Annotated in this window: 103 protein-coding genes, 1 pseudogene and 1 riboswitch (1 of these 105 cut by a window edge); of the genes and pseudogenes, 59 read left to right on the top strand and 45 right to left on the bottom strand. The window is 65.3% G+C overall.

The window, feature by feature from the left end:
* Both QMK31_RS07765 and QMK31_RS07760 read left to right on the top strand, forming a co-directional pair.
* On the top strand, positions 1-393 hold the 3' portion of the coding sequence (locus tag QMK31_RS07765; RefSeq protein WP_283500379.1) for a 3-hydroxyacyl-CoA dehydrogenase. Its footprint begins 390 nt before the window's first position; only the last 393 of its 783 coding nucleotides appear in the window; its start codon lies off the left edge, out of view; the stop codon is at positions 391-393.
* Positions 394-436: 43 nt separating this feature from the next.
* Complete coding sequence (locus QMK31_RS07760; RefSeq protein WP_283500378.1) at positions 437-754, top strand: hypothetical protein; 318 nt, start codon at positions 437-439, stop codon at positions 752-754.
* Here QMK31_RS07760 and QMK31_RS07755 read toward each other — a convergent pair.
* Positions 740-1,768, bottom strand: a complete 1,029-nt coding sequence (locus QMK31_RS07755; protein WP_283500377.1) for an agmatine deiminase family protein — start codon at positions 1,766-1,768, stop codon at positions 740-742. The two genes, QMK31_RS07760 and QMK31_RS07755, sit on opposite strands and share 15 nt — an antisense overlap.
* Positions 1,765-2,754 (bottom strand): nitrilase-related carbon-nitrogen hydrolase, encoded by a 990-nt coding sequence (locus QMK31_RS07750; protein WP_283500376.1) that lies wholly within the window; start codon positions 2,752-2,754, stop codon positions 1,765-1,767. Before QMK31_RS07750 ends, QMK31_RS07755 begins: the two co-directional genes overlap by 4 nt.
* A gap of 144 nt (positions 2,755-2,898) precedes the next feature.
* On the opposite strand from QMK31_RS07750, the gene QMK31_RS07745 reads away from it, so the two are divergent.
* Positions 2,899-3,522, top strand: coding sequence for a TetR/AcrR family transcriptional regulator (locus QMK31_RS07745; RefSeq protein WP_283500375.1), 624 nt, complete (start codon positions 2,899-2,901; stop codon positions 3,520-3,522).
* Between the two features lie 3 nt (positions 3,523-3,525).
* On the opposite strand, the gene QMK31_RS07740 is transcribed toward QMK31_RS07745, so the two are convergent.
* Positions 3,526-4,968, bottom strand: coding sequence for a helix-turn-helix domain-containing protein (locus QMK31_RS07740; protein ID WP_283500374.1), 1,443 nt, complete (start codon positions 4,966-4,968; stop codon positions 3,526-3,528).
* 179 nt (positions 4,969-5,147) lie between these two features.
* Between QMK31_RS07740 and QMK31_RS07735 the strand changes: the two genes are divergently transcribed.
* Positions 5,148-6,998: a phosphoenolpyruvate carboxykinase (GTP) gene (locus tag QMK31_RS07735; protein WP_283500373.1), complete on the top strand. Its 1,851-nt coding sequence runs from the start codon at positions 5,148-5,150 to the stop codon at positions 6,996-6,998.
* Positions 6,999-7,190: 192 nt separating this feature from the next.
* Positions 7,191-10,265: an alpha-mannosidase gene (locus tag QMK31_RS07730; RefSeq protein WP_283500372.1), complete on the top strand. Its 3,075-nt coding sequence runs from the start codon at positions 7,191-7,193 to the stop codon at positions 10,263-10,265.
* Positions 10,266-10,412: 147 nt separating this feature from the next.
* Here the strand turns inward: QMK31_RS07730 and QMK31_RS07725 are convergent, their stop codons facing one another.
* The gene (locus QMK31_RS07725) at positions 10,413-12,362 is read right to left on the bottom strand and encodes an ABC transporter ATP-binding protein (protein ID WP_502852836.1); all 1,950 of its coding nucleotides are present in this window, start codon (positions 12,360-12,362) and stop codon (positions 10,413-10,415) included.
* A gap of 87 nt (positions 12,363-12,449) precedes the next feature.
* On the opposite strand from QMK31_RS07725, the gene QMK31_RS07720 reads away from it, so the two are divergent.
* Genes QMK31_RS07720 through QMK31_RS07710 form a run of 3 tightly spaced genes read left to right on the top strand, consistent with a single transcriptional unit; the run spans position 12,450 to position 15,070 of the window.
* Positions 12,450-13,376: an ABC transporter ATP-binding protein gene (locus QMK31_RS07720; RefSeq protein ID WP_283500371.1), complete on the top strand. Its 927-nt coding sequence runs from the start codon at positions 12,450-12,452 to the stop codon at positions 13,374-13,376.
* Positions 13,377-13,415: 39 nt separating this feature from the next.
* Positions 13,416-14,234, top strand: coding sequence for an ABC transporter permease (locus tag QMK31_RS07715; protein WP_283500370.1), 819 nt, complete (start codon positions 13,416-13,418; stop codon positions 14,232-14,234).
* Positions 14,231-15,070, top strand: coding sequence for an ABC transporter permease (locus QMK31_RS07710; protein WP_283500369.1), 840 nt, complete (start codon positions 14,231-14,233; stop codon positions 15,068-15,070). Before QMK31_RS07715 ends, QMK31_RS07710 begins: the two co-directional genes overlap by 4 nt.
* A gap of 54 nt (positions 15,071-15,124) precedes the next feature.
* Here the strand turns inward: QMK31_RS07710 and QMK31_RS07705 are convergent, their stop codons facing one another.
* The 7 genes from QMK31_RS07705 to QMK31_RS07675 form a co-directional block, all read right to left on the bottom strand.
* Positions 15,125-16,477, bottom strand: a complete 1,353-nt coding sequence (locus tag QMK31_RS07705) for an MFS transporter (protein WP_283500368.1) — start codon at positions 16,475-16,477, stop codon at positions 15,125-15,127.
* 153 nt (positions 16,478-16,630) lie between these two features.
* Entirely contained in the window at positions 16,631-16,987 is a 357-nt protein-coding gene (locus QMK31_RS07700; protein ID WP_283500367.1) for a hypothetical protein, read from the bottom strand.
* A gap of 33 nt (positions 16,988-17,020) precedes the next feature.
* Positions 17,021-17,497 (bottom strand): 6,7-dimethyl-8-ribityllumazine synthase, encoded by a 477-nt coding sequence (gene ribH, locus QMK31_RS07695; RefSeq protein WP_283500366.1) that lies wholly within the window; start codon positions 17,495-17,497, stop codon positions 17,021-17,023.
* Entirely contained in the window at positions 17,497-18,756 is a 1,260-nt protein-coding gene (ribA, locus tag QMK31_RS07690) for a GTP cyclohydrolase II (RefSeq protein ID WP_283500365.1), read from the bottom strand. Before ribA ends, ribH begins: the two co-directional genes overlap by 1 nt.
* Positions 18,753-19,424: a riboflavin synthase gene (locus QMK31_RS07685; RefSeq protein ID WP_283500364.1), complete on the bottom strand. Its 672-nt coding sequence runs from the start codon at positions 19,422-19,424 to the stop codon at positions 18,753-18,755. The genes ribA and QMK31_RS07685 overlap by 4 nt, the downstream gene beginning before the upstream one ends.
* 8 nt (positions 19,425-19,432) lie before the next feature.
* On the bottom strand, positions 19,433-20,476 hold the full coding sequence (gene ribD / locus QMK31_RS07680; RefSeq protein WP_283500363.1) for a bifunctional diaminohydroxyphosphoribosylaminopyrimidine deaminase/5-amino-6-(5-phosphoribosylamino)uracil reductase RibD: 1,044 nt from the start codon (positions 20,474-20,476) through the stop codon (positions 19,433-19,435).
* 101 nt (positions 20,477-20,577) lie between these two features.
* A riboswitch (FMN riboswitch) is annotated at positions 20,578-20,721 on the bottom strand.
* A 59-nt stretch (positions 20,722-20,780) separates the two neighbouring features.
* Positions 20,781-21,755, bottom strand: coding sequence for a sugar-binding transcriptional regulator (locus QMK31_RS07675; RefSeq protein ID WP_349361548.1), 975 nt, complete (start codon positions 21,753-21,755; stop codon positions 20,781-20,783).
* 124 nt (positions 21,756-21,879) lie between these two features.
* Between QMK31_RS07675 and QMK31_RS07670 the strand changes: the two genes are divergently transcribed.
* The 4 genes from QMK31_RS07670 to QMK31_RS07655 all read left to right on the top strand — a co-directional run bounded on the left by QMK31_RS07670 (position 21,880) and on the right by QMK31_RS07655 (position 27,339).
* Entirely contained in the window at positions 21,880-23,622 is a 1,743-nt protein-coding gene (locus QMK31_RS07670) for a glycerol-3-phosphate dehydrogenase/oxidase (RefSeq protein ID WP_283500362.1), read from the top strand.
* A gap of 176 nt (positions 23,623-23,798) precedes the next feature.
* The gene (locus QMK31_RS07665) at positions 23,799-24,533 is read left to right on the top strand and encodes an MIP/aquaporin family protein (protein ID WP_283500648.1); all 735 of its coding nucleotides are present in this window, start codon (positions 23,799-23,801) and stop codon (positions 24,531-24,533) included.
* A gap of 70 nt (positions 24,534-24,603) precedes the next feature.
* The gene (gene glpK, locus QMK31_RS07660) at positions 24,604-26,118 is read left to right on the top strand and encodes a glycerol kinase GlpK (protein ID WP_283500361.1); all 1,515 of its coding nucleotides are present in this window, start codon (positions 24,604-24,606) and stop codon (positions 26,116-26,118) included.
* Between the two features lie 324 nt (positions 26,119-26,442).
* Entirely contained in the window at positions 26,443-27,339 is an 897-nt protein-coding gene (locus tag QMK31_RS07655) for an endonuclease domain-containing protein (RefSeq protein WP_283500360.1), read from the top strand.
* Between the two features lie 104 nt (positions 27,340-27,443).
* On the opposite strand, the gene QMK31_RS07650 is transcribed toward QMK31_RS07655, so the two are convergent.
* The 9 genes from QMK31_RS07650 to QMK31_RS07610 all read right to left on the bottom strand — a co-directional run bounded on the left by QMK31_RS07650 (position 27,444) and on the right by QMK31_RS07610 (position 35,990).
* Positions 27,444-28,202 (bottom strand): HAD family hydrolase, encoded by a 759-nt coding sequence (locus tag QMK31_RS07650; RefSeq protein WP_283500359.1) that lies wholly within the window; start codon positions 28,200-28,202, stop codon positions 27,444-27,446.
* Entirely contained in the window at positions 28,202-29,206 is a 1,005-nt protein-coding gene (trpS, locus tag QMK31_RS07645; protein WP_283500358.1) for a tryptophan--tRNA ligase, read from the bottom strand. The genes QMK31_RS07650 and trpS overlap by 1 nt, the downstream gene beginning before the upstream one ends.
* A complete protein-coding gene (locus QMK31_RS07640) occupies positions 29,206-30,060 on the bottom strand; it encodes an exodeoxyribonuclease III (RefSeq protein WP_283500357.1) in 855 nt (284 codons plus the stop codon). Before QMK31_RS07640 ends, trpS begins: the two co-directional genes overlap by 1 nt.
* A gap of 13 nt (positions 30,061-30,073) precedes the next feature.
* Positions 30,074-31,144, bottom strand: a complete 1,071-nt coding sequence (locus tag QMK31_RS07635; protein ID WP_283500356.1) for a YihY/virulence factor BrkB family protein — start codon at positions 31,142-31,144, stop codon at positions 30,074-30,076.
* A gap of 100 nt (positions 31,145-31,244) precedes the next feature.
* Positions 31,245-32,006, bottom strand: coding sequence for a succinate dehydrogenase iron-sulfur subunit (locus QMK31_RS07630; RefSeq protein WP_283500355.1), 762 nt, complete (start codon positions 32,004-32,006; stop codon positions 31,245-31,247).
* 1 nt (position 32,007) lies between these two features.
* The gene (gene sdhA / locus QMK31_RS07625; RefSeq protein WP_283500354.1) at positions 32,008-33,810 is read right to left on the bottom strand and encodes a succinate dehydrogenase flavoprotein subunit; all 1,803 of its coding nucleotides are present in this window, start codon (positions 33,808-33,810) and stop codon (positions 32,008-32,010) included.
* Between the two features lie 18 nt (positions 33,811-33,828).
* A complete protein-coding gene (locus QMK31_RS07620; protein WP_283500353.1) occupies positions 33,829-34,281 on the bottom strand; it encodes a succinate dehydrogenase hydrophobic membrane anchor subunit in 453 nt (150 codons plus the stop codon).
* Between the two features lie 12 nt (positions 34,282-34,293).
* On the bottom strand, positions 34,294-34,707 hold the full coding sequence (gene sdhC, locus QMK31_RS07615; protein ID WP_283500352.1) for a succinate dehydrogenase, cytochrome b556 subunit: 414 nt from the start codon (positions 34,705-34,707) through the stop codon (positions 34,294-34,296).
* Between the two features lie 110 nt (positions 34,708-34,817).
* On the bottom strand, positions 34,818-35,990 hold the full coding sequence (locus QMK31_RS07610) for a glycosyltransferase family 4 protein (protein ID WP_283500351.1): 1,173 nt from the start codon (positions 35,988-35,990) through the stop codon (positions 34,818-34,820).
* Positions 35,991-36,086: 96 nt separating this feature from the next.
* On the opposite strand from QMK31_RS07610, the gene QMK31_RS07605 reads away from it, so the two are divergent.
* The 11 genes from QMK31_RS07605 (at position 36,087) to QMK31_RS07555 (ending at position 49,033) form a co-directional block, all read left to right on the top strand.
* The gene (locus tag QMK31_RS07605) at positions 36,087-37,208 is read left to right on the top strand and encodes a mannose-1-phosphate guanylyltransferase (protein WP_283500350.1); all 1,122 of its coding nucleotides are present in this window, start codon (positions 36,087-36,089) and stop codon (positions 37,206-37,208) included.
* A gap of 26 nt (positions 37,209-37,234) precedes the next feature.
* A complete protein-coding gene (locus tag QMK31_RS07600; RefSeq protein ID WP_283500349.1) occupies positions 37,235-38,314 on the top strand; it encodes a BMP family lipoprotein in 1,080 nt (359 codons plus the stop codon).
* A 142-nt stretch (positions 38,315-38,456) separates the two neighbouring features.
* On the top strand, positions 38,457-39,563 hold the full coding sequence (locus tag QMK31_RS07595) for a BMP family lipoprotein (RefSeq protein WP_283500348.1): 1,107 nt from the start codon (positions 38,457-38,459) through the stop codon (positions 39,561-39,563).
* Between the two features lie 90 nt (positions 39,564-39,653).
* Positions 39,654-41,174 carry an ABC transporter ATP-binding protein gene (locus QMK31_RS07590; protein WP_283500347.1) on the top strand — a complete coding sequence of 507 codons (1,521 nt, stop codon included), beginning with the start codon at positions 39,654-39,656 and terminating at the stop codon, positions 41,172-41,174.
* Entirely contained in the window at positions 41,171-42,445 is a 1,275-nt protein-coding gene (locus tag QMK31_RS07585; protein WP_283500346.1) for an ABC transporter permease, read from the top strand. The genes QMK31_RS07590 and QMK31_RS07585 overlap by 4 nt, the downstream gene beginning before the upstream one ends.
* Positions 42,442-43,740 (top strand): ABC transporter permease, encoded by a 1,299-nt coding sequence (locus QMK31_RS07580; protein WP_283500345.1) that lies wholly within the window; start codon positions 42,442-42,444, stop codon positions 43,738-43,740. Before QMK31_RS07585 ends, QMK31_RS07580 begins: the two co-directional genes overlap by 4 nt.
* Positions 43,741-43,745: 5 nt before the next feature.
* On the top strand, positions 43,746-44,150 hold the full coding sequence (locus QMK31_RS07575) for a cytidine deaminase (RefSeq protein ID WP_283500344.1): 405 nt from the start codon (positions 43,746-43,748) through the stop codon (positions 44,148-44,150).
* A gap of 12 nt (positions 44,151-44,162) precedes the next feature.
* On the top strand, positions 44,163-45,467 hold the full coding sequence (locus QMK31_RS07570; RefSeq protein ID WP_283500343.1) for a thymidine phosphorylase: 1,305 nt from the start codon (positions 44,163-44,165) through the stop codon (positions 45,465-45,467).
* A gap of 669 nt (positions 45,468-46,136) precedes the next feature.
* Positions 46,137-46,949, top strand: coding sequence for a putative endonuclease domain-containing protein (locus tag QMK31_RS07565; protein ID WP_283500342.1), 813 nt, complete (start codon positions 46,137-46,139; stop codon positions 46,947-46,949).
* Positions 46,950-47,259: 310 nt separating this feature from the next.
* Positions 47,260-47,982, top strand: coding sequence for a carbohydrate kinase family protein (locus QMK31_RS07560; RefSeq protein WP_283500341.1), 723 nt, complete (start codon positions 47,260-47,262; stop codon positions 47,980-47,982).
* A 64-nt stretch (positions 47,983-48,046) separates the two neighbouring features.
* On the top strand, positions 48,047-49,033 hold the full coding sequence (locus tag QMK31_RS07555; RefSeq protein ID WP_283500340.1) for an aldo/keto reductase: 987 nt from the start codon (positions 48,047-48,049) through the stop codon (positions 49,031-49,033).
* A 33-nt stretch (positions 49,034-49,066) separates the two neighbouring features.
* Here QMK31_RS07555 and QMK31_RS07550 read toward each other — a convergent pair whose 3' ends face one another.
* Positions 49,067-49,882: an aldo/keto reductase gene (locus QMK31_RS07550; RefSeq protein WP_283500339.1), complete on the bottom strand. Its 816-nt coding sequence runs from the start codon at positions 49,880-49,882 to the stop codon at positions 49,067-49,069.
* 49 nt (positions 49,883-49,931) lie between these two features.
* Positions 49,932-51,140 (bottom strand): MFS transporter, encoded by a 1,209-nt coding sequence (locus QMK31_RS07545; RefSeq protein WP_283500338.1) that lies wholly within the window; start codon positions 51,138-51,140, stop codon positions 49,932-49,934.
* A 118-nt stretch (positions 51,141-51,258) separates the two neighbouring features.
* Between QMK31_RS07545 and QMK31_RS07540 the strand changes: the two genes are divergently transcribed.
* From QMK31_RS07540 to QMK31_RS07505, 8 genes are all read left to right on the top strand, one after another.
* Positions 51,259-52,233, top strand: a complete 975-nt coding sequence (locus tag QMK31_RS07540) for a siderophore-interacting protein (RefSeq protein WP_283500337.1) — start codon at positions 51,259-51,261, stop codon at positions 52,231-52,233.
* The gene (locus tag QMK31_RS07535; RefSeq protein WP_283500336.1) at positions 52,230-53,285 is read left to right on the top strand and encodes a FecCD family ABC transporter permease; all 1,056 of its coding nucleotides are present in this window, start codon (positions 52,230-52,232) and stop codon (positions 53,283-53,285) included. Before QMK31_RS07540 ends, QMK31_RS07535 begins: the two co-directional genes overlap by 4 nt.
* Entirely contained in the window at positions 53,285-54,340 is a 1,056-nt protein-coding gene (locus QMK31_RS07530) for a FecCD family ABC transporter permease (protein WP_283500335.1), read from the top strand. The genes QMK31_RS07535 and QMK31_RS07530 overlap by 1 nt, the downstream gene beginning before the upstream one ends.
* Positions 54,340-55,185, top strand: a complete 846-nt coding sequence (locus tag QMK31_RS07525; RefSeq protein WP_283500334.1) for an ABC transporter ATP-binding protein — start codon at positions 54,340-54,342, stop codon at positions 55,183-55,185. Before QMK31_RS07530 ends, QMK31_RS07525 begins: the two co-directional genes overlap by 1 nt.
* A 27-nt stretch (positions 55,186-55,212) precedes the next feature.
* On the top strand, positions 55,213-56,256 hold the full coding sequence (locus tag QMK31_RS07520) for an iron-siderophore ABC transporter substrate-binding protein (RefSeq protein ID WP_283500333.1): 1,044 nt from the start codon (positions 55,213-55,215) through the stop codon (positions 56,254-56,256).
* Positions 56,257-56,454: 198 nt separating this feature from the next.
* Positions 56,455-57,348 (top strand): ABC transporter substrate-binding protein, encoded by an 894-nt coding sequence (locus QMK31_RS07515; RefSeq protein WP_283500332.1) that lies wholly within the window; start codon positions 56,455-56,457, stop codon positions 57,346-57,348.
* Between the two features lie 19 nt (positions 57,349-57,367).
* Positions 57,368-58,354 (top strand): amino acid ABC transporter permease, encoded by a 987-nt coding sequence (locus QMK31_RS07510; protein WP_283500331.1) that lies wholly within the window; start codon positions 57,368-57,370, stop codon positions 58,352-58,354.
* Positions 58,354-59,130: an amino acid ABC transporter ATP-binding protein gene (locus QMK31_RS07505; RefSeq protein ID WP_283500330.1), complete on the top strand. Its 777-nt coding sequence runs from the start codon at positions 58,354-58,356 to the stop codon at positions 59,128-59,130. Before QMK31_RS07510 ends, QMK31_RS07505 begins: the two co-directional genes overlap by 1 nt.
* Before the next feature lie 122 nt (positions 59,131-59,252).
* Here QMK31_RS07505 and hrpA read toward each other — a convergent pair whose 3' ends face one another.
* The gene (hrpA, locus tag QMK31_RS07500) at positions 59,253-63,368 is read right to left on the bottom strand and encodes an ATP-dependent RNA helicase HrpA (protein WP_283500329.1); all 4,116 of its coding nucleotides are present in this window, start codon (positions 63,366-63,368) and stop codon (positions 59,253-59,255) included.
* 72 nt (positions 63,369-63,440) lie between these two features.
* Between hrpA and QMK31_RS07495 the strand changes: the two genes are divergently transcribed.
* The 6 genes from QMK31_RS07495 (at position 63,441) to menC (ending at position 68,915) form a co-directional block, all read left to right on the top strand.
* Complete coding sequence (locus tag QMK31_RS07495) at positions 63,441-64,361, top strand: ABC transporter ATP-binding protein (RefSeq protein WP_283500328.1); 921 nt, start codon at positions 63,441-63,443, stop codon at positions 64,359-64,361.
* Positions 64,358-65,110 carry an ABC transporter permease gene (locus tag QMK31_RS07490; protein ID WP_283500327.1) on the top strand — a complete coding sequence of 251 codons (753 nt, stop codon included), beginning with the start codon at positions 64,358-64,360 and terminating at the stop codon, positions 65,108-65,110. The genes QMK31_RS07495 and QMK31_RS07490 overlap by 4 nt, the downstream gene beginning before the upstream one ends.
* A gap of 75 nt (positions 65,111-65,185) precedes the next feature.
* Entirely contained in the window at positions 65,186-66,019 is an 834-nt protein-coding gene (locus QMK31_RS07485) for an aldo/keto reductase (protein ID WP_283500326.1), read from the top strand.
* Between the two features lie 169 nt (positions 66,020-66,188).
* Entirely contained in the window at positions 66,189-66,857 is a 669-nt protein-coding gene (pnuC, locus tag QMK31_RS07480) for a nicotinamide riboside transporter PnuC (RefSeq protein WP_283500325.1), read from the top strand.
* A gap of 85 nt (positions 66,858-66,942) precedes the next feature.
* On the top strand, positions 66,943-67,809 hold the full coding sequence (locus QMK31_RS07475) for a hypothetical protein (protein ID WP_283500324.1): 867 nt from the start codon (positions 66,943-66,945) through the stop codon (positions 67,807-67,809).
* A complete protein-coding gene (menC, locus tag QMK31_RS07470; protein WP_283500323.1) occupies positions 67,806-68,915 on the top strand; it encodes an o-succinylbenzoate synthase in 1,110 nt (369 codons plus the stop codon). Before QMK31_RS07475 ends, menC begins: the two co-directional genes overlap by 4 nt.
* Before the next feature lie 17 nt (positions 68,916-68,932).
* Here the strand turns inward: menC and QMK31_RS07465 are convergent, their stop codons facing one another.
* A complete protein-coding gene (locus QMK31_RS07465; protein ID WP_283500322.1) occupies positions 68,933-70,534 on the bottom strand; it encodes a PucR family transcriptional regulator in 1,602 nt (533 codons plus the stop codon).
* Positions 70,535-70,666: 132 nt separating this feature from the next.
* Between QMK31_RS07465 and QMK31_RS07460 the strand changes: the two genes are divergently transcribed.
* Both QMK31_RS07460 and QMK31_RS07455 read left to right on the top strand, forming a co-directional pair.
* Positions 70,667-72,670 carry a thioredoxin domain-containing protein gene (locus QMK31_RS07460; RefSeq protein ID WP_283500321.1) on the top strand — a complete coding sequence of 668 codons (2,004 nt, stop codon included), beginning with the start codon at positions 70,667-70,669 and terminating at the stop codon, positions 72,668-72,670.
* Positions 72,671-72,982: 312 nt separating this feature from the next.
* Positions 72,983-74,779 carry a stealth family protein gene (locus QMK31_RS07455; protein WP_283500320.1) on the top strand — a complete coding sequence of 599 codons (1,797 nt, stop codon included), beginning with the start codon at positions 72,983-72,985 and terminating at the stop codon, positions 74,777-74,779.
* On the opposite strand, the gene QMK31_RS07450 is transcribed toward QMK31_RS07455, so the two are convergent.
* Complete coding sequence (locus tag QMK31_RS07450; protein ID WP_283500319.1) at positions 74,709-75,647, bottom strand: phosphodiesterase; 939 nt, start codon at positions 75,645-75,647, stop codon at positions 74,709-74,711. The genes QMK31_RS07455 and QMK31_RS07450 overlap by 71 nt on opposite strands.
* Before the next feature lie 194 nt (positions 75,648-75,841).
* On the opposite strand from QMK31_RS07450, the gene QMK31_RS07445 reads away from it, so the two are divergent.
* From QMK31_RS07445 to QMK31_RS07420, 6 genes are read left to right on the top strand one after another with little or no spacing between them, the layout of a single operon-like run.
* Positions 75,842-76,771, top strand: a complete 930-nt coding sequence (locus QMK31_RS07445) for an NADP-dependent oxidoreductase (RefSeq protein ID WP_283500318.1) — start codon at positions 75,842-75,844, stop codon at positions 76,769-76,771.
* Between the two features lie 28 nt (positions 76,772-76,799).
* Positions 76,800-77,729 (top strand): phosphatase PAP2 family protein, encoded by a 930-nt coding sequence (locus QMK31_RS07440; protein WP_283500317.1) that lies wholly within the window; start codon positions 76,800-76,802, stop codon positions 77,727-77,729.
* 50 nt (positions 77,730-77,779) lie between these two features.
* Positions 77,780-79,000, top strand: coding sequence for a type III polyketide synthase (locus QMK31_RS07435; protein WP_283500316.1), 1,221 nt, complete (start codon positions 77,780-77,782; stop codon positions 78,998-79,000).
* Positions 79,001-79,705, top strand: a complete 705-nt coding sequence (locus tag QMK31_RS07430; RefSeq protein WP_283500315.1) for a class I SAM-dependent methyltransferase — start codon at positions 79,001-79,003, stop codon at positions 79,703-79,705.
* Complete coding sequence (locus QMK31_RS07425; protein WP_283500314.1) at positions 79,698-80,822, top strand: FAD-dependent oxidoreductase; 1,125 nt, start codon at positions 79,698-79,700, stop codon at positions 80,820-80,822. The genes QMK31_RS07430 and QMK31_RS07425 overlap by 8 nt, the downstream gene beginning before the upstream one ends.
* A gap of 26 nt (positions 80,823-80,848) precedes the next feature.
* Positions 80,849-82,399, top strand: coding sequence for a DUF7059 domain-containing protein (locus QMK31_RS07420; RefSeq protein WP_283500313.1), 1,551 nt, complete (start codon positions 80,849-80,851; stop codon positions 82,397-82,399).
* A 109-nt stretch (positions 82,400-82,508) separates the two neighbouring features.
* Here QMK31_RS07420 and QMK31_RS07415 read toward each other — a convergent pair whose 3' ends face one another.
* Entirely contained in the window at positions 82,509-83,528 is a 1,020-nt protein-coding gene (locus tag QMK31_RS07415; protein WP_283500312.1) for a hypothetical protein, read from the bottom strand.
* Positions 83,529-83,734: 206 nt separating this feature from the next.
* On the opposite strand from QMK31_RS07415, the gene QMK31_RS07410 reads away from it, so the two are divergent.
* Positions 83,735-84,535 carry an SDR family oxidoreductase gene (locus QMK31_RS07410; RefSeq protein WP_283500311.1) on the top strand — a complete coding sequence of 267 codons (801 nt, stop codon included), beginning with the start codon at positions 83,735-83,737 and terminating at the stop codon, positions 84,533-84,535.
* A gap of 3 nt (positions 84,536-84,538) precedes the next feature.
* Here QMK31_RS07410 and QMK31_RS07405 read toward each other — a convergent pair whose 3' ends face one another.
* Genes QMK31_RS07405 through QMK31_RS07395 form a run of 3 tightly spaced genes read right to left on the bottom strand, consistent with a single transcriptional unit; the run spans position 84,539 to position 86,594 of the window.
* Positions 84,539-85,315 carry a hypothetical protein gene (locus QMK31_RS07405; protein WP_283500310.1) on the bottom strand — a complete coding sequence of 259 codons (777 nt, stop codon included), beginning with the start codon at positions 85,313-85,315 and terminating at the stop codon, positions 84,539-84,541.
* Entirely contained in the window at positions 85,312-86,226 is a 915-nt protein-coding gene (locus QMK31_RS07400; protein ID WP_283500309.1) for an ABC transporter ATP-binding protein, read from the bottom strand. Before QMK31_RS07400 ends, QMK31_RS07405 begins: the two co-directional genes overlap by 4 nt.
* Entirely contained in the window at positions 86,223-86,594 is a 372-nt protein-coding gene (locus tag QMK31_RS07395; RefSeq protein ID WP_283500308.1) for a GntR family transcriptional regulator, read from the bottom strand. The genes QMK31_RS07400 and QMK31_RS07395 overlap by 4 nt, the downstream gene beginning before the upstream one ends.
* 164 nt (positions 86,595-86,758) lie before the next feature.
* On the opposite strand from QMK31_RS07395, the gene QMK31_RS07390 reads away from it, so the two are divergent.
* The gene (locus QMK31_RS07390) at positions 86,759-88,165 is read left to right on the top strand and encodes a flavin monoamine oxidase family protein (protein ID WP_283500307.1); all 1,407 of its coding nucleotides are present in this window, start codon (positions 86,759-86,761) and stop codon (positions 88,163-88,165) included.
* Positions 88,166-88,169: 4 nt separating this feature from the next.
* On the opposite strand, the gene QMK31_RS07385 is transcribed toward QMK31_RS07390, so the two are convergent.
* Together QMK31_RS07385 and QMK31_RS07380 are read right to left on the bottom strand one after the other, a co-directional pair.
* On the bottom strand, positions 88,170-88,829 hold the full coding sequence (locus QMK31_RS07385) for a Pr6Pr family membrane protein (protein WP_283500306.1): 660 nt from the start codon (positions 88,827-88,829) through the stop codon (positions 88,170-88,172).
* 72 nt (positions 88,830-88,901) lie between these two features.
* Positions 88,902-89,171 (bottom strand): acylphosphatase, encoded by a 270-nt coding sequence (locus QMK31_RS07380; RefSeq protein WP_283500305.1) that lies wholly within the window; start codon positions 89,169-89,171, stop codon positions 88,902-88,904.
* 206 nt (positions 89,172-89,377) lie between these two features.
* Here QMK31_RS07380 and rraA point away from each other — a divergent pair, with 206 nt between their 5' ends.
* Positions 89,378-89,845 (top strand): ribonuclease E activity regulator RraA, encoded by a 468-nt coding sequence (gene rraA, locus QMK31_RS07375; RefSeq protein WP_283500304.1) that lies wholly within the window; start codon positions 89,378-89,380, stop codon positions 89,843-89,845.
* A gap of 57 nt (positions 89,846-89,902) precedes the next feature.
* Here rraA and QMK31_RS07370 read toward each other — a convergent pair whose 3' ends face one another.
* A complete protein-coding gene (locus QMK31_RS07370; protein WP_283500303.1) occupies positions 89,903-90,478 on the bottom strand; it encodes a PepSY domain-containing protein in 576 nt (191 codons plus the stop codon).
* A 226-nt stretch (positions 90,479-90,704) separates the two neighbouring features.
* Between QMK31_RS07370 and QMK31_RS07365 the strand changes: the two genes are divergently transcribed.
* Both QMK31_RS07365 and QMK31_RS07360 read left to right on the top strand, forming a co-directional pair.
* The gene (locus QMK31_RS07365; RefSeq protein ID WP_283500302.1) at positions 90,705-91,505 is read left to right on the top strand and encodes a nuclease-related domain-containing protein; all 801 of its coding nucleotides are present in this window, start codon (positions 90,705-90,707) and stop codon (positions 91,503-91,505) included.
* A 189-nt stretch (positions 91,506-91,694) separates the two neighbouring features.
* On the top strand, positions 91,695-92,375 hold the full coding sequence (locus QMK31_RS07360; protein WP_283500301.1) for a hypothetical protein: 681 nt from the start codon (positions 91,695-91,697) through the stop codon (positions 92,373-92,375).
* Here the strand turns inward: QMK31_RS07360 and QMK31_RS07355 are convergent.
* The gene (locus tag QMK31_RS07355) at positions 92,372-92,581 is read right to left on the bottom strand and encodes a hypothetical protein (protein ID WP_283500300.1); all 210 of its coding nucleotides are present in this window, start codon (positions 92,579-92,581) and stop codon (positions 92,372-92,374) included. The two genes, QMK31_RS07360 and QMK31_RS07355, sit on opposite strands and share 4 nt — an antisense overlap.
* 261 nt (positions 92,582-92,842) lie before the next feature.
* Between QMK31_RS07355 and QMK31_RS07350 the strand changes: the two genes are divergently transcribed.
* The gene (locus QMK31_RS07350; RefSeq protein ID WP_283500299.1) at positions 92,843-93,712 is read left to right on the top strand and encodes a nuclease-related domain-containing protein; all 870 of its coding nucleotides are present in this window, start codon (positions 92,843-92,845) and stop codon (positions 93,710-93,712) included.
* A 10-nt stretch (positions 93,713-93,722) separates the two neighbouring features.
* Here the strand turns inward: QMK31_RS07350 and QMK31_RS07345 are convergent, their stop codons facing one another.
* Both QMK31_RS07345 and QMK31_RS07340 read right to left on the bottom strand, forming a co-directional pair.
* The gene (locus QMK31_RS07345; RefSeq protein ID WP_283500298.1) at positions 93,723-94,385 is read right to left on the bottom strand and encodes a DUF7002 family protein; all 663 of its coding nucleotides are present in this window, start codon (positions 94,383-94,385) and stop codon (positions 93,723-93,725) included.
* Between the two features lie 42 nt (positions 94,386-94,427).
* Positions 94,428-94,916 carry a 2'-5' RNA ligase family protein gene (locus QMK31_RS07340; RefSeq protein ID WP_283500297.1) on the bottom strand — a complete coding sequence of 163 codons (489 nt, stop codon included), beginning with the start codon at positions 94,914-94,916 and terminating at the stop codon, positions 94,428-94,430.
* A 253-nt stretch (positions 94,917-95,169) separates the two neighbouring features.
* Between QMK31_RS07340 and QMK31_RS07335 the strand changes: the two genes are divergently transcribed.
* A complete protein-coding gene (locus QMK31_RS07335; RefSeq protein ID WP_283500296.1) occupies positions 95,170-96,831 on the top strand; it encodes an alkaline phosphatase D family protein in 1,662 nt (553 codons plus the stop codon).
* A 185-nt stretch (positions 96,832-97,016) separates the two neighbouring features.
* On the opposite strand, the gene QMK31_RS07330 is transcribed toward QMK31_RS07335, so the two are convergent.
* Positions 97,017-97,670, bottom strand: coding sequence for a CG0192-related protein (locus QMK31_RS07330; RefSeq protein WP_283500295.1), 654 nt, complete (start codon positions 97,668-97,670; stop codon positions 97,017-97,019).
* Positions 97,671-97,698: 28 nt separating this feature from the next.
* Positions 97,699-99,753, bottom strand: a complete 2,055-nt coding sequence (gene tkt / locus QMK31_RS07325; protein ID WP_283500294.1) for a transketolase — start codon at positions 99,751-99,753, stop codon at positions 97,699-97,701.
* 51 nt (positions 99,754-99,804) lie between these two features.
* Between tkt and QMK31_RS07320 the strand changes: the two genes are divergently transcribed.
* From QMK31_RS07320 to QMK31_RS07300, 5 genes are all read left to right on the top strand, one after another.
* Positions 99,805-100,965 (top strand): ROK family protein, encoded by a 1,161-nt coding sequence (locus QMK31_RS07320; RefSeq protein ID WP_283500293.1) that lies wholly within the window; start codon positions 99,805-99,807, stop codon positions 100,963-100,965.
* A gap of 135 nt (positions 100,966-101,100) precedes the next feature.
* Positions 101,101-101,580, top strand: a complete 480-nt coding sequence (locus QMK31_RS07315) for a PTS sugar transporter subunit IIA (protein ID WP_283500292.1) — start codon at positions 101,101-101,103, stop codon at positions 101,578-101,580.
* On the top strand, positions 101,577-101,849 hold the full coding sequence (locus tag QMK31_RS07310; protein ID WP_283500291.1) for a PTS sugar transporter subunit IIB: 273 nt from the start codon (positions 101,577-101,579) through the stop codon (positions 101,847-101,849). Before QMK31_RS07315 ends, QMK31_RS07310 begins: the two co-directional genes overlap by 4 nt.
* A 48-nt stretch (positions 101,850-101,897) precedes the next feature.
* Positions 101,898-103,448, top strand: coding sequence for a PTS ascorbate transporter subunit IIC (gene ulaA / locus QMK31_RS07305; RefSeq protein ID WP_283500290.1), 1,551 nt, complete (start codon positions 101,898-101,900; stop codon positions 103,446-103,448).
* Between the two features lie 158 nt (positions 103,449-103,606).
* Positions 103,607-104,806: an Acg family FMN-binding oxidoreductase gene (locus tag QMK31_RS07300; RefSeq protein WP_283500289.1), complete on the top strand. Its 1,200-nt coding sequence runs from the start codon at positions 103,607-103,609 to the stop codon at positions 104,804-104,806.
* A gap of 36 nt (positions 104,807-104,842) precedes the next feature.
* Here QMK31_RS07300 and QMK31_RS07295 read toward each other — a convergent pair whose 3' ends face one another.
* From QMK31_RS07295 to ald, 6 genes and pseudogenes are all read right to left on the bottom strand, one after another.
* Positions 104,843-105,820 carry an NAD(P)H-quinone oxidoreductase gene (locus QMK31_RS07295; RefSeq protein ID WP_283500288.1) on the bottom strand — a complete coding sequence of 326 codons (978 nt, stop codon included), beginning with the start codon at positions 105,818-105,820 and terminating at the stop codon, positions 104,843-104,845.
* A gap of 9 nt (positions 105,821-105,829) precedes the next feature.
* Positions 105,830-106,312 (bottom strand): DNA alkylation repair protein, encoded by a 483-nt coding sequence (locus QMK31_RS07290; protein ID WP_283500287.1) that lies wholly within the window; start codon positions 106,310-106,312, stop codon positions 105,830-105,832.
* Positions 106,313-106,316: 4 nt separating this feature from the next.
* Positions 106,317-106,820: a hypothetical protein gene (locus QMK31_RS07285; protein ID WP_283500286.1), complete on the bottom strand. Its 504-nt coding sequence runs from the start codon at positions 106,818-106,820 to the stop codon at positions 106,317-106,319.
* 23 nt (positions 106,821-106,843) lie between these two features.
* Positions 106,844-106,966, bottom strand: a pseudogene (locus QMK31_RS07280) (lysine transporter LysE); the annotation flags it as partial.
* A gap of 63 nt (positions 106,967-107,029) precedes the next feature.
* On the bottom strand, positions 107,030-108,496 hold the full coding sequence (gene cycA, locus QMK31_RS07275; protein WP_283500285.1) for a D-serine/D-alanine/glycine transporter: 1,467 nt from the start codon (positions 108,494-108,496) through the stop codon (positions 107,030-107,032).
* 140 nt (positions 108,497-108,636) lie between these two features.
* A complete protein-coding gene (gene ald, locus QMK31_RS07270) occupies positions 108,637-109,773 on the bottom strand; it encodes an alanine dehydrogenase (protein WP_283500284.1) in 1,137 nt (378 codons plus the stop codon).
* 295 nt (positions 109,774-110,068) lie between these two features.
* On the opposite strand from ald, the gene QMK31_RS07265 reads away from it, so the two are divergent.
* The gene (locus QMK31_RS07265; RefSeq protein ID WP_283500283.1) at positions 110,069-111,277 is read left to right on the top strand and encodes a PucR family transcriptional regulator; all 1,209 of its coding nucleotides are present in this window, start codon (positions 110,069-110,071) and stop codon (positions 111,275-111,277) included.
* Between the two features lie 16 nt (positions 111,278-111,293).
* On the opposite strand, the gene alr is transcribed toward QMK31_RS07265, so the two are convergent.
* Positions 111,294-112,463 carry an alanine racemase gene (gene alr, locus QMK31_RS07260; protein WP_283500282.1) on the bottom strand — a complete coding sequence of 390 codons (1,170 nt, stop codon included), beginning with the start codon at positions 112,461-112,463 and terminating at the stop codon, positions 111,294-111,296.
* A 35-nt stretch (positions 112,464-112,498) separates the two neighbouring features.
* On the opposite strand from alr, the gene QMK31_RS07255 reads away from it, so the two are divergent.
* Entirely contained in the window at positions 112,499-112,852 is a 354-nt protein-coding gene (locus QMK31_RS07255) for a hypothetical protein (RefSeq protein ID WP_283500281.1), read from the top strand.
* 17 nt (positions 112,853-112,869) lie between these two features.
* Here the strand turns inward: QMK31_RS07255 and QMK31_RS07250 are convergent, their stop codons facing one another.
* Complete coding sequence (locus tag QMK31_RS07250) at positions 112,870-113,493, bottom strand: LysE family translocator (RefSeq protein WP_283500280.1); 624 nt, start codon at positions 113,491-113,493, stop codon at positions 112,870-112,872.
* Positions 113,494-114,010: the final 517 nt, after the last annotated feature.

The raw sequence follows: 114,010 nt of genomic DNA, 5'->3' as shown, positions 1-114,010 counted from the left end.
ACCGAACCTGTGGGCGACCCGGCCCGCCAGGGCGGCGCCGAACGCGGCGTCATCGTGAATACCGCGTCGGTGGCTGCGTTCGACGGGCAGATCGGGCAGGCCGCCTACGCCGCGTCCAAGGGCGGTGTCGCCGCGATGACACTGCCGCTGGCCCGTGAATTCGCGCAGAGCCTGATTCGGGTCATGTCGATTGCGCCGGGCATCTTCGACACCCCCATGCTGCAAGGGCTGCCGCAGCCGGTGCGGGATTCCTTGGGCGCGCAGGTGCCGCATCCGTCCCGCCTGGGCGACCCGGAAGAGTTCGCATTCCTGGTTCGGCATATTATCGAAAATGCCATGCTCAACGGAGAAACTATCCGTCTCGACGGTGCGATTCGAATGCAGCCGAAGTAGGACTGTAGGGTCGAGGTACCGACTCACCAGGGAGCACCACCGCATGGCAGTTATCTTCGGCATGATTCTCGTTCTGGCCGGGTTCGCCTGCGGCATCTTCGGTGTTCTTCACCTCGTCTGGGCAAATCCTGCCGTTCCACTTCCCATGTTCACCAGCCCGCCGAGCCGACCGCGGGCATCCGTTCTGCTAAACGTTGGAGCCGTCACGCTGGTGATCTGGGGCGCGAACATCATGACGCCGGACATCGGCGCCGGGGCCTTCGTGCTCCTCATCGCAGCCGTGTTGGTGCCGTTTTTTCTGATCCGCGCCTGGCACAATCATCGAGTGGCCGCAGTAAACGCACCGTCAGACCGACATTGACGGCTGCTGCTGAGTGATGCAGTGGATGCCGCCGCCGCGCGCAAACAGCGGCCGCGCGTCAACAGCGACCACCCGTCGGCCGGGGTATGCCGCCGCGAGAATATCTTCTGCGGCACGGTCAGCATCCACCTCACCGAAGCTGCACGCCACCACACCGCCGTTGACGACGAGGTGGTTGACATAGTTGTAGTCGACGAATCCTTCCTCATCGGTCAGGGTCGCCGGGGCCGGTAGCTCGATGATTCGCAGGGTTCGGCCGGCCGCATCGCGCGCCACCTCGAGCACGCCGCGCACCTCGCGGGTGATCGCATAGTCCGGGTGCGCGGGGTTGTTTTGCACGTGTAACAGCACGACCCCGGGCTCCGCAAACGTTGCGACCATGTCGATGTGGCCGCGCGTGCCGTAGCGCTGCTGGTCGCGGGTGAGCCCGCGTGGCAGCCAAATCGTATGCGTCACGCCGATCGTGCGGGCCAGTTCGGCCTCCACCCGGGCACGGTCGGCGTAGGGGTTGCGGCCAGGATCGAGCTGCACGGTCTGCGTCACGAGAGCCGTTCCCTCACCGTCGACGTGAAATCCGCCGCCCTCCTGCACCAGCATTGAGGAGATCTCGTCGGCTCCGGATGCTGCTGCCACGAACCGGCCGATCTGGGCGTCCTTGCCCCAGGTCGCCCAGGACTGGGCGCCCCAACCGTTGAATATCCAGTCGACCGCGCCGAGCTGCCCGTCGTCTCCCTGAACGAAGGACGGACCGATGTCGCGCATCCACGAATCGTCAAGCGGCGCCTCGAGCACTTCGATCTCGGCCGAGAGGTAGCGGGCTGCAACAACGCGTTCCTGCGGGTCGACGACCATGCGCACCGGTTCGAACTCGGCAATCGCGTTGGCGACGGCCGCCCAGGTGCGGCGGGCTTCATCCGCTGACGCGGTGTCATCGCCGAGCGTGTATCCCGATACGGGAAACGCCATCCAGACGCAATACTGCGCGGCGGTCTCGGCCGGCATCCGCCAGCTCATACGCTCGCCATTTCGCCGGCGCCGAACGGATGCTCCGCATCGACCGCCCGGCTCAGCCGCGCGTAGCTCTCTGGTCGCCTGGTCAGAAAGAACGGGAACAAGGCCAGCCACTCGGCCCGCTGCGCCAGATCCAGGTCGGCGACGAGTACCGCGGCCTCGTCCCGTGGTGCCTGCACGAGCACGCGCCCGTACGGGTCAGAGATGAACGAGGAGCCGTAGAACGTGATGTCGCCCTCGTCGCCGTACCGGTTGGGCACGACCATGAACAGTCCGCTCGTAATGCCGTTGCCGACGATGACGTGCTGCCAGATCGGCTGGGTGTCGAAGTCGGGAAAGCTCGGCTCAGAGCCGATTGCGGTCGGGTAGGCCAGAATATCGGCACCAGCAAGTCCATACAGGCGAGAGACTTCGGGGAACCACTCGTCCCAGCAGGTCGGCAAGCCGATCCGAGCTCCGTCGAGTGCGGAGGGCTCGTACACCGGGTAGGCGTCCTCGGCCGGTCCCGGCCGAAAGTAGGTGTCTTCGTAGTAGCCGGCGCTGATGGGAATGTGCATCTTGCGGGTGCGCCCGATCAGCTCGCCGCCCGCCGACACCATGATTGCCGTGTTGTAGCCGCGCGGATCGCCTGGCTCATCATCGTCGGCAGGCCGCTCGAACAGCGAGGCGTGCACGACGACGCCGTGCAGTCGTGCCTGCTCGGCTGCGAAGGTGAACGTGGGGCCGGTCAGCAAATCTTCGGCGGCATCTTTGGGCACACCCTGGGCGCGCACGTTGCCGGGGTACTTGCTCAGGGTCAGCTCGGGCAAAAACACGACGCGAGCTCCGGCCTCGGCAGCCAGGCGGATGCCGTCGGCCAGCTCACCCCGCAGCGCAGCGGCGTCTTCTTGCCAGCGGTGTTGCACGAGTCCGACGCGCAGGGGGAGGCGGGTGGGCGCATCCGTTCTGGTCAAGGCAGGGGGAATGTTGGGGCTGATGATCAGGCGCATGAGGGCTCCAGAATAGGGGTGGTGATGGGAAGCGCGCCATGGCGCGCACGAAGCGTGAGGCCGGCACCGAAGATGCGCTTGGAACGGATCTTATTGATCATGCGATCAATAACCTCTGAGCAAAGATATATACACTGGGGTGCCATGTCAACTGTTCCGAGCCGAATCAGGCGCAAGAGCCCCACCGACCGGGCCGCTGAGATCGGTCAGGCGGCGCGCGAGATCGCCCTCAGCGACGGCCTGTATGGCATCACGCTCCGTGCGGTGGCCGCGCGCATCGGGGTGACCGGCAGCCTGGTCAGCCATTACCAGCCGAACATGGACCTCCTCGTCTCCGAGACGTTCGGCGAGATCGTGGCGACCGAAATCGGCGAAGTCGCGGCCGAGATCGACGCGGCCGACTCAGCGACAGGCGCCATGCAGGCCCTCATCGACACCCTGCTCGGCCCCAAGCGCAGCAACGTTACCGTGGTCTGGCTCGACGCATGGAGCCTCGGCCGCCGCAACAAGGCGCTCGCCGCCGAGGTTGGCCGTCAGATGGACGCCTGGCAGGCGTTTCTGGTCGGCCTCATCAACGACGGATGCGCGCGCGGCGAATTTCGCGTCGCCGACGTGGCTACGGTGGCCTGGCAACTGCTCGGCATCATTGACGGGCTCAACTCGCACGCCACCGTGCGCTACGGTGACGCCCGCACGCAGCGCGGCCTGGTGCGCACCATCGCCGAGCACGAACTCGGCCTCGCGGCCGGAGCCCTCGACGCCCGCTAAACCTCACTCGGCCGCGTGCGCCTCCAAAAACGCGTACACCTCGGAATCGTCCACGCCCGGGAACGTTCCCGACGGCAGCGGCGACAGCACGTGCGCGTGCAGCCTTGCGCTCGGCCAGGCTCGGCCCGCCCAGCGCGCGGCGGCATCGGCATCGGGACGGCGGCAGCACGATTCGTCTGGGCAACGCGACACCGTACGCTGGGTCGTCTCCCGCCCGCGAAACCACTTCGCCTGCGCAAAGGGAACGCCGACGCTGATCGAGAACTCACCGGCATCCGTTGAACCGGTCTGCGTGGCCGACCAGTAGGTACCGGCCGGGGTGTCGGTGTACTGGTAGAACTCGGTGGTGCGGTTGGTGTGGGTGAAGGCGCTGCGTGCGCTCCACTGTTTGCAGACATACTGGCCCTCGATCGAGCCGGTGACGTCTACCGGAAACGGCAGGTCGTCGTTCTCGTACCCCTTCTGCAGGGCGCCGTCGCCGTTGACCCGCAGAAAATGCAACGTCATGTCGAGGTGAGAGGTGGCGAGGTTGGTCAGCCGCAGCGCGGCCGCCTCGTGCGTCACACCGAAGGTATCCCGAAAATCTTCGACCGAGAGCTCGCGTTCCTGCTTGGCGTTGGACAGAAAGGCGACGGATGCCTCGCGCGGCATCAGACACGCCGCTGCAAAATAGTTGATCTCAAGCCGCTGCCACAGAAATTCGGCGTAGCTGCCCGGTCGTTCGTGCCCGAGTAGGCGGTGGCCCATCGCCTGCAAAGCCATCGACCGCAGGCCGTGCCCGCCGGGAATCGAGGCCGGTGGCAGATAGATGCGTCCATTGGCGAGGTCGGTGACCGACCGGGTGGAGTTCGGCAGATCGTTCACGTAGATCAGACTGAAACCGAGCTGATCAGCCATAACACTCACTTCTCGGTGGGTGAGGGCGCCCGAGAGGTGCCCACTCGCCCGTACCCGTTCCTCGACGAGCTCCTCGATCTCGGGAATATAGTTGCCCTGCTCGCGCATCCGCTCTCGCAATTCGGTATTGGCCCGACGGGCCTCCTCCGGGGTAGCGATGGCCTCGCTGGCCCGGCGAGACAGCTCCCGATGCAAGCCGAGCAGCGATTCAATCGCGGGCAGCGGCATCCCCTTGGTCACCTTCACAACGGGCAGGCCGAGCGCTCCGTAGAGCGGATTCTTTTGAGCCCGGTCCAGTTCGATCTCGAGCGCCGCCCGATTGTTTGGGGCTTCGCGGCGCAGCAGCTCGGTCAGATCCACCGACAGGGCGGTCGCCAGGTCTTGCAGGGTCGAGAGTTTCGGCTCGCGTCGACCGTTCTCGATGAGTGACAGCTGGCTGCCCGCCAGGCTGACACGCTCACCGAGTTGGTCGAGAGTGAGGCCCCGCTCGCTTCGAAAATGACGGATGCGGTGGCCGAGAGTGATCAGATCGGAAGCTTGAGGCGACATTCCTTAACAATATCTAAAAAACGCTGGTTCTTAACTAGCAATTTCGTCGGTTCTAGGGCTCAGGTGGGGCCATCCTTGGTTTGTGGCCAAAATTATGGCCGTACGCAACGTCAAAAAAGCAACGCAGCCCGACGTTCCATAACTTTGTACCTACCCGAGCAATACGGAAAGGCCAGAATATGACCCTCACCAACTCTTCCCTCCAGACCAACGGGGACGCGTTCCCGACGCGTACGGGCAGCACGGACCCCAATCTGCAGGCGTGGGTCGATGAGATTGCCCGCCTGACCGAGCCCGACGCCATCGTCTGGTGCGACGGCTCGAAGCGCGAGGCCAACGAACTTTCCAAATTGCTCGTCGCTTCCGGCCAGCTGATCCGTCTCAACCCGGAATGGCGCCCCAACAGCTTCCTCGCCCGCACCGACCCGAAAGACGTCGCCCGCGTCGAGGGCCGCACGTTCATCTGCTCCACCGATGAAGCGGATGCCGGCCCCACCAACAACTGGGCCGAACCGTCCGCCATGCGGGCCGAACTGCGCGGCGTCTTCGCCGGCAGCATGCGCGGACGCACCATGTACATCGTGCCGTTCTCGATGGGCCCGCTCGGCGGCCCCATCTCGCAGCTCGGCGTCGAGATCACCGATTCCCCCTACGTCGTGCTCAACATGGGCATCATGACGCGGATGGGTGAGACCGTGCTGACCATGATCGAAGCCGGCGACCAGTGGGTGCACACCGTGCACAGCGTTGGTTACCCGCTCGTCGACGCGTCCGGCATCACCCGTCCCGACGTCGAATGGCCCTGCAACGACGACAAGTACATCGTGCAGTTCCCCGACACCCGCGAGGTCTGGTCCTACGGTTCCGGCTACGGCGGAAACGCCCTGCTCTCCAAAAAGTCTTTCGCACTGCGCATCGCGTCGGTAATGGGCCGTGACGAGGGCTGGCTCGCCGAGCACATGCTGCTCATTAAACTGATTTCACCGGAAGGCGGCGTGTTCCACGTTGCCGCCGCGTTCCCATCGGCCTGTGGCAAGACGAACCTGTCGATGCTGCGCCCGACCGTCCCCGGCTGGAAGGTCGAGACCATCGGCGACGACATCGCCTGGCTGCGCCAGGGCGAGGACGGCCGTCTCTGGGCGATCAACCCCGAGGCCGGCTTCTTCGGAGTCGCCCCTGGAACCGGTGAAACCACCAACCCGACCGCCGTCTCGACCATGTGGGGCAACACCATCTTCACCAACGTCGCCCTGCGCGACGACGGAGATGTCTGGTGGGAAGGCCTGACCGACAAGGCTCCCGAGCACCTGATCGACTGGCAGGGCAAGGACTGGACTCCCGATTCCGGCCGTACTGCAGCGCACCCGAACTCCCGCTTCACCGTTGCGGCCGCCCAGTGCCCGTCGATCGCTGACGACTGGGAAGCAGCCGGCGGTGTGCCGATCGACGCCATCGTGTTCGGCGGCCGTCGTGCCACCAACGTTCCGCTGGTGGCGCAGGCGCGCAGCTGGAAGCACGGCGTGTTCATGGGCGCCACCATCTCGTCCGAAAAGACCGCGGCCGCCGACGGAATCGTCGGCGAGCTGCGCCGCGACCCGTTCGCGATGCTCCCCTTCTGTGGCTACAACATGGCCGACTACTGGGGTCACTGGCTCAAGGTCGGCAAGGAGCTCGGCACCAACGCTCCGGCCATCTTCCAGGTGAACTGGTTCCGCAAGGGCCCCGACGGCGGTTTCATCTGGCCCGGATTCGGCGAGAACTCGCGGGTTCTCGAGTGGATGATCCGTCGTATCGAGGGAACAGCCGACGCCGTCGACACCCCGATCGGACTGCTCCCGGCCGAAGACGGCCTGAACCTCGACGGTCTCGACCTGTCGAAGGAGGCCGTGAACCAGCTGTTCGCGATCGACCAGACCAGCTGGCTTGCCGAGTGCGACCTCACCGAGGAATACTTCGACAAGTTCGGCGACAAGGTGCCGCCGGCACTGCGCGCTGAGCTCGCGAGCGTGCGTTACCACCTCAAGGACTAGCTTCTGCAGCACGAACGGCCCCGTCACGCAGGTGACGGGGCCGTTCGTGTTCCCCACCACGGTCGGGGCCCGGGCCCCGTCCCTGGGCCCAGTCTATAAACTGGGCCCACGGTCGTAAGGTGGGCCCAGCCACAGGGGTGTTCGTCGGCACGCCGCCTCGCTCGACGACAGCCACCGCCATAAGATGCGAGCATGCATGACGACAGCGCACTCGTCGAGGCTCGACTGAACCGATTCGTTCGCGAACGCCTGCAGCCGGCGATTTACCGGGCGACCACGACGCTGACGGTCACGGCCTGGGTGGCACCGGGGGAGCCGGTCTTGTTCGCCGAGGCAGTCTCGCATCCGTTTGTGCCGTTCAGCGTGGGCGAGGCGTGGGGCCGACCCTGGGGCACCGTGTGGTTCCACCTGACGGGAACCGTGCCGGCCGAGTGGGCCAGCACGGCTGACAGCCGTATCGAGGTCGTCATCGACCTCGGGTTCACGACGGCGGTCCCGGGGTTCCAGGCCGAGGGGACCGCCTACAGCGCGGATGGACGGCTTATCAAGGGCATCGAATCGCTCAACCGCACCGTCAGAATCACCGGCGAGGCTGTCGACCTCTACATTGAGGCCGCCGCCAATCCCAATATCGCCGCCGACTTCAGCTTCACCCCCACCGCGCTCGGCGACCTCGCGACCGCTGGCAGCACACCGCTCTACCGGCTGCGACAGGCGGATGTCGCCGCGCGCGACATGCAGGTCTGGCACCTCGCGCAAGACGTGTTCACGCTCGACGGTTTGCGCCGCGAGCTGCCGGCGGCGTCGCCCCGGCGGGCTAACATTCTCCGGGCCCTGGAACGTTGCCTCGACCTGCTCGACCCCGACGACCTGGGCGGCACGGCACGGGCGGGTCGAGCCGCCCTCGCCGCCGTGCTCGCGAGTCCGGCCAACGCGAGCGCCCATCGGGTGTACGCGGTCGGCCACGCGCACATCGACAGCGCCTGGCTCTGGCCGGTGCGGGAGACCGTGCGCAAGGTCGCACGCACCTTCTCAAACGTGCTCGATTTGATCGACCGGCACCCGGATTTCGTGTTCGCGGCCTCGTCGGCTCAGCAGTACGCCTGGCTGGCGCAGTTCTATCCGGAGCTGTTTGAGCGGGTGCGACTGGCCGTCGCGGCCGGCACCTTCGTGCCGGTCGGCGGAATGTGGGTCGAATCCGACACGAACATGCCCGGCGGCGAGGCGCTGGCCCGGCAGTTCGTGGCCGGCAAGAGGTTTTTCATGGAGCAGTTCGGGGTGGAACCGCTCGAGGTCTGGCTGCCCGATTCGTTCGGCTATTCGGCAGCGCTGCCGCAGATCGTGCGGGCGGCCGGCAGTCGGTGGTTTCTCACCCAGAAACTGTCCTGGAATGACACCAACGTTTTTCCGCACCACAGCTTTCTCTGGGAGGGCATCGACGGCAGCCGCATCTTCACGCATTTTCCGCCGGTCGCCGATTACAACGCGCAACTCTCCGGGCTTGAACTGGCCAGGGCCGAGCGACTCTTCGCGGAGAAGGGCTTCTCGAACACTTCGCTGGTGCCGTTCGGCTGGGGTGACGGGGGCGGCGGGCCGACCGAGGAGATGATCGCTGCCGCCCACCGCGCCGCGTCACTCGAAGGCTCACCCACGGTAAAACTGTCGAGCCCGCGGCGGTTCTTCGAGGCGGCGGAGGCCGAGTATGCGGCGCCGCCGGTGTGGTCGGGCGAGTTGTACCTCGAGTTCCACCGCGGCACGCTCACCTCGCAGGCCCGCACCAAGCAGGGCAACCGGCGCAGCGAACACCTATTGCGGGAGGCGGAATTATGGGCCACCACGGCATCGATCCGGGTGGGGGCATCGCGATCGAAAGGGCAGTATCCACGCGCGGCCCTCGAGAACGCGTGGCAGACGGTGTTGCTGCACCAGTTTCATGACATTCTTCCGGGGTCGTCGATCGCCTGGGTGCACCAGCAGGCCGAGCGCGAGTATGTGCGGGTCGCTGGGGTGCTGGAGGGGGTGATCGAGGCATCCGTTCGGGCACTGTGCGGCACGGGTGACAACGCTGTCGTGCTGAACGCGGGGCCGTATGCTCAGGCCGGCGTACCCGCACTTGGCGGTCTGGCGCCCCGAGCGGATTCGCTGGCCGGGGCGACGATCGCCCGCACCCCCGACGGCTGGGTGCTGACGAATCGGCATGTGAAGGTGGCGATCGACCCAGAGGGTTTGTTCAGCTCTGTCTACGACCGTAACGCCGAACGAGAGGTCGTGCCGCCCGGCGCACGGGCCAATCTGCTCACCCTGCACCGGGATACTCCCACCCAGTGGGATGCCTGGGACATCGACACCCCGCACGCGCGCCTGTTTGAGGAGCTCACCCACGCCGAGTCGGTCGAGCAACTCGATGAGCTCCCGCCGGGTCGGGTGGGTGTGCGCATCATCCGTCGGTTTGGCGCATCATCCGTGATCGAAGACGTCACGCTGACCGGCGAGTCGAGCGTCATTGACCTCGCGTTCGACATCGACTGGCACGAGCGGGAGAAGCTGCTGCGGCTGAACTTCGCGCTCGATGTCCGAGCCGATCGGGCTGCCTCCGAGATTCAATTCGGGCATATATTCCGCCCGACGCATGCGAACACCTCGTGGGATGCCGCCCGTTTCGAAACCGTCGCGCATCGCTGGGTCCACGTCGGTGAGCCAGGCTTCGGCGTGGCGGTCGCCAACGATTCGACCTACGGCCACGCGATTTGCCGCACCGCATTCTCGGCTGTCGAAGAGGATGCCGCCGCAGCCATCGGCACCACGGTGGCGCTGTCCCTGCTGCGCGCGCCGCGCTATCCCGACCCGTCCGCCGACCAGGGTCGCCACTGCCTGCGCGTGGCCTTGCGCACCGGAGCAAGTATTCGAGACGCGGTATATGAGGGCTATCGGCTGAATTTGCCGCTTCGCACGGTGACCGGCGTGGGCGCCCGGCCGGTCGAGGCGCTCTTCACGGTCGACAATCCGGCGGTCGTGGTCGAGGCGGTCAAACTCAGCGGAGACGACAGCGGAGACGTGATTGTGAGGGTTTATGAGGCGCACGGAACCCGGGCGCGGGCGCGGATCATTCGCTCATTCGACGCCGTAGAGGTCTATGAGACCGACCTGCTCGAACGCCGCGTTGCCCCGGCCGCCTTGATTGCGCCGGATGGCGCCGCCGTGACGGTGGAATTGCGCCCATTCCAGCTGTTGACGCTGCGCTTCACGCGGTCGACTGACCCGAAATAGACGGATGTAATAAGGTGGCCGTTCATAACTGCGGAGATCGTGCTCCAACTGGGTCACTACAGCGTGCGGAGGTGCAGATGGCTCGATTTCACCGCAGTTATGAACAGCTCATCACCTAGACCGCGCACAGTGCACCAGCTTGGCGGGCTAGACCAGCAGCTGGTGCTTGGCCAGGTCGCGATACAGCGGGGTGGAGACCACGAGCTCGGAGTGCGTACCCACGCCGACGACCTGCCCGTGATCGAGCACCACGATCTGGTCGCTGTCGACCACGGTCGATAGGCGGTGCGCGATCACGATGAGGGTACGGTCGGCCGCGACGGCGTCGATGGCCTCCCGCATCATTTGCTCGTTTTTGCCGTCGAGGCTCGACGTCGATTCGTCGAGCAGCAGAATCGGCGGCGCCGCGAGCAGCGCCCGTGCGATCGCGAGGCGCTGACGTTCGCCTCCGGAGAGTTTGACTCCCGACTCGCCGACCGCCGCGCCCAGCCCGGCCGGGTCTCGGTCGAGTACCTCGCCGAGGTTGACGGCGTGCAGCACCTTGATGCAGTCCTCGTCGGTAGCGTCGGGAGTGGCCAGAGTGAGGTTGTCGCGTAACGATCCGGCGAGCACCGGGGCATCCTGTTCGACGTAGCCGATCTGCGCGCGCAGGGCGGTGCGATCCAGCGAGCGGATGTCCAGCCCGCCCAGCCGCACGGTGCCATCGGTGACGTCATAGAATCGTTCGATCAGGGCGAGGATCGTGCTCTTGCCGGCACCGCTCGGCCCGACGAGCGCCGTGCGCAACCCGCGCGGTGCACTGAAGGACACGCCGGTGAGAACCGGGCGCGGTGCCGTGGGGGCTTGCGAATCGGCGATGCTGTCGACAGCCCTGCTGGCGAGATCCGTGCTGTTCGCACCCGCTGCTGCGCTGCCGGCCTCAGCTTCGACCTCGACCTCGACCGGCGCGGCCGCGTAGCCGAAGTGCACGTTCTCGAAGCTGATTGCGGCGGCCTCCGGGCGCACCTTCTCGTTGGCGGCGCCGACGGTCATGGCGAGCGGCGCTATCTCCCGGTCGAATTGGTCTTCGGCGGGCAGATCGATGATCTCCTGGATGCGACCGAGCGCACCGAGCGCCGAGTTGACCGAGGTGATAGCGCCGAAGAACTGGCCCAGGGGCATGATCATCATGAACAGGAATAGGATGAACGCCACCAGGTCGGCGATCGTGATCGCGTCGCTTGCCACCCGAAATCCGCCGACGCCGAGCACTACCAGGAACGACACCTGCATGGCGATACCGGCGATCGGCACGACCAGGGCGCTGATTTTGGCGACTCTGATGCCCATGCGCCAGGCGCCGCGTGCGTCTTCCTCAATGACAGCGACCTCACGTTCGGTCGCGTTGGAGGCGCGCACGGTGCGAATGGCGCTGATCGCACGCTCAACGCTCGCGGCGAGGTCGCCGACCTTCACCTGCGCGGCGGTGCTGGCGGTGCGAATGCGCTGTGACAGCAGTGTGACGGTGACGACCGACACCGCGATGACGAGCACGGTGAGGCCGAGCAGTACCGGGTCGATGATGAGCATCGCAACGAGCGCGCCGATGAAGGTGAGCGATCCGCCGATCGCTTCGACCAAACCCTGGGTGAGCACCGCGCGCAGCAGGGTGGTGTCGCTGCCGACCCGGGAGACGAGGTCGCCGGTGCGGCGCGCGTCGAACTCGCTGATCGGCAGGCGCAGCAGACGACCGACCAGTTTGCGGCGGCTCGAGAGCACGACGCCCTCGCCGGTGCGCTGCAACAGGTAGTGCTGGTATCCGCTGATCAGCCCCGAGATCACGACGAGCGCGATGAGCACACCGACGAGGGACCCAAGCGGATCATCGGCCTGCACGATCGTGATGACCTGACTCACGAGCAGCGGCTGGGCGAGACTCGCGGCGGCGCCGAGCACGCTCAAAACGATAACAACGCTGAGCACCTTCTTGTGTTCGAACAGGTAGGGCAGCAGCTGGCTGAATTTCGCGCGAGGCCCGGTAGGAGCGGGGCGGCCGCGTCGGCCGCGGGGAGGCTTCACAGCGGTCGGGGAAGCGGATGAAGCGGGAGTTGCAGGCACACGGGTAGCGGTAGTCACTCGTAAATCTTAACCGCCATCGCTGCGAACAATCCCCAATGTCCGGCGTGCGGTCTACAGTGGGGAACTGTGCCAGAGCCTGTCATTGTCAGCCAGAATCTCGTCAAGCGCTACCAAGATTTCGTCGCCGTCGACGGCATCAGTTTTGAGGTGGCGCCGGGAGAGTCCTTCGGGCTGCTCGGGCCCAACGGCGCGGGTAAATCCACGACGATGCGCATGATCGGCGCGGTCTCCACCCGCACCAGCGGCGACCTCAGCGTGCTCGGCCTCGACCCCAACGCCTACGGTCCCGAGATCCGCTCGCAGCTCGGCGTCGTGCCGCAGGAGAACAACCTCGACATGGAATTGAAGGTGCGGGAGAACCTGCTGGTCTACGGCCGCTATTTCGGGCTTCCCCGCGCCCGGGTGGCTCGCCGGGCCGACGAGCTGCTGGAGTTCGCCCAGCTCGCCGACAAGGCCGGTGCGAAGGTCGACGACCTCTCCGGTGGAATGAAGCGTCGCCTCACCATTGCCAGGGCCCTCATCAACGACCCGCGCATCCTGCTGCTCGACGAACCGACCACCGGGCTCGACCCGCAGGCACGCCACATTCTCTGGGACCGCCTGTTTCGCCTGAAAGAGCAGGGCACGACCCTGCTGCTCACCACGCACTACATGGATGAAGCCGAACAGCTCTGTGACCGCCTCGTCGTCGTCGACAAGGGGCGCATCATGGCCGAGGGTTCCCCCGCCGACCTGATTCGCCGTTACTCTTCGCGCGAGGTGCTCGAGGTGCGTTTCGGGTCCACCCAGAACGCCGAGGTCGCCGGCCGCATCGAGGGCTATGGCGAACGGGTCGACGTTCTGCCCGATCGCATCCTGGTCTACAGCGACAGCGGCGAGAACGAATTAGAGCGGATGACCGCGGCCGGCCTCCGCCCGATCACCAGCCTCGTGCGCCGCTCCAGCCTCGAAGACGTGTTTCTGCGCCTCACCGGCCGAAACCTGATCGAATGAGCGCGCTTTCCGACGACGCGAGCGGCAGCATCCGCTCGGATGCGCTCGCTGCGGCGGTCGCGCAGGCTGCGCGACCGCCGCTACGGCTCCTGGTACGTGGCCGAACACCGGTTTCGGATCATGCGTTCCTATGCCCAGACGGTGCTGTTCACGGCGGTCGGCAGCCCGCTGGTCTACCTCTATGCGACGGGGGTGGGGCTGGCCAGCCTGGTCGACGGCAATCTCGGCGACAACGCTGTCAATGGAGTGAGCTACCTCGCTTTTCTCGCTCCGGCGCTGCTCGCCAGCAGCGCGATCGCCGTCGCCTCCGAGGAGTTCACCTACCCAATCATGCTCGGCTTCAAGTGGAACCCGACCTTCTTCGGCATGAATGCCAGTTCGATCCAGCCGGGCCAGATCATCAACGGCATCGTCATCTCGGTCGCGGCGCGCATGCTGATCACCTGTGTCATCTTTTACGTTTTCATGCTGGTCTTTGGAGCTGTCCCCGGCCCGCTCGGGTTCGTCGCCGTGCTCGTGGCGCTGCTCACCGGTCTGGCCTTCGGGGCGCTCGTGATGGCGTACACGGCCACGCTCAAAGACGACACCGGGCAGCTGGCCATGGTGCAGCGCTTCGTGATTTTGCCGATGACCCTGTTCTCCGGCACGTTTTTTCCGCTCGACGTGCTGCCGCCGTACCTGCAGTGGATCGGCTGGATATCACCGCTCTGGCACGGCACCGAGCTATCGCGCGTCTTCGCCTACGGCATGCCGGAGCCCATCTGGCTCAGCATGGTGCACGTGCTCTACCTGGCCACCCTGCTGGCCGTCGGCTGGGTCTGGGCCCGCCGCCTCACTGCCGAACGGCTGAATAAATGACCGGGCCGCAGCTGTCTCCGGCGACGGTCGCGGCATCCGCTCGCCCCCCGCGACCATTCAGCAGCGTCTACGCGGGCAACGCGCGCAGTGTGATGGCGCGCGGCTGGCGGGCCACCCGCAGCACCAACTCGCTCGTGGTGCTCAGTGGCTTCGTCGAGCCCATTTTCTATCTGCTGTCGATGGGACTCGGCCTCGGAGCGCTGATCGGTCAGGTGCAGACCGCTGACGGCACCCAGGTGCCCTACGCGGCGTTCATCGCCCCGGCACTGCTCGCCGTCGCCGCGATGAACGGCGCCATCTACGACTCGACCTGGAACGTGTTCTTCAAGATGCAGTTCGCCAAGCTGTACGAGGGCATGCTGTCGACCTCGCTCGGACCGCTCGATGTTGCGCTCGGCGAGATCTCGCTGGCCCTGGCCCGCGGGCTGCTCTACGCGACCGGCTTCATGCTGGTCATGCAGGCGCTCGGGCTGAACCTGTCGTGGTGGGCGCTGCTCGCCCTGCCCGCGGTGCTGCTCATCGCGTTCGGTTTTGCGAGCGTTGGCATGGCGGTCACGAGCTACATGAAGACGTTCCAGCAGATGGACTGGATCACTTTCGTGCTGCTGCCGATGTTCTTGTTCTCGGCCACGTTCTACCCGCTGAGCGTGTACCCGCAGGGCATCCAGTACGTGATCCAGACGCTGCCGCTCTGGCATGGCGTCGAGCTGGTGCGCGCCCTGACGACCGGCCAGATCAACCTCGGCTTGCTCTGGCATGTGCTCTACTACGCGGTGATGATCGTGGTAGGCCTGTTCCTGACGACCCGCCGCCTCAAAGCCCTCTTCCTGAACTGATAACGCTCCCCCCACGCCACAGCGTGAGGGGAGCGGATGCCGTACCGGAAGAACCTAACGGTGCAGGTCGAGGTCCTTCGTTTCGCGGCTCAGAACCAGCGCGATCAGGGTGATGACGCCCATGATCGACAGGTAGATACCGACCCAGAACGGGCTGCCTTCGCCGACCGTCCACAGCCAGACGGCGATGAACGGGGCCACGGCGGCACCCAGGATCGAGCTCATGTTGTAGGCGAACGCGGAGCCGGTGTAGCGCACTCTCGTTGGGAACAGCTCGGGAAGCAGCGCTCCCATCGGGCCGAAGGTCATTCCCATGAGCGAGAATCCGATGATGAGGAACAGCATGACGCTGAGGTCGCCGGCACCCAGCAGCGGCACGAAGAGAAAGCCGAACACGATAATGAACAGGGTCACGATGATGAGTGTCTTGCGGCGTCCATGCTTGTCGGCCCAGGGGCCAGAGGCGAGGGTGAAGACTCCGAAGAACACGACGCCAGCAATCATCATGAGAATGAAGCTGTTATAGGTGAAGCCGAGTCCCGGCAGCGGGGCATCCGTCGCGGCGCGACCGTAGCTGAGCGTGAACGTGGTCATCAGATAGAACAGCACGTAGGTCGCGAGCATGATGAACGTGCCGAGGATGAGTTCACGCCAGTTGGATTTGAACACCGCAGCGAGCGGCAGCTTCTCGACCCGGTCGGCCTTGACGACCTTGGTGAAGATCTCGCTCTCGACCAGGCGCAGACGCACCCACAGTCCGATGATCACCATGACCGCCGAGAACAGGAACGGGATGCGCCAGGCCCACTCGAGGAAGGCCTCGGACGGGCGGGTCGGGTCGGTCGACGGCAGGGCCAGGGCGAGGCCGAGAAACAGGCCGTTAGCGATGATGAAACCGAGCGGGGCGCCGACCTGCGGGAAGGTGCCGTACCAGGCGCGTTTGCCGACCGGGGCGTTCTCTGTCGCGACGAGGGCCGCGCCACTCCACTCGCCGCCTAGGGCGAAGCCCTGGGTGAGGCGCAGGATGACGAGCATCAGGGGGGCCCACCAGCCGATCATGGCGTAGGTCGGCAGCAGGCCGATCAGGAAGGTAGCGATCCCCATCGTGAGCAGCGCACCGACCAGGGTGGCCTTGCGGCCCTTGCGATCACCGAAATGACCGAAGAACAGCGCGCCGATTGGGCGGGCGACCATGGCGGCACCGAAGACGGCGAAGGAGGCGAGCAGCGCCGTGGTCTCATTGCCGGTGGGAAAGAACAGGTGCGGGAAGACCAGTACCGCGGCGGTCGCGTAGACGTAAAAGTCGTAGAACTCAATGGTCGTGCCGATGAGGCTCGCCATGATGACCCGACTCTTCGGATTACGAGGTGTGGTCGGCGTCGAAACTGACGCGGTTGTTGCTGACATGAGGGTGGAACGCTCCGGTGAGATGGCTGAGCGCCGACGAAACCCGCAAGTCGATCAGACTTCCCGCAGCAGCGTTTACGCACGAATAAAGGTGTGGCCGCCTGTAGAGGTCACAAAATACCTTACCGCCGGCACCATCGCCCGCTAAACCAGTTACTTCCAGAGCACCGCGATGACGATGTTCGCGAAGGTCAGCGCGCCGATGGCCCAGAGCACGAGTGACGACACGCTCGGCTTCTTGCGATTCACGATCACGAGCACGGTGATCACGATGAGTACGAGCAGCTTGACGCCGATTTTGGCATTGTCGATGTGGCCGAGCGAGCCCATCTGGATGATTCCGACGAGCAGCAGTCCGGTGACCAGCTGGGTCAGCGCACCGTGGAACATCGCGGCGACGATCGTTCCCTTGCCGGCAATGATCGGCTTGATCTGCACGAGAAAGCCGCCGAGCAGCGAGGCGAGGCCGACGAAGTGCAGAATGAGCAGAATGTTGCGAAGAAGGTCCATGCGTTCAGCCTAGGCACTCAGACGCACCGCGAGTTACCCGATGTGCCCGCGCAGCTCTCGCAGCACCAGCGCGGTGGCCAGCGCAGCGGATGCCGCTTCCTCGCCCTTGTCTTCCTTAGATCCGGGCAGTCCGGCCCGGTCGAGGCCCTGCTGCTCGTCGTCGAGGGTCAACACGCCGAAGCCAACCGGCTTACCGGTGTCGAGGGCGACGCGGGTGAGGCCATCCGTTGCCGCATTCGAGACGAACTCGAAGTGGGGGGTGCCGCCGCGAATGATCACGCCGAGGGCGACGACCGCGTCGGCTCCGCTTTCGAGGGCGACCTTGCAGGCGACGGGCAATTCGAAGCTGCCGGGAACACGCACGAGGGAGAACTCGGCCTGGCTCGCTTCGAGTACCCGGGTGGCACCGGCGATGAGACCGTCGGTGATGACATCGTGCCACTGCCCGGCTACGATGACGACACGCAGACCCCGTGCGTCAACGCTGATTGTGGGTCCTGTTCCAGCCATTAGGCGATTCCGTTCATGATTTCGGTGTTTGTGATGTGGTGGCCCATGCGGTCACGCTTGGTGGCGAGGTATTCCTCGTTGTATTGGCCGATACCGACGACAAGCGGCACGCGTTCGGTCACGGCGACGCCGTGCAGTTCGAGCTGTCGCACCTTCTCAGGGTTGTTGGTGAGCAGTCGCACCGAGTTCAATCCGAGATCGTGCAGGATGCTGCTGGCCGCGCCGTAATCGCGGCTGTCGATGGGTAGACCCAGCGCCACGTTCGCGTCGAGGGTATCGAGGCCGTCTTCCTGCAGCTCATAGGCTCGCAGCTTGTTGATGAGGCCGATGCCGCGCCCTTCCTGACCGCGCAGGTAGACGACAACTCCGCCCTCCTCCTGGATGATGTCAAGAGAGGCGTCGAGCTGTGGTCCGCACTCGCACTTGAGCGAGCCGAAGGCTTCGCCGGTGAGGCATTCGGAGTGCACGCGTACGATGGCGCCGTCGACCGGGTTGCCGGCGACGAACGCCACGTGGTCGGCGCCGGTCGAGCGGTCGCGGTACGCGCGCACCCGGAAGGCGCCATGGCGGGTGGGCACGGTGGTTTCCACCTCAAAGTCGACCCGCGGCGCTTCGATGAGCGGGGCGATGGTCGGCAGGGCTTCGTTCGGATGGAACTCGTCCAGATAGCTGATCAGGTCTTTGATTGTAATGACGAGCAGGCCCTCGCGCTCACCGAGTTCGAGCAGGCCGGGCAGACGCATCATCTCGCCGTCCTCGGCGACGATTTCGGCGATCGCGGCGACCGGAACCAGGCCGGCCAGCTTCATCAGGTCGACGCCGGCCTCGGTGTGGCCGCCGCGTTCGCGCACGCCGCCGTCACGCGCGCGCAGTGGCAGGATGTGACCGGGGCGGTGCAGGCTCGCCGGGGCGGACGCGGGGTCCGCGAGCACCCGCAGAGTGTGGGCGCGGTCTGCGGCGCTGATGCCCGTCGACAGGCGGTCGGCGGCGTCGACGCTCACCGTGTAATTGGTGCCGAGCGGGTCTTCGTTGTTCGCCACCATCACCGGCAGGTCGAGCTGGTCGGCGATTTCGTTGGTCATCGGGGCGCAGATGAACCCGGAGGAGTAACGCACGGTCCAGGCGATCCACTCCTGGGAGGCGAGCTGGGCGGAGATGATCACGTCGCCCTCGTTTTCGCGGCCTTCGTCGTCCGCGACGATGACCGGTCGGCCGAGGCGCAGGGCGTCGAGTGCGGAGGGAATGTCGGCGAGGCTCATGATGCGCTCCTTGTGGCGGCGTGCTGTGGTGGGGTCAAGTGCTGGGAAGTGGTGTTCGCGGCGGCGCTGAGGGCCAGCATCCGCTCAACGTGTCGGGCCAGAATGTCGGTTTCGAGGTTGACCCGGTCGCCGGCCCGGCGTTCGCCGAGGGTGGTGGCGGCGAGGGTCTCGGGAATGAGTGACACCTCGAACCACTGCTTCGCGTCGGTGGCCTGGCTGATGTTGCTCACGGTGAGGGAGACGCCGTCGATGGCGATCGAACCCTTGCCGACGACGAGGGGCGCGAGTTCGGTGCTCAGGCTGAACCGCAGCACTCGCCAGGCGTCACCTTGCGTGACGGTGAGCACCGTGCTCGTGCCGTCGATGTGGCCCTGCACGATGTGACCGCCGAGGCGGTCGCCGACGAGGGCGGCGCGTTCAAGGTTGACCGGCGCGCCGACGCGGGCCTCAGACAGCGTCGACATCGACAGGGTCTGCGCCATCACGTCGGCGGTGAAGGTTTGCGGGGTGCGTTCGACCACGGTGAGGCAGACGCCCTGCACGGCGATGGAATCACCATGGCCCACGCCCTCAACGACGAGCGGGCCGCGGATGGTGAGGCGGGCGGCATCCGCTGTGGTCTCGATGCGCTCGATCTGGCCGAGCTCCTCGATGATTCCGGTGAACATGGGGTTCCTTAGGTGGTGAGGGGCCGGGCGACGAGGCGAATATCGTCGCCGAGCCGGTCGAGGGAATGGATGGAGAGGCGGCGCTGCTCGCCGATGGTGGACACGCCCAGATCGGTGGTGGCGAGCCGCGGCCCGCCGATCAGGGTCGGTGCGAGGTAGATGAGGTATTCGTCGACCAGTCCGGCGGCGACGAAGGCGCTCGCCACGGTCGGTCCGCCCTCGATGAACACACTGCGCAGGCCCCGGCCGTGCAGGTCGGCCAGCAGGCCCGACAGGTCGAGGCCGTCGAAAAACAGTGGCTGCTGCGGGTGGTTTCGGAGGGCAGCGGATGCCGGCAGCTCACGTCGGCCGACCACAACGGGCACCGGCTGCCGGGCGAGCAACCCGCCGTTAGCGTCGCGTGCGGTCAGCGCCGGGTCGTCGGCGAGCACGGTGCCGGTGCCGACCAGAATCGTGTCGCAGGCCGCGCGGCGCCGGTGCACGTCGAGGCGGGCAGCCGGTCCGGTGATCCAGCGGCTGGATCCATCGGCAGCAGCCGCGCGCCCGTCGAGGCTCGACGCCCATTTGAGCGTGACGAACGGGCGGCCGAGGCGAGCGGCAACGAGCCAGTCGCAAAGAAACGACTCACCCTCCTCGGCGAGCAGGCCGCCCTGCACCTTGATGCCAGCGGCGCGCAGCCGCTCCGCGCCCCCGCAGGAGTGCTCGCCGGGGTCGGTCACCGAGTAGACGACGCTGGCAACGTCGGCTTCGATCAGGGCGAGCGCGCACGGCCCGGTGCGGCCGACGTGATTACAGGGTTCGAGCGTGACGACGACGGTGCTGCCGCGAGCCGCGCCGGGGTCGAGCTTCGACAGAGCGTCGACCTCGGCATGGCGGGTACCGGCGCCGCGGTGCCAGCCTTCGGCTAGGGTGTCGCCGTGCGCGTTCATAATGACGCAGCCGACCCGTGGGTTCACACCGGTCGCGGCGCCGAGGGTGGCCAGTTCAAGGGCACGGAGCATGGCGGTATGCAGAACCGGTCGATCCAGGCCGACTGCCGCGTTGTTGCTCATCCCGCCCTCATCCTGTGTCGGACGAGCTCCGGGGTAGGGGGATTTGCGCACGATACAGCACCGTGGCACAAACCCGTCGGTCGACCGTAGGGGCCAACCAACTCGTGCGCCTCCCGTCCGGACTATAACCGTCGGTGCTGGAGTTTCACCAGCTCAACCGCACGTCTCTCACAATTTCATAAGAAGACGAACGGGTCGCGGACTTTAACCGCCGGTTCGGATTTACACCGACCCCGGAGCACGTGTTGTACTTCTAGTTATAGTGCAACACCCTGCGCTTCGACGTATTCCGTGCAAGATCTGATCAGGCAGTCTCGACCAGGGCGCGGGCCGTGCTTTCGTCGACGAACAGGTCGGTTATGAGCTGCGCGGCCAGAGCTCCGCGCAGGCTCGCGAGTTTGGAGCGGCCAGCGACGACGCAGATACGGCGTGGCGTGCGACGCAACACGGTGAAGTTGGGCCCGGTGGAGCGCTCGTTCAGGGTGATGCCGTTGGTCGAGCCGTCGGCGCGGTAGAAGACGGTCGCCACATCACCGACCACGCCGGCCGCGCTGAGTGCATCGAATTCGGCCTGTTCGAGGTAGCCGCCGGCGTAGACGCGGCTGATCACGCCGGAGAAGGGGGACCCCAGGCCGAACAGGGCGATGTCCATGGTGGCCTGCATGTCGATCAGGCGGCTGATGCTGCGTTCCCGCCACAATGCCTGCTTGGTCGCCGGATCGTCGAAAAACGCGGGCACCGGAAACTGCTGTACGTGAGCGCCGAAGGCCGTGCCGAAACGGCCGAGAATCTCACTCGCATAGCCGAGCCCGGTCGTGCGCATGTTTCCGGCGCCGTTGAGCTGCACAACCTGCGAGTTGTGAGTTTGTTTTGGGGTGACGTGGCGACTGATGGCGTTCATGGTGGAACCCCAGGCGATGCCCATGGTCATGTTCGAGTCGAAGTATTGGCCGAGAATTCGTGCAACAGAGAGAGCAACGCGCTCCAACCGGTCGACGTCGCTCGCGCTGTCCGGAACCGGAACGACGTGCGCGGTGATCTGGAATCGTGCCTCGATCTGCTGCTCGAGGTGACTCGGGGCATCCAGCGGGGACTTGATCTGGATGTCCACCAGACCGGTCTCACGGGCATGGCTGAGCAGGCGGGACACCGAGGAACGGGAGGTATGCAGCTCCTGGGCGATGGCATCCATCGTGAGGTCCTGCATGTAATACAGGTGCGCAGCGGTGAGGGCATCGCGGCTGCGATCGGACTGCACTGGATCGGTAGCGTCGGTCACGGCGGCTCCTTGCACGTATGTTCAATCAGATTGAGAAATTGTGTCGCACTGTCAGAATGAATCTATTCATACGGCCTGCCCCGCGCAAATCACCGGGCCGGGCCCCGAGACAGAGGTGACAACAATGTCGTTCTTAAACTCACAGACTTCGACCGCGATTTCCGACCGCCCCCGCGCCAAGGTGCTCATCATCGGCGCCGGCATCAACGGCATCGCGACCTTCCGCGATCTGGCCCTGCAGGGCGTTGACGTGGTCATCGTCGAGAAGAACGACTTCGTCTCCGGCGCCTCCTCGGCCAGTTCGCACATGATCCACGGTGGAGTGCGGTACCTCGAAAATGGCGAGTTTCGCCTGGTGAAGGAATCGGTCGAAGAGCGCAACGGGCTGCTCAAGATCGCGCCGCACTACGTCAAGCCGTTGCAGACGACCATCCCGATCTTCTCCACCTTTTCCGGGGTAATGGCGGCGCCGCTTCGGTTTCTGACCCACAAGCAGGGCAGCAAGCACGTGGAGCGCGGCGCGCTGCTCATCAAGCTCGGCATGGTGCTCTACGACTCCTTCTCGCGTGACGGCGGTACCGTGCCGCGGCACGTTTTCGCCGGCCGAAAGAAAGCCCTCAAAGCGCTCCCACAGCTCAACCCGGGGCTCAAGTACACGGCCACCTACTATGACGCCGCCATGCACGACCCGGAGCGGCTTGCGCTGGACGTGCTGCGCGACGGCCTCGACGCCGGCCCGCACGCCCGCGCCGCCAACTACGTTGAAGCTGCCGGCATCACCGAAGATGGCGTGGTCCTTCGCAACACCGTGACCGGCGATGAGTTCACCTTTCAAGCGGATGTCGTCGTCAACACGAGCGGGCCGTGGACCGACCTGACCAACGACGCTCTCGGCCAGCCGAGCACCTTCATGGGCGGCACCAAAGGCTCCCACATTGTGCTTGACAACCCCGAGCTACTAGCGGCGACCGGTGGCCAGGAGATCTTCTTCGAGCACGAAGACGGCCGTATCGTGCTGATCTACCCGCTCAAGGGCCGCGTTCTGGTGGGCACCACCGACCTTGAGCACGACATGACCAAGCCGATTCGGTGCACCGAAGACGAAATCGACTACTTCTTCGACCTGGTCGCGCACGTTTTCCCAACCGTTACGGTCAACCGGTCACACATCGTGTTCCGCTTTGCCGGCGTGCGCCCACTGCCCCGCCACGACGAGGAAGCCCCCGGTTTCGTTTCCCGCGACTACCGCATCGAGTCGCGTCCGCTGCCCCGCGCCGGAGCCGCCGACGCTACCCTGCTCAGCCTGGTCGGCGGCAAGTGGACCACCTTCCGCGCCCTCGCCGAAAACCTGAGCACCGACATCCTGAAGCTGCTCGGCCTGCCGCGCACCGTCTCAACCGCGGGCCTCGCCATCGGCGGCGGCCGCGACTTTCCGGCCACCCAAGCCGCCCACCTGGTCTGGGTCACGGCGCACGGCGATGAGGTCGGTTCCGCCCGAGCGGCAGCCCTGCTGTCGCGCTACGGCACGCGAGCGAGCGAGGTCATCGACTTTCTGACCAACCCGTCCGGTGAAGCGGATGCCCCGCTCCAGCACAACGCCGCCTACACCCGGCGTGAGATCGAATTCCTGGCCAAAACCGAGAGCGTCGTGCGCCTGATCGACCTGCTTCTGCGTCGCACCAGCATGGCCTTCGTTGGTGCCGTCACGACCGCGCTGATCGAAGAGCTCGCACTCGTCGTCGCTCCCGTTCTCGGCTGGGATGCCGGGCGTCGGGCTGAGGAGATCAAGCTGGCCCGCGGCATCCTGATCGACGTGCACGGTGTCGACCTCGACCCGATCAGTGCGGGCTCGGCTCTCGTCTCGTAGCAACGGCACCGGCCGATAATCTGCACGAACGTGCAACGAAAACCGGCCGGTGACTGCCCGGGCGCCGATACGTTTTTAGGTACGTCAGCACGACCACCGGTTTCGACAACTACGTCGATCGGTGCCAGCACTACCCCATCTGAAAGGTCAATGTGGACAATCTCGGTGTCGTCTTTATGTCAGAGGTCGTGGGAACGGCCATCCTCGTCTTACTCGGTTGCGGTGTTGTCGCCAACGTCGCGCTCGCCAAAAACAAGGGCTTCGGCGGCGGCTTTCTCATGGTCACCATTGGTTGGGGCCTCGCGGTCTACGCCGGTGTCATTGCCGCCTACAACTCGGGTGCCCACCTGAACCCGGCCGTCACCCTGGGGCTCGTTGCCAGCGGCGCCACCGAATTCGGTTCGGGAGTGCCGGTCAACGCCATCTCGACGCTGGCCTACATCGGCGCCCAGCTGATCGGCGGCATCCTCGGTGCCATCGTTGTCTGGCTCGCCTACAAGCAGCACTTCGACCAGGAGCCGGAAGCCGCCAATAAGCTCGGTGTCTTTTCGACCGGGCCGGCCATCCGCTCCTACGGCTGGAACCTCGTCACCGAGATCATCGGAACCTTCGTGCTCGTCTTCGTCGTCATCGGCTTCGCCCGCAACGGCGAGCCCGGCGGCCTTGCCGCCCTCGGCGCGCTGCCGGTGGCTCTGCTCGTGATCGCCATCGGTGCCTCGCTCGGCGGACCGACCGGCTACGCCATCAACCCGGCCCGTGACCTCGGCCCGCGTATCGCGCACTTCTTCCTTCCCATTAAGGGCAAGGGTTCCAGCGACTGGTCGTACTCCTGGGTTCCGGTCGTCGGCCCCATCATCGGCGGTGTCGTCGCCGGCGCGTCTTCCGGTGTGCTCATGCCCATCCTGGGCTGAGCCTGCCGACGTAGGCTGCAGCATCCGTTTCTATACTTAATACCCACCTGGAACAACAAAGGAGTTACACATGGCCAAGTATGTTCTCGCCATCGACCAGGGAACGACAAGCTCCCGCGCGATCGTGTTCGACAAGTCCGGTTCGATCATTTCGACTGGCCAGCTCGAGCACGAACAGATCCTGCCGCAGGCTGGCTGGGTTGAGCACGACCCCAAGGAAATCTGGGACAACACCCGTGAGGCCATCGGCCAGGCGTTGTCGAAGGCGAACATCACCCGTCACGACATTGAAGCCGTCGGCATCACCAACCAGCGTGAAACCGCTGTCGTCTGGGACAAAAACACCGGCGTGCCCGTGTACAACGCCATCGTCTGGCAGGATACCCGCACCCAGGCCATCGTCGACCGCCTCGCGGCTGATGGCGGCGTCGAACGTTTCAAGGCCAAGGTCGGCCTCCCGCTGGCCACCTACTTCTCCGGCACCAAGATTGTCTGGATCCTCGAAAACGTCGAGGGTGCCCGTGCCAAAGCGGATGCCGGCGACCTCCTGTTCGGCACCACCGACTCCTGGGTTCTCTGGAACCTGACCGGTGGCACCGAGGGCGGAGTACACGCCACCGACGTCACCAACGCCAGCCGCACCATGTTCATGGACCTCGAATCTCTGCAATGGGACGACGAGATCCTGGCTATCTTCGATGTTCCCAAGTCGATGCTGCCCGAGATCAAGTCGTCTTCCGAGGTCTACGGCATTGCGAGCGGGCACAGCCTGCTGCGCGAGGTGCCGATTGCCGGCATCCTCGGCGACCAGCAGGCCGCGACCTTCGGCCAGGCTGCATTCGATCAGGGCGAGGCGAAGAACACCTACGGCACCGGTAACTTCCTCATTTTCAACACCGGCACCGACATCATCCACTCCAAGAACGGCCTGCTCACCACCGTGGGCTACAAGCTCGGCGATGCCCCCGTGCACTACGCGCTCGAGGGATCGATCGCGGTGACCGGTTCGCTGGTGCAGTGGATGCGCGACCAGCTTGGCCTCATCAAGAATGCCTCCGAGATTGAAGACCTGGCCAAGACGGTCAAGGACAACGGTGGCGCCTACTTCGTGCCGGCCTTCTCCGGCCTGTTCGCGCCGTACTGGCGCGCCGACGCCCGTGGGGCCCTGGTAGGCCTTACCCGCTACGTCAACAAGGGCCACATCGCCCGTGCGGCCCTTGAGGCCATCGCGTACCAGACCCGCGAGGTGCTCGACGCGGTCAACGCCGACTCCGGCGTGCCGCTGACCGAACTCAAGGTCGACGGCGGAGCCACGGCGAACGACCTGCTCATGCAGTTCCAGGCCGACATCATCGGCGTGCCCGTCGTGCGCCCCGTCGTCGCCGAGACGACCGCGCTGGGCGCAGCGTACGCCGCCGGCCTGGCGGTCGGTTTCTGGAGCGGCCTCGACGACCTGCGTTCGAACTGGCAGGAAGATGCCCGCTGGGAGCCCGCCATGGACCCGGAAGAAGCCGCCCGTCTTCTGCGCAACTGGAAGAAGGCCGTCACGAAGACCCTCGACTGGGTAGACGAAGACGTGCGCTAACACCGCCTCCAGCCTGCTCCTCAGCACATCGGTAACACACCGTGTCACAGCCCGGCCCCGTCACCGCGGAGCCGGGCTTTCGGCTTTCCCCCTCCCCACCTGCCCCGGCCGTGTTGTCCCCCCTCCCCACCTGCCCCGGAGTCATAACTCCTGCAATTTGTTGAGTCGTCTTGGGGGACCCGTGCAAATCCGGGCCAGTTTCTGGGGCGGATAAGAAATTGCAGGAGTTATGCGGCACGGGGCTTATGCACAGGGCTGAAAGTTCTTTCCACAGATTCGTCGTCGGCCGGTCACAGCGCTTTCAGATTTACGACGATCGACGACATGAATCCATTTCTGAAGTCTTCTACTAGCGAGTGCCGCATCGTGAGCCGAAAGGACCTACTGGACAGCGGAATGCGACCGGAACACATCACGGCGGCAGTGCGCAATAACACGATAATCCGAGTTCGCCGCGATCATTACGCCCTTCCGGGAACCGACCGCCATACACTCGAGGCCGTACGAGTTGGTGGCCGCGAAGCCTGCGTCTCGGCAGCACGTGAGATTGGCTTCTTTGCTTTCGATTCGCAGTTCACACACGTGCATATTCCGCGCGAGGGCTCACGTCTCCGCAGCCCGCAAAGTAGGCGGGTTCCGCTCGCGGCCGCCCCGCGGGATGGCGTCGAGCTGCACTGGTGGCCTCTCATCGACGGGACCGATGGCTCGGAATACTGCGTCGGAGCGCGCGACGCCGTCGCCCAGATCATCCAGTGCCAGGAACCACGCTTCGCCCTGGCGGCGCTCGACACAGCCTTGCACGAGCACAAGATCGCAACGTCCGACCTCGATGAGATTTTCGCCTCCGTCCCCGAGAAGTACCGCGATCTACGGCGCCGAATCGATGCGCGAGTGGATGCCGGCCAAGAGTCCGTCGTGCGCGATTTGTTCCGCTCCGCCGGGTACCGCTGTGACATTCAGGTCTACATCGATGGGGTCGGCCGGGTCGATCTGCTCGTCGAGGGCTGTGTGGTCGTCGAGGCGGACAGCCAAAGTCACCACAAGGCGTGGCAACAACACATTCGCGATCGAACCCGAGATCGTGTGTTGGCCTCGCTCGACTACCTGACGCTCCGAGTGCTCTATCAGGACATTATGTTCAACCCGGAGGGTGTGCTCCTCGCACTCCAGCAGCTCATAAATATTTGCCGCCGTGGGAACCCGCGCGCTTTCCCTTGGTAACCTGCAGGCCTTCGTCCCGCATAACTCCTGCAAAATCTTGGTAACCGCGACGGATTGCCCGTCATCTTGGGCATCTCAAATCGGTCCGCGACATATTGCAGGAGTTATGCCGGCAGGTATTCCACTGCCTGCCCAGTGAGCGCACTGGGCAGCTCGGCCAGAGTCTCAATCCGGACAATACCCAGGCGCGAGGCGTCGATTTTGTCGGCGGGCGCGACCGGGGCAGCGGATGCGCCGGTGCGGTCCAGCCAGACCCCGGTCAGGCCCGCAGCGGCAGCGCCCACAGCGTCCGTGCGGAGCCGATCCCCGACGTAGACCGCCGACTCCACCGGAACGCCGAACAGGGCGCAGGCGTGCTCAAAGATGCGGGGGTCGGGCTTGGCGAAGCCGAGAGCACCCGAGGTGACGACATGCTCGAACCGGTCGGTCAGTCCGACCCGCCGAATCTTTTCGCCTTGAAAAACCGGATCGCCGTTGGTGATGAGACCAAAGCGCACTCCGGGCCGAAGCTTCGCCAGCGCGTCCAGGCAGGGGAGCGCGTCGTCGTGCAGCCGCCAACTGGCCCGGTAGCTTTCGAAGTAGTCATCAAACCAGATGTCGGCTTCGGTGTCGGTCAGGATGATGTCGAACGACGCCGCGAAGTCTTGAGCCCGAGCGCGCCGCTGACCGGCGAAGTCCAGAACGCCGGCGAGGTAGGAGTGGTAATGCTCCTCCTCGAGTGCATCCCAGAGCACGGTCGCCGCCGCCCGGTCCCCACTCGCGAAGGCGCCGCCGACCCGGTCGAGGTGCAGCAGGATTCCCGCGGCGACCGCTGCTCGATGTGCAAACAGGGTGTCGTCAAGGTCAAAAAGTATCAGGGTCATTAGCGGCGGGGGAGGAAGCCGACGCGGTCGTAGACGGTAGCCAGGGTCTCATTGGCCACGTCAGATGCTTTCGCGGCGTTCGACGCCAGCACCCTGTCCAGCTCGGCGGGGTCGCCGAGCAGCTCGGCGACGCGCTCACGAATCGGGTCGAAGGTGCCCAAAACGACCTCGACCAGCCCCTTCTTGAGGTCGCCATAGCCGCGCCCGGCGTACTCGGTTTCGAGCGACTCGATCGTGCGGGAAGCCAGAACGGAGTAGATCGTGAGCAGGTTCGCCACACCGGGCTTGTTCTCACGGTCGAAGACCACGCCGCCATCGGCATCCGTCACGGCTCGCATGATCTTCTTCCTGGTGATCCCCGGTTCGTCCAGCAGCCAGATGACGCCGGCGTGAGACTCTGCCGACTTGCTCATCTTCGACGTCGGGTTCTGCAGGTCGTAGATCTTCGCGGTCTCCTTCACAATCGCCACCTCGGGAATCGTGAAGGTGTCGCCGAACCGTGAGTTGAAGCGCAGCGCGAGGTCGCGGGTGAGCTCAACGTGCTGGCGCTGGTCTTCTCCGACCGGTACCACGCTGGTCTGATACAGCAGAATATCGGCGGCCATGAGGGTCGGGTAGGCGAACAGTCCCACCGTCGTGGCGTCGGCGCCGTGCCGGGCGGTCTTGTCCTTGAACTGGGTCATGCGGCTCGCCTCGCCAAACCCGGTGATGGTGTTGAGAACCCAGGCCAGTTGGGCGTGCGCGGCCACGTGCGACTGCACGTATAGCGTCGACGCCGACGGGTCGATTCCGGCCGCAATGTACTGCGCTGCCGTGCCGCGGGTGTTCTCCCGCAGTTTCGCCGGCTCCTGCGCCACGGTGATCGCGTGCAGGTCGACGATGGAGAAGAAGGCGTCGTGCGTCTGCTGCAGTGACTTCCAGTTGAGCAGCGCGCCGATGTAGTTGCCGATCTGCAGGGACTCGGCGGAGGGTTGCATTCCCGAATAGAGCCGGGGTTTGGTCATCAGTGTGCTTCTTTCGAAAGGTCATAGTCGACGACGACGGGGGAGTGGTCACTCCAGCGCTGGTCGTACGCAGCGGCCCGGTCGACCGCGTAATTCAGAACGGATGCCGCCAAAAGCGGGCTGGCCAGATGGTAGTCCAGGCGCCACCCGGTGTCGGTGTCAAAGGCCTTCCCACGCTGGGACCACCACGTGTACGGTCCCTCCACCTCGCCGGCCCACTGACGCCCGACATCCACCCAGCCGAGTCCGGCACCCTTGTTGTAACGCTCGTCACCTTCCGCCCCGAGGATACGGTCGAAATACTCCCGTTCCTCCGGCAGAAAGCCCGCGTGCTTCTTGTTGCCGCGCCAGTTCTTGATGTCGAGCGTGCGGTGCCCCACGTTCAGGTCGCCGAGCACGAGCGCGAGCGGGCTGTGCTCGGTCAGCTCGGGCAGCCGCGCGATCATGGCATCGAGAAACTTATACTTCTCCACCTGCTTGGGGGTGTCCGTCTCGCCGGAGTGCACATAGGTACTCACAACGGTGATGATCTTGCCGTCGACCTCATAGTCGGCCTCGAGCCAACGACCGGCGCTGTCGAAATCTTCGCTGCCGAGAGCCACACGATGAATGGATGCCGTTGAACGGCTCGCGAGGGCCACTCCGGCCCGCCCCTTGGCGGTGGCGGCGTCGTGCAGAATGTTCCAGTCCGGTCCGAGGAGTCCCTCGAGATCCTCGGTGGAGGCGCGCACCTCCTGAATGGCGAGGATATCGACGTCGCGAGCATCCAGCCAGTCACCCATCCCCTTGCGGTACGCGGCTCGTACCCCGTTCGTGTTGATGCTGGCAATGCGAAGGGGTTTGGCAGAAGACATGGGACAAGTCTAGTTAGCGCGCGTGAGCATCATCCGCCGTGGCATACTCGGCCACCCGCGCCTCGGCAGTTCGCAGCCGCCGCCTGGCAGCCCACCGGGCATACCAGGGCGACGCGTCGAGGTCGGCCCGCGCGGCCGTGAGCTCGGCCTGTGCGGTCAGCCGCAGGGCGTCGTGCATCCGCTTGGCTTGGTTCTCGGCCGCTTCGTCGGCACTGAGCGATTGTGGCGGGATGCCCGCATCGTTCATGCCGACGGCGATCCAGGAGGCGGCGATCAGGGTAACGGTACTGACGAGGTTGAACCAGATAAGCAGGCCGATGATGACGGCGAAGGTCGCGAGCAGCGGGTTGCGGCTGGCGCCGCCGAGCAGCGCGCCGCCGAGAATCTTCAGCACGCCGAGGGCGACACCACCGAGCAGCGCCCCGGCGAACAGACGCCGCACCGGGATGCGGACCCGCGACAGCACGCGGAACAGGCCGGCGAGGGTGATCGTGTCAATGAGGAGCACCACCGCGAGGCCGATGCTGCGGGCCGATGCCTCGTAGAAGAACGAGTCCTGGGCAATCTGAAAGAGACCGAACAGGGCACCGAGCAGTGCGGTGCTCGCGAGGGAGACCAGGGCCGACACAACCAGAGCCAGCCCGAACAGCAGCCCGAGGCCGAGCTCACGCAGCTTGACCCAGATGAAGAACGTGGTCTGAGGCGGCATGCCGAAGACGGTGCGCACCGCCTGGGCGGTGGTTGAAAGCCAGCCGAGCGCGGTCAGCAGCAGTCCGGCCAAGGCAATGGCACCGGTCCAGGTGAGGACGCCCGCGGTCGCGAGCAGCTCAGGGTCGATGATGCCGTCGGTACCGATCAGACCCGGAATGGACTGGTTGATGATCGCGTAGAGGGCGTTCAGCAGCCCCTGGTTCGCGGTGAGGAGCAGGCCGGCGATACTGAACCCCACCCAGACGGCCGCGAAGATGGCGAAGATCGCCTGGTACGACATGCCCCCGGCGAGGATGCTGCCGCCCACGCTGTTGAAGTGCGTCACCACCCGCACGGGTCGCCAGGCGAGAATCCGCTCCACAAGCTCTTTCACTGTGAAAGCTTAACCGGTGACCCGGCTTTCGCTCCCTCAGACGCACGAAAAAACGCCCCCATCACAATGACGGGGGCGTTTATTTCAGGAAAACGCGCGGTTACGCCTTGCCTCGCATGATGGCCTGCTTGACCTCGGCGATGGCCTGGGTCACCTGAATGCCGCGGGGGCAGGCATCCGTGCAGTTGAAGGTCGTGCGGCAACGCCACACGCCCTCTTTATCGTTGAGGATGTCGAGGCGCACGGCCGCATTCTCGTCGCGAGAGTCGAATATGAAACGGTGCGCGTTGACGATCGCGGCCGGACCGAAGTACTGGCCGTCGGTCCAGAACACCGGGCAGCTCGACGTGCAGGCCGCGCAGAGGATACATTTCGTCGTGTCGTCGAAGCGGGCGCGCTGGGCAACGCTCTGTTGGCGTTCCTTGCCGTCGACCGGCGTGCTCTTGGCAACGAGAAAGGGCTGTACCGCTTTGAAAGAGTCAAAGAACGGCTCCATGTCCACGATGAGGTCTTTCTCCAGCGGCAAGCCCTTGATGGCCTCCACGTAGATGGGCTTCGTGACGTCGAGGTCTTTCATGAGGGTCTTGCAGGCCAGACGGTTGCGGCCGTTGATGCGCATGGCATCCGAGCCGCAGATGCCGTGCGCGCAGGAACGCCGGAAGGTCAACGAGCCGTCCTGCTCCCACTTGATCTTGTGTAGTGCGTCGAGCACGCGGTCGGTCGGGTACAGCTGCACATCGAAGTCCTCCCAGTGCGGCTCGTCATCGACCTCCGGGTTGAACCGACGAATGATGAGCGTGACCGTGAAGGACTGGATCTCTTCGGGCACAACGGGCTGGTTGGCAATCGTGGCGGTACTCAACTCAGTACTTCCTCTCCATCGGCTGGTAGCGGGTGATGACAACCGGTTTCCAGTCGAGCTTGATGTGGTCGGCGGCGTCCGCGCTCATCGCGTCACCCGTGAGGTAGGCCATCGTGTGCTTGAGATAGTTCTCGTCGTCACGAACGAGGTAGTCCTCGCGCTGGTGTCCGCCGCGGCTTTCCTTGCGGTTGCGGGCGGAGTAGACGACAACCTCGGCGAGGTCGAGCAGGAAGCCCAGTTCAACGGCCTCGAGAAGGTCGGTGTTGAAACGACGACCCTTGTCCTGCACGGCGATGTTCTTGTAACGCTCGCGCAGCAGGTGGATGGTCTCGGTGACGGAAGCGAGGGACTCGTCGGTGCGGAACACCTGAGCCTTCTTGTCCATCTCCTCCTGCAGAATCTTGCGCAGCACCGAGATACGTTCGGTACCCGTCGACGAGCGGATGCCTTCCAGCAGTTCGCGCACCTCCTTGGCCGGGTCGTCCGGCAGGGGGGTGAACGAGGCCGTCTTGACGTACTCGACCGCGTTGTTGCCGGCACGCTTGCCGAACACGTTGATGTCGAGCAGCGAGTTGGTGCCGAGGCGGTTGGAGCCGTGCACCGAGACGCAGGCGCATTCGCCGGCGGCGTACAGGCCGGGAACGACCTGCTCGTTGTTGCGCCAGACTTCGGCCTTCACGTTGGTCGGGATGCCACCCATCGCGTAATGCGCGGTCGGCATGACCGGCACGGGCTCGGTGACCGGGTCGACGCCGAGGTAGGTGCGGGCGAACTCGGTGATGTCGGGCAGCTTGGTCTCGAGCAGTTCCTTGCCGAGGTGGGTGCAGTCCAGGTACAGGTAGTCCTTGTCCGGGCCGGCGCCGCGACCCTCCGCGACCTCCTTGAGCATGCAGCGGGAGACGATGTCACGCGGGGCGAGGTCCTTGATGGTCGGTGCGTAGCGTTCCATGAAGCGCTCACCGCTCGCGTTACGCAGAATTGCTCCCTCGCCGCGCGCACCCTCGGTCAAAAGGATGCCCAGCCCGGCCAGACCGGTCGGGTGGAACTGAAAGAACTCCATGTCCTCAAGCGGCAGGCCCTTGCGCCAGACGATGCCGACGCCGTCACCGGTGAGGGTGTGGGCGTTCGAGGTGGTCTTGTAGATCTTGCCGAAACCACCGGTGGCGAAGATGAACGCCTTGCCCTGGAACACGTGCAGTTCGCCGCTCGACAGGTCGAGCGCGACCACGGCTGAGGGCTGGTCGACGCCGTCGACGTTGGTCATAACGAGGTCGAGCACGTAGTACTCGTTGAAGAAGTTGATGCCGCGCTTGACGCAGTTCTGGTACAGCGTCTGCAAAATCATGTGGCCGGTGCGGTCGGCGGCGTAGCAGGCGCGTCGCACCGGGCTCTTACCGTGATCGCGGGTGTGGCCGCCGAAGCGACGCTGGTCGATCTTGCCCTCTGGCGTGCGGTTGAACGGCAGGCCCATGTTCTCGAGGTCGATGACCGCGTCGATGGCTTCCTTGGCCAGGATCTCGGCGGCGTCCTGGTCGACCAGGTAGTCGCCACCCTTGATCGTGTCAAAGGTGTGCCATTCCCAGTTGTCTTCCTCGACGTTGGCGAGGGCCGCAGCCATCCCGCCCTGCGCCGCACCGGTGTGCGAACGCGTCGGGTAGAGCTTGGAGATGACCGCCGTGCTGGCGTGGGGGCCGGCTTCGATGGCGGCACGCATGCCGGCACCACCCGCTCCCACGATCACGATGTCGAACTGGTGGTAGTGAACGCCGTCCACGAGGGTGGAGGTGGGTGCAGGTGTCGTCATGATGAGTTTGCGGCGCTCCTATAGGGTCGAGCAGACAGCGGGGAGAAGGTCGGCGGGCGAACCGGCCGGGCAGGCATCGAACGTGTAGACCACGAGGGTTCCGAGAACGATCAGCGAGACGACGCTGAGCAAAATCGCGACCTTCAGGATGCCGCGGCTGATCCGCGAGGTGGCGTAGTCGTTGACCAGGGTGCGCATGCCGTTGCCGCCGTGGATGAGCGCGAGCCAGAGCATGAGTACGTCCCAGGTCTGCCAGAACGGGCTCGCGAGCTTGCCGGCGACGAAGGCGAAGTTCAGGGCGCTGACACCCTCACCGAGCATGAGGTTAACGAACAGGTGGCCGAAAATCAGCACGATCAGCACGACGCCGGAGACGCGCATGTAGATCCAGCCCCATTTTTCCCAATTGAGACCGCGCTTTTTCGCCGAGCGAGTGTACGGGCTGCGAGGAGCTTCGATTGTTGAAGTCATGTCTGTTCCCCCTTATTCGCTGAACACGTTGATGAGGTGACGCGGCACGAAGCCCAGCATCGTGACGACCCAGAGGCCGATGACCACGTAGAACAGCACGCGCTGGTACTTGGCATTCCAGAAGTCGATCAGGATGATGCGCAGTCCGTTGAAAGCGTGGAACACGATGGCGCCGACGAGTGCGACCTCACCGAGCCCCATGATCGGCGTCTGGTACTGCGAGATGACCGCGTTGTAGGCCTCGGGGCTGAGGCGAACAAGGGCCGTGTCGAGAATGTGAACGAGCAGAAAGAAGAAAATCGCGACGCCGGTGATGCGGTGCAACACCCACGACCACATGCCCGTGTTACCCCGATAGAGGGTGCCGGCGGGGCGACGTGACGTCGTCTTCTGCTGAGAATCTAGGGTTCCTGCCGTCTGTGGCATGAACAACCCTCCCTGGCTGAATTATGGCTCTTTAGTGAGACCGAGAATGCGCTATAAGCACATCTCAGTATTCTACAAGTGCTCCGCCCACTCGTGCCGGTTAGGGTCGCCTAACGTTGCATCGAGGGCGGTACGTGCGTGTTGGCGCGCACCGCGAGACGCTCGTCGATGGCCTGCTCGTAGTAGTCGACCAGCTCGGCGCAAACCGTCGGCCAGGAGCGCCCGAGCACCGCCCGACGCCCGGCTTCACCCATCCGCGCCCGCAGCATCGGGTCCTGCACGAGCTGGGCCACCCAGTGCCGCAGGTCACGATCGTCGTCCGGCCGAAACAGGTAGCCGTTCTCGCCGTGCGCCACGAGGTCGATCGGCCCGCCCGCGTGGGGAGCCACCACGGGGAGCCCCGCGGCGTGCGCCTCCTGAATGGTCTGCCCAAACGTTTCTTCGGTGCCGGCGTGCACGAACACGTCGAAACTCGCGTAGGCGACGGCGAGTTCGGTGCCCGAGAGCCGGCCCAGCCAGGTGACCGGCATGCCCGCGAGCGCGCGCCGTATAGAAGGCAAGCTCGGCCCGTCACCGACCAGCGCCAAACGGATGCCCGGCACGCCGCGCAGCGCGCGCAGCCGTTCCACCTGCTTCTCCGGTGCCATGCGGCCGACATACCCGACGATGACGTCGCGCGCTGCGCCGTCGGAGGGCGACGGCGAAATCCGTTCCCGGAGGGTCCAGACCGCCGGGTCGTTCTTCAGATTCGGGTGAAAACCGGTGAGGTCGACGCCGCGGGTCCACAGGGCCAGCCGGGGCACGCCGAGCCGCAGCAGGGCAGCCATCGATGACGACGACGGAACCAGGGTGCGGGTAGCGCCCTCATGCACCCACTTGACGAATCGCCAGGCCAGCGCGGTGGCGGGGCCGAGATGGTTTCGGTGGGCATAGCCGGCGACATCCGTTTGAAAGATCGCGACCGAGGGAACGTCGAGCCGGTTGGCTGCGCTGATGCCCTGGGCGCCGAGCAGGAACGGCGACGCAGCGTGTAACACGTCGGGGCGAAAGTCGGCGAGCAGCTTCTGCACCTGCGGGCTCGGCATGCCCACTGGAAACTCGCGGTAATGGACGGCGGAGACGGTGTGCACCGGAAATCCGGCATAGTGCGTCGGGGCGCCGGAGGGGGCGATGACCATGGCTTCGTGTCCGTTAGCGGCCAGATGCTCGAGCACCTTGCAAACGCTCGTGGTCACCCCACTGATGGTGGGGAGAAAACTTTCGCTGATGACTGCGATCCGCATAATTTCAGAGTAGGCAGCGGCCATTGCCGCCGAGTGACGGGCGCATGAACAGTGGTGTCCGGCTGTCCCAGTGGGGCTGGCCGATAGTCTGGGCCAATGATTACGTCCAGTGAGCCCATCGCCCGCCTGTACAGCGTGATTCCCGCCGGCGGCATCGGCTCCCGGTTGTGGCCGCTGTCGCGAGCGGATGCTCCCAAGTTTCTGCACGACCTCACCGGCTCCGGCCACACCCTGCTGCGGGACACCTGGGACCGTCTCGTGCCGCTGTCGGGCGAGCAGCGCATCATGGTCGTCACCGGGCGAGCCCATCGTGCCGCGGTCGAGGTGCAGCTGCCCGAGTTAGCCGACCCGAACGTCGTGCTCGAGAGCGAACCGCGCGATTCCACGGCCGCGATCGGCCTCGCCGCCGCCATCTTGCAGCTGCGGGAACCCGGCGTGATCATCGGATCGTTCCCGGCCGACCAGGTCATCAAGGGCGACGGCCTGTTTCGGTCGGCGGTGACCGAGGCTGTCGCCGCAGCGGACGCCGGCTACATCGTCACGATCGGTATCCAGCCGACCGAGGCGGCGATCGGCTTCGGCTACATCAAGAGCGCGGCGTCGCTCGCGGTCGATGGCGCCCCCACCGCCCTCGCCGTCGATTCCTTTGTGGAGAAGCCGAGCCCCGAGGTGGCTGAACGGTACGTCGCCGACGGCAACTACCTGTGGAACGCCGGCATCTTCATCGCACGTGCCGATCGTCTGCTCGCCGAGATTAAAGCGGCCGAACCCGAGCTCTACGCCGGGCTGATGAAACTCGCCGAAGCCTGGGACACCCCGGCCCGCGGCGCCGTGGTCGATCAGGTCTGGCCGCGCCTCAAGAAGATCGCCATCGACTATTCGGTCGCCGAACCCGCCGCAGCGGCCGGCAAACTCGTTGTGATTCCCGGCCAGTTCGAATGGGACGACGTGGGTGACTTCGCCTCGATCGCCAAGCTGCACTCCGGCGGTCGCAAATCCAACCTCGCCATTCTCGGCGAGGGCGCCCGGGTGCTCGCCGACTCGTCGAGCGGCATCGTGTTCAGCCACACCGGTCGCATGATCGCGCTCATCGGAGTCGAAGATATCGTCGTGATCGACACCCCCGACGCCCTGCTGGTCACCACGAGCGCGAACGCCCAGAAGGTCAAGGCCGTCGTTGACGCGCTGAAGTTGTCCGGTTCCAGCGACGTGCTCTAGGCCCGACCTGACTAGAATTCCAGTTCATGCTTAAGGGAGTGTCCATGCGTCGCTTGATCACTGTTTCTGCCCTCGCGGCATCCGCTCTGCTGCTGGCCGGGTGCGCGCAGGCGCCGACCCCCACCGCGACAACGGATGCGACGGCGCCCGACTACTGCGCCCGCATGGTCACGAACTCCGGCGGCCTCGAAGACCGTTCCTTCAACCAATCCAGCTGGGAAGGGCTGCAGGAAGCGGCGACGAAGTACAGCATTGACACCGACGCGATCGTGTCGACCTCGGAGACCGACCTGGCACCCAACGTGGCCCAGGCTGTTGCCACCGGATGCCAGTTCGTGCTCACCGTCGGCTTCGAACTGGCCGACGCGACCCTCGCCGAGGCGACCGCCAACCCCGATGTGCATTTCGCGATCGTCGACGAGGTCGTCGATGCGCCCAACGTGAAACCGATCGTCTTCGACACCGCCCAGGCGTCGTTTCTGGCCGGCTACCTGGCCGCCGGTGTGAGCAAGACCGGCACAGTCGCCACCTTCGGCGGCGGCAACCAGCCGCCCGTCACACTGTTCATGGACGGTTTTGTCGACGGAGTCGCCATGTACAACGACAAGCACGAAACGACGGTCGAGGTGCTCGGCTGGAACAAAGACACCCAGGACGGAAGCTTCACGGGCGACTTCGAAGACGTCAACAAGGGCAAGGCCCTGGCTCAGTCGTTCATCGACCAGGGAGCCGACATCATTTTGCCGGTGGCCGGTCAGGTCGGGCAGGGCGCTGCCGCTGCAGCGATCGAAACCCCGGGCGTCTCGATCATCTGGGTCGACAACGACGGCTACGTGACCCTGCCGGAGCAGTTTCAGTCGGTCGTGCTCACCAGCGTGCTGAAGAACACGTCCGCCGCGGTCGTCGAGACCATCGGAGCTGACCTCGACGGCAGCTTCGACAACTCGGCCTTCGTGGGAACGTTGAAGAACGGCGGCGTCGAAATCGCCGATTTCCACGACCAGGCCGCCCTCGTCTCGACCGAACTCGTGGATGAACTCGACCAGATTCGAGCCGCGATTATAGCCGGGATTATTGCCGTAGAAGGTCCCAGTTCACCCCAGTAGGGGGAGAATTCTTTCTGGAATGTCGCGGCTTGGTAACGACTCGCTCGCGCACCCAGATTGCTCATCTGCGCAGCCTCAGATTCGGTAACGTGGATCGCAACACGCCCGTGCGATCTCGCTGGGCAGCATCCTGGAGGTCCTCTTGACAATTTCGACCCGTAAGACCGTACTCACCGGTCTTGCAATGTTCGGCACTGTGGCGATGCTCGCGGCCTGTGCCCAGGCGCCCGCCACGACCGACAACAGCAACGGCGCCGCCGCTAGCGATTTTCTGCCCTGCATGGTCTCCGACGAGGGTGGATTCGATGACCAGTCCTTCAACCAGCTCGGCTTTGAGGGCCTCAACGAGGCCGCAGAGGCACTCGGCGTCACACCGAAGACGGTTGAGTCCGCGACGGAGACCGACTACCAGTCGAACGTGCAGAACCTGGTCGATCAGGGCTGCAACCTCATCGTGACCGTCGGCTTCAACCTGGCTGCAGCAACGGTTGAGTCGGCGCTCGCCAACCCCGAGGTCAACTACGCCATCATCGACAATGATGCCGACCTCGACTTTGACGGCACGGTAGACGCGCCGAACATCAAGCCCATCTTGTTCGACACCGCTCCGGCTGGCTTCATGGCCGGTTATGCGGCTGCCGGTTACAGCAAAACCGCAGTCGTCGGAACCTACGGCGGATTGCAGATCCCCCCGGTCACCATCTTCATGGATGGCTTCGCTGATGGCGTCGCGTACTACAACGAGAAGAACGGCACCGCCGTGCAGACCATCGGCTGGGATGTCGCCTCGCAGACCGGTTCCTTCACCGGTGGTTTCGCCGCGGGCGTCGAGTCCCTCGCCAAGGCCCAGGGCCTGATCGACCAGAACGCCGACGTGCTCCTGCCCGTTGGTGGACCGATCTTCCTGAGCGCGATCGAGGCAATCAAGAGCTCAAGCAAGGACATCGCCATGATCGGTGTTGACGCCGACCTGTTCGAGACCAACCCGGCCGGTTCCAGCCTGTTCCTCACCAGCATCCTGAAGGACATCAAGCTGGCAGTGTCCGACGTCGTGACCTCCTCCGGATCGGGCACGTTCGACGCGGCGGCCTACGTCGGAACGCTCGACAATAAAGGCGTGGGGATCGCACCGTTCCACGACTTCGAATCCAAGGTTCCCGCAACCATGACCGACGACGTCGACGCCATCAAGGCCGGCATCATCGACGGTTCGATCACGGTCGAATCGCCTGCTTCGCCCAAGCAGTAATAGGCTATTTGAAAGGGGGAGGCCGGATCGTCGGCCTCCCCATTTCATTACCCTCGTGCCCGCCACGCTCGACCCAAGAATTCAGGATGAATGAAGCTCGAACTACGCGGCATCACGAAGCGCTTCGGTGCGCTGGTCGCCAACAACAACATCTCCCTCACCGTCGAGTCGGGCGAAATTCACGCACTACTGGGTGAGAACGGCGCTGGCAAGTCCACCCTGATGAACGTGCTGTACGGCCTGTACATCGCCGAAGAGGGCGAAATTCTGCTCGACGATGTTGTGCAAAAATTCGCGGGCCCCGGCGATGCCATGAAGGCGGGTATCGGCATGGTGCATCAGCACTTCATGCTCGTTCCGGTGTTCACCGTCGCCGAGAATGTCGTTCTCGGCCACGAGCAAACCACCTTTGGTGGCCGACTCGATCTCACCGCCGCCCGAGCCAAAGTGCGCGAGATTTCTGACCGGTTCGGCTTCGACATCGACCCTGATGCGCTCATTGAAGACCTGCCGGTCGGCGTGCAGCAACGCGTGGAGATCATCAAGGCGCTCTCGCAAGACGCCAGGGTGCTGGTCTTCGACGAACCCACCGCCGTTCTCACTCCGCAGGAGACCGACGAGCTCATGATCATCATGCGCCAGCTCGCCGAATCTGGCACCTCGATCGTGTTCATCACGCACAAACTGCGGGAGGTGCGCGCCGTCGCCGACCGCATCACCGTCATCCGCTTGGGAACCGTGGTGGGGGAAGCGTCGCCGACCGCGACGAATGCTGAGTTGGCCTCCCTCATGGTGGGCCGTGCGGTTGAACTGACAGTGCACAAGAACGCTCCAGAGCTGCGTGGAACCGCCCTGTCCGTGAAAAACCTCTCCGTTATCGACGCCCGCAACCAGATCGTCGTCAACAATGTGAGCTTCGACGTTGCGGCCGGTGAAGTGTTGGCCATCGCCGGGGTTCAGGGCAACGGCCAAACCGAGCTGACCGAGGCGCTGCTCGGGCTGCAGCATCACGTGACCGGGTCGATCGACCTTGACGGTAAGCCTTTGCGCGGCTTCAGCGTGCGGCACATTCTCGATTCCGGCGTCGGGTTCGTACCCGAGGATCGCACCGAAGACGGGCTCATCGCCGATTTCAGCATCGCCGAGAACCTCATGCTCGACCGCAGCTCCGGGGCGCCGTTCGTCAAGGCCGGCAACCTGCAGTTGGGGTTTAGGGCCAAGTTCGCCGCCGAGAAGATTCGCGAGTTCGATATTCGCTCGCAGGGCAGCGATATGCATGCCGGCCGGCTCTCCGGTGGGAACCAGCAGAAGGTGGTGCTGGCACGCGAGCTGAGCCGGGAACTGCGCCTGTTCGTGGCAGCGCAACCGACTCGTGGGCTCGACGTGGGTTCGATCGAGTTCGTGCACACCCGCATTATCGAAACGCGAGATTCCGGTATTCCGGTGATCGTGGTATCCACCGAGCTCGACGAGGTCGTCGCTCTCGCAGACCGCATCGCGGTGATGTATCGAGGAGAAATCGTTGGAATCGTACCTGGCAACACCCCCCGTGCCACGCTGGGTCTCATGATGGCCGGCGAACCCGCGCCCGCAACGGAGGCCGCACTGTGAGCGACGCAGCAGCACCGGCTCCGGCTTACGGACCGGGCAAGAAGGACGGGTCTGAGCGGTGGACCCAAACCCTGCGCGACATCACCGGCGGAAGCGCCATGATCTCCGTTCTCGCCGTCGCCCTGGCGCTCGTGGTCGGCGCCGTTCTGATTGCCTTCACTAATGAACGTGTGCAGGAAACGTCCGGATATTTCTTCTCCCGGCCGCTGGACATGGTGCAGGCCGTCTCGGACGCCGTCGCCGGGGCGTACTCCGCCCTCTTCCAGGGGTCCATCTACAACTTTCGGGCCAATAATTTTCTCACCGCTATTCGCCCACTCACCGAGACGCTCACCTTCGCGACGCCGCTGATTGCGGCCGGTCTGGGTGTTGGGCTCGCCTTCCGAGTGGGAATGTTCAACATCGGTGGCCGCGGTCAGATGCTCATTGCTGCCGGGGCTGCGGGGTATGTCGCCTTCGCGATCGAGCTTCCAGCCGGTATTCACCTGATCGTCGCCATTCTGGCCGGGCTGCTCGGCGGCGCGATGTGGGGCGGAATCGTGGGCCTGCTCAAGGCCCGCACCGGTGCGCACGAGGTGATCGTCACGATCATGCTCAACTTCGTGGCGCTCTATCTCATTCAGTTTCTGCTCCGCACGCCGGGCGCCCTGCAAGCTCCGGGCAGTAACAACCCAAAGACACCGGCGATGTTGCCCACCGCGGTGTTCCCCGACCTGTTCGGCCCCCGGTACAACCTGCACGCCGGTTTTCTTACCGTCATCGCGGCCACGATTTTTGTGTGGTGGCTGCTGAGTCGCTCCAACCTCGGTTTTCAGTTTCGAGCCGTCGGGCAGAACCCGAACGCGGCCAGGGTAGCCGGCATCAACGTGAAGAACGTCTACATGTATGCCATGGCAATTTCTGGCGCACTCGTTGGCCTGGCCGGCATCAACCAGGTGCTCGGCACGGTAACCACCGGGTTTGGAGCCGGCATCGACGCGGGCATCGGCTTCGACGCGATCACGGTGGCGCTCCTCGGTCGTTCCAAGCCCTGGGGCATCTTCGCCGCGGGCATCCTCTTCGGTGCTTTTAAGGCCGGCGGGTTTGCCATGCAGGCCGCCGAGGGTGTGCCCATTGATATCGTCGTCGTCGTGCAGGCACTCATCGTGCTGTTTATCGCGGCGCCGCCGCTGGTGCGCGCCATGTTCCACCTGCCGACACCGGGCGCCACCAAAAAACCCAAAATTCGCGCCGACACGGGGCGCACGACCAACGAGGTGGTGGCGAAATGAGCACGATCACACAGAGCCCCGCCCCGACGCCGGCGTCGGCACCAATCGTGAAGGCGACGGCCCAGATTCGCAGCTGGAAGATTCCGATCACCTTCGGCGGCTTCGCCGTGCTGTCGTTGTTCCTGTTTGTTCTGCTCGGTCGTGGCCAACGCGGTGAGCTGAGCACCTTCCGCCTGTCCCAGGCCCGTGACGTGATCCAGCTGCCCGAGGTGGCCCTGCCAACCTTTGCGACCGGGGTGTTCGTCGCGATCGTGCTCGTGTTTCTGGCCGCGGTGTCGGTCTGGCTGGTCTACGGCCACCGCAAGATTCCGATCGTGCTGACAATTCTGTTCGCCCTTCTGTTCCTGGTCGGGTTTCTGGCCTGGGCGGCATCGGGTTCGACCATTCCGGTGCCCGGGCTGCTGATCGGAACGGTCACCCTGAGTGCCCCGCTCATCTTCGGTGCCCTCGGCGGAGTACTCTCCGAGCGCGCTGGCGTCGTGAACGTGGCCATCGAAGCGCAGCTGCTGGCCGGGGCGTTCAGCTCAGCGGTCGTCGCCTCCGCCACGGGCAACCCCTACCTCGGCCTGCTCGCCGCGATGGTGGCCGGAGCGCTCGTGTCTATGGTGCTCGCCGCGTTCGCGCTCAAGTACCTCGTCGACCAGGTCATCGTCGGTGTCGTGCTCAACGTGCTCGTGATCGGCCTCACCAGTTTTCTCTACTCGCAGGTTCTCGCACCGAGCGCCAACCTCAACTCACCGGATGTCTTTCCCCGACTCAATATTCCGCTGCTCAGCGAAATCCCCATCATTGGCCCGGTACTGTTTCGCCAGACCATCATCGTCTACGTCATGTACGTTGCCGTTGTCATGGTGTATTTCGGCCTGTTTCGCACCAAGTGGGGACTGCGCGTTAGGGCCGTGGGGGAGCATCCGCAGGCCGCGGACACTGTCGGCATCAACGTCAACCGCACCCGTTTCGTCGCCGTCACCCTCGGCGGCGTCATCTCGGGCTTCGGCGGAGCGTACTTCACCCTTGGCGCTGTCGGTGCGTTCAACAAGGAGATGACCAACGGCATGGGCTTCATCGCCCTGGCCGCGGTGATCTTCGGCCAGTGGCATCCGATCAAGGCCACCCTCGCCGCGCTGCTGTTCGGTTTCGCGACCAACCTACAGAACGTGCTGGGAATCATCGGTTCGCCGGTGCCGAGCGAATTCATGCTCATGCTGCCTTACGTCGTGACGATCTTCGCCGTTGCCGGGTTCGTGGGGCGCTCGAGGGCGCCCGCCGCCGACGGAAAGCCGTACATCAAGTGAGTGCGGTGACCATCGACTGGGCGCTGCTGCGCTCCCAGGCTCTCGCAGCGATGGCATGCGCCTACGTGCCGTACTCGCAGTTTCCGGTTGGCGTCGCGGCTCTCGTCGATGACGGGCGGGTGATCAGCGGATGCAACGTGGAGAACGCCTCCTACGGTCTCACCCTCTGCGCGGAGTGCGGCCTCGTCTCGGCGCTGCACCGAAGCGGCGGTGGCCGCCTCGTCGCGTTCACCTGTGTCGACGGGAATGGCGGCATCCTCATGCCGTGCGGTCGGTGCCGGCAGCTGCTGTACGAACACTCCGCACCCGGCATGCTGCTCGAAACCGTGTCCGGCGTCAAAACCATCGACGAGGTGCTGCCGGATGCGTTCGGGCCGCGCCAGCTCGCCGAGTACCACGCCACAAGCTAGGGAGTATCGAACGTGACCACCATCGAAGCGTTTGACGCCGTCGACCTGATCCACACCAAGCGTGACCGCGGCGAGCTCAGCGAGCCGCAAATCGACTGGCTGATTGATGCCTACACTCGCGGGTATGTCGGCGACGAGCAGATGGCCGCCATGACCATGGCGATCTTTCTGAACGGCATGACCCGCAGCGAGATTCGCGCTCTGACCATGGCGATGCTGGCCAGCGGCGAGCGCATGAGCTTTGAGGGGCTCGGCAAACCGACCACCGACAAGCACTCCACCGGTGGCGTCGGCGACAAGATCACACTGCCGCTCATGCCCCTCGTTGCCGTGTTCGGCGCGGCCGTGCCGCAGCTTTCCGGCCGCGGCCTTGGCCACACCGGCGGAACCCTCGACAAGCTCGAGTCGATTCCGGGCTGGCGCGCGAATCTGACCAACGCCGAGATGCTCAAGCAGCTGCAGGAGATCGGCGGCGTGGTCTGCGCGGCCGGCAGCGGCCTGGCTCCGGCCGACGGCAAGCTCTACGCCCTGCGCGACATCACCGGCACGGTCGAGGCGATCCCGCTGATCGCGTCGTCGATCATGTCGAAGAAGATCGCCGAGGGAACCAGCGCGCTCGTGCTCGACGTGAAGTTCGGCTCCGGCGCCTTTTTGAAAGACATCGAGCGGTCGCGGGAACTGGCGCGCACGATGGTTGAGCTCGGCGAGGATGCCGGGGTGGCGACATCCGCAATGCTTACCAACATGAACGTGCCGCTCGGTTTCGCCATCGGCAATGCCAACGAGGTGCGCGAATCGGTCGAGGTGCTCGCCGGCGGCGGCCCGGCCGATGTGGTGGAGCTCACCGTTGCCTTGGCCGAGGAAATGCTCTCGCTCGCTGGAATCACCGGCGTCGACGTGGGTGCCGCGCTGAAGGACGGCCGGGCCATGGACAAGTGGCGGGCCGTGATTTCGGCGCAGGGCGGCGACCCGGATGCCGCGTTGCCGGTCGCGCGTGAAACCCACGTGGTGCTCGCCGAGCGTAGCGGTGTGCTGGTCGAACAGCAGGCGCTCCCCTTCGGGATCGGCGCGTGGCGGCTCGGCGCTGGCCGGGCGCGCAAACAGGATCCGGTGCAGCATGCCGCCGGAATCGATCTGCACGCCAAGCCCGGCGACACCGTCGTTGCGGGTCAGCCGCTGTTCACGCTGAGCGCCGACGAGCCGGCGCGGTTCGCGCGAGCGCTGGAAGCCGTCGCGGGTGCCTGGCGAATCGGCGACCCAGGGGAGCCCGTGCTGGATGGCGGACCGCTGATCGCCGAGCGGGTCGGGAGTCGCTAGGCGCTTCGCACTCTGTGCGCGCCAGACGGCGGGCTCTTCGGGCGTAAGCTGCGAAGCGTACCGCCCCGCGTCGGGCCTGTGCCCGCGTTGGGCTCCAGGGCCGGTTGGCGTCAGTTGCTCATTACGTACTGACGTACTGACGTACTGACGTACTGACGTACTGACGTACTGACGTACTGACGTACTGACGCGAGAAGCCATCTTCGGCCCCATCGTTTTCGCGAGTTGCCACTTTCGGCCCCTTGGGAGGCCGTCAAGGGGCCGATGCTGTCGTCTCGCGTGGGCTGCATCGGGTTTATGGGGCCGATCCTGTCGTCTCGCGCGGGAGGGAGAGGCTCATGGGGCGGATGCTGTCGTCTCGCGTGCCGTGCGCCCAGTGCATGGGGCCGATCGTGTCGTGTCACGTGGGTGGCGAAGGCTCAAGGGGCTGATCGTGTCGTCTCGCGGCTGACCACGCGCATAGGTGCAGGTCTAGAAGCGAGCCGCCGCGTGGATCGTGCCGAGTGCCTGTGCCCGTGCCCGTGCCTGTGCCTGTGGATATCTTTTGCGGGCTGCGAGCCAGTGTGGAACCCTCTGGGCATGCATAATCGAATCCTGCTTCCGCCCGGCTTTGCAGATCGGGCCTTCACCGTTAGCCAGGCTGAGGCCGCGGGGATATCGGCTAAGCGGATGCGCTCGCGCGATATTGAGCATCCGTTTTGGGGTATCTGCCTGGCGGCGGGCAGCATCCATGACGTGAAAGACCGCTGCCGGGCATTTCTGCCCCGGATGCCCGCGGGCGCTTTCTTCAGCCATGCCACGGCAGCTTTGCTCTATGGAATGCCGCTGCCGGGAAATCTGGAAACCGACCCACGCATTCACGTGACCGTGGTGGCACAGAATCGTTCGCTGCGAGCAGTTGGCGTCGTCGGTCACTGCGTGGCCGTTCGGCCGGAGGTGAACAGTGTTGCGGGGTTGCCGGTGCTGGAGCCGATTTCGGCGTGGTGCCAGCTGGCAGACGTTTTGACGCTGAACGACCTGGTCGCGGTCGGTGACCACCTGCTCAGGCCGGAACTCGGCCTCGCGACCGCGCCGGAGATCACCGCGCGGATCGTGCAGTATTCGGGGAATCGTGGCGCCCGTCGACTGCGCGCGGCGGGAGCCTTGATTCGCCCACGGGTGGAGTCCAGGCGGGAAACGTTTCTGCGTCTGTTCCTGATGATGTGCGGGTTTCCCGAACCGGAAACAAATGTGAACATTCCGCTGCCGGCAGGCAAGCGAGGGGTTCGCGGGGATCTGGTCTACTTGCGTTACAAGATACTGGTGGAATATGACGGAGAGCAGCACCGCACCGACGCGGCTCAGTACAACCGCGACGCCGAACGCCTGCACGATTTGCGTGGCGCCGGCTGGCTGGTGATCACGGTGCGGAAAGGGTCCTCGCAAGACTGGGTACGATCCGCCGTGGATGGGGCGCTGCGGTCGCGGGGGTGGCGTCCGTAGCGGCGTGCATGCACGGGCGTTGCGGTGGCCATAGCGGATGCCGGCACTCGCTGCGGACCCGCCGGGGAATTGCTCGGGGGGATGCCGCGCCCGTCGGGCGCCTGGCGCATCGGCGACCCGGGGGAGCCCGTGCTGGATGGCGGACCGCTGATCGCCGAGCGGGTCGGGAGTCGCTAGGCTCAGGGTGTGGCTTTCCGGGGGTAGACGGCCCGTCGCGCCGGCACCGATTTCAAGGGAGAATGATGCTGTAACCATGGCACGTCGACGCTGAGCGTTTTTACGAGGTTCCTGCTCGCAGACTGACACGCTCGTGAGCGAGGGTGCACGCTCACGTGTCGTAGTGTTCGGTGACGTCATCGACGACATCGTCGTGCGCCCGCACCGGGGACCGTTCGTCGATGTCAACACGGCGGCCTCGATCCGGCAGCTGCCGGGCGGCGCGGCTGCCAACTTCTCGGCCTGGCTCGGCAGCGCCGGGGTTGCCGTCGACTTCATCGGCCGGGTCGGTGCCATCGACTGTGAGTACCACGCGGGCTTCCTCGCTCATTTCGGTGTGCGCGCGCACCTGACCCCCGACGCCACCCGACCCACGGACACAATCATCGTCATCGTCGATGAGAATGACTCCCGCACCGTGCTGACCGAACGCGGAGCCAACCGGGTTCTGACGCCGAATGACGTGCCCGACACCCTGCTCGACGGTGCTACATCCGTTCTCGTGCCGAACCTGGCTGAGGGGCGGGTGCTCATCGGACTCGTCGAACCTCTCGCCGTGGCCGCGCGGCTGGCCCAAAGCTTCCCGCTGGTCGCGCTGACCCTCGGCGCCGAAGGCACCATTGTCGCGGCCAGGGGCCAGACGGTGCTGGTTCCGGTCGTTCGGTTGGAACGGGCCGATACTACGGGAGTCGGCGACGCCTTCAGCGCGGGCTTTGTGGCTGCATGGCTGGACGACGCCACGAGCGAGGCAGCAGCGCATGCCGGTGCTCGCCTCGCGGCGCGTGCCATCGCGATTGTCGGCGGCCGCCCGGCCTGAGCCGTCATCCGGGGTGCAAAAAATGTTCCGGCGCCCCAGGGCACCCCGTGCCTAAGCTGGGAACATGCACAAGCGCACCCTCGGACGAACCGGCCGCACTGTTTCCGTGATCGGCCTCGGCACCTGGCAGCTGGGCGCCGATTGGGGCGCGGTGTCGGATGTGGACGCGACCGGCGTGCTGGCGGCATCCGTTGATGCCGGCATCACTTTTTTTGACACAGCGGATGTCTACGGTGACGGTCGCAGTGAACGCCTGATCGGGCATTTTCTCACACACGACGCTCCGGGCGCTGAAATCACCGTCGCGACCAAGATGGGGCGCCGGGCCGAGCAGCTGCCCGAAAACTTCGTGCTCGCCAATTTTCGTGAGTGGACCGACCGCTCACGCGCCAACCTGGGCATGGACACCCTCGACCTCGTGCAGCTGCACTGCCCGCCGAGCACGGTGTTCGACTCCGGCGAGGTCTACGACGCGCTCGACACCCTCATCGATGATGGCGTCATCAGCAATTACGGAGTAAGCGTGGAGACCTGCGACCAGGCCCTCGCCGCGATCAGCCATCCGGGCGTCGCCACCGTGCAGATCATTCTGAACGCATTTCGGCTCAAGCCGCTCGATGCGGTGCTGCCCGCCGCGCGGGCGGCCGGGGTCGGCATCATCGCCCGGGTACCGCTGGCCAGCGGGCTGCTCACCGGCAAGTATTCTCGCGAGACCGTGTTCGCCGAGAGCGACCACCGCAACTTCAACCGGGACGGCAGCCACTTCGACGTCGGGGAGACCTTCTCCGGCGTCGACTTCGAAGTGGGACTGCAGGCCGCCACCGAATTCGCCGCCCTGGCTCCGGCCGGCCTCACCCCCTCGCAGGCCGCACTGGCCTGGGTCGCCCAGATCGATGGCGTGAGCGCGGTCATCCCCGGAGCCCGCTCGGTCGCGCAGGCGCAGGGCAACGCCACAGCAGGGGTGGCCGAACCGCTCTCCCGTGCCTTCAACGAGGGCGTGCAGGACATCTACGACCGGCTCCTGCGGGAGCAGATCCACCCGCGCTGGTAGCGGCGGGCTCGGTGGTCCGGCAGTTGGGTAGCCTCAGTCGAGGTCGTCGGGGTCCTTGCCGGTGCGTTCATTGCTGTCGAGCCCGGCAATCGCCGCGAGGTCGGCAGCGTCGAGCACGATGTCGAACACGTCGATATTGGCTCGGATGCGCGCCGGAGTCACCGACTTGGGAATGACCACGTTGCCGAGGAAAAGGTGCCAGGCGATCACGATCTGCGCGGCGGACTTACCGTGCTTGGCGCCGATCGCGTCGAGGGTCTCGTTGCCGATCGCGCGGCCGCGAGCCAGCGGCGACCACGCTTCGGTCAGGATGCCGTGGGCCGCGTCATACGCGCGCACTCCGGCCTGCGGCAACCACGGGTGCAACTCCACCTGGTTGAGCACGGGCACGATGTCGGTCTCATTCAGCAGCCGGTCGAGGTGGTGCGGGTGAAAATTGGAGACGCCGATCGAGCGGGCGCGGCCATCCGAACGAAGCTTCTCGAGGGCGCGATAAGTCTCCACGTAGCGGTTCTGCTGCGGCGCCGGCCAGTGAATGAGGTACAGATCGACGTAGTCGAGGCCCAGCTTGGTCAGACTCTCATCGAAGGCCTTCAACGTTTCGTCGTAGCCGTGGCGATCGTTCCAGACCTTGGTCGTCACGAACACGTCTTCGCGGGGCACGCTCGAGCGGGCCAGTCCCTGCCCGACGCCGACCTCGTTCTCGTAGAGTGCGGCGGTATCGATGTGACGGTACCCGGCGTCGAGCGCGACCTCGACGGTGTCGGCGGCGAGAGCATCCGCTATCTTGTAGACGCCGAGGCCGAGCTGGGGAATGGTGCGGCCGTCATTGAGCGCGAGGGAGATCATCCCTCCATGCTACGAGACCTGGACCTGGGCTACGAGACCTGGACCTGGGCTACGAGACCTGGATTTGGATCGGCTCAGTGTCGGGGATGGGGGAGATATCACGCCCGCGCAGGTCGGGGTGCCAGCGGCGGCCGAGCGCTGGAATGATGCAGCCGAGGGCGGCGAAGCCTGCGGCGACGTAGATGGCCGAAACCGGCCCGGAATGGTCGATCGAGAAGCCGGCGATGGCGGAGCCCATCGCGGCACCGATCAGCTGGCCGGTGCCGACCCAACCGTAGGCTTCGGCGGTATCGCTGAATTTCACGCTTGCCGAGACGATGCCGAACAACACCGCGAAAGCCGGGGCGATGCCGACCCCGGCCAAAAGCAGTGCCAGCGACAGCCACCAGAAGGTGAGCCACAGGCTGGCCAGGGCTAGTCCGATCGTGACGATGAGCATGCGGGCGGCCAGGGCCCACGGGCCGATCGGGGCGTGGCCGAGCGCGAGCCCGCCGATGAGCGAGCCGATCGCGAAGATGCCGAGCACCCAGCCGGCGTCGGCGCTGCCGTGGCCGAACACCGCGACCACCCCGGCCTCGACCGCGGCGCAGGCGGCAACGAGCGTGAACCCGACGATGGTGCTGAGCAGCACCTCGGGCTTCTTGAGCACGACGCCGAGCTTGCGGCGGCTGCGCGGAATGCGCACCCGGCCGACCTCGGGCAGTGAGACGAACCAGATTCCGCCGCCGACCAAAAAGATCGCGGCGAGCAGGATGCCCGCGGTAGACGATACTTGCAGCGCCACAAAGGTTGCGATCACCGGGCCGAGCACCCAGATGATCTCCTGCGCCGACGCGTCGAGCGAGAACAACGGGGTGAGCTGGCGCGAGTTGACGATCTTGGGGTAGATGGTGCGCACGGCCGGCTGGATCGGCGGTGTGGACAGACCAGCGACGAAACCAATGAGCATGAGGCTTAAGACCGACAACGGAACCAGAGCCATGACGATGATCGACACGGCGCAGGTGAACATGGTCGCGATGATCACCGGCCGCATGCCGAGCCGTCCCATCAAGCGGCTGGTGAGCGGACCGGCAATGGCCTGCCCGATGCTCATGGCACCGAGCACCAGCCCGGCCGCGCCGTAGGAATCAAAGATCTGCTCGATGTGAATGAGAAAGGCGAGCGAGAGCATCCCGAACGGGAAACGGGCCGTCAGCTGCGCGCCGATCAGGCGGGATACGCCGGGCGTGCGCAGGAGCGTCCAATAACTTTTCACAATGATTTCAGTCTAGGGTCGAGGGCATCGAAAACTGGGGCAGACGGCGTGACCCGTGCGGGCCACGACGTGCCGCTCGGGGTGGCCACTGTGAGGTAAGGCATGCCATACTAAGGTGATGCTTACCTTACCGACTGAGACTGGCCACGCCGCCACGGCGGTCGCTGACCGCCCGGCCTACCGTCCGTATCGGGCCATGGTGGTGGGCATCCGTTCGTTAAGTGATCACTTCACCCGGGTGACCTTCTTCGGCACCCAGTTCGACACCTTCGGCACCGCAGGGCTCGACCAGCGCATCAAAATCGTGTTGCCCCTGCCCGGACGGGGCCTGGCCGAGATCGGCGCCACCGACGAGCGCACCATCGCCGACGGTACCTGGTATTCCCGTTGGCGTGCGTTGCCCGACGCCGAACGCAACCCGTTTCGCACCTACACGATTCGCGCGGTGCGACCCGATCAGCGCGAGATCGACGTGGACTTCGTCACCCACGCCGGCCACGGCCCGCTCGGCCCGGCCGCGCGGTGGCTGCAGACCGCGACCATCGGCAGCGACGTTCTCATCGTCGGCCCCGACGAGCGCAGCCCCGACCGTGCCATCGGCCTTGACTGGCACCCGGCCCAGGCAACCGAGCTGCTGCTGGTCGGCGACGAAACCGCAGCCCCCGCCATCTGCAGCATCCTCGAGAGCCTGCCCGCCGGTCGTCGCGCGCGCGCCTTCATCGAAGTGCCCTGCCAAGCGGATGCCCTGCACCTCGTTCTGCCCGCGCATTGCGAGATCACGTGGCTGGCCCGCGATAAAGCGCCGCACGGAGAACGCCTCGACGCCGCTGTGCGTGATTGGGTCGCCCACAATCGCCCCCTGGTCGATGCGGCGGTCGCCGCCAGCCCGCAGCCACTCGCAGAGGTCGACGTGGACTGCGACCTGCTCTGGGAGTCACCCAACGAGGCCGGAACGGGTTTCTACGCCTGGCTCGCCGGTGAATCCTGCACGATCAAACTGCTGCGACGTTTTCTGGTGAGTGAGACCGGCATCGACCGGTCGCGAGTGGCCTTCATGGGCTACTGGCGGCTCGGCCGGTCCGAAGCTCAATGACCCTGATTCACTCGCAGCGCGCACTGAATCATCGACAAGCACCGGCCCGCAGTAGCCCGCGACGCGTCGTCATCGGCTTCGTTGTCGCCTTCGTGCTGCTCGGCCTCAGCATCGTGGCGTCTCTTCTCGTCGGCACCCGGGAGATCGGCCTCAGCACCGTCATCGATGCCCTGGTCAACCCCGACAAAAACCTGACCGACCACACCGTCATTCTCGACCTGCGGGTTCCGCGCACCGTCGTCGGTCTCTTGGCCGGGCTCGCCCTCGGGCTGGCCGGCGCGCTCATGCAGGGCGTCACGCGTAACCCGCTCGCCGACCCCGGCCTGCTCGGCGTCAACGCCGGCGCCTCGCTGTTCGTCGTCGCTGGCATCGCCTGGTTCGGCGTGACTTCATCGCTCGGCTACGTCTGGTTTGCTTTCGCCGGCGCCGCCGTGGCCGCCACCATCGTCTACCTGATCGGCTCGCTCGGTCGTGAGGGCGCCACGCCGGTTAAGCTCGCGCTCGCCGGAACCGCACTCACGGCGGCGTTCACATCGCTGATTACCATCGTGCTGCTCGCCGACACCGAGGCCTTCGACCGCTACCGGTTCTGGGCGGCGGGTTCGCTGGTAGCGCGCGGCCTCGACGCCGCCCTGCCGCTCGCCCCGTTCATCCTGGTCGGCGCGATCCTCGCGATCGTCGCCGCCCGCATGCTCAACGCCCTCGCCCTCGGCGACGACCTCGCTCGAGGTCTCGGCCAGAATCTCGTCATCGCCCGCATCGTCTGCGCCGTCGCGATCGTGCTGCTCTGCGGCTCGGCAACCGCGATGGCCGGCCCGATTGTGTTCGTCGGTCTCGCCGTGCCGCATGTGGCCCGCTGGATCACCGGCCCCGACTACCGCCTCATCATCGCCTTCTCCGCACTGTTCGGCCCCACCCTGCTGGTCGCCGCCGACGTGCTCGGCCGCGTCATCGCGCAGCCCGGCGAGATCGAGGCCGGTCTCATCGTCGCGTTCCTCGGCGCGCCGGTGCTCATCGCCCTCGTGCGCCGGGTGAAACTGGCGGGCCTGTGATGACCACGCTCACCGAGACAAAAGCGGATGCCGCCCCCCTGGCCGCCGCGCGCGCCGGCCGCCGCAGGCGCAACCGCAGCGTCGTTCTCGTGCTTGGTGGTGCCCTCGTGGTGGTCGCCGCGTTCAGCCTCGCCGTCGGCGCGTATTCGTTGAGCGTGCCCGACCTGCTGCGTACCCTCGCCGGGCAGGGCACGCAGAGCGAGAACTTCATCGTGCTGTCGCTGCGTCTGCCGCGACTGACGCTCGCCGTGCTCGTCGGGGTGGCTTTCGCGCTGTCGGGAGCGCTGTTCCAGACCGTGCTGCGCAATCCGCTGGCCAGCCCCGACATCATCGGGGTCACCGGGGGAGCGAGCGCCGCCGCCGTCTTTGGCATGCTCATCCTCGGCTTCGGTGCCGTCGCCACCTCCCTCGCCGCGTTCGCTGGGGCCGTCATCATCGCCTGCGTCATCTATCTGCTGGCCTGGCGTGGTGGTGTGGTCGGCTACCGCTTCGTGCTGATCGGCGTTGGGGTCGCGTTCATGGTTCAGGGTCTGCTCGCCTACCTGCTCTCTCGCGCCGACCTCAACGATGCCCAGGGCGCACTGCTTTGGCTGGTCGGCAGCGTCAGCGGCGCGCGCTGGCAGGACATCTCCGTCGTGGCGGTGGTACTGCTCGTGCTGTTACCGGTCATTCGTGTGCTGAGCGGCCGGTTGCGCGCCCTGCAGCTCGGCGATGAACTCGCGCGCAGCCTCGGCGTCGGTGCCGAACGCACCCGTCTCGTGCTGCTCGTGATCGCCGTGGCGCTCGCCGCGACGGCGACAGCGGCGGTCGGCCCGCTCGCTTTCGTGGCCTTCGTCGCTGCGCCGATCGCCCGGCGCGTTGTCGGTACTGGCGGGCTTGCCCTGGTTCCTGCAGCCCTGATCGGTGCTCTGATCACGACCGTGGCCGACTTCACCGCCCAGCATCTGCTGCCCGGTCAGCTGGAATTACCGGCCGGAATCATCACGGGCGCCATCGGCGCCCCCTACTTGCTCTGGCTGCTCGCCACCAGCAACAAAACCGGAAAGGGCGCCTGATGACCCCGATACTGCGCGCTGAGGGCGTCACCCTCGGTTACGACCAGATGCCCATCATCGAGAATCTCGACCTCGCCATCGTGCCGGGCGCGATCACGGTCATCGTCGGCGCCAACGCCTCGGGTAAGTCCACCCTGCTCAAGGGGCTGTCCAGGCTGATCACCCCCAGTGCCGGCCAGGTCACCCTCGGCGGCCGCAACATCAAGGCGCTGCCCGGAAAGAAGGTGGCGACCGTGGTGGGGCTGCTGCCGCAGCAGCCAGTCGCCCCCGACGGCATCACCGTGGCCGACCTCGTCGGGCGTGGCCGCTACCCGCACCAGGGCTGGTTTCGGCAGTGGTCGAGCACCGACGACGAGATCGTCGCCGCCGCGATGGCCGCCACCAACACGCAGGAACTCGCCGCGCGTCGCCTCGAAGACCTCTCCGGCGGGCAACGTCAGCGCGTCTGGATCGCCATGGCCCTCGCGCAGGATCCCGAAATTCTATTGCTCGACGAACCGACTACGTTTCTGGACGTGACCCACCAGATTGAGGTGCTCGACCTTCTCCTGGAGCGCAACCGCGAGCGCGGCACGACGGTCGTAATGGTGCTGCACGACCTCAACCTGGCCGCCCGCTATGCCGACCATCTCGTTGTCATGCGTGCCGGGCGCATCGTGGCGAACGGGGCGCCCGTCGAGACGCTTACCGCCGAGATCGTGAGGCATGCCTTCGACCTTGAGGCGCGAATCGTTCCCGACCCGGTCTGCGGCGCACCGATGGTCGTGCCGATCGGGCGGTTTCACGGACGGGCGCCGACGATGCCCGCCGAGACGGCTCATGACAACCAGCAAGTTGTAAATTAGGGTAGGCTACCCTAATCACGCGGAGCCATGATGTCGCCCGCGCCCGACGAACTGGAGAACTTCGTGTCCCGACGCCTTACCCTCATGCTTGCTGCTGCAGCGAGCATCCTCACCCTGGGCCTGAGTGGGTGCACCGCCGCCGATAACGCGACCGAACCCGCAGCCGACGCTGCGGCATCCGGCAGCTTTCCGGTTACCATCGAGCACGCCTTCGGCGAAACCACGATCGACCAGCAGCCGACCCGCGTCGTGGCCTGGGGCTGGGGCAGCGCCGACGACGCGATCGCACTCGGCGTGATTCCGGTCGCAATTCCGTTCCAGAACTACGGCGGCGACAAGAACGGCGTACTGCCGTGGATCGCTGAGGCGCTCGACGGTGAAGAAATGCCGGTCGTGCTGCCCGACTCCGAGGAGCCGCCCTACGAAGACATTGCCGCAGCCGCGCCCGACGTGATTCTCGCCGCGTACTCCGGCATTACCGAGCAGGAGTACGACCTGCTCAGCGAAATCGCCCCGGTGGTCGCCTACCCCGGCGACGCCTGGGCCACCCCGTGGCGTGACCTCATCGACATCACCGGAACCGCGCTCGGCAAGAGCGATGAAGCCGACGCACTGCTCGCGTCGATCGACGCCGAGATCGCTGGCCAGGCCGCGGCGCACCCTGAATTCGCGGGCAAGACCATCGCCCTCACCAGCGACAGCGCCGGAACCTTCTACGTCTACAAGAAGGAAGACCCCCGCGTTGCCTTCACCCTCGACCTCGGCTTCGTCAGCGCCCCCGCCGTCGACGAGCTGGCGACCGACGAGGCGAGCTTCTACTACACGCTCAGCTACGAGCAGCTGGACCAGCTCGACAGTGACCTGCTGGTGAACTTCGGGTCGACCCAGAAAGAGTCCGACGCGTTCTTGGGCGCGAGCTACGCCCAGGCGATGCCGCAGGTGCAGGCCGGTTCGGTCGCCTCCCCGGTCGGCGCGGCTTTCATCTCCTCCGTCTCCCCGCCCACCGGGCTCTCGCTGAGCTGGGGCCTCGACGACTACGTCACCCTGCTCGCCGCAGCGGTTAATAAGTAGTACCGCTATCGACAGCGGATGCTGCAGTGCCAGCCGGCCTGCGGCATCCGGTTGTAACAGAATGTGGTCAATTCTTGGTTGAACGCGTCGACGCTCGAATCTGTCGTACCGCGGTTGCACTAAGCTCGGTAGGTCTTACCTGCGTGTGGGTTCACCGTCGAACCCACGCATTTTCGATCAACTGAAGAAGGAAGTGCCATGCGCGCACGCTACATTGTTCCGGCATTCGCTGCTGCAGCCGTTCTGCTGCTCACCGGCTGTGTCGACAACTCCACCCCGGCTGCAACGACCCCAACGGATGCCGCCAGCAGCATCGAAGCGGATGCCGCAGCGGTTGCCCTACTCCCGGCCGAGATTAAAAGCGCGGGCGTGCTCGTGATCGGAACCGATGCGGCCTACCCGCCGAACGAGTTCAAGGACGAGTCGGGCGCACCGATTGGCTGGGGCATCGAACTCTCCAACGGCATCGCGGCGAAGCTTGGCCTGACGACCAAGTACCAGATCGCCTCGTTCGACAACATCATTCCGAGCATCACCGGCGGGACCGTCGACATTGGAGAATCGTCGTTCACCGACAACCTCGAGCGTGAGAAGCAGGTCGACTTCGTCAATTACTACAACGCTGGAATCCTCTGGGCCGCTCCGGTTGGATCGACGGTCGACCCCGACAACGCGTGCGGCCTCACCGTGGCCGTGCAATCCAACACGGTTGAAGACACCGACGAGCTACCCGCCAAGAGCGCAGCCTGTGTCGCCGCCGGCAAGGAGAAGATTGAGGTTTTGCCCTATGGTTCTCAGGATGAGGCGACCAACGCGGTCGTTCTCGGCAAGGCCGACGCTCTCAGCGCCGACTCGCCCGTCACCCTGTATGCCATTTCCAAGGCGGACGGCAAGCTTGCCCCGGCCGGCGAGAGCTTCGACACGGCGCCATACGGCATCACCGTCAATAAGGGCTCGGAACTGACCAAGGCCGTGCAGGCGGCCCTGCAGTCCATGGTCGACGACGGCTCCTACGGCAAGATCCTCGACACCTGGGGTGTGACCGACGGTGGTATCGACACCATCACCATCAACGCCGCCTCCAACGGCTAGACAGTAAGCGACTTTCATCATGACGAACACGGCCGCGAGCGGCGGCAAGACTGAGCCCGGAATCAAGGCGATTCGCCTGCGCCATCCGTGGCGCAACACGTTCGCGGTCGTGTTACTCATCATCGTGGCGCTGTTCATCGCCGATGCTGCGGCGCGCCCGGCCTACGACTGGCCGGCGGTCGGTAAATACATCTTTGACCAGCGCATCTCGCAGGCGGCATTTGTCACCCTGCAACTGACCGTGTACTCCATGATCATTGCGATCATCCTCGGTGTCACCCTGGCGATTATGCGGCTCTCACCAAACCCGGTGGTCAACAGCATTGCGTGGGTGTACCTCTGGGTGTTCCGTGGCACGCCGGTCTATGTTCAGCTGGTCTTCTGGGGCCTGATCGGAACGATCTATCAGTCCATTGACATCGGCTTACCCTTCACCGAACCGTGGGTGTCGTTCCCCACTCGCGTTGCGCTCAGCGCCTTCCTCCTCGCGATCGTCGGCCTGGCCCTGAACGAGGCGGCGTACATGGCCGAAATCGTGCGCGCTGGCCTACTCTCGGTGGATGGCGGGCAGGAAGAGGCTGCGACAGCCCTCGGCATGAGCTGGATCCAGACCATGGTGCGCGTGGTCGTGCCCCAGTCGATGCGGGTGATCATCCCGCCGGCCGGCAACGAGGTCATTTCGATGCTCAAGACCACCTCGCTGGTGACCGCGATCCCCTTCACCCTCGAGCTGTACACGCGATCCCGAGACATTTCAGCCGTCACCTTCGAAACCGTTCCTCTGCTTCTCGTCGCGTCCATGTGGTACCTGTTTTTCACCTCCATCCTCATGGTCGGCCAGTACTTTCTCGAGAAGCGGTTCGCCCGTGGCATCGGTGACCGTCGGCCTAATAAAAAAGCGGATGACGCCACCGCCGCGATGACCGGCGTCACCCCGGTCATCCGTGGCAGTGGACAACCCACCGTTGTGCTGCCCCCGAACGATACGACCAAGGGAGAGCGCTGATGCCCGCTGTAACCCAGACGCCCATGGTGGTTGCCGACCGCGTCTCCAAAAGCTTCGGCTCCAACGAGGTACTGAAAAGTATTTCGCTCGAGGTGAGAAGTGGCGAGGTCATGTGCCTGGTCGGGCCGAGCGGCTCCGGCAAGTCCACATTCCTCCGCTGCATCAACCACCTGGAAGTTGTTTCGTCCGGGCGCCTCAGCGTGGACGGTGAGCTCATCGGTTATCGCGAGGCCAACAACAAGCTCTACGAGATGCGCCCCAAAGAGGCCGCTTTGCAACGCCGCAATATCGGCATGGTGTTTCAGAGGTTCAACCTGTTTCCGCACATGACCGCTCTGCAGAACGTGATGGAGGCACCCATTCGGGTGAAGGGACTTGGCAAGTCGGGCGTGGAGGCCAACGCGCGTTCGCTGTTAGCCCGGGTCGGCCTCGCCGAGCGCGCAGACTACTACCCGGCGCACCTCTCCGGTGGGCAGCAGCAGCGGGTGGCGATCGCCCGCGCCCTGGCCATGGAACCCAAGCTCATGCTGTTCGACGAGCCCACGAGTGCGCTCGACCCCGAGCTCGTCGGTGAGGTGCTCGACGTGATGCAGAATCTGGCGCGCGACGGAATGACCATGATCGTGGTCACCCACGAGATGGGTTTCGCCAAAGAGGTCGCCGACTCTCTCGTCTTCATGGACGGCGGCGTCGTGGTCGAGAGTGGCGTCCCCACCGAGGTGCTCGCCAACCCCCAGCACGTCCGCACCCAGGCTTTCCTCTCCAAGGTGCTCTAACCCCTCCCCCTGCTCTGCTCTGCTCTGGACGGGGCCCGGGCCCCGTCCACGGGCCCAGTCTATAAACTGGGCCCCGGGCCATAAGGTGGGCCCGGGCGCCAGAACCCGGCCGCGGGGGCAACTTACCCGGCGAGCACCTTCTGGATGCGCTGGAGCGACACCGACTCCGCCGCCTTCAGCTCCTGCGCGAACAGGCTGATGCGCAGCTCCTCGATCATCCAGCGGGCTCGCAGAACGGGCGCCGCGGCATCCGCTTGAAGCGGCATGGTGCCGCCGGCGTTCTCGAACCGAGTGGTGGCGGCTTGGGTTTCATTCATCCAGACCCGGTCGCGGCTCGGGTTGTCGATCAGCTTGGGTACCCGCGCGCTGATGCCGCCGAGGTAGCGCGGCACGTGGCGCAGCTGCGCGAGGCCGGTCGCGCTGACGAATCCGGGATAGATCAGGGCGGTCAACTGCTGGCGGGCGTCACTGATGCCGGGCAGTAGCGCCATGCTGGTCGCGGCCTTGAGCGCCTTGTCGGCCAGGCGATGAGCGGTGAGAATGCGGGCAACGAGACCCACGGTTTCAAACATGGAGTCCATGACGACGCCCGACACCCGATCGCGAATGGTATCGAACTCGGCCTTCATAAAGACCTGGCCGTCGGGCCGCACCCGAAAGAGCACGTCGTCAACCGCGGCCGCGAGACAGTCCTCGAACAGGGCCTGGGTGCTCTTATAAGGGCTGGTGGCCAGACTGAGCTTTTCGGCGGCGGTCAGGTGCTGCTGCACATAGGCCGCTGGCGACGGCGTGGCCAGCAGGAGCAGACGGCGAACGCCGCGGGGGAGCGCGCGCGCCTGCTCCAACTCGGTGCTCATCATCTGAATAGAAACGGATGCCCCGTCATCGACCAGCGTCGGATACCCGCGAATGGTGTTGTCACCCTGCTTGGTATCGAGAAACCGCGGGAGTTCGCCGAGATCCCAGGTGGTGATGCCGGAGCGCTCGATGGCATTGCTCGGTGCCGCGGAGCTGGTGGCCTTCGCCACGCTCTCCCGCACCCTGGTGCCAAGCCGGCGCTGCAGATCGGCCAGATCTTTGTCAGCGGCAACGGTGCGCCCGCGCTCGTCGGTGACCACAAAAGTCATCCGCAGGTGCGAGGGAACCCGCCCGAGTTCGAAGTCGAGCGCCTGCACCGGCACATAGGTGAGCTTCTGAATGAGTGCCGCTAGCGTTTCGGCAAATGACGCACCGGGTACGGGTGTGGCCGTTGTCGCCACGATGCCGGGTTCGGTCGAAAGCTCGCCCAGCAACCGCTGCGCCCAGTCCGCGGCAGGTACAACATTGCGACGGATGCTTTTGGGCAGCGATTTGATCATTGCCGTCACGAGTTCCGCGCGCAGGCCCGGTACCTGCCAGTCGAACCCATGGGGAGAAAGTCGAGCCAGCAGGGCGAGCGGAATGCGCACCGTCACGCCGTCGTCTTCTTCGCCGGGTTCGAAACGGTAGCCGAGACTGAGGCGCTGGTCTCCCTGCTGCCAACTCGGCGGAAACAAACCCTCGTCGATCTCGGGGGAATCCTCGGCGACCAGCGCATCAGCGGTCATGGTCAGCAGGTCGGGGGTGTCGAACCGGGCGGTACGCCACCAGCCCTCGAAACTCTTGGTCGACGACACCTCGGCCGGAATGCGGCGTTGGTAGAAGTCGAAGACAGCCTCATCATCAAAGAGGATGTCCCGGCGACGGGTGCGCTCCTCCAGCTCGGCCAGCTCCTCGCGCAGCCGGGCGTTGGCGCGTTCAAAGGCCCACATGCCGGGGTCGCCGGTTTGGCCGGGCCTTCCGCCGCGGCTGGCACTGCTGCCAACGATGGGCGCGCCATTGGCGGAGTCGGCGCCGCGTCGGCCGGAACCGCGGCCAGATGAGGCTGTTCCGCCGTCCGCCGAGATGCTCACACGTTCGTTGCGCGAGGGGCCGCGGCCACCACGATCTTCTTCTTGCTCGGTCGCGGCGGATGACGGGCCCGAGGCACGATCCCACTCTCCTTCAACGAGCGCGTGTCGAATGAACAGCTCGCGGGCGTAGGCCGGGTCGATGCGGGAGAACTGCACCCGGCGCCGAGCCACGATTGGTACCCCGTAGAGGGTGACGCGCTCGTAAACCACGGCGGCGCCCTGCTTCATTTCCCAGTGCGGTTCGGAGTAGCTGCGCTTGCACAGATTGCCGGCCAGCGGCTCGGCCCAAGCCGGGTCGATGACCGCGTTCATTCGGGCGAAGAGGCGGCTCGTTTCGACCAGTTCGGCGCTGATCACGGCGTTTGGCTGCTTTTTGGCCAGGGCCGAGCCCGGAAAGAGCACAAAGCGTTGCTGGCGGGCGCCAACATAATCCTTCTTCGCGACGTCTTTGAGGCCGATATGTGAGAGCAGGCCGGCCAGCATGGACCGGTGCACGCCGTCGGGGTTCGTGCTCGGTTCACCGAGGTGCAGGCCGAGCGGCTTAGCGAGCTGGCGTAACTGGCGCAGTACGTCTTGCCACTCGCGCACCCGCAGATAGTTCAGGTACTCGTTCTTGCACAGGCGGCGAAAGGCGCTCGAACCGAGCTCTGACTGCTGCTTCTCGAGGAAATTCCAGAGGTTGAGCAGGCTCAAAAAGTCGCTCGTTGGGTCCGCGAACCTCGCATGAAACTGGTCAGCCTGGGCGCGTCGCTCGAGCGGGCGCTCCCTTGGGTCTTGAATCGTCAGACCAGCGACGATGGCCATAACTTCCCGGCTGGTGCCCTGCGTCTTCGACTCGATCACCATGCGGCCAAAACGTGGATCAATCGGCAGTTGCGCGAGCTGCTGACCGATGCGGGTGAGGCGGGGGGTCGCCGGGCCGGCCGCGGTGGCCGGGGCGGCGGCATCCGCTTCGCCGGTAGAAGCACGGCCGCGGCCGCTTTTGGTGCGGCCGGAGCCTTCGGCTTCGATGGCGCCGAGTTCGGCGAGCAGGTCGAGGCCGTCCTTGATATTGCGCGAGTCTGGCGGTGTAAGAAAAGGGAACGAGGCGATATCGCCCAGGCCCAGCGAGATCATCTGCAGAATCACTGCGGCCAGGTTGGTGCGCAGAATCTCCGGTTCGGTATATTCCGGCCGACGCATATAGTCCTCTTCGGAATATAAGCGGATGGCGATACCGTCGCTGGTGCGCCCGCTTCGACCACTGCGCTGGTTGCCCGAGGCCTGCGAAATGGCCTCGATTGGCAGTCGTTGCACCTTGGAACGCACGCTGTAGCGGCTGATTCGGGCGGTTCCGGCGTCGATCACATAGCGGATGCCCGGCACCGTCAGGCTGGTCTCGGCCACGTTGGTGGCGAGCACAATGCGTCGCTTGACCCCGGCCACCGTTGACGGTTGAAAGACCCGGTGCTGGTCCGCCGACGACAGCCGACCGTAGAGCGGCAGCACCTCGGTGGGATTGCGACTGGCCGAGGAGGCGTACTTGCCCTGCAGCGCGTCGGCGGCGTCACGAATCTCGGTCTCGCCCGAGAGAAAGACCAACACGTCGCCGTTCGACTCCCGCTCGAGCTCGTCAAGAGCCGTGGTGATGCCCTCGATGTAGTCGCGGTCAACCGGGGGAGCGGCATCCGTGGTGTCGTCATCGTCGGCGATACCGGGCTCCGCGACGAGCGGCCGGTAGCGAATCTCGACCGGGAAGGTGCGGCCGGAAACTTCAACGACCGGTGCCGGGGTGCCATCGGCAGCGGCAAAGTGCTTGGCGAAACTGGCCGGGTCGATCGTGGCCGAGGTGATGATGAGCTTCAGGTCGGGGCGCTTGGGCAGCAGCTGGCGCAGGTAACCGAGTAGAAAGTCAATGTTGAGGCTGCGTTCGTGCGCCTCGTCGATGATGATCGTGTCGTATTTACGCAACAGGCGATCGCGGTGAATCTCATTCAACAGGATGCCGTCGGTCATCAGCTTTATGCGGGTGTCCGCGCCGACCTTGTCGGTAAAACGCACCTGATAGCCGACCAACTGGCCGACCTCCTGGCCAAGTTCTTCGGCGATGCGCTCAGCAATGGTGCGGGCGGCGAGCCGGCGTGGTTGGGTATGGCCAATGTTCTTGCGGCCGAGTTCGAGGCAGATCTTGGGCAACTGGGTGGTCTTGCCCGACCCGGTCGACCCAGCAATGATTACTACCTGGTGATCGCGAATAGCCGCGGCGATATCGTCGCGGCGCTGGCTGACCGGCAGTTCGGGCGGGAAGGTGATCGTGAGCGAATCCATGGATCTTCCATCGTACTTCGCACCGGGCACCCGACACCGCTAGGTTGAAATCAACGACCGGAGAGACAACGGATGACCACCCTCGCTCAGTTCGACCATGTCACGCGCCGCTTCGGCAAGGTTCTCGCCGTCGATGACGTGAGCCTCACGATCGAATCCGGAACTATTCTCGGCCTGCTTGGTCCGAACGCTGCCGGTAAGACCACCCTCATTTCACTGCTCGAAGGTCTGCGCCGCCCGACCAGCGGAACGGTCGAGTTGTTCGGAGGCTCGCCGGGCGACTATCGCAACCGCCAGCGACTCGGCAGCACCCCGCAGGAGACCGCACTGCCCGTCACGCTGCGGGTGGGCGAGGTGATCGACTTCGTGAGCAAACACTTCGAAAACCCTCTGTCCAAGGCGGCCGTGGCCGAGGAATTCGGCCTGGGCGACTTGCTGAAACGGCAGACCGGCGCGTTGTCTGGCGGCCAGAAGCGGCGCCTCAGCGTAGCGCTGGCCTTTGTTGGGCAGCCCAAGCTGGTGCTCCTGGACGAGCCGACGACCGGTTTAGATGTGGAAGCACGGCGCACCCTGTGGGACGCGCTTCGGCGTCAGCATGAGCGTGGCGCCACGGTGGTGGTCACCAGCCACTACCTCGAAGAGATCGAGGCTCTCGCCCAGCGCGTTGTGGTGATGGGACAGGGTCGAATTCTGGCCGATGATACCCTTCCCGCTATCCTCTCCAGGGTGGGTTTACGCCAGGTGCAGCTGGTCTCCGATGAAGCAGACCGGATCGGCCGGCTGCCGGGAGTGGTGCGCCAGGAACGCACTGGTGATGGCGCCACAACCTTCTACGTGCAGGATTCGGACGCGACGATTGTTGAGTTGGTGCGTTCCGGCATCCATTTCACGGGGCTGACGGTGCGCGGGGCCACCCTGGAAGAGGCGTTCCTCACCCTGACGGAGCCGCCCGATGCTCGGCGAAACTGGAACCGAGTGGAGGCAGCTCAATGAGCACTCTGGCCCTGACCCTCGTGCATGCCAAATACACCCTGATCGAGACCGCGCGCATCCCGGTCGCCCTGATCGGTTCCCTTGTCTTTCCCGCCCTCGCCCTGCTTTTCTTCGTGGTGCCACAGCGTTCGGTTGCCGACTCCCCGGAGTTCGCTACCCAGGCCGTCATCTCCCTCGCTGTCTTCGCCATCATGTCGAATTCCCTCTTCAGTTTCGGGCTGAATATCGCGGAGAATCGCGAGAAGCCGTGGGATCCTTACCTGCGCACCCTGCCCGCCCCCGGATTAGCTCGGGTCTTCGCCCAGGTGTTCTCGACCGGCACGCTGGGCGTCGCCGCTATCATCCCCGTGATCGTGATCGGCGGCCTGTTCACGGCAGCCTCGGCATCCGTTTTCCACATTGTTCTCGGCCTCGTCGCCCTGGCCGTCGGCGCACTTCCATTCATGCTGATCGGCATCTGCATCGGCTACGCACTGTCGGCCAAAGCCGCGATCGCCGTGGTACAGGTCGTCATGTTCGCTCTCGCCTTTGCCGGTGGGCTCTTTCTCCCACCCGTCCTCTTCGCCGACTGGCTCAACACCCTGTCCATGTTTCTGCCGTCCCGGCAAGCGCGCGAATTCGTGATCTGGGCGGTGACCGGCGGCAATCTCGAACCGTGGGTCTGGATAGGAATAGCCGCCTGGACGGCGATCATGCTCTTCCTGGCGCTGTTTCTATTTCGCCGAGACGAAGGTCATCGCTTTCGCTAGCTCGACACTTTCGCGGTCAGTGAACATTGGGTGTTCGGGGGGTAGCTACAGGACCGCGGCCCATAGTGTTAAGAGATGACGAAATCTGTACCCACCATCACCCTCAACGACGGCCACACGATTCCGCAGCTCGGTTTCGGCGTATTCAAGGTCGAACCCGACGAGACCACCCGAATCGTGGCCGACGCGCTCTCGGTCGGCTATCGCCACATCGACACCGCCGCCATCTACGGCAACGAGGAGGGCGTTGGCAAGGCGCTCGCCGCCTCTGGCATTGATCGCTCAGAATTGTTTATCACCACGAAGCTCTGGAACGACCGCCAAGGCACCGAGAGCGCTTTTGCGGCGTTTGAGGAAAGCCTCGAAAAGCTCGGCCTCGACTACGTCGACCTCTATCTGATCCACTGGCCAGCCCCCGCCAACGACAAGTTCGTCGAGAGCTGGAAGGCCCTGGAAAAGATTCAGGAGTCCGGCCGCGCCCGCTCTATCGGCGTCTCCAACTTTCTGGTGCCGCACCTGGATCGCCTGCTGCACGAGACGAGCGTTGTGCCCGCGGTCAACCAGATCGAGCTGCACCCGGCGCACCAGCAGCCAGAGGTCACCGCGTTCGCTCGCGAGAACGGCATCAACATCGAGGCCTGGGGCCCCCTCGGCCAGGGCAAGTACCCCCTGTTCGACGAGCAGGTGATAGCGGATGCTGCCGACGCGCACGGCAAGTCCCCCGCGCAGGTGGTCATCCGCTGGCACCTGCAGATGGGCAATATCCTGTTCCCGAAGTCGAACCGGGTGGAGCGCATGGCGGAGAACTTCGATGTGTTCGACTTCGAGCTCACCCGCACCGAGGTCACCATGATCTCCGCGCTCGAGCGTGCCGGTCGCGTCTCGGCGCACCCCAACGAGGTGAATTAGCGCAGAGCCAGGCGGGCTTTGCGCGGTCCGGCATCCACTCGCGTGGCTGGCGGGGCTCGCACGGGTGGCATCCCAGCCGCGCGCACGAAGCGGTAGCGTCAGCAGAAAATGGCCGCGCCGTTTGAGAGTAGCGTTGGTCACATCGCGCCCGGCACTGTGAAAGAAGCCAATGAATCCGATCGAGTGGCTGTTCGATGCCCAGCTGCAGATCGGCACCCAGACCATCCTCTGGCGTGAGGTCGTCGGCAACGCCTTCGGCATCGCAAGCGCGGTCGGCGGCATGCGCCGCAAAATCTGGGCCTGGCCGGTCGGCATCATCGGCAACGCACTGCTGTTCACCGTGTTTCTCGGCGCCGTCTTCGGTACACCCAACCCGGTCAACCTGCTCGGTCAGGCCGGTCGCCAGATCATGTTCATCGTCGTGTCGATCTTCGGCTGGGTGCAGTGGCAGCGCAGCCGCAACTCGGCGGTGCACGTGGCCGTCGCGCCGCACTGGGCCGGCAATCGCATCCGGATATTGCTGGGACTGGGTCTCGTCGCCGGCACACTCGTGCTCACGCCTATCTTTCGTGCGCTCGGCTCGTTCGAACCGGTGTGGGCGGATGCCTGGATCTTCACCGGTTCGCTGCTCGCGACCTACGGCATGGCCAAAGGGTGGACCGAATTTTGGCTGATCTGGGTGGCCGTCGACGTGGTGGGGGTGCCGCTGCTGATCAGTGCCGGCTACTACGCCTCCGCCGTGTTGTACGTGTTCTACGGCGCCTTCACCCTCGTGGGGTTCGTGGTCTGGGTGCGGGTGCAGCGCCGCCGGCAAGCTGTACCGGTGGGCGCAGCATAGGGTTGTGCTGGCACACAACGGCCTGATCGGTACTTAGTGCTGGGCGATAGGGGCGATCGCGGGTGTTGCGCCCACACTAGAGACCATGCTCGCGAATCTTCCAGTCACAGCGCTTAATCGTCAGGCACAGGATGCTGCCGCTCGCGCTGCCGAGAGCGCCGCCGTCACCGTCGTCGATGAGTTCGACATGCTGCGATTGCGCGCTGTCGCCGATCTCCTCGGCACCATCTGGGGTCCCTCTGATCACGGTGCACCGATTCCCGCCGATCTGCTGCGCAGCATTAGCCACGCGGGCTGCACTGTCACTGCCGCCTACGACAAGGGCGGGCAGGTGTGCGGCGCTGCGGCGGCGATCGTGTCCCCCGACAAGCCGTCGATGTACTCCCTCATCGCCGGGGTGCGACCGGGGCTGACCGATTCCGGAGTGGGTTTCGCACTCAAGCAGCATCAGCGAGCGTGGGCGCTGGCCCGCAGCATCGACACGATGACGTGGACGTTCGATCCGCTGGTCAGCCGCAACGCGCGCTTCAATCTCGGCAAACTCGGCGCAACCGCGAGCGAATACCTGCCGAATTTCTACGGCGAAATGGATGACGCGATCAACGGTCTCGACGACAGCGATCGCCTGGTCGCGCACTGGTCACTGACCTCTCCGCGCACGATCGCGGCCAGTCACAACGAACCCGAATCGGCGCTGATGCCCGACTTCACCGTGACGGACGTGCAACGGACCGGTCCGGACAAAGAGCCGGCCCTCGTCGCCGCTGGCGATTCGCTCTGGTGCCGGGTGCCCCGCGACATTGTGGCGTTGCGCGCGGAGAAGCCGGCCGAAGCCGTAGCCTGGCGCCGCAGCATCCGCGACATTTTTGGCACTGCACTGGCCGACGGGTATATCGCGCGTGGCATGACCCGCACCGGCTGGTACCGCCTGAGCAAGGGAGAGAACGTATGAAAATCGAGAACATTGAGATTCGGCGGGTGACGCTGCCGCTGGTGCGGCCATTTCGTGCCTCGTTTGGAACGGCGACCGAGCGTGAGACGACCGTGGTGCGGGTGACGACCGCGAACGCCGAGGGCTGGGCCGAATGCGCAGCCGAGCCTGATCCGCTCTACAGCTCCGAGTTTCTCGACGGCTGCGACCTCGTCATTCGCGACCATCTCGTTCCGAGGCTGCAGGCCCTCGGCGACCGGCTCACCGCCGAACTCGTTGCGACCACCCTCGCGCCGGTCAAGGGTCACCCCATGTCCAAAGCCGTGCTCGAAACGGCAATCCTCGACGCCCAACTCAAGGAAACCGGAGTTTCCTTCGGCGGCTACCTGGGCGCCGTGCACGACCGGGTGCCGGCGGGAGTCTCGGTTGGAATCATGGATTCGATCCCCGAACTGCTCGACGCTGTCGCCGGCTACCTCGCCGAGGGCTACCTGCGCATCAAACTGAAGATTGAACCCGGCTGGGACCTCGCCCCGGTGCGGGCGGTGCGCGAACGATTCGGCTCGGAAATGCTTCTGCAAGTTGACGCCAACACCGCGTACACCCTCGCCGATGCCCGGCACCTGGCGCTGCTCGACCCGTTCGACCTGCTGCTGATGGAACAGCCGATGGCCGAACACGACATCCTCGGCCACGCGGCGCTCGCCCGTCTGATCGCGACGCCGATCTGCCTCGACGAGTCCATCGAATCGGCGCGTGACGCTGCGGCGGCGATCAGCCTCGGCGCCTGCAGCATCATCAACGTGAAACCGGCCAGGGTCGGCGGCTACCTCGAGGCACGCCGCATCCACGATGTCGCGGCGGCCCACGGCGTGCCGGTGTGGTGTGGAGGCATGCTGGAAACGGGCATCGGCCGGGCCGCCAACGTTGCCCTCGCCGGGCTGCCCAACTTCGTTCTGCCCGGGGACACGTCCGCCTCGAATCGCTACTACGCCCAGGATCTCACCGCGCCGTTCGTGCTGGAAGAGGGACACCTGCGGGTGCCGACCGGCCCCGGTATCGGCGTGGAGGTGCTCCCCGACGTTCTCGCCGACCTCACGGCGTCGACCAGCAACATCCGCTTCTAAACCGTTCGCGCCCGCGTCTAGCCGAACTGAGCCGAGCGCAGCGTCAACCAGAGCATCAGCACGTCGTCGGGGTTGAGCAGGTCGATGTTGAAAATCTCGCTCGCCCGTCGCAGCCGGTAGCGCAGGGTGTTCTGGTGCATCGATAAGCGTTCGGCGGTGACGGCGGAGTCCCGGGAGCAATCAAAATAGGTGCGCAGGGTCACGGCGTAACTCGTGCCTTCGCGGGCGTCGTGATCGAGCACCCGAACCGCCAGCGGCGATTGCAGTCGCGGGGTTCTGCGCAGGATGTGAAACAGTTCCAGCAGGTTGAGTAGCCCGCGGCACGCCTCGGCGGAGGCAACCGGCCCAGCGACCGACCGGTTCGCCAGCAGCAGCAGGACCAGATCGGCGTCGTCTCGGGAACGGCTGATCTGCCCGGCCGCGAAGACCGTGCTGCCGATCGCCGCGTCCACGGCCACCTGCAGTGAGGCACCGGCCCGAGTGACGATGCGTTCGGCCAGGGCATGCACGCGCGCCGCCGGGAGCGCTCCGGGCGCGGAGACCAGCGCGTACACCGTGCGACCGACCAGTGCACAGGCCACCCCGAACTCGTTGCTCTCACACATCATCGTGACCAGGTCGGCCAGGCGTCTGATGCCGACTTCGTCGCTGCCGCCGGCTGCACGAGGCTGGAATGCCACCAGGGCAAACTGCGATGAGGGTTCCAAGCCCAACTGGCCGACGACGAGGTGTGCGTCCCCGCCCTCCTGGAGTAGGCGGCGCACGAGCTCGGCGCGCTGTTCGTGCACGAGGTCTGAGGTGCTTCGCGCGCGCAGCATGTGCAGCGCGATCGTGTCAACGGCGCTGTCGAGAGATTTGAGAATCTCGGCGGTGCGGGGCGAAGCGTCGATGACCCAAACCGAGCCGAGCAGCTGGGCCCCGGCCCGCACCCCAACGGCGCTCCGGGCAATGGCGCCCTCAGCGGAGGCGGCGACGAAGTGCTGCGCCGCAGGGTTTCGGTAGAGGCTGGCGTACTGCTGATCGTTCTCCGGGGCATCCGGAACTTCCCGTCCGAGAATTCCTAGCTTTCGATCGTTATCGATGGGCTGGTCGGCAAGCGTCGAATAGGCGAGAATCTGCCGTTTAAAACCTTCGATGGTCGTGGCTCCGCCGGTCATCCCGGCGATGGCGTTGGCGAGGGCGAACAGGTCGCCGCCTGGCAGCGACGACAACGAGCCGCTTTCTTCGGTCGTGGCTCGCAGCGCCGAGGTGATCAGCGAGTCGATCTCGCGCCAGTCCGCGTTTTGGCCGACGATCAACAGTGCGATACCGCACTCATCGGCGGTCTCGGCCAGGTCTTCCACACCCAGGGAGAACGAACGGATGACGATGGCGGCGAAGCCGTCGCTGGCGGCGGTACGCACCGCAGCACCGGTGGCATTGTTGCCTGGATGCAGTCCCACGCCGAGCAACACTCCGCCCCGCGGGCGGAGAGCGGACAGCCAGGGTTCATACAGGGTCGGACTCGTGCGGCTCAGGCGCAGCTCGGGATTGCCAGAGGCGAGGCGCAGCCCTGAACCGGGCAGCTCAGCGAGCAGGGCTGAGACGGTCGTGCTGGGGCGAGCGAACAGGTCAGGCATCCCCACAGGGTACCGGCCGGTCTTGTGGCCCAGCACCACAATGGGTCGAACTGTCTGTGCCCACCCACCATGACGGATGAGCGCCCACGCGGCAGACGGCACATCGCTCGTGCGTGGGGCGCAGAATGGAGCATGCCCAACCATCTCGCCGACGCCATCAGTCCCTATCTGCGCAGCCACGCCGACAACCCGGTCGCGTGGTTCGGCTGGGGCGAGGAAGCGTTCAGGGAAGCCCGCAGGCGAGATGTACCCGTGCTCGTGTCGATCGGCTATTCCACCTGCCACTGGTGCCACGTCATGGCCAGGGAGAGTTTCAGCGATCCGGCCATCGCCGAGTACCTCAACGCCCACCTCGTGAGCATCAAGGTCGACCGGGAGGAGCACCCCGACGTCGACGCCAGCTACCTCGCCGCCGCGAGTGCCTTCACGGACGGGCTCGGCTGGCCGCTCAACGTGTTCGTCACCCCCGACGGGCAGGCATTCCACGCGGGAACGTACTTTCCGCCGGTGGCCCGCGCTGGGCATCCGTCGTTTCGAGAAGTGCTGACCGCGGTGACGACGGCCTGGCTCACTCGCCGCGCCGAGGTGACGGCCGGTGCCGCCCGGGTGGCCGACCTGCTCGCCGATTCGGCGCGCGAACTCGCCGCCGGCGCAGCTCGCTTTGGGGCGAACGCGCAGCCCGGCATCGACGTGCTCGACCAGACCGTGGCCGAACTTGTCGGCTACGAAGACGCCCGGTTTGGCGGCTTCGGCGGCAGCCCGAAATTTCCGGTGGCCCCGGCGCTGTCCTTTCTGTTAGGCCACGGTGATCACGGGCACGAGGAATTGCAGGGTGAGGGACCGGGCCTGGCCCTGCGCACCCTGAAGATCATGGGCGCGTCACCGTTGCGGGACCCGATCGAGGGCGGCTTCTTTCGCTACGCGGTCAACCGAAACTGGAGCGACCCGCACTACGAACGCATGCTCTACGACAACGCCCAGCTGCTCAGCCTCTGCACCCGTGCCTGGATGATCACCGGCCAGTCGTGGGCGCGCAACATCGCCGAGGGCATCGCCCGCTTTCTCTGCACGGTGATGCAACTGCCCAGCGGTGGGTTCGCGAGTGCCCAGGACTCCGAAAGCACCGTCGACGGCCAACGGGTCGAGGGCGGCTATTACACCCTCGAACGAAGCGAGCGCGCCAGGCAGACCCCGCCAGCACTCGACGAGAAAGTGCTGACCGGCTGGAACGGTCTCGCCATCCAGGCCCTGGCCCGGGCCGGCTTCGCTTTCGACCGGCCGGACCTCATCGCCGCCGCCCGCCGTGCAGCCGACTACCTGCGCGAGCAGCACGAGCGCGCCGACGGCACCCTCGTGCGAGCGTCGGTCAGCGGACGCGGTACTGAACCCCGAATATCGGCTGCGGCGGCCACCCTGGAGGACTACGGCATGTACTCACGGGGACTCCTCGAACTTGCACTCGTCACCGGCGAGGTGACCTACGCCACCCGAGCTCGTCACCTGCTCGAGAGCACGCTATCGGGCACCACTGACACTGGCACCGACATGCCAGCCTTCCGTCCGCCGAACGGCGCCGATCCGGTGTTGAGTGGGCAGGGCTTGGTCAGCGCCATCGATCCCTCCGAGGGTGCCTACCCCTCTGGGCTGTCTGCCGCCGCTGACGCAGCCCTGCTCCTGCACCGCCTCACCGGCGACGACCGCTACCGGCGGGCCGCGCAGGTCGGCCTCAGCCTCGTCGCCAGCCTCGCCCCGGCTCGACCACTCGCCTATGGCGCCGCGCTTGCGGTGTTCGACGAGCTGAGCGCACCGATCGAGCAGCTCGTCATTGTCTCTCCCGACCACCAGCAGCTCGATACCCGCGCGCCCGTCACCCTGACCGATTTAGCCCGGCGCCACCCGGCACCAGTCGTCGCTTGTGTTTCAGAATCCCAGGCGCGGGCATTCGCCGCCGCCGGATTCGACCTGTTCGCAGCGCGCGCAGCGCCGACCGGCCAACCCACCGGGTATCTCTGTCGTGACTTTGTCTGCCAGCTGCCGGTCACCGACCCGGCGCAGCTGCCCCCGGTCCACGGCACCGCCATGCTTCTCGCCGAAATCGCCGCTGAAATCGCCGCCGAAGCGCAACAATCGGATTGACCCGCACACGCACTAACATCGGGGTAGCACCATTTTGTTCATGGCCCTGATCATCAGCCTGTTCGGCAGCTTTGCCCTCTGACTCGCCCGCGCAGCTAACGTGCGACCTCGAGACGTACACTGAGCTAACGAACACCGTGACGAAAGCCACCGCGTTCACCGAACCCCAGCCGTTCATCGAGAACGTCGTCTCTTCTCGAGAAAATCGTCGCTGCGAACCACACTGAACTATCCACGCCGACATTGTCGGCCGCACTCCTCGAATCAGCGCCGACTGATTACGATCGAGTGCTCCATTTTTCAAGGAGGACCATGGCGACACTCGACATTCCGGATGCTCAACCGGAAACTCCCGAGCTGGGTTACCCCGATTCGTACCCCGGTGAGATCTTCGACACCGATGCCCTTCGCACCGACACGGTCGGCTATGACTCAAATGAGCCGGAACTGCCCACCAACACCGGGCTGATCCCGACCCTGTCGCTCAGCAGCGAGGCCGAGTTGGTTCTGATCACACCGGATGCCCGCACTCGCCGCTTCGACCGCGACGACGTTGTGGTGCGCAAGGGCGAGATCGCCCTCATCAACGGCCACTACACGCCGCACGAGTCCATGGTGAAGGACCTCGTCGCCGTGCACGACGCTCTCACCAAGGCTGGCATCGAATTCTTGCTCGTGCGCGGTGACCACAACCGTCCGGTCATCGCCGTCGACCGCAAGCAGCGCAAGGAAATCACCAAGGTCCTCGGCCGGGCCTTCGCCAACGAACCCTTCTATGCCAAGCCGCTCGACGGCACCGTGAGCCAGCAGTTTCTGCTCGCCGACGGCGCGCTCACCACCCTGCGCAAGTCCGACGTTTTTCGGGTCTACCGTCCGCGCATCGAACCGATCGGCCGGCTGCGTTACGGCGCCCAGACCGCGTTCCAGTTTGAGCTGTGGCGCTTCGGGGAAGACGAGATCATCGCGCCGGTGGAGAACGCGCTCATGCGCACCCGCCTACCGCGCTCTGAAGCCCGCGAAACCACGATCGAGCTGTACGGGCGCACCTGGCTGACCCTGCAGAACATGTTCGATGACCTGGCCAGCGACGTCTCTTTCGACATCGACCTGGTGTTCAGCTGGGTTGACGGGTCAAGCGACGAGTTCCAGCAGGAGCGCGCCGAGCGGATGAAGGCCTACGTCGTGGGCGAAGGCGACGATTCCGACGCCCGTTTTCGCCAGATCGACGAACTGAAGTACGCACTCCGAAGCGTCTACATGTTCGCCCCGTGGATTCGCCGCATCTTCATCGCCACCGACTCGCCGGCACCCCAGTGGCTCGCCGAGCATCCCCGCGTCACGATCATGCGCAGCGAAGACTTCTTCGTTGACACGAGCGTGTTGCCGATCCACAATTCGCACGCCGTCGAGAGCCAGCTGCACCATATTCCCGGGCTCGCCGAGCATTTTCTTTATTCCAACGACGACATGTTCTTCGGCCGTCCGGTAGGCCCTGAATTGTTCTTCTCGCCGGGCGGGGTGACTAAGTTCGTGGAGGCATCCACTCGTATCGGTCTGGGTGAGAACGACCCGACCCGCAGCGGGTTTGAAAACGCCGCCCGCGTGAACCGCGCGCTGCTGCGCGGTCGCTTCGGCAAGGTCACCACCCGGCACCTGGAGCACACACCGGCGCCGATGCGCAAGAGCGTTCTGCTCGAGCTGGAGAGTGAGTTTCCCGAGGACTTCAGCCGCACGGCGGCGAGTCGTTTTCGCGCGGCGACCGACATCTCCGTCACCAACTCGCTGTACCACTACTACGCGTTAATGACCGGTCGCGCGGTGGCACAGACCCAGGTGCGCTCGCTGTACATCGAGACGACCCTGCGAATTGCCCTGCGGCAGATGAATCACCTGCGCAAGCGCCGCGATCAGGACATGTTCTGCCTCAACGACGGCAGCCACCCGGAGATCTCGACCGAGGTGCGTCGCGCTGCGGTCACCGAATTTCTCGAGCTGTACTTTCCGATCGTGGCACCGTGGGAACGGGCCAGCGCCGCGACTAGTGCAGAACCGGGATCGGCCTGGTCATCGGCGGCTCGCGCAATGCAGGCAGAGTTTCCGACGGCGTAATCTCGATGCCGGAAGCGCGCAGGCGACGCGCGCTTTCGGCGGCATCGACATACTCCAGCGTCGGGTAATGACCGAGCGGCACCACGGAGTGCAGCACGGTGCCGGGGTAGACGTGCACGAGGTTGAACGCACGGGCGCCGTCACGACCGAGGGTGCCGCCGACGGGAACGTTAAGATCCTGCGTATAACAGGTGGCCGACGAGACCGACACCGGGATACCGGCAAACATGGCCATCGATGAGTAGTGCAGGTGCCCGGCGATGATGCTGCGCACGTCCGTGCCGATCAGCACGTCGGCCAATCGGGTTTGATCGCGCAGCTCGACGGCGGTGGCCAGGTCGAGCACGCTCGGGATCGGCGGGTGGTGCATGGCGATGATCGTGCCGTCGGGTGCCGGAACGCGCAGTTCGTCGGCCAGCCAGAGCAGCTGCTGGTCGGTCACGGCTCCGTAATGGTGGCCGGGCACCGAGGTGTCGAGGGTGATCAGGCGTAGGCCGTTGAGGTCATACGACCGGTCGATTGGAGCTTCGCTCGGCTGCTGGTCGAGAAGTTCCGTGCGGAAGGCTGAACGCTTGTCGTGGTTGCCCATCACCCAGATGACGCGAGCGCCGAGCCGTGCCGCCGCGGGTTCAACGATCTCACGCAGCAACTCGTAGGCACCCGGTTCGCCCTTATCGGCGAGATCGCCGGTGAAGACGATGGCCTGGGGGCGCACTCCGGAGGCCTCCACTTCGGCGAAGAGCCCCGCCAGATGGGTCTCAGCGGTGACGCTGCCATAGAGCTTCGAGCCTCCCGCCAGCAGGTGGGTGTCGCTCAGGTGTAACAGGAAGTGGTCCGGCCGGGGGTACTCAGCCGTTCGAATGCTCACAGAGCGTCCATTCGTTTGTCGGGTGCGCGCTTTTTCGGTGCGCCCTCTCGGTAGTAGAAACCATTCGATCAGAAGTTCTTGAACAACGGGTGTACGCCACGCATCAATCGTGTCTCAATCTGGGTAAATGGGCAAGAGCGTTCGTGTCCGGGTATTGGCTGCCCACTGCGGGTGCTGGCCCTAGGCTGGCCAGCATGGCGCGATACGTACGCATTGACGAATTCGGTGGTCCAGAGGTGCTGAGCATTGTGCACGATGAGCAGCCGCAGGCCGGGCGCGGTGAAGTGCGGGTGCGGGTGCTCTTTGCCGGCCTCAACCCGGTGGACCACAAGATCTTCCACGGCGGCCCGACTGCCGTGCGCTATGAGGCGGTCCCGCCCTGCGGCAACGGCAACGACTTCTCGGGCGTGATCGACGAGCTCGGTGACGGCGTGACCGATTTTCAGCTGGGGGACGCGGTGTTCGGCGGGAAACGGATGAACGCCCAAGCCGACTACGTCGTCGTCGATACGACCCGCATCCTCAAGAAACCGGCCGCTCTCACCTTTGAACAGGCCGGCGGCCTCGACGTCGCCGGGCGAGCTGCCTGGGCCAGCGTGGCCTCGCTCGGGCTGGGCATCGACGATACCGTGCTGATCGGCGCCGCCGCCGGCGGGGTCGGCGTGCTCGCCTGCCAACTCGCGCTTCGCGCCGGGGCGACCGTGATCGGCACCGCGAGCCCGGTCAACCACGACTTTCTGCGCGGCCTCGGCGTGCATCCGGTGGCGTACGGGGACGGCCTGGTCGAACGGGTGCGCGCGATCACGCCGACCGTGACGGCCGCCCTCGACTACAACGGTGCCGCGACGATCGATGCGGCCCTGCAGCTCGGCGTTCCCGGCACACGCATCAACACGATCGCCGCGCGCGGCTATCGGGCTGGAGCCGGAATCACCGAGGTGGGTGGTCAGGCCGCGACCATTCGCGATCTCGAGGCGCTGGCCGCGCTGATCGCTGCCGGAGAGATCGTACTACCGATCGACCGGGTTTTTCCGCTTGAGCGGGTGCAGGAGGCCTACCGGTATCTCATGGCCGGGCACCTGCGCGGTAAGGTCGTGCTTAGCACCAGTAGGCGGCTCGCTTAGCAAGGGCGCCCCTCACACACGCTGTGCCATGAACACTGTGGCATGCTTGACCGTGCGCAACTGGTCCCCTAGAAACTCCCTGCCTAAGGGATCGCTCGGGTATCTCGCGGGAGCCGCGCTTATCGTGGTGGTCTTCATTGGCCTGTATCTGTTCTTCGTGCGCAGCCATGTCGGCCAGGAGGCCGATCAGCTCGCCTACGACGGCGCTGAATTCGGCCGCCGCAGCATCACCCCATTCACCGGGCGGGTCCTTGACTCGGTACCCGACGTTGCCGTGGCGTTTGGGGTGCTGCTGACCGCGGTCATCGCGTTCGTGCGCCGCAATTGGCGTACCCTCGGTGTCGCGCTCGTCGCTGCCGCAGCGGCCACGGCCTCGGCCCAGCTGCTGAAATACGGCATCCTGGCCCGGCCCGACCTTGGGGTCGAGGGCTACGCCGGAAACTCATTCCCGTCGGGGCACACGACGGTGGCGGCGGCATCCGCTCTCGCAGTGTTTCTGGTGGCGAGCCCGCGCCTGCGCCCCATGGTGGCCGGCTGGGGCACCGCTTTCGCCGTGCTCGCCGGCGTGGCGACGCTCGCCAACCAGTGGCATCGGCCGAGCGACGTGATCGCCGCCCTGCTCTGGGTGGCCCTGTGGGGCTGCATCGCCGGGGCGGTGCTGGCCTGGCCTGGCGTGGGCGTCGTGCCACGAACGGCGGCGGCGGCCGCAAACTCACGGTGGCCCGCTTTCACGGGGCTGCGCCGCTCCACGGTTCGCATCATTCGCTGGTTGTCGATCGGTTGCGGTACTGTCTCGAGCCTTGCCTTCATTGCCACCCTCGTCGTGAACAGCAGCCTGTTCGACAGTGTCGGAACGGTCGGCACCCTCGTCGCCTACCTCGGCGGTGTCGCGGCCATCGTGACCGCGGGCTTGCTGCTCGCCCTCAGCGGAACCCGCATGTTCGCCCGCTTGCCCTAGCTGTGCAAAGTCGGGGTGTACTCGATCGAAGTGGCGTGCCACACTAACTCATGGCCGTTACGCTGAGAGCGCTCCAGACCGTAGTTCCCCCGACGATTCTGATTCAAGAGCAGGTGCGCGACATCTTCGCCGCCCAGCCCGGACTCAGCCGGCTCGCGCAACGGCTGGTCAGCACCAGTTTCAACGTGTCGGGCATCGAGACCCGGCATACCGTCATCGCCGAGCTCACCCTCGACAACGGTGCGACCGATCCGCAATTCTTCGACGCGCGGCAGCAGCTATTGCTCGTGCCGAGCACCAGGGTGCGCAACGAGCTCTATATTTCCGAGGCCACCAAACTGTTCGTCGAGGCCGGCCGCTTCGCGCTCGCCGCCTGCCCCGACATTCGCCCCGAAGACGTAACCCACGTCATTACCGTCTCCTGCACTGGTTTCTATGCCCCCGGCCCCGACTACATGCTGGTGCGGGAGCTCGGCCTCAGGGCGAGCACCCAGCGCTATCACCTTGGATTCATGGGCTGCTACGCGTCGATGCCGGCTCTTCGCACCGCGAAGCAGTTCGTCGAGGCCGACCCGAACGCGGTGGTGCTCGTGGTCAGCGCCGAGCTCTGCTCGTTGCATCTGCGCACCTCGAGCGATCCGGACACCATCGTCGCGTCCTCGTTGTTCTCCGACGGCGCCGCCGCCGGCCTCGTCAGCGCCCGCGCCCCGCTGCCCGGCGAGAAAGCCCTCGGACTCGACCTGTTCGAAACGGTGATCACCCCGGTCGGTGAGGGCGACATGGCCTGGAAGATCGGTGATGAGGGCTTTGAAATGATTCTGAGCACCTACGTTCCGCACATCATCGACGAGCACATCGAGGGCGCGCTGGCCCCGCTGTTCGCCCGCGACGCGTCGATCACCGGCCAGCTCGCCGCTGCACGGCCAGCGGATGCCGCGTTACACGCTGCCCCGGCCGCCCTGGCTGCGCCGGTGCTCACCATCGCACCCCCAGCCTCGCTCAGCTCGGTGATCGAGCACTGGGCGATCCACCCGGGTGGTCGCAGCATCCTCGACAAGACCGAGGCGAAGCTCGAGCTGCGCGCCGACCAGCTGCTTCCGTCGCGGGAGACGCTGCGCACCAACGGCAACATGAGCAGTGCGACGATTCTGTTCGTGATGAAGGCCATTCTCGACGCACCGGGCAGCAACGATGGGGAACGGGTCTGCGCCATGGCGTTCGGCCCTGGACTCACCGTGGAATCCGGTCTGATGACCGTGATCGAGGGCTGAATGGCCCTTCCGTCGCTGCGGGTTCGGGCCTATGGAGCGGTCGAGATCATGGATTCTCCGCATTGCGACCCGGCCAGGCTCACCCGCACCTACCAGGATTTTCGCGTGGTCAACGCGCTCGTCTCTGGCTGGTGGGGGATCTATCGCCGCAGCATCCGCCCCGAATTATCCACCACCACCGAGACGACGCTGCTCGATGTGGGCTCGGGGGGCGGCGACGTCTCGCGGGCGCTCGCCCGCTGGGCCGTGCGCGACGGCCTGCGGCTCACGGTGACCGGCATCGATCCGGATGCCCGCGCTCACGTGTTCGCGACCAGCCAGCCCAAGATCGCCGGGCTGTCGTTTCGCCGGGCGTTGAGCTCAGACCTCGTGGTGGAGGGCGCGCGGTTCGACTTCGTGGTCTCGAACCACGTGCTGCACCACCTCAGCGTGGCCGAGCTAAAGGGGCTCCTGGTGGATTCGGAGCATCTCGTGCGGCGCCGGGTGCTGCACGCAGACCTGGAACGCTCCAACTATGCCTATCTCGGGTTCGCGGCGGCCACCAAGCCATTCTTTCGACACTCCTATATTCGCCCGGACGGGCTCACCTCGATTCGGCGCAGCTACACTGCCACCGAGTTGCGAGCGGTGGTGCCCGCTGGGTGGACGGTGTCGCGCGGCCTGCCATCCCGGCTCGTGCTGAGCTGGGCCGCGCCCGATGCGTGATGTTGTCATCGTGGGAGGGGGGCCAGTCGGTACGATGCTCGCTTGCGCGCTGGCCGTCGGCGGACTCGACGTGGAGGTGCTCGAACAGCGTGAGACGCCGACGCTTCGCTCCCGGGCGATCGGTATCCACCCGCCGTCGCTCGCGGCGCTCGCCGGAATCGGTATCGCCGATGCGCTGCTCGAGCGGGCCGTGCGCATTCGCGCGGGGGAGGTACGTTGCGATGGCCGACGGCTCGGGGCGCTGTCCTTCGAGCGAGCCGCGCCAGCGTATCCGTTCGTCGTCGCCCTGCCGCAATACGAGACGGAAGCCTTGCTGCGCAAACGATTCGAACAGCTGCGCCCCGGCCGGTATCACAGCGGGGTAACGGTGACCGGGCTGCACGACCGCGGCGATGCCGTCGAACTCGCGACGACCGCCGGCCCGGTAGAGGCCCGTTATGTGGTCGGTGCCGACGGCCCGCGCAGTCGCGTGCGCGAGCGGGCCGGCATCAGCTGGCGGCAGCTCGGCAGCCGTGAAACCTATCTCATGGGCGACTTCGCCGACCCTGCTCCGGGCGGCACCAGCGCGGTGCTCTATTTTGAGCGCGGCGGTGTGGTCGAGTCGTTCCCGCTGCCCGATGGTCGGCGACGGTGGGTGGCGATGTCCGACTATCTGGTATCGGATGCTGACAGCGTCGACCTGGCCGCGCTGATCCGTCATCGAACCGGCGTGCGGGTGGGCGAATCGCTCGGGGTGGCGAGCGCATTCGCGGTGCAGCAGCGGCTCGCGGAGCGCATGCACGCGGGCAGAGTCGTGCTGGTCGGTGATGCGGCGCACCAGATCAGTCCGATCGGCGGGCAGGGCATGAACCTCGGCTGGCTCGACGCCGTTGCGCTTAGGCCGGCGCTGCAGCGGGCGCTGCTCGAGCAGGGGGCTGCGGCATCCGCTTTGGGTGACTACGACCGTAACCGCCGCCGCGCCGCGCGGCGAGCGGCCCTGCAAGCCGGATTCAACATGGCGATGGGGCGGCCGGCCCACGGCGTGCGGCTCGGAGCCCGCAACGCACTGGTGCGCGGTCTCACGCTGCCGCCGGCCAACGAGCTGGTGGCCCGGGCGTTCACCATGCGGTGGTTGTGACCGCACGCATCGGGTTGAATGGATAAGTGACTTCTGCAACTCTCATTCCTCGGCTGCGCTCCGACCTCGCTGCCGCCCGGTTCTCCGTTCCCGGCCTGACCGGCCTGTGGGGCATGGAAGCGGATGCCGCCCTGCACCGCAACCAGCCGGTTCCCGCTCGGCGCGCCCTCGCCGCGCTCGCGGCCAGGCTCGGCCGGATCGAGCCAGCCGCGACGCTCGCCCGGCTGTTCCTGCTCGGCGACCCGGTGCCGCGCGGCGACCTCGACGCCGCCCTGCCGGCGCTCGGGGAGGCCGGCGCTCTGGCGCTCGGACTCGTCGCCGCTGATGATGACACGGTGCGCCCGCTCGTCGACCTGCGCCCGTACAGCTTCATCGACGCCCACGGCGCCGGCAGCTGGTGGATCGTGAGCGATCTGGGGGAGCTGGCGCTGGGGCATCCGCTCGGCGAAACCCACGTTCTCGGCATCGGCGGCGCCTCGCGCACCCTGAGCGGACTCATGATTCCGCGCGAAGTCGGTCGCGCGCTCGACATCGGCACTGGCTGCGGAATCCAGGCGATGCACGCCTCTCGGCACGCCGGGCACGTCGTCGCGACCGACATCTCCGAGCGCGCGCTCGAGCTCGCGGCGCTCAACGCCGAGCTCAACGAGATCGACAATATCGAGTTTCGGCTCGGCAGCCTGTTCGAACCGGTGGCCGGGGAGCAGTTCGATCACATCATTTCAAACCCGCCCTTCGTGATCACCCCGCGCGCCGAGGGGGTGCCGAGCTACGAGTATCGCGACGGCGGGATGGTCGGCGATGCGCTGGTCGAGGCGGTCGTGCGCGGCGCTACCGCACACCTCACGCCCGGTGGTGTCCTGCAGCTGCTCGGAAACTGGGAATACCACGGCGAAACGGATGCCTTTGAACGGCTTGAACGCTGGCTCACGCCGGTGGCTGCACCGGCGGCGCCGTCGTCAGAGCTCGATGCGTGGATCATCGAGCGCGAGGTGCAGACGCCCGGCGAATACGCCGAGACCTGGATCCGCGACGGCGGCACTCGCCCCGGTCCCGACTTCGACCGACTGTACGACGCCTGGCTGAACGACTTCGACGCGCGCGGCGTGCGCCGGGTGGGGTTCGGCTATCTTCTGCTGCGCCGTCCGCACCAGAGTATGCCGACCCTGCGCCGCCTGGAACGGCTGCCCGAAGCGCTCGGCCACAACCCGGCCGGCCTCGGTGCGCACCTCGCCGAGTGCCTCGCGGCCCACGATTGGCAGGCTCACACGGATGACGCGCGCCTGGTGCGCACGCAGCTCATCGTCGCCTCCGATGTCACCGAGGAACGCCACTACTGGCCGGGCCAGCAGGATCCCACCCTCATGACGCTGCACCAGGGCAGCGGATTCGGCCGGTCGGTGCCGCTCGACACGGCTCTGGCCGGGCTGGTCGGCGCCTGCGACGGCGACCTCGCGGTCGGTGCCATTATCGGGGCTCTCGCCCAGCTTCTCGATGCCGACGAGCCTGCGTTGACCGCCGAACTCCTCCCGAAGCTGCGCGCCCTGATCGTCGACGGCTTCCTGGCCGTCGCGTAACCCCCGCGCCGCGCCCGTGCGCCGAGAGTCCCTTTTTCTGCCGAGAGTCCCCGTTCGAACAGGGACTCTCGGCAAGAAAGGGGACTCTCGGCCGCACAGCAGGGCGCACTCATTCCGGGCGCAGGCCAGCCTGAAGCAGCAGAGAACGCAGCCGATCGGCTCGCAGTGCCGTGTCCCACAGCCACCGAGCCATACCGTGGCCCGAGGTGAGTCGAACGCGATCCTCGCGCACTTTCTCGTCCCAGACCACTTGGTCAATGGTGCGGCCCCGCAAATACTCAGCGCGGGTGTATTTGACGAAGCCGTCGAATTCTCCGAGGAGTTTAACGGTGCGCAGCTCCTGCCGCTGAATCCAGCGAAAGTCGACGGTGTCGTTGTGCCCGTCGACGCTCGGAAATGTCACCTGCAAATCGGGGGCCGGAAAACGGCACAGGTGGATTTGGCCACGACTCAGCGATTCTCCGGGTGAATCTGAGCGGTTGTCGCTGAACGAGATCGCCTCGAAGGCGGCCCGACTGCCGCGGCACGCTCCAGCCTGATGAAGCCGATCCAGCAGCTGCTCTTTTGACACTCCGGCTACGACAGATCGGTTCGGCAGGATCAATCTTGAGGTTGTACCGTGATCGAGGCTGGCCACCGCGGAAAGAAAGGGTGTGGTGCGCGCCAGATCCAACAGGGTACGCACCAAACTGGTCACGAGCATCCCGTCAATGGTGACGACATCTTCGTCGGAAAGGGCGTCGTGATGCCAGATCACACCGTTTTTGGAATGCACGGATCGTGGGGCACCCACCATGAGATGCACCGCGTCGGGCCAACGTCCAACGATCGGCAGCCCCCAGAGCACGGCCGCCGATTGGTGCGAGAAGACCGGTTGCGCGCGACGGGTTGCGGCAACGGCGCGCATCCGCAGCAGGTATTTCTCGACGGCCTTGAGATCGTCCCAACCGGCCGCGTTCACCACCACGCCACGACGCAAGCGGATGCTGTCGCCCGCCGCCACCGAACGGTTGAGAGCCCGGCCGTCGGCGCTGACAAGGTCCAGGTCGCGGCGAAGCTGTAAGGGCCGCCAGCCCTTGACGGCGGGACGCGCGCCCCCGGGCGTATCCTCGGGCGCAGTCGGTGTCATGCGCTCATCGTTACCGCCCACCGCCAAGTTGAGGCGGTGCAGCCTCACTCCGTGCACAACGCATCTGCTTTGCCGCGTGTGGAGGAGGGCGTCCCACCCTGCCGAGATGCCCCCTTTTTGCCGAGAGTCCTCGTTCGAACAGGGACTCTCGGAAAAATTGGGGCATCTCGGCCAACGGGCGACCGCTAGGGCGCTAGCCTGACGCCATGACTTCTGCACCCATTCCGGCCGCTTTCGACCTCGGCGGGCGCACGGCGCTCGTCACCGGAGCGGGCAGCGCCACCGGCATCGGCTTCGCTGCCGCACGGATGCTCGGTGAACTCGGCGCCCGGGTGATGCTCACCGGTACGACGGCGCGGGTCCACGACCGGGCAGCGGAACTTGCCGCCGCCGGGCTCGACGCCGTTGGGATCGTCTGCACCCTCGACTCGGAAGCTGGCGCCGCGGGACTGCAGGCGGCCCTCGCCGCGGGCGGGTACGAGCCGACGATCCTCGTGAACAATGCCGGCATGGTCGCGGTCGGCGACGCCGAGATGGGGCACGGCGACATTTTGACCAGCCCCGCCGAATGGGACCACGGCCTCGCCATCAACCTGTCCACGGCTTTCCACGCGACGCGGGCGGTGATCGGTTTCATGCGCGCGGCCGGCTGGGGCCGCATCGTGACGGTGTCGAGCGTGAGCGGCGGGGTCATGGCCAGCCGCGGCGACGTTGCCTACGCCGCGGCCAAGGCTGGCCTGATCGGACTGACCAAAGCCCTCGCCGTCGACGAGGCTGCAGTCGGCATAACGTGCAACGCCGTGGCTCCGGGCTGGATCGCGACCGGGTCGCAACTCACGAGCGAGGCGCTGGAGGGTGCGCTCGTTCCGGCCGGGCGCAACGGTACTCCGGGAGAGGTCGCATCCGTTATCGCGTTCCTCGCTTCGCCCGGCGCGGCCTATGTCACCGGGCAGGTGATCGTCGTCGACGGTGGCAACTCCGTAGCCGAGGAGCGCCGCCCGTACTAGCGCCTAGTTCTTCGGAGTTGCTCGACGAAGGGCCAAAAACCCGCCGAAGCCGGCTAGCGCTGCGGGCACCAGCAGCCAGGCGAAGATGCCCGCGATGCCCTGCGCGCCGAACCATACGGCGACCGGCGGCCAGCTGCTCGTGAACGTGATGATCGTGACGGTGCCGACGATGGCTAAGGCCAGCGAGCTCCAAAACACGAGCATGCCGGGCATGCGCCAGCGCATGTAGATGGTCGCGATCGATGCGCCAATGAAGAACACGAGCAGCTGCATCACGAAGAACGAGAACAGGTCCACCCAGAAGCCGTCGATGCCGAGCCAGAGTGCGTTGAACATGTAGGTGTCGATGAACCAGCCCTCGGTGACCTGTTCGAGCTGGGTCAGCACAGCGAAGGCCAGTGCGTTGGCGGCGGAGATCAGCACGAAGAGCAGCGCGGTGCCGAGGTAGAAGTCGCGGCGGGTAACGCCGAAACCGAGCGCGAGGGGAAACCCGAACGAGATGGCCTGCACACCGACCACGATCAGATACCACTGCGGTGAGAGCACAGCCCAGCTGTAGCGTTGGCCCTCGATGGCATCGGGCGTGCCGAGCCCGCCGGCCGTGAAACCGATGATTTGGGCGATGAAGACGGTAATCACAAACGCTATCCCCACGATCAGCCAGGGGATTCCAATGTAGGTTCGACGGTCGACGAGGTGCAGCCGCAATACGTTCCAGATGCGCGCCGGGGCGCTGCGCGGGTGAACGGATGCCGCGGTGCCGGTCAGCAAATCGGTCATGAGCGTGCACTCCAGGCGTCGGTCGTGGTCATAGATTCAGAGGTCGTGCTCGTCGTGCGCTGCACGATCAGCTGCTGCAGCGATACCGGCGAGAGCTCGAGTCCGGCGGCACGGGCTGCGGTTCGTTCGGTCTCGCCGAGGCCGGCGACGGTCACCGAGGCGAGCCCGCCGATACCATCTCGAGAGATGATGTCGCGGCCGGCGACGAAAGCGTCGACATCCGTTTTCTTGCCGACGACGGTGCTCGCGGTTCCGCGCAGCTGCTCGGCGTCCTGGTCCATGAGGATGCGACCCTCGTCGATGACGAGGACGTGCTCGAGTAGGTTGCTCACCTCGTCGATGAGGTGTGTCGACAGAATAATCGTGCGCGGATGCTCGGCGTAGTCCTCAAGAAGGCGATCGTAGAAAATCTGCCGCGCGACCGCATCGAGACCGAGGTAGGGCTCGTCGAAGAAAGTGAGCGGGGCGCGCGAGGCGAGCCCAATGATCACGCCGACCGCTGAAAGCTGGCCGCGGGAGAGCTTCTTGATCGGACGGTTCAGCGGGAGTCGAAAATCGTCGACCAGGCGGGCGGCGAAGGCGGCATCCCAGTGCGCGAAGAACCATGGCGCGTTCGCGAACACGTGCTCCGGTCGAAAGCTGTCCGGATACTTCTGGCTCTCCTTGATGAAGCACAGTGACTGCAACACCCGCGCGTTCTCGACCGGTGAAGCACCGAACACTTCGAGGGTGCCGCTCGTGGCGAACTGCTGCCCGGTGAGCAGCTGCATCAGGGTGGTCTTGCCGGCGCCATTGCGGCCGAGCAGGCCGTAGATCTTGTTGCGTTCGACCGTGAAACTCACGTCGTCGATGGCGGTGAAGGCGCCGAACTTCTTGGTGAGGCCGGTGACACGCACTGCGGTGTCGGTCATGAGGTGCTGCTCCTTCTCTCGGATTCGCCGATCATTTTGGCCACCTGCTCTGGCGTGATGCCGAGCTTGGCTGCCTCGTTCAGCAGTGGGCCGACGAAATTGCCCCGAAACTTCTCGGTGCGGGCGCCGAGGAGTCGCTGCCGGGCGCCGGTTGCTACAAACATTCCTATTCCTCGCCTCTTGTAGAGAATGCCGTCTTCGACCAGGCGGTTGACGCCTTTGCCCGCAGTGGCCGGGTTGATGCGGTGAAAGACCGCGAATTCATTGGTCGAGGGCACGGGGGTTTCTTCCTCTATGACGCCATCGATGATGTCGTTTTCGATCTGCTCCGCGATCTGCACGAAGATCGGTTTGCCCGCTTCGATCAAGACTGCCTGCTTTCAGTGGATGCTGCGCCCGTTTCGGTTCACGGGTTAGTTGGTCATGTAGCTAACCAACTACCTTGAGAAGAAAATGTCAACCCCCACGGTCTGCGGTAGTTTGGTCTCATGACTGGCGCCGCACCGAATGACCCTTTTGAACCGGGCCAATCGTGAAGCGGCGCACTTTTCTGCTCGGTACGGCATCGGGTTTTTCCGTGTTGGCCCTCGCCGCGTGTGTGCCGCCGGCACCGGTGCCGACGCCATCCGTTTCGCCCACCGCGGTCACGCCCTCATTGGTGCCCCAGCCCCTCATGGTCTCCCGCACCAATTGGTCGACCGACGCCTTCTCTCGGGGATCGTTCAGCTATGCCGCCGTGGGAGCCACGCCGGAGCACCGCACGGCCCTCGGCCAGGCTATCGACGCCCGCGTGTTCTTCGCTGGTGAAGCCACCGCGGGGGAGGAACCCGGCACAGTACAGGGCGCCCGCGCCTCTGGCTTGCTCGCGGCCAGCCAGGTGCAGGACGTCGCGGCACCGGGCGAACGAATCATCGTCGTGGGTGCCGGCATCGCCGGCATCACCGCCGCTCGCCAGCTCGTCGACGCCGGCTTCAGCGTGGTTGTGATTGAGGCGCGCGACCGCATCGGGGGGCGCATCGATACCGTCAACGGCGATTGGCCGTTTGCGATCGAACGAGGCCCCTCCTTCGTGCACTCCACTTCCGACAATTTTCTGGATGACGAGCTGACCGCCCTCGGGGTGACACTGCTGCCTTTCGTGCGAACGCCCGAGGTGCGTACCCGGGCCGGTTTGGTGGTCGAGGTTTCACCGGTCGGTACCCAGGCCGTCACCGGCGCTCTCGACTGGGCGGCCGATCAGCAGCAGGACATCTCGGTCGAGCGTGCTCTCGTCGACTCGGGAGAAGCCGGCCTGTCGACGACGGCAAACGCCGAAGGCCTGTCGGATGCCGACTGGCTCGAGTACGAAATCGCCACCAAGCTCAAGGTGGAAACCGGGGCGACACCGAGCCAGCAATCGGCCTGGTACACGACCGACATCGCGAGCGCCGACGATGACCAGATCGTGATCGGCGGGTACTCAACCCTGCTGACCAGTGACGCGGAGGGGCTTGAGGTGCTGCTTTCAAGCGTGGTTAATCGTGTCGCTCACGATGACCGTGGTGTGAGCCTGCGGCTTGGGACCGGCGAGTCGTTGTCGGCCGATCGGGTTATCGTGACGGTGCCGCTTGGCGTGCTGAAGGCTGCGGCGATCGAATTTTCACCCCCGCTGCCCTTTGCCCACCGGGGTGCCATTGCGGTGCTGGGTATGGGCGTGGTCGACAAGGTCTGGCTGCGCTTTGACGCGCCGTTCTGGGATACAGCGGCCCGGCTCTGGACCATCGTCGGCGAAGACGCAGACTTTCCGGTGTGGATCAACATGATGCCACTCACCGGGGAACCCATTCTCATGGGCCTGGTCGCCGCCGAAAACGCAACCCGACTGAGCGAACTCGACGACGATGCCTTTCTGGCGGCCGCACTCACCGCGCTCGAGCCGTTCCTCGCTGTTCCTGACTAGCAGGTCAGGTGGAGGGGCGCCAGGGTGGGAGCAGGTGGCGCGGTATCCGCTTCATTCGCGTGATCCAGGTGAGCAGCGCCGCGATGCCGGTAATGATCGCCACGATGATCAGGCAATAGAACACGGTCTCGCCCGGGCCGCTCACCTGGCGGGCGTCGAGAAAGAAGTACGGGTACCAGCCCACAATCGGTCCGCGAATGAGCGTGAAGACCAGCCAGAACACCGGAAAAACAATGGCCCAACCGAGATATTTCCACGACAGGCGGGCCTTGAACGGGTCGACGATCCAGTCGATGAGGGCGCAGGTCGGAATCACGAAGTGCAGCAACTGGCTCGACCACGGCACCTCGATCGAGTAGTTCGCCCCAGAGGACTGCCAGACGATGATTCCATAGACCACGCCAGAGACCAGAATGTAGGTGGTCACCATGGCACGCAACATGTCGAGCCAGGCCGGGTCGGTGGGCCGTCGCAAGGCCACCCCGGCGGCCGTCACGAAGACGAAGATCGACGCAATCGCGCTCTGCACAGTGAAATAGCTGAAGAAGTTCGCGATCGCAAACGTGGTCACTCCGAGGGTGTACTGAAAGTAGCCGATCAGAGCGACCAGTGCTGCCGCCGTCAGGCCGAGGCGCGCCACACCGAACGCGGTGCGCGCTCTCATTTCCGCCCCCCGGTGGGGCTCGTGCGCGCGGTCATAGGCTAACGCTACGCCAGCGCCGGGCAGCCGCCGACCTCAGCCGGTGATCTGAAACTCACTCTCACCGGTCGCGGCGACATCACCCACCTCGAGGGTGGTCACGACGGCGTAGCGGGGTCCGGTCTGCAGCCAGAGCAGCATGCGCGAAACGGATGCTTCCGGGCCTTCGATTTCGAGCTCCACCGATCCGTCGGGACGGTTGCGCACATACCCGACCAGTCCGAGCTGAAGCGCCCGGGCTCGGGCGTGGTATCGAAATCCGACACCCTGCACCTCGCCGCTTGCGAGAACTCGTTTGCGAATCACCACACCATTGTGCGCCCGACTCCGCAGTCGCGCGACCGTCGGGGTTTCGCTCGATACGAGTGCGTGGGGGCCGGGACCAGAGTCAAGCTCTCAGTTGGACTCATCTCAGCTCGGCAGGCCGCACCAGCATCCGGTCCGAACCGGCAGCCCGCGCTGGGCGGCAGTCAAGGGGCCTACTCTGGAAGCAACGAAACCCTGGAGGAACAATGACCGTATTGACCGCCGATTTGTACGACGAGCGTGGCGAAGACCTGCAATCCGTACCCTTGCAGTTTCAGACGATCGGTGGGCGAGCTCGCTTCAGCGGCCCGATCCGGACGGTCACCTGCTTCGAAGACAACGCCCTGCTCAAGTCGATCCTGTCCACACCCGGTAACGGCGCCGTGCTCGTCATCGACGGCGGCGGCTCCCTCAACTCCGCGCTCATGGGCGACATGATCGCCGACCTTGCTGTCGCGAACGGATGGTCCGGCGCGATTATCAACGGCGCAGTGCGGGACCGTGTCGCCATCGGCGCCCTCGACCTCGGGGTGAAAGCGCTCGGCAGCAACCCGCGCAAGAGCTCCAAGACCGGCTCGGGGGTAGCGGATGCCATCGTCGAGTTCGCCGGAGTGGTCTTCACCCCCGGACGCACCGTCTACTGCGATGAAGACGGCATTCTGGTCGAACGCTGACGTCGTCAAACCGGTGAAGCGCGAAACGAAAAAGCTCAGCGCTTCACCGGAGCAGACCTACTGCTGCACGTCGTCGATGCTCACGACAACGAAGTTGGCGTCGAGGTCGACGTCGCGGTCACTGCCGTCGTCGAGGGTGACCTCAACCTCGTACAGGTGGTCCCAGTCGTCGTCCCGATCGAAGTCGGTCACCCGACCGCTGCCCACCGCAGCGAGGGCGGCGGCCTCCGCGCTGGCTCGCTCAGTCGCGGCCTGGTCGGCTGCACTCGTATCGGCCGTGGCGCTTGACGTGGCACTCGGTGCCGCTGAACTGTTCGACGTGCTGTCGTCGTTGTCGTAGTCACCGACCCAGACCACGTCAAAGGAATCGTTGAGCTCGACGTCGACCGTGGTGCCGTCGTCGAGGCGAACCTCGAGATCGTAGGCACTTCCGCCGTCATCGTTGCGCTCGGCGCTCGTCACGGTGCCGGGACCGACGTCGGCGAGGGCGGCGTTGCTCGCGCGGTCGAGCGTTTCGCCAGAGAGGGGGCCGTCGTTGTCGCCCATGTCGCTGACGGCCAGGGCTATGCCCGCACCACCCAACACGAGTACGACGCCCACGGCCGTGGCGATGAAAATATTCTTCTTGTTCATGGTGCAGGTTCCTTTACGTTGGAGCCCCCAGGCGCAGGGAGACCAAACGGCCATGCCTAAGTTGCCTGCCCAGCCTAAGCGAAGGAATGTACGCCCCCTAACGTGCGCGCACACGCCACCGCCCATTCACTGCTGGGCTGATCGGCCCCGCACGCAAGTATCCCAAATGGGGGCTCTTGCCGTCATCCTCCGGGCGGTTATATTCAAGCACCCGAACAGGAGAGCCGTGACAATCGATGCTCCGATCATGCGACAGCGTTGCCCCGCGCAGTCGATCATAGAAGTGCTCCTGCTGGAGCAGCGCCTGATCGCGCCTCGTAACCCGCTGCAGCGTCTGATCGGTCGCTCCCCGCTCGGCGCCGACGCCCTGCAATGTTTCGACGCCGCCCGCGCCGAAATCGCGGTGGGACTTGCTCTCGCCGGACTGCCCAGAGAATGGATCGTCTTTCATTCCCTTCCGGTCGGCGACAGCGGCGCCGACGTCGACCACCTTGTGATCGGCCCTGGCGGCGTGTTCGCACTCCATTCCGACCGGCAGGCACGCAAAGCCGTGCAGGTAGCCGGGCGCAGCGTGCTGGTCGGTGCCCGCAAGATTCCGTATATAAGGGAAGCGGAATACGAAGCCGTCTGCCTCACCACCCTTCTCTCCCAGCGGATGCCGCGCGCCGCTTCGGTGCACGGCGTCGTCGTGCTCGTCGATACCAAGAGCGTCACGGTGAAGGCGCCACCATCGCGGGTGAAGATCATTGAGGTAGACAACCTGTGCGCGTGGCTTCAGGGACTGCCTCCGGTGCTGGCACCCCTCGACCGGCTGGAGATTGCCGGGTTCGTCGAGAACCCGGCGCTCTGGCAGGCCCTCGCGGCGCTCGAACCGGCCGAGATCCTGCAACGTTTCGGTGTGCTCGAGACCGAAGTGGCTCGTGCTCGTCGCACCCGCCTGTTCTGGTTGCCGCTGGGAATGGTGCTCACCATCCTGGCCGCCCTGGAGCTTATTCTGGCCTTGCCCCGTCTCGTGAGCGCGGTGTAGCGCGAGACTCGAGCACACAAAGCCGCTCGGCTCCTGTGATTTGCAGGAATCTAGCGGCTTGTCAGTGCTCGGAGGTCGGGACTGTCGGTGCAACCGGGGCGGCATCCTCTTGGTGAAAAGTCACCCATTCTGGGGGGTCTTGCCGCGAGGGCGGCACTGGCAAGATATAGAACCCGGCGAGGAGCACTCATGACTCACATACTCTCCACTCGGCGCCGTCTGGTGACGCCGCCGGAATTGCCCGAATCGACTCGCACCGGAGCGCCTCGATCATCGACCGACCCAGCCTCGCTGTTCGCCCGTGTGACACGGCAGGCCGCCGCCTCGCCGACCGACGTGGCGCTGGCCCGTGCGCGCAACGAAATCGCCGTCGACACGCTGCTCGCGACGTTGCCGGAACACTGGGCCGCATTTACTTCGCTGGGTGGTGACGGGGCGAGCGCGGCGCGACTGCTGGTAGGACCGGGCGGCGTTTTCGCGCTGCACGCCCAGGTCTATGACGGCCAGATCGCCTGGATGAGCCGCCACACAGTGTTCGGGCAGCGCTCCCCGCAACTAACTGCCACCGAAGCCTCCGCGCGTCGCCTGACAATGTTGCTGCGCGGTCGGCTGCCGCTGCGCACCGCGGTGCAGCCGGCCTTCGTCGTGCTCACCACCCGCGCCCTGTGGGCGCCCGGGCGGTTGAGCTCGGGCAGGACGCCGCCCGTTCCGGTGCTCGGCGCCGCCATGCTCGGCGATTGGCTGGCCGCGCGCCCGCAGGTGTTACGCCCGATCGAACGCATGGAACTCGCCGCCGTGATCGACAACCCGCTGACCTGGGGTGTTCGCCCGTCGATCGTGCCGCGTGCCGATCTGGGCACTGGCAGCTAGCGTTTGGCTGGCCCGTTCCCCTTGGCTGAGAGCAGGCGCGCGCGCACCGAGAAGGCTCCGCCCACAAGGAGCGACACCACGGCTGCCGGCAAGATGACGTCAACGAATTGGTTACCCGAGAGCAGATTGGCTAGCAGTAGAAGCACAGCCAGGCCGCTGAAACCGAGTCCCGCGATCGCGCAAACGTTGAAAGTCAGGTGTTTCACGATCGAATCCAATCGGTGGGGTGACTTTCAGGCTAGCCGACGTTGCCCTGCTTAGCGGGGGAGCAGCGTGGGGGTCCCGCCCCTCTATTGGCAGCGGATGCTCCGTGCCAGCCTCCCGCATCGCTCCAGACCCGAATGAGAATTACTTAGGAACTGCTAACCGATGCTGGAACACGGCCGATTGTCTATACGGAATCGGCGGGTGTCGGGGCCACGATAGTACGGGGGTGCAAACCCGTGGTGAGGCAAGTGAACGTGGCTATGACAATTCTTGGCGCTGGAGTTCCCGCTCGTGACAGCGAACCCGCACGCTCGGTGGCACCGGTCATGCCCATCGCTCCCGGTCGGTTTGCCGGGCAGTCCGTCATCGAGGAACTGCTCCGCCAGCACGGCGATCGGCCGCCGCGCTCCCGGCTCGCCCGCACCCTGGGCGCCTCGCCGCTCGACGCGAACGAGCTGAGCTGGTTGCGCGCCGCGCAGGCCGAGATGATTGTCGGTGACATTCTTGGACGGCTCCCCGAGGGCTACAGCGTTTATCATTCCCTGCCCATTCGCAACACGGCATTCTGGGTCGATCACCTCGTCGTCGGTCCGGGCGGAATTTTCTCGATCAATTCGAAGACGCACTGGGATCGCGACCTGACCGGGTCGCTGCGTTCGATTCCGATCGGCGAACACGCCATGCCGTACCTGCGCGATGCCCGGTTCGAATCAGCCCAGATCACCGCGCTGCTCGCCGCAGCGATGCCGGTGGCCGCCGTCGTTCAGCCCGTGATCGTGCTGGTCAACCCGCACAAGATTCTGCTTGCAGGCAAGCCCAATGCCGTGACGGTCATCGACTCGCCACGTCTGCGCCGGTGGCTCGTTGGGCGCCCGCAGGTGCTCAGCGCCGAGCAGCAGGCCGCGCTCACCGCGCTCGTCGACGACCCGGCGACCTGGCGTGCGACCGGCCAGCCGCTCGCTCCGGCGCACCTGCACGCCCGGTTTTCCGCGCTCGAACAGCAGGTTGCAGCCGCCCGCACCCGGCGCACGACGTTCACCGTTCTCGCCGCCGCTGCGGCCGCGACCGTGCTCGCGCTGGCGGCCTCGCCCCTCATCGTCACCGCTGTCGAGTACCTCGCCGCCCGCTGAACCCGGGGGGTCAGGCGAGGCGTTCGAGAACCGTGCCCTCACGCATCCGCTCGACGCGAACGACGTGGTCGCGCAGGTCACGCACCCCACGGGGGATGGCGAGTTCGGCGATATCCTGCCCCTTGGTCACCGCGTGCGACCGGGTCGGATGCCGGTAGTCCTCGATCGACTCGAAGGTTTCCCGCCCGCGCTCCTCCTTGCTGTGCCGCTGAGCGAAGCCGGAGTTAATGGCGCTCAGCTCGATCTCGTTCTCGTGGGCGGCGACCAGGCTCTTGGTGTTCAGGGTGATCACGGTGTGGGCGTCATCCCGATAGGAGCGGGCGTTTAGCAGGTCGCGCAGCAGCCGCGGCTGCAGGTGAAAAAATACGCGGTCGTTGAGGGCCGCGTACCATTCGGCGAGTGTCATGTCTTCGAGGGCGTCCTCGAGCGAGGGCTCATGAATGGCCTTCTGGTGACGGATGACCGCGGTGCCGTATTCCGCATGCTCCAGCACGCGTGACTCACCGCGCCGTTTACCGAGAATGGCGGCCTGGGGAGCTCCCTGCTTGACGCCCCAGCGGGTCACAAGCGCTGCCGGACTGAGCAGCCCGTGCCGTTCGATGGCGGGCCAGCTGTCGTCGGCGGCGACGTGGTAGAGCTCGGGGTACAGTCGAATCAGATCGCGGGACAACACGTTTCGAGCGTACTCTTCGGCAAAGCACGCCAGAGCCACGCGCTACTCCCCGGTCGAAACCAGCTCGAGCGTCGCGAGCACTGTGCGCCCACTCGTCGAAGCCCGCGGCGCCATATCGACGAGGGCGATCTGGCTGAGGCTGAGTTCGTCGCCCGCGTACACGCGCCCCTGCGACTTCACGGTGACGTGCGCCCGAAAGTTCGGTCCGGTGAAAGCCGAATGGCTGGGCGTGCAGGCGAGTGGCCGCAGCGCCTCGACCAGCAGGTCGTGCAGCCGCGTCAACTCAGCATTGTCGTCGATCAGGGTCACCGGAATGTCGTGATGACGGCCAAATAGTTCGTCGGTACCCGCGACCACAGTCAATGGCAGAAACCCGGCCAGCGCGGCCGCGGTAACGCGCGCGATCTCGGCGGGCGCGGCATCCGTTTCGAAGGGGGCGAGCACGGTGATGTGCAGCGGCCACGCGGCGACGGCGAAACGCGCTCCGGTTTCAAGCGGTGCGAGCGGCAGAACGACTACGAGGCGGGGCATTCGGTGAGTCTAAGCGGAGCCAATGTGGCAGGGCCGGCACGTCTGCGAAAGACGTGAACAAAAATGCGCCGGCTGACGAAATACCGGTTTGGTCGGCCGCTTCTTCGCCGTTACGCACTGCCTCTGCGCCCTCAGTACCCGATCAGAATGAGGCGGGTGCCCGCGACTGCCCGTTGAACGGCAGCGTGTAGATCAGCAGCGAAGACCGGCCCCGGGTGTAGCCACCGCGGAGTTGGAGCGGTAGAAATTACTCATGACGAGTTCTCCCTTAATCCTCGGCCCGATGATGCGGTACGTCGACGACGTTTCGGCGAGCGTCTGGTTCGAGACACGGGATGCCGGCCACGTCACCGTGAATGCCGCTGGTCGCTCGTGGTCAGCGCGCACCTTCGCCGTGCACGGGCACCACTACGCCCTCGTGCACGTGGACGGCTTGCAACCCGATTCGACGCTGCCGTACACGGTGGAGATCGACGGCACCCCGGTGTGGCCCGATACGGAGTCCTCGTTTCCGGCATCCGTCATCGCGACGCTGGGAAGCGAGCATGCGCTTCGGCTGTCGTTTGGTTCCTGCCGCACCAGCGTTCCTCATGACGCCGAGGGTAACCGCACTCACGGCGTTGATGCTCTTCGGGCCTGTGCCTTAAGGCTGGCCTCCCCGGGCAAGGCGGTGCCGCGTCCAGACCTGATCCTCTTTCTCGGCGATCAGGTCTATGCCGACCTGACCACGAAGAAGATGCAGGAGTTCATTCGCGCTCGACGCGACATCAGCGAGCCGCCCGGCAAGGAACTGGCCGACTACGAAGAATACGCCCACCTCTACCGCCTGGCGTGGTCCGACGAAGCGAACCGCTGGCTGCTGTCGACCGTGCCGACCGCCATGATTTTCGATGACCACGACATTCGCGACGACTGGAATACCTCGCTGAGCTGGAAGCAGGAGATGGAGGCGACGACGTGGTGGCCGGGGCGCATCGTGGCGGGGTTCGCCTCGTACTGGGTGTACCAACACCTCGGCAACATGTCACCCGTCGAACGAGCCGACGATGAAATATGGCGTGATATTGCGTCCCACGACAGCGAGTCAGAACTCGATATCAGTGCCACGCTCGACGCCTTTGCCCAGCGGTGTGATCAAGAGCCCACGAGTTACCGGTGGAGTTACTGCCGGGATATCAACGACGTTCGACTGATCGTGATCGACTCCCGCGCAGCCAGGCAGCTGGAGCCCGCTCGGCGCGCACTGCTCGACGACGATGAGACGGCTTGGTTGAACGAGAGGATGCGCGGAGGCTTCCGTCACCTGCTGATCGGTACCTCTCTACCGTTTTTGTTACCTCCCGGGCTCCACCATCTGGAATCGTGGGATGAAGCTGTCTCGGAAGGGGCTTGGGGTAAACCGGCCGCGCGGGTTGGCGAACGACTGCGCCAGCTGGTCGATTTGGAGCATTGGGGTGCCTTCCAGCGCAGTTTCCGCGAGCTGGCACGGATGGCCACGGAAGTGGCCGATGGCCAGCGCGGTCCGGCGCCACAGACGGTCACATTTTTGTCGGGCGACGTGCACTACTCGACCGTCTCGGAGGTCGAGCGCACGTCGGGCAGCCGCATCGTGCAAGCCATCTGCTCGCCGATTCGAAATCCGCTACCCGTTTTTATGCGTTCCTTCTCCGCCGTGCTCGCCTATGGAATAGCCACGCGGTTGACCGCCGTTCTGGCCCGCTCTGCCGGGGTCAAATCGCCGCCGTTTCGATGGGAGGGCATCACCGGCCCGTGGTTTGACAACTGTCTGGCGAGTCTGGAAGACACCCCCGACGGACTGAAAATCTGGTGGGAGAAGGGCGTGATAGCCGACCGCGACCACCAACATCCGCTGGTGGAGAACGTCGCGACCATCACCCTCGGGCCCCGACGTTAGCTCGGCAAGACCTCGACCGCCTTCACCCAAGACGTCGAGCAGAGCGGATGCGGGGGGTGAAGGTGGCCGTCCACGTGCGCGCAGTTATCGCCATTCCACAGCAAATCACCCGGCTCTCGAGGTTCAAGTCGTGCAACACCATGACGATCTACCTGCCGGGCGTCGCCGACAGCTTCTTCCCACGCTTAGTGGGACAACACCCCCACAGCAACGAGAAGGCACGGTTCGTCCTGACCGGCCCAGATGCCCGATAGTGTGGCAACCTGCCCCGCTTGTGCCTCATGAACGGCGTCACTGAGCACTCGCAGAACGGTGACACTGAGAGTGCCCATGGTTGCCACGGTGGTTCGGCCTTCGTTGGCGGTGACAATGGGCGCAGAGACCTCGGGCACGATCAGGCTGGTGGCACCGCTGCCGCGAACGGTAGCCGTCAATGCCAGCGGTGTCAGCGCGTTCGCACCGTACAGAAACTGGTCAGCCTGCTGCCCGCCGGTGAGCGCTGCTGCGGCGACGGTGGCCAGATAGACCGGATCACCGGTGGCATCATAGATCCATCGATTTCCAAGTATGGAGTGCGTCATCGTTCCGATAAGCCACGCTTCGCCGCCGACCAGCGGCGCGCCCCGGTAAGTCAGCGCAATTTGCAGAAGCGGTCCCGCTCCAAAGCGCACCAGATGCGTCTCGACGCCAACGGCATCCGCCGGATCGTCGAAACGAAAGGAAGCAACGAACACGGCCGTTGCCGCACCATCGCCTTGGAACCAGGGTTGGTTCGGCGCCCAGTTCGTGATGATTTCGGATTTCGAGGGCTGCAAAGCTGCGTCATAAATGAGTGCCATGCCTTCGATCGTAGAGGGCCGCGCCTCGCTAGGAGCGGATGCCGCCAGCCAGCGTGCGCCGCGCCGCTGCCACCACGGTCTCCACGGTCACACCGCGCAGCGCCATGATCTCAGGCCCGCTGCCCGATTCGCCAAACTCATCGATGCCGATGACCTCGCCGTGCAGCCCGACAAAACGCCACCAGCCCTCGCTGCGCCCGGCTTCAACGGCCACGCGGGCGTGCAGGTTCGGCGGCAGTACCTCATCGCGGTAGGCAGCGTCAGCGTCGGCAAACCACTCCACGCACGGCATTGACACCACGCGCACGGCCAGGCCGTCAGCGCTGAGCTGTTCGGCCGCCGCGATCGCGACGGACACCTCGCTGCCGGTTGCGATGAGGGCCAGGTCCTGGCCGGTTCCGTTCTGCCAGGCCACATAGCCGCCGGCAGCGACGCCGGCAGCGAGCCCGTCGCGCTCGCCCAGCGCCGGTACGTCCTGGCGCGACAGCACGAGGGCGGCCGGCCCGTCGGGGCGGGCGACGACGCGACGCCAGGCGGCAACGGTTTCGGCGGCATCCGCTGGCCTGATGACGGCCAGGCGCGGCACTGTGCGCAGCGACGCGATCTGCTCAATCGGCTGGTGGGTGGGGCCGTCCTCGCCGACCGCGACGGAATCGTGGGTGAAGACGTAGACGACGGGCAGGCGCATGATGGCGGCCAGCCGCATGGCTGGGCGCAGGTAGTCGCTGAAGACGAGGTAGGTCGAGCCGAACGGGCGCCACGGTCCGGCCAGGGCGATGCCGTTCAGAATGGCGGCCATGGCGTGCTCACGAATGCCGAAATGAATGAAGTCCCCGCCGGGGTTCGTCGCCGAAACAGCCGTGCCAGGCACTGTCACGCTGGTGGAACCGCTGAGGTCGGCGGAGCCTCCCCAGAGAGCCATTGCGGGCGTGAGCGCCTGAATAACGTGTCCGTTCGTTTTGCGGGTTGCCACCAGGGTGCCGGGTGCCGGCAGCTCTACCGCGTCGAGCGCTGCCGAGGCGGCCGCCTGATCCGTGCCAGAGCGAAACGCGAGCCAGGTCGCAGCCTCGTCGGGGTTTTCACCGGCCCACGCGGCAAAATCCGCGCCCCAGTCTGCCTCGAGACCGAGCCCGCGATCCACTGCCCGTAGACAGAAAGCGAGTGTCTCAGGGGAGACGAGTTGCTCGAGAGTGGCCTCAGCATCGAAGCCGAGGGTGCGTTTAACGGCCGCGAGCTCGTCGGCCCCGAATCCACCGGAGTGCGCAGCCGGTTGCCCGCCGAACAGGCCCGAGGGTGCTCCGATGGTGGTAGAGACGGCTATCAGGGTGGGGCGACCGGTGCGGGTGGCGGCGAGGCGCAGCATCCGTTCGATCTCGTCGAGGTCGGTCGGGTCAGCAATTTCAAGCACCCGCCAGCCGTAGGCGCGGTAGCGCGCGCGCACGTCTTCATCGAAGGCATCCGTGGTGCGGCCATCGATGGTCACGCCGTTGTCGTCCCAGATCAGTACCAGGTTGTCGAGGCCTAGCGTTCCGGCGAGGCTCGAGGCTTCCGCGGAGACGCCCTCCTGCAGGCATCCGTCGCCGGCGACCACCCAGAGGGTGTGGTCGAGCAGAGTCGAGCCGGGTGTGAAGGTCGCGGTCTCTTTGCGCGCGGCTATCGCCATTCCCACAGCGGATGCCACACCCTGCCCGAGCGGACCGGTGCTCATTTCGACGCCCACCGTGTGACCATGCTCGGGATGCCCGGGAGTGCGTGAATTGAGCGTGCGACTGGCCGCAAGATCGTCAAGGGTCAGGCCGTAGCCGGTGAGAAACAACTGCACGTAGAGCAGCAAGCTGGCGTGCCCCGCACTGAGCACGAACCGGTCGCGCGCGACCCAGTGCGGGGTGCTCGGGCTGTGACGCAGCACGCGGGAGAACAACACATGGGACAGTGGGGCGAGCGCCATCGCGGTACCGCCATGGCCATGGCCCTTCGACTGCACGACATGGGCGGGGATAGCGATGGCGGCGGCTACTGCCCGGGCTTCGGCGGTACGGTCAGCATCGGCGTCGATGGTGACAGTACGAGGTTTCACAGTCATACTTCACACATTGGTATATTTCTATACTTAAGTCAATCAGAGGAGCTCCGGGTGGCACACGTTATGTCGACCGGGTCGGGCGTCGTGCTCGACCTCATTCGCGCGGGCACCGCAACCACCCGCCCGGCCCTGATCGACGAGCTCGGCTGGTCACGCATCACTCTGGCTCGCCGCCTCGACGAACTGCTCGCGGCCAGCATAATCATCGGCGCCGGCCAGAGCGATTCCCGCGGCGGTCGTCCAGCCGAGAGCTTTGCGATCAACAAGGACGCCGGCCTGCTGCTGAGCGTGGACATCGGCGGCTCGCACACGCGGGTGGCTGTCACCGATCTGGTCTCGACGATCCTCATCGAGGACGAGGCCGATATCGGCCTGTGGGAGGGCCCCGACACCGTGTTCACCTGGGCCAACCAGGTCTTCGACTACCTGCTGCGCCAGCTCGGTAAGACCCGCACTGACGTGCGGGGCATCGGCGTGGGCGTACCAGGCCCGGTGGATGCCGCGACCGGCCGGCTCGCCGCTCCCCAGATCGACGAGCAGTGGAACGACGTGCTGGTGCAGGATTTCTTTCCGGCGCACTACTCGGCCATTTTCGCCGTCGACCGTGACGTGAACATCATGGCGGTCGCGGAATCGCGGCTCGGCTGGCCGGAGCACCGGGACCTCACAGTGCTCAAAGTTGGGCTCGGCATCGGCTGCGCGCTCGTGCTTGACGGCCGGGTCTACCGGGGTGCCCGCGGCGGTGCCGGCGACTTCTCGCACAGCTTTCGCTCCGGCACCGAGCTGTGCAGCTGCGGGCAGCAGGGGTGCCTCGAGGCCGTTGCGAGCGGCTATGCCATTCGCCGCGAGCTCAACGCCCTCGGCTATCGCATACGCACGACCGGCGACATCGTGGCGCTCTCGCGTATGGGCTCACCCGATGCCGTGCGGCTGCTCACAGCGGCCGGCACCGAGATCGGGCACGCCCTCGTCGACGTCGCCGGCCTGCTCAACCCCGCCATGATCGTCATCGGAGGCCAGCTCGCCGAGGCTGGCGACCCCTACCTGTCGTCCCTGCGCGACGCCCTGCTCTCGCGGGTGCGAGCATTCTCGGGCACCGACCTCACCGTTGCGCAGAGCCGTCTCGGCAACAAGGCAGGTGTATTGGGAGCATCACTCATCGCCCAGGACGCTTTGTTCGATGCGGATCGCATCAGCCGCCTCACCCGTTAGGGTCTTTCGTCCCGACTTCGGATCACTTGTAGACAAAAGTTCCGGTTGCGCACTAGGCTCGGTGCACGGCACCAAGCATTTTGGGGCAGACGATGTGGTCTTGCAGTTTGAAGGCCAGAACCAAGGAGTCACGACATGGCGGTCAATCTCGCAGCCGAGCTCGACGAGGCGTCTATTCGCACGCACGCCACCGTGACCGACTGGCAGGCCGCGATTACCCTCGCCGGTGATGCCCTCGTAGCGGGCGGTGTTACCACCGATGAATATACGAACGAGATGATCGCCGCCGTCGAAAAGCTCGGCCCGTATATAGTCATCGCTCCCGGCCTGGCCATCGCGCACTCCCGCCCCTCACCCGCCGTACTTCGCGCCGGACTCAGCTGGGTAAGCCTCGACGAGCCGGTGCGCTTCGGCCACAAGAAAAACGACCCGGTGTCGCTCGTCATCGGGCTGGCCGCCCCCGACCACGAGGGCCACCTCGAGATGATGCAGGCACTCGCAGGGGTGCTGATGAACGCCGAACTGCTTGCCGCGCTTCAGGCGGCCGACTCGCCAGCCCAAGTGCTCGCACTCATGTCCAACCCCGAACTGCTCACTGGAAAGGCACACTCATGAAGATCATCGCGGTCTGCGGAATGGGGATAGGTACATCCGTTCTCCTAAAAATGAACACCGAAAAAGTGCTGCGCACCCTCGGCATCGACGCCGATGTTGAGGCCGCCGACATCGGTGTGGCCCGCGGCATGGCGCGCGACGCCGAGATCGTACTCACGAGCGAAGAGCTCGCCGAAGAAATCGGCGACGTCGACGCCCAGGTCATCGTCATCGACAACTTTTTCGATCTTGAAGAAATCACCGAAAAGCTCACCAGCGCACTCGAATAATCCTGCTTCACTAACCGCATAATTGAGTAAGAGAGGGAGCACCCCGTCATGGAGTGGTTCTTAGTCATTCTGGACTTCATCGGCCAGCAGATCTTGAACGTGCCCGCCTATCTGGTGGGCATCATCACCGCCGTCGGGCTGATCGCCCTGCGCCGCCCGGTCGGTACCATCATTGGCGGCAGCCTCAAGGCTGCCCTCGGCTTCCTCATTCTCGGTGCCGGAGCCGGGGTGGTCGTTGCGTCACTCACGCCGCTCGGCGACCTCATTCTGCAGGTCACCGGCGCGCAGGGTGTGATTCCGACCAACGAGGTCATCACCGCCCTCGCGGCCGAAGAGTTCGGAGCGACAAGCGCCTACGTTCTTGTCGTCGGGTTCATCGTGATGCTGCTTCTCGCGCGGTTCACCCCGCTCAAGTACGTCTTCCTCACCGGTCACCACATGGTTTTCATGGCCATGATGCTCGCTGTTGTGCTGTCGGTCGGTTTCGGCTCTGAGCTCAGCTGGCTCGTCGTCGTCATCGGTGGTGGCCTGCTCGGCGTGATCATGGTGGTCATGCCAGCCTTCGCCCAGCCGTGGACCAAGCGCATCACTGGCGATGACACCATTGCGATCGGCCATTTCGGAACCCTCGGTTACATCGCCGCCGGCGCCGTCGGCCAGGCCGTCGGCAAGAAAAGCAAGAGCACCGAGCACATCAACTTTCCGCAGAACCTGCGCTTCCTGCGCGACTCTATGGTGGCCACCTCCGTCTCGATGGTCGCCATCTACATGGTCTTCGCCATCTGGGGCCTCATCGCCCTCCCCAGAGCGGATGCCCTCGCCCTGTTCGGTTCCGCCGACGCCGGCGCGTTCATCATGGCCGCGTTCGCCCAGGCCCTGCAGTTCGGCGTCGGTGTGGCCATCATTCTCTACGGTGTGCGCACCATCCTCGGCGAGCTCGTTCCCGCCTTCCAGGGCATCGCCGAGAAGGTCGTTCCCGGTGCTCGCCCCGCGCTCGACATCCCGATCGTGTTCCCGTTCGCGGCCAACGCCGTGCTCATCGGCTTTCTGGCGTCATTCGCCGGCGGACTGATCAGCCTCGGCGTGCTGGCTATCTGGCTTGGCCCGGTCTTCGGTCTCGCGCTCATCCTCCCCGGCATGGTGCCCCACTTCTTCACGGGTGGTGGCGCCGGTGTCTACGGCAACGCCACCGGCGGTCGTATCGGCGCCATGGTCGGTGGTTTCGTCAACGGAATCCTCATCACCATCCTGCCGGCCATCCTGCTGCTCGTGCTGGGCGGCCTCGGCTTCGCCAACAGCACCTTCGGTGACGCGGACTTCGGCTGGTTCGGAACGCTCATCGGCGTGAGCCTGCTCGGCGACAACACCGCCGTCGGTGTCATGCTCACCGTTCTCATCGGCGTGGTGCTTGTGGTCGCTGCGATCATCTTCCAGGTCAAGGTCACCAACAAGGGTTGGCTGCCTGGCGCCAAGCACACCGCCTACGTCGATGCAATCGAAGCCGACCTCAAGGTGGCAGCCGCCGCAGCCAAGGCTGAGGCCAAGGCCGCACGCCTGGCCGCAGCCGAGACCGCTGAGACGGCCGACAAACCGGCCTAGTTTCGAGCTGCAATGGGGTCGCACCGTTCGGTGCGGCCCCCTTAGGTGCGTCGTATCGGGACCTTCGGCACTAGAGCCACCCGGCGCGGACCGGTTGACTGGAACTGTTCCTGTTCCACGTCGAAGGCAGCCATGTTCCACATCGTTCAGGCCCGTTCGTGACCGCGCCGCACCGGGCACGCAAAGTCATTCTCATCACTGTCGGTTGCGTCGTGGCCGTCGCCGCGTTCTCCCTCGGCGCAGTGCTCACCGTTGGCGGCATCTTCGTGCCGACCGCGTACCTGCAGCCGTGGGCACAGTCATATGCTGACGGTTTCACCGACGTGCGCATGAAGCTGATCTCCCAGGCGCTGCTGGCGCCGAGCGGACACAACATGCAGCCGTGGACAGTCACGCTCGACCCTGATGACTCCGACGTGCTCTACCTGTATGCCGACCCGACCCGGCTCTCACCCGCCGTCGACCCGCTCGCTCGCCAGGTTATGGTCTCGCAGGGCACGTTTCTCGAGTACCTCAGCGTCTCCGCTGCTGAGCGGGGCTACGCAACCACCTTCGACCTGTTTCCCGACGGCGAGTACGACGAAACCGACCTCGCGGCCTCGATGAGCACCTTGCCGGTGGCGCGCATCACCCTCGCCGCCGACACGGAGGCCACGGCTCCCGACTATGCGTCGCTGTTTCGCTCCGACACGAACCGGGCACCCTATACCGACGCGGCCCTCACGGCTGAACAGACTGCTGGGCTCTCTGCGCTCACGGAGACCGGTGCCGCGCTGCAGCTGTTCACCGACGCCGCAGACCAGACCGATTTGGCGGCCTACGGCGTCGAGGGCACCCTCATCGAAACCGAATTTGCCGCAGCCACGGCCGAGAGCGCAGCCGTCTTCCACTCCACGGAGGGCGCCAAGAACAACGCCCGCTCCGGGTTCGCCGTCGAGGGCCAGGGCACGAGCGGGTTCATGAAGTACCTGCTGCAGGGTCTCATCACCCTCGTTCCCTCGCTCAATGGTGACGCTGCGAGTGCCAAGAACGCTATCGCCATGACCGCGGCCGCTGTCGAACACACCGCCGCCTACGGCCTCATCAGTACCGCCGGCAACACCCGCACCGAGCAGGTGCAGGCAGGAATGCTCTACGCCCAGTTCTCGCTGAAGGCCCGCACCCTCGGGCTCGTCATGCAGCCGCTCAGCCAGGTGCTGCAGGAATACCCCACCATGGCGGTGCCCTACGCGGCAGTGCACGCGCAGTACGCGCCAGAAGGCCAGACCATCCAGATGCTCGTACGCGTCGGAACGCCCACGGTCGAATACCCCACCTCCATGCGGCGTGCCGCGACCACCCTCGTGCACACCCCCTAAAACGGATGCCTGCCGCGCAGGGTGGCGTGGACCAGGTCAGGGCACCAGCAAAATCTTGCCGACGTGAGCGGATGATTCCAGCCGGCTATGCGCATCCGCCGCGTTTTCGAAAGAAAAACGGCCGTCGATCACCGGTCGAAACTCGCCCGAGGCGATCCAGGGCCACACCGCAGCTTCCAGCGATCGCACGATTGCGATCCTTTCGTCCAGCGAGCGTGCTCGCAGCGTGGTGGCCCAGTAGCGGGCACGCTTGTGCATGAGGCGCATTGGCTCGAACGTGGCCGGTTCATTGCTCTGGTTGGCGATCACCATGATGGTGCCATTCACCGCAATCGCCTCGATGTTGCGCGCCGCGTAGCCGCCGCCCATGATGTCGAGGATCACATCAGCGCCGTGAACGTCGGTGGCGGCCTTGATCTCTGCGACGAAATCCTGCTCGCGATAGTTGATCAGAGTTTCGGCCCCGAGACTCTCACACACGGCGAGCTTCTCGGGGGAACCGGCCGTCACGGCCACGCGGGCGTCCATGAGGCGGGCCAGCTGAATGGCCGTGGTGCCGATTCCGCTGCTGCCACCGTGCACGAGCAGGGTCTGGCCTGGGGCGAGTTCGGCGCTCATGAACACGTTCGACCACACCGTGGCCAGCGCTTCGGGCAGGGCGGCGGCGTCGATGAGGTCCATCGAGAGTGGCACCAGCAGCGCCAGGCCTTCGTTGACCACGACCTCGGTGGCATAACCGCCGCCGGGCAGAAGCGCGCAGACCCGGTCGCCGACTCCGAACCTGGTGACATCATCGCCGACCTCGGTGACCAGACCCGACACCTCGAGCCCTGGCCATTCCGGTGCGCCAGGAGGCGAGGGGTAGTTGCCCCCACGTTGCATGATGTCGGCGCGGTTCACACCCGCCGCGGCCACCTTGATGCGAATGTCGTTGGGCCCCGCCTCGCGGTTGGGCACGGTTTGCAGGGTCAGGGCTTCTGGGCCGCCGGGGGAGTTCACGATGATTGCGCGCATGCCCGCAGCCTACGCGTGGGGCATGACATTGGCTGCACGGAGCAGCGAGGGATCGCCGTCCTGCGCCCAGCGGGCTACCGCTGCATCCGCTCTGGCGCGATTCGCGCCGGTTAGCCGCTGCACCAACGGTACGACCACGTCGAAGATGAGCGGGTCGGCGAGCTCGGGCACTGTTGCACCCCGCAGAAACCCCTCGATGCGGGTGAGATCGGTGTTGTCGAGCCGCGCCACGTTCGCCTGCAGCAGCACGATCGCGGCGAGGCGTCGCTCGAACACCGGCACTCGCCACAGCTCGGAACTGAGCGCGGTCACCTCGTCGTGGGTCATGTTCTTGTGCCGGCGGGCGAGGTCGCGAATAGTTCCGCGCACGGCGCCCACCGAGGCGCCGTAGACCTCGAACACGCCGCCCAGACGGGCCTGCCACTCGGCTGCCCGTTCCCAGGTGGCTTCGTACTGCAGCGCGCGGTCTACGAAGTCGCCGGCGTCAGTCATCCGTCTATTCTGCGACGACCGAGGCAGCGTGAGCGGCACGGATGATGACCACGATCAAGCCGGCCAACGCGGCCGCGCTCACGCCGTAGAGCACAAGGCCCCACGGCGCATGATCCGCGCCCGAAATCATGAATGTGTCGGCCAGCGACATGCCCGGACCGAATCCCACGAACAAATGCCCGGGAGCCGCAAAGACCAGCAACACGAGGTAGGCCGCGATCACCGGCCCGACCCTGCTCGTCTTTCGCAGCGCAGCCACCAGAAGAACCACAGCCGCCAGAGCAATCCCGATTCCCGCCCAGATGACCACTCCGGTTCCGGTGAGGTGCTCATTGGCCCGTGCCATATCCGCACGAATCTGCCCGAGCGTGGCACCCGGCACCGCCGCGAGGGGGTTCCACACCAGAATCTGCAGCACCCCGACGATCGCGTATGCCGCTACGAGTACGAAGCCCACGATCCCCGCTCGTACGGTCGGGCGGTGTTGTGCGGTTGCGGTGGTACTCATCAGGCCAGCGTACCGAGCATCCGTCAGTGCACCAGTGCCAGCAGCAGTGCGACGGCCACGAAGAGCACGCCGAACCTGCGGTTGAGAATCAACTGCCCACGGGCCGTGTTTGTGAAGCGTTGAAATGACCGCGCTGCCACCGCGAAGAGTTCCGGTTCCGACACCCCGAAGGGTCCCGGGTCGTGGGGCAGCTTTCGGCCGCGCGTCGCTCAGCGCCGGAAGGCGAGAGCCGACGCCTTGTCGGCCCGCACATTCGCCCGGTACAGCTCCTTATGAGCGACCAGTTCGGGGCGTCGGCGGATGATCAGCCAGACGATGCCCAGCCCGATAAACCACACCGGTGTTATGAGCAGGGCCTGCAGCGTGTCCGCCTTTTGAGTGAGCGCCCAGATCAGGAAGACGAAGAACGCGAGCAGGATATAGCACATATACACGCCGCCGGGCATTTTGAACTTTGAGGCTGTGTGCAGCCCAGGGCGGCGCCTGCGGTACACAATGTAGCTCACCACGATGATGGCCCACACAAAGATGAACAGTACTGATGCCATAGTCGTCACCACGGTGAACACGGCGATGATTGACGAGCTCGCATACAGCAGAACAGCGGATACGAGCAGAAACATGCACGAGAACAGCAGCGCGTTGGCCGGCACTCGGTGGCGGCTCAGGCGTTGAAAACGCCCAGGTGCCGTACCCTCGATCGATAACCCGAAGAGCATTCTCGATGTGGAATACAGTCCGGAATTCGCCGACGATGTCGCACTCGTGAGCACGACGAAGTTGATAACGGCCGCGGCCGCGCCGAGCCCCGCTAGGGCGAACATCGCCACGAAAGGGCTCACATCGGCGGTGACCTCGCGCCACGGCGTAACCGCCATGATCACGATCAGGGCCAGAACATAAAACAACATGATGCGAATGGGGATCGAGTTAATGGCCTTGGGAAGGTTCTTCTCCGGGTGCTGCGCTTCGGCAGCCGTCGTGCCAACGAGCTCGACTCCGAGAAACGCAAACACGGAGAGCTGGAAGCCGGCGATGAACCCCATCGGGCCGGTCGGAAACATTCCACCGTCGTTCCACAGGTTGCTGAGACTCGCTGGCGTGCCGCCGGGCGACTGGAACTTCGTGAACACCATAACGAGACCCACGATGATGAGCGTGACGATCGCGACGATCTTGATCAGTGCGAACCAGAATTCGGTCTCGCCGAACGCCTTGACACTCGTGAGGTTGAAGCCAAGCAGAATCAACACGGCACCGAAGGCCGGAATCCACAGCGGCAGATCGGGCCACCAGAAGCTCGTATACAACGCGATAGCGATTAGCTCGGCGATGGCGGTCACGATCCAGCAGAGCCAGTATGTCCAGCTCGTGAAAAAGCCGGCCCACGGCCCGAGCAGGTCACCAGCGAAGTCGCTGAATGACTTGTAGTCGAGGTTGGAGAGCAACAACTCGCCCATGGCCCGCATGACAAAGAACAGCATGAACCCGATGATCATATAGACGAAGATCACGGACGGCCCCGCGAGGGAGATGGTCTTCCCTGAGCCCATGAACAGGCCCGTTCCGATCGCGCCGCCGATGGCGATCAGCTGGATATGACGGTTCGACAGCGATCGGGCCAGGTGTGGCTGTGCATTCGGGGCGGGTCGAGTGTTGGTTTTCCATTGCGTCATCGGAGATACTTCCTTGTAGTCCAGGCGATTGACAGAGCGTCGGGTTCTCCGAACTCTGAGAAAAAAGCGGATAGCGGATGCCGGGGCTGGCCGATACGCCCGCCCAGCATCCGCTACCCAGCGCGGCTCGAAAAGCGCTGTCAGGCCAGCGCGGGCTCGATCTGCCTGACGAGGTCACTCCAGTGCGTGAGCGGCAGGTCGAGGGCGACGCTGACCGAGCGGTTAGCGACCTTTCCGGCGGCGATGTTCAGGCCACCGGCGAGGGCGGCGTCGCGCTCGAACGCTGCACGCACGCCACGGTCGGCAATCGACAGGGCGTGGGCCAGGGTCACATTGGTCAGCGCGAGGGTCGAGGTCTGAGGCACGGCGCCGGGCATGTTGGCGACGCAGTAGAAGATCGAGCCGTGCACGGGGAAGGTGGGGTCCTCGTGGGTGGTGGCGTGGGTGCCTTCGAAACAGCCGCCCTGATCGACCGCTATGTCCACGAGTACAGAGCCCTGCTTCATCCGCGACACGAGCTCGTTGGTGACGAGCTTGGGGGCCTTCGCCCCGGGGATCAGCACGGAGCCGATCACGAGGTCAGCCTCGGTCACCGACCGGTCGATCTCGTAGGCGTTCGAGGCGATGGTCTTCAAACGTCCGGCGTACTGGGCGTCGAGCTCGCGCAGGCGGTCGATGTTGATGTCCAGGATGGTAACGTCCGCGCCCATGCCGAGCGCCATGGCGGCGGCGTTGGAGCCGGCGACGCCGGCACCGATCACGGTCACCTTGGCGGCGCGCACCCCTGGTACGCCGCCCATCAAGATGCCGGGGCCGCCACAGGGCCGGGTCATCGACGCGGCGCCGACCTGAACGGCGAGGCGTCCGGCGACCTCGCTCATCGGGGCGAGCAGCGGCAACGAACGGTCGGCCTTCTGCACGGTCTCGTAGGCGATTGCGGTCACGCCGGACTCGAGCAGGGCTTTCGCGAGCTCGGGTTCGGCAGCGAGGTGCAGGTAGGTGAAGAGGATCAGTCCTTCACGGAAGTAGGAGTACTCGGCGGCGATTGGCTCCTTCACCTTGAGGATCAGGTCGGCGCTTGCCCACACCGAGGTGGCGGTGTCGACGATCTCGGCACCGGCAGCGGCGTAGGCGGCGTCGGCGAAGCCGGAGGCGATCCCGGCGCCGGACTGTACCAGCACGGTATGGCCGTGCAGTTTGGCTTCGTGCACTCCGGCGGCGGTTATGGCCACCCGGAACTCGTTGTTCTTAATTTCGGTCGGAACACCAATGATCATGGAAAACTCCTGCTTCTGCTTGACGCGTGCTGATCGACTTTGGTCAGCGTGAAAACGATAAGCCTGGGTTTTTGAGGTCGCCCTGGCTCTGCCCGTGCGACAACGTGTGCTGTGGGCTGGCTCGCCACACGCCTCACGCACCCGAAATTGCCACTTTGCAGGGGTTTTTCAACGTGAAGATCCGTGGTCAGGCACGTTTCACTTGGTAGCCGCCCCGCATTCGGCTCGACATTTGTAGCGCCAAGGCGCGTCGATTGTCGCCTGACGTTCACACCTCTTGCGTAGGATTGAAGCTATGAAAGCGGCCGATATCGACCAGGCGGTGGTCGTCATCGCTGCGCATCTCGGCCGCGCTCTCTCCCTCGAAGATCTCGACGGCTTGTTGCTCGCGTATAGCGCACATCAGTCCACGGCCGACCGAGTGCGCACGAACTTTCTGCTGAGCAAGCTGGTTCCGCCCGATGTCAGTGCCTGGCAGCTCAGTCACGGTATCGCGACGGCCGTGAAACCGGTTCCGGTTCCGGCCAACGCCGATCTCGGAATGTTGGGTCGCGTGTGCGTGCCGTTGCTGGCCCGTGGCTTCCGGGTGGGCTATCTGTGGGTCCTCCAGCTCGACGACGAGCAGACGCCGGAGACGATTATGGGTGAGCTGCACATCATCCGCCCGGAATTGGACGCCCTCGCGGAGATGCTTCTGAACCGCTCGAGCGCGGATTCCGATGTGCGTCGCACCGGCGAGGCACAATTTCTCGCCGCCTGCCTGGGGGAGCGTGATGCCGTCGTGGTGGTGGACGGCTGGCCCGGTGTCCACGGGCGCGGTCCGTGGCGGCTTGCCACGCTGCTCGAGCGCGGTGCCAATGCCCAGCGCGATCCCGCCGAAAGCGGCCTGCTGTACCGGCTCTCCGCACTTCATGCCACGCTCGGCATCAACACCGTGCTGTTCTCGGCCGGCACCGAGACGCATGCCGTACTGCTGCTCAACGACGAGGTTGACGGCTTCGACCTCAGCGAGGTTCGACGACGCTTCGAACTCGAGGTCTCCCGTCGCGGCGGGCAGGCGGCGGCGCCTGCCCTGCTCGGGCTGAGCGAGCCCTTCTCCGACCTGCGGTGGCTGCCCGATGCCTACGCCGAGGCGCGGAGTGCCGTGCAGTCGGCCAGGGTGGATGCCCAGCTGGGCACGCTCGTATCGTTTCGCGCCATCGGGGTCTACCAATTCCTGGCCGTCACGGGTCGGGACGTCTCGTCGTCCGAGTCAGCGCTTTTCACCGAGTTGCGGGAACTCGACCGAAATCGGGAACTACTGCCCGTGCTCGAGCTGCTCTACGACAAGGACGGGTCCGTGGCGGAGGTCGCCGAACACCTGCACTTACACCGAACCAGTATTTACAACCGGCTGGGACGCATCCGTTCCCTGCTGGGTGTTGATCCGCTCGGCGGGTACGCACGCCTCGAGCTGCACCTGGCTCTCAAAGCCGACCGCTGGGCCGGCCGCCCCCGCCTGTAACAGGCGCGCCCCAGTCTCAGACGTTGCGGTACACGCGGGGAACGCGGGGGCTGATGCGGGTAACCACCTCGTAGTTGATGGTTCCGGCCGCAGCCGCCCACTCGTCAACGGATGCTTCGCCGTCGTCGCCGGGGCCGAACAATACTGCTTCGGTACCGATCACCGACGCGCCCGAGGCCACGAGGGCGGCCACGCCGAGATCGATCACCATCTGGTCCATGGCGATGTGCCCGACCACGCGGTAGGTCACGCCGCCGATGCGTACCGGCCCTCCCGTGGCGACGCGCGGAATACCGTCGGCGTAGCCCAGCGGAATCAGGGCGAGCGTCGTCGGGGCCGTCGTGCGGTAGTTCAGCCCATAGGAGACGCCCTGTTCGGCTGGCACGTCCTTGCACACCGATACCAGCGTGCGCAGGGTCATGGCCGGGCGCAATCCGAGGTCGGTCGAGGTTCGGTCACCGAACGGTGACAGGCCGTAAATTGCCAGACCCGCACGCACCAGATCGAAGTGCGTATCCGCACGGGTCAGCACTCCGGCACTGTTGGCGAGGTGCCGCAGCATCGGGTGGAGTCCCGCTTCCCGCGCCTGCGCAACGGCTGTCGTGAAAGCCGCTATCTGTTCGTCGGTCTCGACGCGGGAGGGCTCGTCGGCCACCGCGAGGTGCGAGAAAACACCCACGACGGTCACTGATCCGGCCAGTTCGGCCTGCCGGGCGCGCGCCACGAAACCGGCCCACTCCGCGGGGGTGCTGCCATTGCGTCCCAGACCGGAGTCAAACTTCAGATGGATGCGTGCGGTTTTTCGCTGCTGCTGCGCGGCCGCGACGATGAACGGCAATTCCCACCCCGAGCATCCGAGATCAATATCTGCGGCGATTGCGGCGCGAAAGTGGCTGTCGGTGGTGTGCAACCACGCCAGCATTGGCACGTCGATGGCCCCAGCACGCAGGGCGAGGGCCTCCGAAATATGCGCCACGCCGAGCCAGTCCGCTCCGGCCTCGAGCGCCGCGCGGGCGACGGGCAGAACCCCGTGGCCGTAGGCATCCGCTTTGACGACCGCCATCAGCTGGGCCGGAGCGGCCAGATTTGCGAGGTGGCGAACGTTGTGCCTGATCGCCTCAAGGTCGATTACGGCCGCGCGCTCCGGCAGTCGTTCGGTAGCAAAGGGAAAGGCTGCAGATTTCACACGTTGCAGCTTAGCCTCCGGTCGCCTGCCCCCGAATGCAGACAAACGCCGAGGTTGCCGCGCTCGTCTCGTTCCCGCTGAGCGACGCCGCGTCCTGCGCTACGGGCAGCTATCTGTCAACATATGCTGACGACATGGTTGGAACACTGACAGGCCATCCGCATGACCCGATCGGCCATCTCGTAGCACTTCGCGATGTCACCCAGGCCCGGCGCGACCTCGACGACCGGGAGTACTTTCATGTGTTGCAAGCCCGCGCCATCGGCGTGAGCTGGGAGGGCATCGCGTCGGCCCTCGGAGTCACTCGGCAGGCCGCCCATCGCCGGTTCCGCGGGCGGGCCGCCGGGGACGCCATCATGAACATGACTCGCGCCGATGAACGTGATTGAGCCCCGAGGCTTGTCACTCAGTGCACCAACGCCAGCAAGACGGCGACGGCCACGTACAGCAGGCCGAACGTGCGGTTCAGGATGAGCTGCCCGCGCGCGGTGTTGGTGAAACGCTGGAACGACTTGGCCGCCACCGCGAAGAAGAACCACATCACCAGGACGTCGATCAGCACCACGGTGACGGTCAACACCAGATACTGGGGGAGCAGCGGCTGCTGGGGACGAATGAACTGAGGCATGAACGCGAGAAAGAAGACGAGCGCCTTGGGGTTGAGCAGGTTTACCCACAGGCCGCGGCGAAACATCGACCAAGCCGGCTCCCTGGCGCGCGGCGCAGCCAGATCCCGCGTCGGGTCGGGCTTGTGCAGAATTAGACGGATGCCCAGAAACACCAGATAGGCCGCCCCGGCAAACCGAATGATGTTGAACACCACGGGTGATCCCGCAACCAAAACCCCGACACCGAGCGCCACCACGGCAATGTGCACGATGAGGGCCGCCTGCTGCCCCAGGATTCCCCAGATCGAGCGGCGAAACCCGCTGTTCAGCGAGTTGTTCATGGTGTTGATCGCGCCCGCGCCGGGGGTGAAGCTGATCAGCACGCCCGCGCCCGCGAGCGCCAGCCAGAGGGAAGGTTGCATACGCCAGCGTAGCGTGGGTGCTGGCCAGCCCTCGAGAGGCGAATTCCTCTACCGCGTCACAAAGACGGGCCGGCACGCCTTCGCGTTCCGGAACAGCTTCGCGGGCTTGCCTGGCTCTGTTCGTCGGGAATCCTAAATTGTTTTTCGAGGACTGCTACCTCGTGACGTCGGCAGACATGACGTCGAATCGCACGTTGTACACCTTCGATCGCAAACGGGCCAGCCAAACGGATGCTCGCCTACTGGCGACCGGCTAGCACCGCACTACCGAAAGGTCATCAAACACGGGGGCGCAACACTCGCCGGCCCCGAAAACTCAACTGGCAGTGCGAATTCAGCTTCGTATGGAAATCCAAAAGTATATGAGATTCCCTCGATTTGAGGGGTTGAGTTTGGTACACTTGTTCTATGAGCCAGAGCGGCGACACCCCCCAGCAGTCGGGCAGTGTCGATCCGTTCTTCGCCGCACACGGTACTTGGCCGGTTTCGCCCGAGGAGCGCGCTGAGTTTGATGCGT

It is taken from the genome of Cryobacterium sp. PH31-O1, assembly GCF_030063455.1.
Taxonomy (GTDB): domain Bacteria; phylum Actinomycetota; class Actinomycetes; order Actinomycetales; family Microbacteriaceae; genus Cryobacterium.
Note: the sequence above shows the minus strand (reverse complement) of the source record. Positions and strands in the feature narration are given on the sequence as shown.

What these genes read in the sequence shown, in the direction of transcription:
- QMK31_RS07760 (WP_283500378.1), top strand. Translation starts at nt 437, where the DNA reads ATGGCAGTTATCTTCGGCATGATTCTCGTTCTGGCCGGGTTCGCCTGC.
- QMK31_RS07755 (WP_283500377.1), bottom strand. Translation starts at nt 1,768, where the DNA reads ATGAGCTGGCGGATGCCGGCCGAGACCGCCGCGCAGTATTGCGTCTGG.
- QMK31_RS07750 (WP_283500376.1), bottom strand. Translation starts at nt 2,754, where the DNA reads ATGCGCCTGATCATCAGCCCCAACATTCCCCCTGCCTTGACCAGAACG.
- QMK31_RS07745 (WP_283500375.1), top strand. Translation starts at nt 2,899, where the DNA reads ATGTCAACTGTTCCGAGCCGAATCAGGCGCAAGAGCCCCACCGACCGG.
- QMK31_RS07740 (WP_283500374.1), bottom strand. Translation starts at nt 4,968, where the DNA reads ATGTCGCCTCAAGCTTCCGATCTGATCACTCTCGGCCACCGCATCCGT.
- QMK31_RS07735 (WP_283500373.1), top strand. Translation starts at nt 5,148, where the DNA reads ATGACCCTCACCAACTCTTCCCTCCAGACCAACGGGGACGCGTTCCCG.
- QMK31_RS07730 (WP_283500372.1), top strand. Translation starts at nt 7,191, where the DNA reads ATGCATGACGACAGCGCACTCGTCGAGGCTCGACTGAACCGATTCGTT.
- QMK31_RS07715 (WP_283500370.1), top strand. Translation starts at nt 13,416, where the DNA reads ATGCGCTCGCTGCGGCGGTCGCGCAGGCTGCGCGACCGCCGCTACGGC.
- QMK31_RS07710 (WP_283500369.1), top strand. Translation starts at nt 14,231, where the DNA reads ATGACCGGGCCGCAGCTGTCTCCGGCGACGGTCGCGGCATCCGCTCGC.
- QMK31_RS07705 (WP_283500368.1), bottom strand. Translation starts at nt 16,477, where the DNA reads ATGTCAGCAACAACCGCGTCAGTTTCGACGCCGACCACACCTCGTAAT.
- QMK31_RS07700 (WP_283500367.1), bottom strand. Translation starts at nt 16,987, where the DNA reads ATGGACCTTCTTCGCAACATTCTGCTCATTCTGCACTTCGTCGGCCTC.
- ribH (WP_283500366.1), bottom strand. Translation starts at nt 17,497, where the DNA reads ATGGCTGGAACAGGACCCACAATCAGCGTTGACGCACGGGGTCTGCGT.
- ribA (WP_283500365.1), bottom strand. Translation starts at nt 18,756, where the DNA reads ATGAGCCTCGCCGACATTCCCTCCGCACTCGACGCCCTGCGCCTCGGC.
- QMK31_RS07685 (WP_283500364.1), bottom strand. Translation starts at nt 19,424, where the DNA reads ATGTTCACCGGAATCATCGAGGAGCTCGGCCAGATCGAGCGCATCGAG.
- ribD (WP_283500363.1), bottom strand. Translation starts at nt 20,476, where the DNA reads ATGAGCAACAACGCGGCAGTCGGCCTGGATCGACCGGTTCTGCATACC.
- QMK31_RS07670 (WP_283500362.1), top strand. Translation starts at nt 21,880, where the DNA reads ATGTCGTTCTTAAACTCACAGACTTCGACCGCGATTTCCGACCGCCCC.
- QMK31_RS07665 (WP_283500648.1), top strand. Translation starts at nt 23,799, where the DNA reads ATGTCAGAGGTCGTGGGAACGGCCATCCTCGTCTTACTCGGTTGCGGT.
- glpK (WP_283500361.1), top strand. Translation starts at nt 24,604, where the DNA reads ATGGCCAAGTATGTTCTCGCCATCGACCAGGGAACGACAAGCTCCCGC.
- QMK31_RS07655 (WP_283500360.1), top strand. Translation starts at nt 26,443, where the DNA reads ATGAATCCATTTCTGAAGTCTTCTACTAGCGAGTGCCGCATCGTGAGC.
- QMK31_RS07650 (WP_283500359.1), bottom strand. Translation starts at nt 28,202, where the DNA reads ATGACCCTGATACTTTTTGACCTTGACGACACCCTGTTTGCACATCGA.
- trpS (WP_283500358.1), bottom strand. Translation starts at nt 29,206, where the DNA reads ATGACCAAACCCCGGCTCTATTCGGGAATGCAACCCTCCGCCGAGTCC.
- QMK31_RS07640 (WP_283500357.1), bottom strand. Translation starts at nt 30,060, where the DNA reads ATGTCTTCTGCCAAACCCCTTCGCATTGCCAGCATCAACACGAACGGG.
- sdhA (WP_283500354.1), bottom strand. Translation starts at nt 33,810, where the DNA reads ATGACGACACCTGCACCCACCTCCACCCTCGTGGACGGCGTTCACTAC.
- QMK31_RS07620 (WP_283500353.1), bottom strand. Translation starts at nt 34,281, where the DNA reads ATGACTTCAACAATCGAAGCTCCTCGCAGCCCGTACACTCGCTCGGCG.
- sdhC (WP_283500352.1), bottom strand. Translation starts at nt 34,707, where the DNA reads ATGCCACAGACGGCAGGAACCCTAGATTCTCAGCAGAAGACGACGTCA.
- QMK31_RS07610 (WP_283500351.1), bottom strand. Translation starts at nt 35,990, where the DNA reads ATGCGGATCGCAGTCATCAGCGAAAGTTTTCTCCCCACCATCAGTGGG.
- QMK31_RS07605 (WP_283500350.1), top strand. Translation starts at nt 36,087, where the DNA reads ATGATTACGTCCAGTGAGCCCATCGCCCGCCTGTACAGCGTGATTCCC.
- QMK31_RS07600 (WP_283500349.1), top strand. Translation starts at nt 37,235, where the DNA reads ATGCTTAAGGGAGTGTCCATGCGTCGCTTGATCACTGTTTCTGCCCTC.
- QMK31_RS07590 (WP_283500347.1), top strand. Translation starts at nt 39,654, where the DNA reads ATGAAGCTCGAACTACGCGGCATCACGAAGCGCTTCGGTGCGCTGGTC.
- QMK31_RS07580 (WP_283500345.1), top strand. Translation starts at nt 42,442, where the DNA reads ATGAGCACGATCACACAGAGCCCCGCCCCGACGCCGGCGTCGGCACCA.
- QMK31_RS07565 (WP_283500342.1), top strand. Translation starts at nt 46,137, where the DNA reads ATGCGCTCGCGCGATATTGAGCATCCGTTTTGGGGTATCTGCCTGGCG.
- QMK31_RS07555 (WP_283500340.1), top strand. Translation starts at nt 48,047, where the DNA reads ATGCACAAGCGCACCCTCGGACGAACCGGCCGCACTGTTTCCGTGATC.
- QMK31_RS07550 (WP_283500339.1), bottom strand. Translation starts at nt 49,882, where the DNA reads ATGATCTCCCTCGCGCTCAATGACGGCCGCACCATTCCCCAGCTCGGC.
- QMK31_RS07540 (WP_283500337.1), top strand. Translation starts at nt 51,259, where the DNA reads ATGCTTACCTTACCGACTGAGACTGGCCACGCCGCCACGGCGGTCGCT.
- QMK31_RS07535 (WP_283500336.1), top strand. Translation starts at nt 52,230, where the DNA reads ATGACCCTGATTCACTCGCAGCGCGCACTGAATCATCGACAAGCACCG.
- QMK31_RS07530 (WP_283500335.1), top strand. Translation starts at nt 53,285, where the DNA reads ATGACCACGCTCACCGAGACAAAAGCGGATGCCGCCCCCCTGGCCGCC.
- QMK31_RS07525 (WP_283500334.1), top strand. Translation starts at nt 54,340, where the DNA reads ATGACCCCGATACTGCGCGCTGAGGGCGTCACCCTCGGTTACGACCAG.
- QMK31_RS07520 (WP_283500333.1), top strand. Translation starts at nt 55,213, where the DNA reads ATGATGTCGCCCGCGCCCGACGAACTGGAGAACTTCGTGTCCCGACGC.
- QMK31_RS07515 (WP_283500332.1), top strand. Translation starts at nt 56,455, where the DNA reads ATGCGCGCACGCTACATTGTTCCGGCATTCGCTGCTGCAGCCGTTCTG.
- QMK31_RS07510 (WP_283500331.1), top strand. Translation starts at nt 57,368, where the DNA reads ATGACGAACACGGCCGCGAGCGGCGGCAAGACTGAGCCCGGAATCAAG.
- QMK31_RS07505 (WP_283500330.1), top strand. Translation starts at nt 58,354, where the DNA reads ATGCCCGCTGTAACCCAGACGCCCATGGTGGTTGCCGACCGCGTCTCC.
- hrpA (WP_283500329.1), bottom strand. Translation starts at nt 63,368, where the DNA reads ATGGATTCGCTCACGATCACCTTCCCGCCCGAACTGCCGGTCAGCCAG.
- QMK31_RS07495 (WP_283500328.1), top strand. Translation starts at nt 63,441, where the DNA reads ATGACCACCCTCGCTCAGTTCGACCATGTCACGCGCCGCTTCGGCAAG.
- QMK31_RS07490 (WP_283500327.1), top strand. Translation starts at nt 64,358, where the DNA reads ATGAGCACTCTGGCCCTGACCCTCGTGCATGCCAAATACACCCTGATC.
- QMK31_RS07485 (WP_283500326.1), top strand. Translation starts at nt 65,186, where the DNA reads ATGACGAAATCTGTACCCACCATCACCCTCAACGACGGCCACACGATT.
- pnuC (WP_283500325.1), top strand. Translation starts at nt 66,189, where the DNA reads ATGAATCCGATCGAGTGGCTGTTCGATGCCCAGCTGCAGATCGGCACC.
- QMK31_RS07475 (WP_283500324.1), top strand. Translation starts at nt 66,943, where the DNA reads ATGCTCGCGAATCTTCCAGTCACAGCGCTTAATCGTCAGGCACAGGAT.
- menC (WP_283500323.1), top strand. Translation starts at nt 67,806, where the DNA reads ATGAAAATCGAGAACATTGAGATTCGGCGGGTGACGCTGCCGCTGGTG.
- QMK31_RS07465 (WP_283500322.1), bottom strand. Translation starts at nt 70,534, where the DNA reads ATGCCTGACCTGTTCGCTCGCCCCAGCACGACCGTCTCAGCCCTGCTC.
- QMK31_RS07460 (WP_283500321.1), top strand. Translation starts at nt 70,667, where the DNA reads ATGCCCAACCATCTCGCCGACGCCATCAGTCCCTATCTGCGCAGCCAC.
- QMK31_RS07455 (WP_283500320.1), top strand. Translation starts at nt 72,983, where the DNA reads ATGGCGACACTCGACATTCCGGATGCTCAACCGGAAACTCCCGAGCTG.
- QMK31_RS07445 (WP_283500318.1), top strand. Translation starts at nt 75,842, where the DNA reads ATGGCGCGATACGTACGCATTGACGAATTCGGTGGTCCAGAGGTGCTG.
- QMK31_RS07440 (WP_283500317.1), top strand. Translation starts at nt 76,800, where the DNA reads ATGAACACTGTGGCATGCTTGACCGTGCGCAACTGGTCCCCTAGAAAC.
- QMK31_RS07435 (WP_283500316.1), top strand. Translation starts at nt 77,780, where the DNA reads ATGGCCGTTACGCTGAGAGCGCTCCAGACCGTAGTTCCCCCGACGATT.
- QMK31_RS07430 (WP_283500315.1), top strand. Translation starts at nt 79,001, where the DNA reads ATGGCCCTTCCGTCGCTGCGGGTTCGGGCCTATGGAGCGGTCGAGATC.
- QMK31_RS07425 (WP_283500314.1), top strand. Translation starts at nt 79,698, where the DNA reads ATGCGTGATGTTGTCATCGTGGGAGGGGGGCCAGTCGGTACGATGCTC.
- QMK31_RS07415 (WP_283500312.1), bottom strand. Translation starts at nt 83,528, where the DNA reads ATGACACCGACTGCGCCCGAGGATACGCCCGGGGGCGCGCGTCCCGCC.
- QMK31_RS07410 (WP_283500311.1), top strand. Translation starts at nt 83,735, where the DNA reads ATGACTTCTGCACCCATTCCGGCCGCTTTCGACCTCGGCGGGCGCACG.
- QMK31_RS07405 (WP_283500310.1), bottom strand. Translation starts at nt 85,315, where the DNA reads ATGACCGATTTGCTGACCGGCACCGCGGCATCCGTTCACCCGCGCAGC.
- QMK31_RS07400 (WP_283500309.1), bottom strand. Translation starts at nt 86,226, where the DNA reads ATGACCGACACCGCAGTGCGTGTCACCGGCCTCACCAAGAAGTTCGGC.
- QMK31_RS07385 (WP_283500306.1), bottom strand. Translation starts at nt 88,829, where the DNA reads ATGAGAGCGCGCACCGCGTTCGGTGTGGCGCGCCTCGGCCTGACGGCG.
- rraA (WP_283500304.1), top strand. Translation starts at nt 89,378, where the DNA reads ATGACCGTATTGACCGCCGATTTGTACGACGAGCGTGGCGAAGACCTG.
- QMK31_RS07370 (WP_283500303.1), bottom strand. Translation starts at nt 90,478, where the DNA reads ATGAACAAGAAGAATATTTTCATCGCCACGGCCGTGGGCGTCGTACTC.
- QMK31_RS07360 (WP_283500301.1), top strand. Translation starts at nt 91,695, where the DNA reads ATGACTCACATACTCTCCACTCGGCGCCGTCTGGTGACGCCGCCGGAA.
- QMK31_RS07350 (WP_283500299.1), top strand. Translation starts at nt 92,843, where the DNA reads ATGACAATTCTTGGCGCTGGAGTTCCCGCTCGTGACAGCGAACCCGCA.
- QMK31_RS07340 (WP_283500297.1), bottom strand. Translation starts at nt 94,916, where the DNA reads ATGCCCCGCCTCGTAGTCGTTCTGCCGCTCGCACCGCTTGAAACCGGA.
- QMK31_RS07335 (WP_283500296.1), top strand. Translation starts at nt 95,170, where the DNA reads ATGACGAGTTCTCCCTTAATCCTCGGCCCGATGATGCGGTACGTCGAC.
- QMK31_RS07330 (WP_283500295.1), bottom strand. Translation starts at nt 97,670, where the DNA reads ATGGCACTCATTTATGACGCAGCTTTGCAGCCCTCGAAATCCGAAATC.
- tkt (WP_283500294.1), bottom strand. Translation starts at nt 99,753, where the DNA reads ATGACTGTGAAACCTCGTACTGTCACCATCGACGCCGATGCTGACCGT.
- QMK31_RS07315 (WP_283500292.1), top strand. Translation starts at nt 101,101, where the DNA reads ATGGCGGTCAATCTCGCAGCCGAGCTCGACGAGGCGTCTATTCGCACG.
- QMK31_RS07310 (WP_283500291.1), top strand. Translation starts at nt 101,577, where the DNA reads ATGAAGATCATCGCGGTCTGCGGAATGGGGATAGGTACATCCGTTCTC.
- ulaA (WP_283500290.1), top strand. Translation starts at nt 101,898, where the DNA reads ATGGAGTGGTTCTTAGTCATTCTGGACTTCATCGGCCAGCAGATCTTG.
- QMK31_RS07295 (WP_283500288.1), bottom strand. Translation starts at nt 105,820, where the DNA reads ATGCGCGCAATCATCGTGAACTCCCCCGGCGGCCCAGAAGCCCTGACC.
- QMK31_RS07290 (WP_283500287.1), bottom strand. Translation starts at nt 106,312, where the DNA reads ATGACTGACGCCGGCGACTTCGTAGACCGCGCGCTGCAGTACGAAGCC.
- QMK31_RS07285 (WP_283500286.1), bottom strand. Translation starts at nt 106,820, where the DNA reads ATGAGTACCACCGCAACCGCACAACACCGCCCGACCGTACGAGCGGGG.
- cycA (WP_283500285.1), bottom strand. Translation starts at nt 108,496, where the DNA reads ATGACGCAATGGAAAACCAACACTCGACCCGCCCCGAATGCACAGCCA.
- ald (WP_283500284.1), bottom strand. Translation starts at nt 109,773, where the DNA reads ATGATCATTGGTGTTCCGACCGAAATTAAGAACAACGAGTTCCGGGTG.
- QMK31_RS07265 (WP_283500283.1), top strand. Translation starts at nt 110,069, where the DNA reads ATGAAAGCGGCCGATATCGACCAGGCGGTGGTCGTCATCGCTGCGCAT.
- QMK31_RS07255 (WP_283500281.1), top strand. Translation starts at nt 112,499, where the DNA reads ATGCAGACAAACGCCGAGGTTGCCGCGCTCGTCTCGTTCCCGCTGAGC.
- QMK31_RS07250 (WP_283500280.1), bottom strand. Translation starts at nt 113,493, where the DNA reads ATGCAACCTTCCCTCTGGCTGGCGCTCGCGGGCGCGGGCGTGCTGATC.